General features: G+C 41.9%; 75 protein-coding genes. 48 read left to right on the top strand and 27 right to left on the bottom strand.

The window, feature by feature from the left end:
• Nucleotides 1–226: 226 nt before the first annotated feature.
• The 7 genes from Q0R88_RS05270 to Q0R88_RS05300 form a co-directional block, all read right to left on the bottom strand.
• Nucleotides 227–946: a hypothetical protein gene (locus Q0R88_RS05270; RefSeq protein ID WP_295713253.1), complete on the bottom strand. Its 720-nt coding sequence runs from the start codon at nucleotides 944–946 to the stop codon at nucleotides 227–229.
• A gap of 301 nt (nucleotides 947–1,247) precedes the next feature.
• Nucleotides 1,248–1,511 (bottom strand): hypothetical protein, encoded by a 264-nt coding sequence (locus Q0R88_RS05275; RefSeq protein WP_295713255.1) that lies wholly within the window; start codon nucleotides 1,509–1,511, stop codon nucleotides 1,248–1,250.
• Nucleotides 1,487–2,686, bottom strand: coding sequence for a TlpA disulfide reductase family protein (locus tag Q0R88_RS05280; protein ID WP_295713257.1), 1,200 nt, complete (start codon nucleotides 2,684–2,686; stop codon nucleotides 1,487–1,489). Before Q0R88_RS05280 ends, Q0R88_RS05275 begins: the two co-directional genes overlap by 25 nt.
• A gap of 377 nt (nucleotides 2,687–3,063) precedes the next feature.
• On the bottom strand, nucleotides 3,064–3,207 hold the full coding sequence (locus Q0R88_RS05285) for a hypothetical protein (RefSeq protein WP_295713260.1): 144 nt from the start codon (nucleotides 3,205–3,207) through the stop codon (nucleotides 3,064–3,066).
• Between the two features lie 339 nt (nucleotides 3,208–3,546).
• Nucleotides 3,547–4,542 (bottom strand): MlaD family protein, encoded by a 996-nt coding sequence (locus tag Q0R88_RS05290; RefSeq protein WP_295713262.1) that lies wholly within the window; start codon nucleotides 4,540–4,542, stop codon nucleotides 3,547–3,549.
• Nucleotides 4,543–4,563: 21 nt separating this feature from the next.
• Nucleotides 4,564–5,337: an ATP-binding cassette domain-containing protein gene (locus Q0R88_RS05295; protein ID WP_295713265.1), complete on the bottom strand. Its 774-nt coding sequence runs from the start codon at nucleotides 5,335–5,337 to the stop codon at nucleotides 4,564–4,566.
• A gap of 12 nt (nucleotides 5,338–5,349) precedes the next feature.
• Nucleotides 5,350–6,159 carry an ABC transporter permease gene (locus tag Q0R88_RS05300; protein ID WP_295713267.1) on the bottom strand — a complete coding sequence of 270 codons (810 nt, stop codon included), beginning with the start codon at nucleotides 6,157–6,159 and terminating at the stop codon, nucleotides 5,350–5,352.
• A 674-nt stretch (nucleotides 6,160–6,833) separates the two neighbouring features.
• On the opposite strand from Q0R88_RS05300, the gene Q0R88_RS05305 reads away from it, so the two are divergent.
• The 5 genes from Q0R88_RS05305 to Q0R88_RS05325 all read left to right on the top strand — a co-directional run bounded on the left by Q0R88_RS05305 (nucleotide 6,834) and on the right by Q0R88_RS05325 (nucleotide 13,800).
• Nucleotides 6,834–7,712, top strand: coding sequence for an AraC family transcriptional regulator (locus Q0R88_RS05305; protein WP_295713269.1), 879 nt, complete (start codon nucleotides 6,834–6,836; stop codon nucleotides 7,710–7,712).
• A 241-nt stretch (nucleotides 7,713–7,953) separates the two neighbouring features.
• On the top strand, nucleotides 7,954–9,786 hold the full coding sequence (locus Q0R88_RS05310; RefSeq protein ID WP_295713272.1) for a sodium:solute symporter family protein: 1,833 nt from the start codon (nucleotides 7,954–7,956) through the stop codon (nucleotides 9,784–9,786).
• 13 nt (nucleotides 9,787–9,799) lie between these two features.
• A complete protein-coding gene (locus tag Q0R88_RS05315) occupies nucleotides 9,800–10,987 on the top strand; it encodes a glycosidase (RefSeq protein ID WP_295713274.1) in 1,188 nt (395 codons plus the stop codon).
• A 204-nt stretch (nucleotides 10,988–11,191) separates the two neighbouring features.
• The gene (locus tag Q0R88_RS05320) at nucleotides 11,192–12,370 is read left to right on the top strand and encodes an AGE family epimerase/isomerase (protein WP_295713276.1); all 1,179 of its coding nucleotides are present in this window, start codon (nucleotides 11,192–11,194) and stop codon (nucleotides 12,368–12,370) included.
• 356 nt (nucleotides 12,371–12,726) lie between these two features.
• Nucleotides 12,727–13,800, top strand: coding sequence for a glycosyl hydrolase (locus tag Q0R88_RS05325; protein WP_295713279.1), 1,074 nt, complete (start codon nucleotides 12,727–12,729; stop codon nucleotides 13,798–13,800).
• A 1,387-nt stretch (nucleotides 13,801–15,187) separates the two neighbouring features.
• Here the strand turns inward: Q0R88_RS05325 and nhaA are convergent.
• Nucleotides 15,188–16,486 (bottom strand): Na+/H+ antiporter NhaA, encoded by a 1,299-nt coding sequence (gene nhaA / locus Q0R88_RS05330; RefSeq protein ID WP_295713282.1) that lies wholly within the window; start codon nucleotides 16,484–16,486, stop codon nucleotides 15,188–15,190.
• Nucleotides 16,487–16,742: 256 nt separating this feature from the next.
• Nucleotides 16,743–18,611, bottom strand: a complete 1,869-nt coding sequence (locus Q0R88_RS05335; RefSeq protein ID WP_295713285.1) for a M1 family metallopeptidase — start codon at nucleotides 18,609–18,611, stop codon at nucleotides 16,743–16,745.
• Nucleotides 18,612–18,760: 149 nt separating this feature from the next.
• Here Q0R88_RS05335 and Q0R88_RS05340 point away from each other — a divergent pair, with 149 nt between their 5' ends.
• Nucleotides 18,761–18,997, top strand: coding sequence for a hypothetical protein (locus Q0R88_RS05340; RefSeq protein WP_295713288.1), 237 nt, complete (start codon nucleotides 18,761–18,763; stop codon nucleotides 18,995–18,997).
• Nucleotides 18,998–19,030: 33 nt separating this feature from the next.
• Here Q0R88_RS05340 and Q0R88_RS05345 read toward each other — a convergent pair whose 3' ends face one another.
• On the bottom strand, nucleotides 19,031–19,792 hold the full coding sequence (locus Q0R88_RS05345) for an NUDIX domain-containing protein (RefSeq protein ID WP_295713291.1): 762 nt from the start codon (nucleotides 19,790–19,792) through the stop codon (nucleotides 19,031–19,033).
• A gap of 198 nt (nucleotides 19,793–19,990) precedes the next feature.
• On the opposite strand from Q0R88_RS05345, the gene bglX reads away from it, so the two are divergent.
• From bglX to Q0R88_RS05385, 8 genes are all read left to right on the top strand, one after another.
• Nucleotides 19,991–22,300: a beta-glucosidase BglX gene (gene bglX / locus Q0R88_RS05350; RefSeq protein ID WP_295713293.1), complete on the top strand. Its 2,310-nt coding sequence runs from the start codon at nucleotides 19,991–19,993 to the stop codon at nucleotides 22,298–22,300.
• Between the two features lie 931 nt (nucleotides 22,301–23,231).
• Nucleotides 23,232–26,399: a TonB-dependent receptor gene (locus Q0R88_RS05355; RefSeq protein ID WP_295713295.1), complete on the top strand. Its 3,168-nt coding sequence runs from the start codon at nucleotides 23,232–23,234 to the stop codon at nucleotides 26,397–26,399.
• Between the two features lie 24 nt (nucleotides 26,400–26,423).
• Nucleotides 26,424–28,190: a RagB/SusD family nutrient uptake outer membrane protein gene (locus Q0R88_RS05360; RefSeq protein ID WP_295713297.1), complete on the top strand. Its 1,767-nt coding sequence runs from the start codon at nucleotides 26,424–26,426 to the stop codon at nucleotides 28,188–28,190.
• A gap of 81 nt (nucleotides 28,191–28,271) precedes the next feature.
• Entirely contained in the window at nucleotides 28,272–31,889 is a 3,618-nt protein-coding gene (locus Q0R88_RS05365; RefSeq protein ID WP_295713300.1) for a VCBS repeat-containing protein, read from the top strand.
• A gap of 10 nt (nucleotides 31,890–31,899) precedes the next feature.
• Complete coding sequence (locus tag Q0R88_RS05370; protein ID WP_295713303.1) at nucleotides 31,900–33,219, top strand: vanadium-dependent haloperoxidase; 1,320 nt, start codon at nucleotides 31,900–31,902, stop codon at nucleotides 33,217–33,219.
• A gap of 16 nt (nucleotides 33,220–33,235) precedes the next feature.
• Nucleotides 33,236–34,792 (top strand): VCBS repeat-containing protein, encoded by a 1,557-nt coding sequence (locus Q0R88_RS05375; RefSeq protein WP_295713305.1) that lies wholly within the window; start codon nucleotides 33,236–33,238, stop codon nucleotides 34,790–34,792.
• A gap of 91 nt (nucleotides 34,793–34,883) precedes the next feature.
• Entirely contained in the window at nucleotides 34,884–36,437 is a 1,554-nt protein-coding gene (locus Q0R88_RS05380; protein WP_295713308.1) for a VCBS repeat-containing protein, read from the top strand.
• Between the two features lie 162 nt (nucleotides 36,438–36,599).
• A complete protein-coding gene (locus tag Q0R88_RS05385; protein WP_295713312.1) occupies nucleotides 36,600–39,395 on the top strand; it encodes a beta galactosidase jelly roll domain-containing protein in 2,796 nt (931 codons plus the stop codon).
• A 111-nt stretch (nucleotides 39,396–39,506) separates the two neighbouring features.
• Here the strand turns inward: Q0R88_RS05385 and Q0R88_RS05390 are convergent, their stop codons facing one another.
• On the bottom strand, nucleotides 39,507–40,565 hold the full coding sequence (locus Q0R88_RS05390; protein WP_295713315.1) for an agmatine deiminase family protein: 1,059 nt from the start codon (nucleotides 40,563–40,565) through the stop codon (nucleotides 39,507–39,509).
• A gap of 287 nt (nucleotides 40,566–40,852) precedes the next feature.
• Complete coding sequence (locus Q0R88_RS05395) at nucleotides 40,853–41,722, bottom strand: carbon-nitrogen hydrolase (RefSeq protein WP_295713317.1); 870 nt, start codon at nucleotides 41,720–41,722, stop codon at nucleotides 40,853–40,855.
• Nucleotides 41,723–41,893: 171 nt separating this feature from the next.
• Between Q0R88_RS05395 and Q0R88_RS05400 the strand changes: the two genes are divergently transcribed.
• The 4 genes from Q0R88_RS05400 to Q0R88_RS05415 all read left to right on the top strand — a co-directional run bounded on the left by Q0R88_RS05400 (nucleotide 41,894) and on the right by Q0R88_RS05415 (nucleotide 46,948).
• Nucleotides 41,894–42,838 (top strand): lysylphosphatidylglycerol synthase transmembrane domain-containing protein, encoded by a 945-nt coding sequence (locus Q0R88_RS05400; protein WP_295713320.1) that lies wholly within the window; start codon nucleotides 41,894–41,896, stop codon nucleotides 42,836–42,838.
• Nucleotides 42,839–42,955: 117 nt separating this feature from the next.
• Nucleotides 42,956–44,731 carry an aromatic amino acid hydroxylase gene (locus Q0R88_RS05405; RefSeq protein ID WP_295713324.1) on the top strand — a complete coding sequence of 592 codons (1,776 nt, stop codon included), beginning with the start codon at nucleotides 42,956–42,958 and terminating at the stop codon, nucleotides 44,729–44,731.
• Nucleotides 44,732–44,739: 8 nt separating this feature from the next.
• Nucleotides 44,740–45,444: an SDR family oxidoreductase gene (locus Q0R88_RS05410; RefSeq protein WP_295713327.1), complete on the top strand. Its 705-nt coding sequence runs from the start codon at nucleotides 44,740–44,742 to the stop codon at nucleotides 45,442–45,444.
• Between the two features lie 64 nt (nucleotides 45,445–45,508).
• Nucleotides 45,509–46,948 carry a PAS domain S-box protein gene (locus tag Q0R88_RS05415; RefSeq protein ID WP_295713330.1) on the top strand — a complete coding sequence of 480 codons (1,440 nt, stop codon included), beginning with the start codon at nucleotides 45,509–45,511 and terminating at the stop codon, nucleotides 46,946–46,948.
• Between the two features lie 228 nt (nucleotides 46,949–47,176).
• Here Q0R88_RS05415 and ssb read toward each other — a convergent pair whose 3' ends face one another.
• Nucleotides 47,177–47,515: a single-stranded DNA-binding protein gene (gene ssb, locus Q0R88_RS05420; protein WP_295713333.1), complete on the bottom strand. Its 339-nt coding sequence runs from the start codon at nucleotides 47,513–47,515 to the stop codon at nucleotides 47,177–47,179.
• 151 nt (nucleotides 47,516–47,666) lie between these two features.
• Between ssb and Q0R88_RS05425 the strand changes: the two genes are divergently transcribed.
• The 5 genes from Q0R88_RS05425 to Q0R88_RS05445 all read left to right on the top strand — a co-directional run bounded on the left by Q0R88_RS05425 (nucleotide 47,667) and on the right by Q0R88_RS05445 (nucleotide 53,601).
• On the top strand, nucleotides 47,667–48,029 hold the full coding sequence (locus Q0R88_RS05425) for a hypothetical protein (protein ID WP_295713336.1): 363 nt from the start codon (nucleotides 47,667–47,669) through the stop codon (nucleotides 48,027–48,029).
• Nucleotides 48,030–48,511: 482 nt separating this feature from the next.
• Entirely contained in the window at nucleotides 48,512–50,041 is a 1,530-nt protein-coding gene (guaA, locus tag Q0R88_RS05430) for a glutamine-hydrolyzing GMP synthase (RefSeq protein WP_295713339.1), read from the top strand.
• Nucleotides 49,998–51,245 (top strand): ABC transporter substrate-binding protein, encoded by a 1,248-nt coding sequence (locus Q0R88_RS05435; RefSeq protein ID WP_295713342.1) that lies wholly within the window; start codon nucleotides 49,998–50,000, stop codon nucleotides 51,243–51,245. Before guaA ends, Q0R88_RS05435 begins: the two co-directional genes overlap by 44 nt.
• Nucleotides 51,242–52,405: an RsmB/NOP family class I SAM-dependent RNA methyltransferase gene (locus Q0R88_RS05440; protein WP_295713345.1), complete on the top strand. Its 1,164-nt coding sequence runs from the start codon at nucleotides 51,242–51,244 to the stop codon at nucleotides 52,403–52,405. The genes Q0R88_RS05435 and Q0R88_RS05440 overlap by 4 nt, the downstream gene beginning before the upstream one ends.
• 56 nt (nucleotides 52,406–52,461) lie before the next feature.
• Nucleotides 52,462–53,601: an acyltransferase gene (locus Q0R88_RS05445; protein WP_295713348.1), complete on the top strand. Its 1,140-nt coding sequence runs from the start codon at nucleotides 52,462–52,464 to the stop codon at nucleotides 53,599–53,601.
• 61 nt (nucleotides 53,602–53,662) lie between these two features.
• On the opposite strand, the gene Q0R88_RS05450 is transcribed toward Q0R88_RS05445, so the two are convergent.
• The 3 genes from Q0R88_RS05450 to Q0R88_RS05460 form a co-directional block, all read right to left on the bottom strand.
• Entirely contained in the window at nucleotides 53,663–54,232 is a 570-nt protein-coding gene (locus Q0R88_RS05450; protein WP_295713351.1) for a MarC family protein, read from the bottom strand.
• Between the two features lie 167 nt (nucleotides 54,233–54,399).
• Complete coding sequence (locus Q0R88_RS05455) at nucleotides 54,400–55,959, bottom strand: amino acid permease (protein ID WP_295713354.1); 1,560 nt, start codon at nucleotides 55,957–55,959, stop codon at nucleotides 54,400–54,402.
• Nucleotides 55,960–56,968: 1,009 nt separating this feature from the next.
• The gene (locus Q0R88_RS05460; RefSeq protein ID WP_295713357.1) at nucleotides 56,969–59,218 is read right to left on the bottom strand and encodes a sodium-translocating pyrophosphatase; all 2,250 of its coding nucleotides are present in this window, start codon (nucleotides 59,216–59,218) and stop codon (nucleotides 56,969–56,971) included.
• 153 nt (nucleotides 59,219–59,371) lie between these two features.
• Between Q0R88_RS05460 and Q0R88_RS05465 the strand changes: the two genes are divergently transcribed.
• The 3 genes from Q0R88_RS05465 (at nucleotide 59,372) to Q0R88_RS05475 (ending at nucleotide 63,023) form a co-directional block, all read left to right on the top strand.
• Entirely contained in the window at nucleotides 59,372–60,808 is a 1,437-nt protein-coding gene (locus Q0R88_RS05465) for an amino acid permease (protein ID WP_295713360.1), read from the top strand.
• Nucleotides 60,786–62,192 carry a D-alanyl-D-alanine carboxypeptidase/D-alanyl-D-alanine-endopeptidase gene (gene dacB / locus Q0R88_RS05470; protein WP_295713363.1) on the top strand — a complete coding sequence of 469 codons (1,407 nt, stop codon included), beginning with the start codon at nucleotides 60,786–60,788 and terminating at the stop codon, nucleotides 62,190–62,192. Before Q0R88_RS05465 ends, dacB begins: the two co-directional genes overlap by 23 nt.
• A 132-nt stretch (nucleotides 62,193–62,324) precedes the next feature.
• Nucleotides 62,325–63,023, top strand: a complete 699-nt coding sequence (locus tag Q0R88_RS05475; RefSeq protein ID WP_295713366.1) for a hypothetical protein — start codon at nucleotides 62,325–62,327, stop codon at nucleotides 63,021–63,023.
• A gap of 95 nt (nucleotides 63,024–63,118) precedes the next feature.
• On the opposite strand, the gene Q0R88_RS05480 is transcribed toward Q0R88_RS05475, so the two are convergent.
• Nucleotides 63,119–63,835, bottom strand: a complete 717-nt coding sequence (locus Q0R88_RS05480; RefSeq protein ID WP_295713369.1) for a LytTR family DNA-binding domain-containing protein — start codon at nucleotides 63,833–63,835, stop codon at nucleotides 63,119–63,121.
• A gap of 467 nt (nucleotides 63,836–64,302) precedes the next feature.
• Between Q0R88_RS05480 and Q0R88_RS05485 the strand changes: the two genes are divergently transcribed.
• Nucleotides 64,303–64,797: a hypothetical protein gene (locus tag Q0R88_RS05485; RefSeq protein WP_295713371.1), complete on the top strand. Its 495-nt coding sequence runs from the start codon at nucleotides 64,303–64,305 to the stop codon at nucleotides 64,795–64,797.
• Nucleotides 64,798–65,037: 240 nt separating this feature from the next.
• Here Q0R88_RS05485 and Q0R88_RS05490 read toward each other — a convergent pair whose 3' ends face one another.
• Nucleotides 65,038–65,457 carry an OsmC family peroxiredoxin gene (locus tag Q0R88_RS05490; protein WP_295713374.1) on the bottom strand — a complete coding sequence of 140 codons (420 nt, stop codon included), beginning with the start codon at nucleotides 65,455–65,457 and terminating at the stop codon, nucleotides 65,038–65,040.
• Between the two features lie 104 nt (nucleotides 65,458–65,561).
• A complete protein-coding gene (gene namA / locus Q0R88_RS05495) occupies nucleotides 65,562–66,629 on the bottom strand; it encodes an NADPH dehydrogenase NamA (RefSeq protein ID WP_295713377.1) in 1,068 nt (355 codons plus the stop codon).
• 194 nt (nucleotides 66,630–66,823) lie between these two features.
• On the opposite strand from namA, the gene Q0R88_RS05500 reads away from it, so the two are divergent.
• Nucleotides 66,824–67,534 (top strand): dienelactone hydrolase family protein, encoded by a 711-nt coding sequence (locus Q0R88_RS05500; RefSeq protein ID WP_295713380.1) that lies wholly within the window; start codon nucleotides 66,824–66,826, stop codon nucleotides 67,532–67,534.
• A 39-nt stretch (nucleotides 67,535–67,573) separates the two neighbouring features.
• Here the strand turns inward: Q0R88_RS05500 and Q0R88_RS05505 are convergent, their stop codons facing one another.
• Both Q0R88_RS05505 and Q0R88_RS05510 read right to left on the bottom strand, forming a co-directional pair.
• On the bottom strand, nucleotides 67,574–69,994 hold the full coding sequence (locus Q0R88_RS05505) for an outer membrane beta-barrel protein (protein WP_295713382.1): 2,421 nt from the start codon (nucleotides 69,992–69,994) through the stop codon (nucleotides 67,574–67,576).
• Nucleotides 69,995–70,080: 86 nt separating this feature from the next.
• Nucleotides 70,081–70,500 (bottom strand): hypothetical protein, encoded by a 420-nt coding sequence (locus Q0R88_RS05510; RefSeq protein ID WP_295713385.1) that lies wholly within the window; start codon nucleotides 70,498–70,500, stop codon nucleotides 70,081–70,083.
• A 145-nt stretch (nucleotides 70,501–70,645) separates the two neighbouring features.
• Here Q0R88_RS05510 and Q0R88_RS05515 point away from each other — a divergent pair, with 145 nt between their 5' ends.
• From Q0R88_RS05515 to Q0R88_RS05570, 12 genes are all read left to right on the top strand, one after another.
• Nucleotides 70,646–71,836 carry a cation:proton antiporter gene (locus Q0R88_RS05515; RefSeq protein WP_295713387.1) on the top strand — a complete coding sequence of 397 codons (1,191 nt, stop codon included), beginning with the start codon at nucleotides 70,646–70,648 and terminating at the stop codon, nucleotides 71,834–71,836.
• Between the two features lie 176 nt (nucleotides 71,837–72,012).
• On the top strand, nucleotides 72,013–72,867 hold the full coding sequence (locus tag Q0R88_RS05520) for a methylated-DNA--[protein]-cysteine S-methyltransferase (protein ID WP_295713454.1): 855 nt from the start codon (nucleotides 72,013–72,015) through the stop codon (nucleotides 72,865–72,867).
• Between the two features lie 6 nt (nucleotides 72,868–72,873).
• Nucleotides 72,874–73,581, top strand: coding sequence for a 2OG-Fe(II) oxygenase (locus Q0R88_RS05525; RefSeq protein WP_295713390.1), 708 nt, complete (start codon nucleotides 72,874–72,876; stop codon nucleotides 73,579–73,581).
• Nucleotides 73,578–73,769: a hypothetical protein gene (locus tag Q0R88_RS05530; RefSeq protein WP_295713393.1), complete on the top strand. Its 192-nt coding sequence runs from the start codon at nucleotides 73,578–73,580 to the stop codon at nucleotides 73,767–73,769. Before Q0R88_RS05525 ends, Q0R88_RS05530 begins: the two co-directional genes overlap by 4 nt.
• 177 nt (nucleotides 73,770–73,946) lie before the next feature.
• Complete coding sequence (locus Q0R88_RS05535; protein WP_295713397.1) at nucleotides 73,947–74,501, top strand: RNA polymerase sigma-70 factor; 555 nt, start codon at nucleotides 73,947–73,949, stop codon at nucleotides 74,499–74,501.
• A 97-nt stretch (nucleotides 74,502–74,598) separates the two neighbouring features.
• Complete coding sequence (locus Q0R88_RS05540; RefSeq protein WP_295713400.1) at nucleotides 74,599–75,759, top strand: FecR family protein; 1,161 nt, start codon at nucleotides 74,599–74,601, stop codon at nucleotides 75,757–75,759.
• Nucleotides 75,760–76,023: 264 nt separating this feature from the next.
• Nucleotides 76,024–79,344 (top strand): TonB-dependent receptor, encoded by a 3,321-nt coding sequence (locus tag Q0R88_RS05545; protein ID WP_295713403.1) that lies wholly within the window; start codon nucleotides 76,024–76,026, stop codon nucleotides 79,342–79,344.
• Between the two features lie 50 nt (nucleotides 79,345–79,394).
• Nucleotides 79,395–80,888, top strand: coding sequence for a RagB/SusD family nutrient uptake outer membrane protein (locus Q0R88_RS05550; protein ID WP_295713406.1), 1,494 nt, complete (start codon nucleotides 79,395–79,397; stop codon nucleotides 80,886–80,888).
• A gap of 149 nt (nucleotides 80,889–81,037) precedes the next feature.
• Entirely contained in the window at nucleotides 81,038–83,824 is a 2,787-nt protein-coding gene (locus Q0R88_RS05555) for an alpha-L-rhamnosidase (RefSeq protein WP_295713409.1), read from the top strand.
• 36 nt (nucleotides 83,825–83,860) lie between these two features.
• Nucleotides 83,861–85,012, top strand: a complete 1,152-nt coding sequence (locus tag Q0R88_RS05560; protein ID WP_295713412.1) for a heparan-alpha-glucosaminide N-acetyltransferase domain-containing protein — start codon at nucleotides 83,861–83,863, stop codon at nucleotides 85,010–85,012.
• Nucleotides 85,013–85,024: 12 nt separating this feature from the next.
• Nucleotides 85,025–87,301: a beta-N-acetylhexosaminidase gene (locus tag Q0R88_RS05565; protein ID WP_295713415.1), complete on the top strand. Its 2,277-nt coding sequence runs from the start codon at nucleotides 85,025–85,027 to the stop codon at nucleotides 87,299–87,301.
• A gap of 10 nt (nucleotides 87,302–87,311) precedes the next feature.
• On the top strand, nucleotides 87,312–89,510 hold the full coding sequence (locus Q0R88_RS05570; protein WP_295713418.1) for a GH92 family glycosyl hydrolase: 2,199 nt from the start codon (nucleotides 87,312–87,314) through the stop codon (nucleotides 89,508–89,510).
• 44 nt (nucleotides 89,511–89,554) lie between these two features.
• Here the strand turns inward: Q0R88_RS05570 and Q0R88_RS05575 are convergent, their stop codons facing one another.
• The gene (locus Q0R88_RS05575) at nucleotides 89,555–90,376 is read right to left on the bottom strand and encodes an SDR family oxidoreductase (protein WP_295713421.1); all 822 of its coding nucleotides are present in this window, start codon (nucleotides 90,374–90,376) and stop codon (nucleotides 89,555–89,557) included.
• 105 nt (nucleotides 90,377–90,481) lie between these two features.
• Here Q0R88_RS05575 and Q0R88_RS05580 point away from each other — a divergent pair, with 105 nt between their 5' ends.
• On the top strand, nucleotides 90,482–91,015 hold the full coding sequence (locus Q0R88_RS05580) for a lipocalin family protein (RefSeq protein ID WP_295713424.1): 534 nt from the start codon (nucleotides 90,482–90,484) through the stop codon (nucleotides 91,013–91,015).
• Here Q0R88_RS05580 and Q0R88_RS05585 read toward each other — a convergent pair.
• The 3 genes from Q0R88_RS05585 to Q0R88_RS05595 all read right to left on the bottom strand — a co-directional run bounded on the left by Q0R88_RS05585 (nucleotide 91,012) and on the right by Q0R88_RS05595 (nucleotide 94,241).
• Nucleotides 91,012–91,623, bottom strand: coding sequence for a YhcH/YjgK/YiaL family protein (locus tag Q0R88_RS05585; protein WP_295713427.1), 612 nt, complete (start codon nucleotides 91,621–91,623; stop codon nucleotides 91,012–91,014). The genes Q0R88_RS05580 and Q0R88_RS05585 overlap by 4 nt on opposite strands.
• A 197-nt stretch (nucleotides 91,624–91,820) precedes the next feature.
• Nucleotides 91,821–93,299, bottom strand: coding sequence for a hypothetical protein (locus Q0R88_RS05590; RefSeq protein ID WP_295713430.1), 1,479 nt, complete (start codon nucleotides 93,297–93,299; stop codon nucleotides 91,821–91,823).
• Between the two features lie 18 nt (nucleotides 93,300–93,317).
• On the bottom strand, nucleotides 93,318–94,241 hold the full coding sequence (locus Q0R88_RS05595; RefSeq protein ID WP_295713433.1) for a hypothetical protein: 924 nt from the start codon (nucleotides 94,239–94,241) through the stop codon (nucleotides 93,318–93,320).
• Between the two features lie 96 nt (nucleotides 94,242–94,337).
• Here Q0R88_RS05595 and proS point away from each other — a divergent pair, with 96 nt between their 5' ends.
• The 4 genes from proS to Q0R88_RS05615 all read left to right on the top strand — a co-directional run bounded on the left by proS (nucleotide 94,338) and on the right by Q0R88_RS05615 (nucleotide 100,472).
• Nucleotides 94,338–95,810 (top strand): proline--tRNA ligase, encoded by a 1,473-nt coding sequence (proS, locus tag Q0R88_RS05600; RefSeq protein WP_295713436.1) that lies wholly within the window; start codon nucleotides 94,338–94,340, stop codon nucleotides 95,808–95,810.
• 166 nt (nucleotides 95,811–95,976) lie between these two features.
• Entirely contained in the window at nucleotides 95,977–97,116 is a 1,140-nt protein-coding gene (locus Q0R88_RS05605; protein ID WP_295713438.1) for a cystathionine gamma-synthase, read from the top strand.
• 77 nt (nucleotides 97,117–97,193) lie between these two features.
• Nucleotides 97,194–98,030 carry a TIGR02757 family protein gene (locus Q0R88_RS05610; protein WP_295713441.1) on the top strand — a complete coding sequence of 279 codons (837 nt, stop codon included), beginning with the start codon at nucleotides 97,194–97,196 and terminating at the stop codon, nucleotides 98,028–98,030.
• A gap of 441 nt (nucleotides 98,031–98,471) precedes the next feature.
• On the top strand, nucleotides 98,472–100,472 hold the full coding sequence (locus tag Q0R88_RS05615; RefSeq protein ID WP_295713445.1) for a KUP/HAK/KT family potassium transporter: 2,001 nt from the start codon (nucleotides 98,472–98,474) through the stop codon (nucleotides 100,470–100,472).
• 70 nt (nucleotides 100,473–100,542) lie between these two features.
• Here the strand turns inward: Q0R88_RS05615 and Q0R88_RS05620 are convergent, their stop codons facing one another.
• Complete coding sequence (locus Q0R88_RS05620; RefSeq protein ID WP_295713447.1) at nucleotides 100,543–100,827, bottom strand: hypothetical protein; 285 nt, start codon at nucleotides 100,825–100,827, stop codon at nucleotides 100,543–100,545.
• Nucleotides 100,828–100,958: 131 nt separating this feature from the next.
• The gene (locus Q0R88_RS05625) at nucleotides 100,959–102,017 is read right to left on the bottom strand and encodes a nucleoid-associated protein (RefSeq protein WP_295713456.1); all 1,059 of its coding nucleotides are present in this window, start codon (nucleotides 102,015–102,017) and stop codon (nucleotides 100,959–100,961) included.
• Between the two features lie 227 nt (nucleotides 102,018–102,244).
• Between Q0R88_RS05625 and mnmE the strand changes: the two genes are divergently transcribed.
• From mnmE to Q0R88_RS27180, 3 genes are all read left to right on the top strand, one after another.
• A complete protein-coding gene (gene mnmE / locus Q0R88_RS05630; RefSeq protein ID WP_295713450.1) occupies nucleotides 102,245–103,669 on the top strand; it encodes a tRNA uridine-5-carboxymethylaminomethyl(34) synthesis GTPase MnmE in 1,425 nt (474 codons plus the stop codon).
• A gap of 549 nt (nucleotides 103,670–104,218) precedes the next feature.
• The gene (locus tag Q0R88_RS05635) at nucleotides 104,219–104,641 is read left to right on the top strand and encodes a helix-turn-helix domain-containing protein (protein ID WP_295713452.1); all 423 of its coding nucleotides are present in this window, start codon (nucleotides 104,219–104,221) and stop codon (nucleotides 104,639–104,641) included.
• A 1-nt stretch (nucleotide 104,642) separates the two neighbouring features.
• Nucleotides 104,643–104,825, top strand: a complete 183-nt coding sequence (locus Q0R88_RS27180) for a hypothetical protein (protein ID WP_366086800.1) — start codon at nucleotides 104,643–104,645, stop codon at nucleotides 104,823–104,825.
• Nucleotides 104,826–104,954: the final 129 nt, after the last annotated feature.

Genomic DNA, 104,954 nt, shown 5'->3' on the forward strand with positions numbered 1-104,954 from the left:
ACCTGGAAGTAGAGCGAACCTGGAAGAGTTATTATAAAACTCAAAATGTGGATTTGTAAACCTATTTTAGGACTAATAAATATTGTAAACGTATAACAGGATTTATCAATTAAACTGTAAACCTATTTTAGGACAAGACAAACGATGGAAAAATGTTGCAGACCTATCAGCGGGGCACACTCGACACGCGTGCGACAGCGGAGGGTTACCCGTTCCCGGAGATCGTCTACTTTTTTGCGACCTTCTCTGCATCATGATTGTATTTTTTCACGGCTTCATACAATCCCTTTTTTTCGACATATTCAGTAGCCTTGGAATTACCGGTAACAATTTTCAACACATTATCCTTTGATAATTTTTCAATTGGCCCATCATTTAGCTGGATGCCAATTATTTCAGCAGAAACAAAATCCATTTTGGGTGCCCCAAATACAGGGGTGCCAACCACGGTAAGATAAGTGCCGCTTTTGGCATAAACATTTATTGCACCTGTTATTACTTTTATAGTCCACCCGCTATCAGTCGGCAATCCGGGTCTTGTTTCTTCATAGCCTTGATTATCGGGTATCAATGCAGTTATATTTGATGTTTGATTCGGATAAATTTTCTGAAAGCGATGCAGGGTGTCTGATTTCGGGAACTTCTTATCTACAAATACCAGGAAATTTTTATGCAGAACGGTATCCAGGTACATGTAAGATTTGATCTTTTTTATATCGCCGTCTTTTAATATCACAATATATCCTTGTCCCTGCCCCGCATTTTTTCGCCAATTTCTGTTCATGTTCAATTGCATCTGCATATTCATTTGCATATTCATGAATTGTTGGTTCTGTTGTGCACGAACTGCTGCCATCCCAGGATATTGGGCGTACGCTTTATAAGCAGAAAAGCTGGATAAAATAATTATCGTAAAAAAAAGTATGATGTTACGGATATGAGGCATGATAAGGATATTTTACTGAACAAAGATAAAAAAACAAATAAATTTAAAAACCCGTATAACAGCCGTTGTTGTTGCCCGGGGGCATTGTAACGAAAAATGAACATTATTTAGCTTATGGTCGGTGTTTTCACCGCACCATTTGTTGATGATCTCGTTTTTCAAAAAGGCCTTAACAGCCACTGTCATTATGTAAAGTTGTTAAGGTTGTAATAGGGTATTAGATGTCATATCCCGACCTCAAGCTGGTGCGGTAAAAGCGTCGACCAGAGCCAACAAGCGCCGGTATCGGTTAGCTATATACCTACTTCAACAGTTTATCTAACTGTGAATGCAATATTTGTTTTTCACTTGGGCGGGGGCTATTAATATCTACTATCTTGCCTTCGGTATCTATTAAACAGTAGTGAGGTATTCCACTTATGTTATAAGCCTGGCATACCGGGTTTTTCATCCAGCCTTCGGCTATCAGGTTAACGCCATGCAGGTTCAGTTTGGCAAGCCCTGCTTTCCACCCGCCTTCACTGCTGTCAACACAAATGTTTACAAATACAATATTCTTGTCCATATATTTTTCATGCAATGCCGGTACTCGTTTTTGATATCATAAACACAGGGACCGCAACCAACTCCCCAAAAATCAATATATACAACCTTGCCCCTGAACTGCGATAAGGAAACCTGTTTGCCGTTATCATCTTTAAGTGTAAAACCGGGTGCTGGCATACCGGGTTTTAACCGCTGGATATTAACGAAGAACTGTTTTAAAGTGTCGGCATATTTTGGTGTTTTTACTTTGCTGGCAAACGTCTTATATACAGTTACGGCATCATTAAAAGGCGCAAAATCAAAATTAGACAGGATATTTTTAGTGGTAAACCAATCGCTCATTTCAAGGGTGTGAAATGCTGCCAGCCCCCTGTACCCTTCCGATAAGCCGACAACATACGGAACCTCATTTCCCGCCCCGGTGACCCAGGAATTAAAGGCCTGAAAGAACCTTACGTAATCAAAAACAAAATCACGGTATTCGGAACTGTTCTTGTACCATTCGTCACATTCGGTTGTGTAGGCATTCTTATTGGTTAGCGCAGCATTGTTTTTTGTGTTTTCTGTCGGATGTTCGATAAATAGATCGTAAGCCGGTAATAACCGCAGCTGCAATAAATAACTGGCATAATGAAAATAAATATCCGTAGCGCTATTCCTATAATTATCTCTCGAACCACCCGCAAACAGTATTTCAATTTGTTTATTATAAAGGCGATTGATCTTCTTGAACTTTGCAGAATCTGTCAGCTCCATGTTTGTAAATAAATTGTGCACCTCTTCTGCTGAATTATTTTCGAACGTTCTGAGTGTTATAAATGTCTGAATTTCTTTATCCCTTTCAGGTTGTGAAGCACGTATTACAATCGTATTAAAAGCGTTTTTGCCGTCAAAATTCACCAGGATGGTATCATTTTTTTGAAGATTAACAACCAGGCCATTGCCATCCCTGAAAAATACACATTTGTAGTTCTCATCAATTTTTATCCGCTTAAAAAAATCACCGTTCTTATCAACCGGAACAGAAAGCGTTTTAAATTCGAGATAATTAATTTCGCTGTAGTCCCACATGTCTTCGATGTGATTTGTAATATGTCCCTTAATAATGGCATAAGCGGCAGGTGCCGGTTTTGGGTTTTGCGCCATTGCGTTAAGGCCGGACAGCACAGCCAATAACAGGATAAGGTGTTTCATAAGGCTAATAGGTTTATTAGTACACCGCAATTATAGGATTTTAATTTTGAAACTTTATTTAACGTTGACCGAAACCCCTGTTGTTTCCAACTATAGTAACCCCTTTATATATTTATCCTAAACAAAAGCACCAATCTTATGAAAGGCTACATTATCCGCTATCACCAATCAGAGGCTAAACAACCTGCACCGTTAGGTGCTACCTGTTTGTAGAAAAAACCACGCCATTAACCTTTGCCTCGTAGAGGCTACCCTTCGCCAGCATATGGTTATCTTGCAAATTTCGGGTAGCACCTACGGCGCAAAATTCATTTTTGTGTTATTTGCTACAAACAGGTAGCTCCTGACGGAGCATTTTTGCCTACTTAAAGTTTGCGTTAGCGATTGCAGCGGATACCGGCCAATGTGGCTAAGGCTTGTGCAGTATGAGCGTAAAGCGCGGGCCGCAGGTAACGCCATGATATAGATTTGAGATTGCGTTGCAGATCGGCACAAACCGCAGACTTATAGCGGCTCTGCATAGCATTGCTTTGTTCTTTGAAATGACAAGTATGTTATTACCTCTATACCTTATAACAATGACGGAGGAGAGGGTTCCGGGAAAATTGGAAATCGTGAGAATCTGTTAATCCTATAAATCCAGGTTCAGACAAAAGGGGCATTTGCTTGTCGGCTTTGCGCAGTTCGCTATTGCGTAGTTCCTGGTAATGACATAATAAATTCCAGTCATGTTGAACTTGTTTCAACATCCCATTTGCTAAGCCGGCTGCTAATCAAATCACCTACCTGTCCCGTGAGGTGCTGAAACAACTCAACGTGACTTGATGGACATGTCATTTTCCCTTCACGCTCCGATGGATTTACTGTCCCGCATTCTTTAAACTATCGGCCTTTGCTTTCTTCGCCTTGTCCTTAAAAAAACCTTTCAGGAAAAAGTTGTGTTGTGCGGCTTCCAGGTCGTCGTTTAGTTTAATGGAGCTTTGTTGCAGGTTGTTGAGGGTGGTTTGTACCTGTACGGCGCCTTTGGGGTCGTTTAGTAGTACACCAATGGCGTTATCTGTTCTGTTCAGCTTGTCGCTGGCTTTGTTGAGGTTATTGGTTAGGGTTGATGCATTGCTGGCGGCGCTTTGCAGCTGGGTTACTGCCTGCCTTATCCGGTTAAATGTAGCGGTATCGGTAAGCAGGTTATCGGCAAGGCCGCCTTTGGTGTTTAATTTATTGCCGAAATGATCAAGCTGTACAGCCATCCGGGCGGCACTTTGGGTCGCGGCCTGTAGGTTAAGCATCGATGCGCGTAACTGATCAGCCATGGTGTTATCGGCCATTAAAGCGCCAACGGTACCTTTCCCGGCCAGTATCTGGTGACTGAGGGCCTTAAAATCGGTAGTTATAGCCAGCAGGTTCTGGTTATTTTCCTGAAGGGTTTTGAGCAGGTCATCGGTCGAGAGCATTTTTTCGGCCTGCAGCACATCGCCATCCTGCACTTCGGGCGCTTGCGGACTACCGCCATCTATCACAATAATCTTATTACCTATCAACCCATCCGAGCTGATTTTTGCCTGGGCATTGCGGTGGATGTATTGCTGAGAGGCCTGGTCGATACTCATAAAAACCTGTACCTGTGATGGTCCGGTAAATCTAACAGCGCTGATGGTGCCTACCTTTACGCCCGAGAACCAAACGTTGTTTCCCTTTTTTAGCCCGGCAACGTCGCTGAAAACAGAGCTGAGCTTGATGTTTTTTACAAAAGTCTTTTGCTGCCCGCCAAGTGTGAATACGCCAAGGATAAACAGGATTAAGCCGAGGGCTAAAAATAGGCCTACCGTAATTGCTTTTTTATTTTCTGATGCGTCCATGATAATGGTATAATGTCTTTTCTATTGGATAAAGTTGTAGTCAAAAAAAGGTTTAACCCGGCTGTCGGTAGTATCAAATACTTCTTCGAAAGATCCGGTACGCTGAAATTGCCCATCGAGCAGCATGGCAATGCGGTCGCCGGTTTGCTTGGCGCAGGTTAAATCATGCGTAATGATGATGGATGAGGTGTTGTAGCGTTCCTGTACCTCATTAATCAGATCGTTGATTTCGATACAGGTGATAGGGTCGAGGCCGGCGGTAGGCTCATCATACAGCATAATCTCGGGGTTCAGGATCAGGGTACGTGCTATCCCGATCCGCTTACGCTGGCCGCCCGATAGTTCAGAAGGCATCTGGTTAATGGTTTGCGACAGGCCCACGGCATCCAGCACGGTTTCAACAGCGGTGTTTATTTCCTGGCGGGTAATGCCCTTACGGTTACGTACTAAGGGAAACTCCAGGTTTTTGCGCACCGTCATACTATCATATAAGGCGCTGTTTTGAAACGAGAAACCTATCCTTACGCGCAGCTCTTGTAATTCTTCTTCGCGGATATGGGCAATATTATGACCCAATACATTCACCTCGCCCTTATCAGGACTTAGCAAACCTGATATAATTTTGATCAACACAGATTTTCCAGAACCCGAGCGGCCCAGCACCACCAGGTTTTCGCCCTGGTAAAGGTCAAGATCAATGCCGCGCAAAACAGCGTAATCTTCAAAGGATTTTTCGAGCCCCCTTACGCTGATCACCGGGTTGGTATGGTCTGCTTTAACTATTTTCTTCTCCATGTTTCCCTTTGTTTAACGGAACCAGCTGGTTATCTGTACTATAATAATTTCTTCAATAAACACCAGGAACATGGCGGTTACCACGGCCCCGTTGGCTGCTTTACCCACACCCTCGGTTCCCTTGCTGGAGTTAAAGCCCTGGTAGCAACCTACTATCCCAATAGTAAACCCAAACACAATGGATTTCACAAGCGATGCCACAAAATCGGTAAAAGTTAAGGGATCAAATACTTCCTGGATAAATGTGCTCCAGGTAGTGCCCTCGTTTTGATTTACATTTAAAAAGCCCCCCACAATAGCAATAAAGCCTGTATAGGTTGCCAAAATAGGGATGGTAAGGGTGGTGGCAATTACGCGGGTACATACCAAAAATTTAAAAGGTTTGGTGCCCGATACTTCCATGGCGTCAATTTGCTCGGTTACGCGCATAGAACCCAGCTCGGCCCCGATGCTTGAGCCAACTTTGCCCGATGCTATTAATGCCGTAACTAAAGGAGCCAATGCCCGCATAATGGCTATTGATACCAGGGAAGGCAACCATGACTGAGCCCCGAATTGTGAAAGCGAAGGCCTTGATTGCTTGGTGAATATCACCCCCACTATAAACCCGGTTACGGTAATTAAGGTAAATGAGCGTACACCTACTTCAAAGCATTGCTTCATTATTTCTTTAAATTCAAAAGGGGGCATAAAGGCCTCCCTGAAAAAGCGCAGAATGAATTGGTTGATGCGGTATAAGCTGATAAAAAAGTCGGTGATGCTTTGTCTTAGTTTCGATCTTTTTTTTACTACCGCCGGTGTGGTGCTTTCTGCTGTATCCATTAAATATGATATAGTAGTTTTTGATTCATTTATATTATGGTTAATCTACAATAAATATTTACCATTTGTTTTGCTGGTGAGTATATTATAGGGCATAATGTTAAACTGTTATGACTAATGTTTTTTGTGCTAATTTAATGCCATAATAAAAGGATGTTTAAATATACGGGCTTTTATTGGCATAAGCCGGAGTTTTAAGTATTGACCGTTTGGGTTAAATGTTAAAACACCAATTGGGTGCAAACCTAATGCTTACAGTTTACATGCCGGTTAATGGATTGTAAAATTTTAATAACCAATAATGATAGTTTTACATACAGTAATTTATCGCTCATTAATGGCAATTTATCGCTCTTTTATTGGCGCGGATCGCTCATTATTGGCAATTTATAGCTCATTATTGAAGTTTATTGATGGTGAAAAATGCTGTTTGGGGTGTATTTGGGGATGAAAATTGGAAGTTTATTGATAGAATAAAATGCTGCTCAGGGGCGAATTTTAGTTGGAGATTGATTGTTTATTGATAGAAAAAAGGTCTTTTAAGAGGATATTTGAGGTTGAAAAGCAATGAAATAAGACTGAATTATAATCTGAAAATTACGAAATGGTAAATAGTTAATATAATTTGGTTAAATTCGTATCAGGATTTTCTTCTTTTTAAACCTATACAATTTATGACGACAAGTAATGTGATGCGTGAAATAACGCCGCTTACCCCCAGTGATTGCTTTACCATTTTTTCGAGAGTTAAAAAAAAGTTCGACTTCCCATTGCATTATCATGATGAATATGAGCTTAACCTGATCATTAATGCCAAAGGCGCCAGGCGGGTTGTAGGCGGGCATATAGAAGTAATTGATGATGTGGAACTGGCGCTGGTTGGTCCTAATTTGTATCATGCCTGGTTTACCCATCAATGCCTTAGCGAGGAGATCACCGAGGTAACCATTCAATTTCATAAAGATCTGTTTGATGAAAAATTTCTGAAGCGGAACCAGTTGAGCTTTGTAAAAAGCATGCTGGAACGCTCGCAGCGGGGTATCGTTTTTTCGCCCGAAACCATACTTGCTCTTAAAGATAGGATCATCAGCCTGGATAAAAAGAGTGGCTTTGATTCGGTGCTGGAGCTGATGTCTATTTTGCATGACTTGTCTATCTCCCGCAATATGAAGATGTTGTCGGATCCGAGTTTTAGCAACGATAAGTTTTATTACAACAGCCGCCGCATCGAAAAAGTGTTTGAGCACATGAACGTGAACTATAACAAACAGGTTACCCTGGCCGAGGTATCAAAAATTGCCAACATGCCCGAGGCTTCTTTTAGCCGGTTCATCAAAAAGCGCACAGGTAAAACTTTTATCGATAGTTTAAACGAAATTAGGCTCGGCCATGCCTCCCGCATGCTGATAGACTCCACCGCTACCGTTGCCGAGATCGCTTATAAATGCGGGTTTAACAATATCTCCAATTTCAACAGGATCTTTAAACGCAAAAAACTGTGTATCCCCAAAGAGTTTAGGGAAACCTACACCGGCAACCGGGTTTTTATTTAAGCGATTTGAAAATTTTAGAATAGCGGAATTGTGCAGATATTAAAATATAAGGTTAAAAAAGTATTATAAAATTAATCTTAATAAGTTCACTTTTGAATCAACCAATTTAACTTAAACTGTGAAGGCGGCATGCCTGGCGGATTTTGATAAAAAGTCAGTAATTTTTTGAGGGTTTTTCTGGAAGGAATTTCAAAAAAAAATCAAAAAATCACAAAGAAAAAACAATAATCATGTCAAATAAATGAAGCTACACGCACTTGATGCTGCCATTATAGTTTTGTACCTGTTGAGCACCATTTTTATCGGTTTGTGGTATCGTAAAAAAGCCCGCGAAAATAAGGAAAGCTATATGTTGGGCGGTAAATCATTACCCTGGTATAAGCTGGGGCTAAGCGATGCATCCGATATGTTTGATATCAGCGGCACCATGTGGATGGTGAGCCTGTGCTTTGTATATGGCATGAAAAGCATCTGGATCCCCTGGTTGTGGCCGGTATTTAACCAGGTGTTTTTGATGATGTACCTCTCGCGTTGGCTGCGCCGCTCAAACGCCGCCACAGGTGCCGAATGGCTGGCCACCCGGTTTGGTAAAACAGGACCGGGCGTAGGCAATTCTCATATAATTGTTATCGCGTTCGCGCTGCTTAGTTGCCTGGGTTTTTTAGCCTACGGGTTTATTGGGCTGGGTAAATTCATTGAAATTTTTATTCCCTGGGATTTGGTTAAAGCCTATGTTCCCTTCAACGTTGCGCCGCAATATGTACCACATGTTTATGGTATTGTTTTCACGCTATTCGCCATGTTTTATTCCATTTTGGGCGGTATGCACAGTATTGTTCTGGGCGATATGGTCAAATACGGCATCATGTCTGTTGCCTGTATCTGGATAGGTTTTATTGCGGCTCATAAATTAGCAGGTCATCATTTAAATGTGCCTGATGGTTGGTACAGCCCATTTTTTGGGAAAAATTTAGGCATGAGCTGGTCGGGCATTATTAATGAGGTTAACCAGAAAATTAAGGATGATGGTTATTCGCTGTTTGGCTTGTTTTTTATGATGATGACCTTTAAAGGTTTCTTCGCGGCGCTGGCTGGTCCGGCGCCTAATTATGATATGCAAAAGATCCTGTCGACACGTTCGCCCGAGGAAGCCAGTAAAATGAGTGGTTTTGTGAGTATCATTTTGTTACCCATCCGCTACTCGCTTATCGTAAGCTTAACCATCCTGGGCCTGTTGTATTATAATCAAATGAACCTTAAGGATGCTACCGGCGCTATCGATTTTGAAAGGATATTACCGGCTGTTATCAATAATTTTTTACCGGTTGGCCTGGTTGGGTTGCTGTTAGCCGGTTTGCTTGGCGCTTTCATGAGCACATTTTCCGGTACAATGAACGCGGCACAGGCTTATATCGTAAATGATATCTACATTAAATATTTTAACCCTGCGGCATCTACCAAAAAAATCATCGCCATGAATTACCTGGTAGGTGTGGTTGTGGTGGCGGTAGGGGTTATTCTTGGCTTCTTTGTAAAAGATGTAAACAGCGTACTGCAATGGATCGTATCGGCGCTTTATGGTGGCTACGTAGCATCAAATGTGCTCAAGTGGCATTGGTGGCGCTTTAATGCCAACGGCTTTTTTTACGGCATGCTGGCTGGTATTCTATCCTCCATGGTGTTTTCGCTGCTTATTCCATCCGGCGAGCTGTTGTATTGGTTTCCGCTCTTGTTCTTCATCTCCATGGCCGGTTCGGTTATCGGCTCCTATGCCAGCGCTCCAACAGATATGGCCGTATTAAAATCCTTTTACAGCAATGTACGCCCATGGGGTTTTTGGGAGCCAGTTAAAAAACTGGTAATGGCTGAAGATGGAAGCTTTGTGCCGAATAGAAATTTCAAACTGAACATGTTTAACGTGGTAATAGGGACTATTGCTCAATTATGCCTCACCATATTGCCCATGTATCTCATCCTCAATCAAAAATTGCCCTTGCTTGTAACCGTGGCATTGTTGGCAGTGATCATGCTGATACTGAAAAGGACATGGTGGAATAAATTAAAAGACTATTGATAGAAAGACATATATGACCCCTGAATTTAAACAAAGATTAACCCTGTTGCAGCAGGAACAACATCAACTTATAACAAAGCCTAACCAAATATCAGGTACCGGCAACGGTGTTTTTGATCGTTATATAAACCCGGTGCTAACAGCTGCGCATACTCCAATTTACTGGCGGTATGATCTGGATGCCGCTACCAATCCATACCTCATGGAGCGCTTTGGCATTAACGCCGCCTTTAATGCCGGTGCTATAAAATTTAACGGCAGGTATATGATGGTGGTGCGCGTTGAGGGAGTGGATCGCAAGTCGTTTTTTGCTGTGGCTGAGAGTCCTGATGGAGTCAGCAATTTTACTTTTTGGGAATATCCTGTCAATCTGCCGCAAACACATGAGCCTGATACCAATGTATATGATATGCGCTTAACGCAGCATCAGGACGGGTGGATTTATGGCCTGTTCTGCACCGAAAGGCGCGATCCTGCTGCCCCCGCACATGATCAATCAACGGCTGTTGCCGCTTGCGGCATAGCCCGCACAAAAGACCTGGTGCAATGGGAACGTCTGCCCGATCTTAAAACCAATTCACCGCAACAACGCAACGTAGTATTGCACCCGGAGTTTGTAGATGGTAAATATGCCCTGTACACCCGCCCGCAGGATGGTTTTATTAGTGCCGGCACTGGCGGTGGTATTGGCTTTGGCCTGACCGATAATATGGAAAATGCGGTTATTGACCAGGAAACTATCATCGATAATAAAAATTACCATACCGTTTACGAAGCTAAAAACGGACAGGGCCCTACACCTGTAAAAACTGACAAAGGTTGGCTGCACCTGGCTCATGGTGTACGCAATACAGCGGCCGGCTTGCGCTATGTACTGTACATGTTTATGACCGATTTAAACAACCTCACCAGGGTTACGCACAAACCCGGCGGCTATTTCTTAGCGCCAGAGGGAGAGGAGCGCGTGGGTGATGTATCTAACGTGGTATTCTGTAACGGATGGATAGCCGATGAGGACGGAACGGTTTATATCTATTATGCGTCATCAGATACGAGGATGCATGTAGCCACCACTACGGTTGCTAAACTGGTAGATTATGTGATGAATACACCTGAGGATGGCTTTAAGTCGTCAACTTCGGTGGATAAGGTTTATGGGATTGTTGATAAGAATAAAAATATTATACAGGAAATATTGTAGGTTTCGTAAGTGCCTATTCTCCGTAGAGACGCCAATTTGCGTCTCCCGTGTGCAAATCGGAAATGCAATTCCGCTCGTCTGGTGAGAGACGCAAATATGCGCCTCTACAGAAAATTGCCTTATTAAAATGTCATTTGATTTACAAGTATGACGGATAACACACCCCGGCCGCTGCACAAATTATCGACTGAACAGCGAACATTATTGAAAAATTATAAAACCGAGCTCAGCAGCGAGCTAAGCAACATCATCGCCTATTGGCAAAAATATACGCCTGATGAAGTAAATGGTGGCTTTTTAGGTAAGATAGATAATGACAACCACGTAACGCCCGATGCGCCTAAAGGCTCGGTTTTAAACGCCAGGATCTTGTGGAGCTTTTCGGCGGCTTGTAATTTGAAGCCCGATGAAGCCAGTTTGGAAATGGCTAACAGGGCTTATGCCTACATCAATGCTCATTTTATTGACGAGGAATTTGGCGGGGTGTATTGGTCTGTCGACGACAAGGGCAATATGCTGGATACAAAAAAGCAGGTTTATGCCAGCGCGTTTACGCTTTATGCCCTTAGCGAATACTATATGGCCTCTGGTTTAGCGGTAGTTAAAGATCAGGCTATTGCCCTGTATCATTTGTTGGTTGATAAAAGCTATGATCAGCATCAAACAGGGTACATGGAAGCCTTCGCCCGCGATTGGCAGCCAATAAACGATCTGCGTTTGAGCGCCAAAGATGCTAACGAAAAAAAGACCATGAACACCCATTTGCACGTACTGGAAGCCTATACCAACCTGTACCGCATTTGGCCCAATAACGAACTTAAAAAACAAATTGAAACGCTGATAGATGATTTTTGCGATCACTTTATTGATGCCGAAACCCATCACCTCGTGTTGTTTTTTGATGAGGATTGGAACCGTAAATCGGATATGATTTCTTACGGACACGATATTGAAGCAACCTGGCTATTGCTGGAGGCTGCCGAGGTAATTGCCGACCAGAGCAAGGTGGAGCAGATCAAAAAGATTTGTTTAGCAATTGCTGATGCAACCGTAACAGGCTTGGATACCGATGGTGGTTTATGGTACGAGTATGAACCTGCGAATAGTCATCTCATTAAAGAAAAACACTGGTGGGTACAGGCCGAAGCAATGGTTGGTTTTTATAATGCCTGGCAAATCAGCGGCGATCAAAAATACCTCGACCTATGCATCAATAACTGGATTTTTGTTAAAACTAAAATACTGGACAAGCAAAATGGCGAATGGTTCTGGGGGATTAAAGATGACGGCAGCATTATGCCCAGCGAAGATAAGGTTGGCCTTTGGAAATGCCCTTACCATAACAGCAGGGCTTGTATTGAAATTATAAAACGGATAAATTAGAAAATTAATGGCATGGTGAGTTGTAAAATCCGGTGGCCTCTGAAGGGGAAATGACGTAACAAAACTGGCTGTCATCCTGAGCCTGTCGAAGGATAGCGGGCAAAGGCCTCTACGCGGAAGTCTTCGACAGGCTCAGACTGACAGACCCACACGCCTCAAAATCCAATACGTCATGGGTAGGAGGATATATAAAAAAGGCTTTGATAAGGGCATTTATTGCATATTGGTTTGCGAATTGCAAGCCGCAATCTATTATTGTTTTGAGGCTTGTTAAGCCGTAAGTTTAAAATAAAAGCTGGCGTTTTTTTATGAGGATTTTTTATAGCGTAATTTTAATATTGATAATTTGTAGCTCGATGGCAAATGCACAACAAATGTATGCTCCTGCCGATAAAAAGGCCAGTCGCGAAACTCGTGCACTTTTCTACAGCATGCAGCGCTTACTGGGTGCAGGGGTGATGTTTGGCCATCACGATGATACTGCTTATGGAGTGGGATGGAGGTTTGAAGCTGATAGATCTGATGTGAAAAGTGTTACAGGATCATACCCCTCCATTTACGGCTGGGACCTGGCCCGTATTGAGCACGATAGTATTCACGATATAAATGGCATAGCATTTAAATTGCAAAAGCAATTGGTTAAAGATGCTTATGAGCGCGGCGGTATCAATACCTTTTGCTGGCATATGGATAACCCTGCCAATGGTAAAACCGCATGGGATACTACGGGCAATACCATTAAAGATTTAATTTCCGGCGGTATTTACCATGATGCTTACGTTCAATACCTGGATAGGGCTGCAGATTACCTGAAGGAGTTGAAAGGTAAAAACGGCGAGGCTATTCCTTTACTTTTCAGGCCATTTCATGAGCTTACGGGTAGTTGGTTTTGGTGGGGGAAAAAGCAAAATACTCCCGAAGAATTTAAAGCTTTGTGGCAGTTTACGATTGATTACCTGCGCAATAACAAGAAGCTTCATAATTTATTGATCGTTTACTCCGCTGCCGATTTTGATTCGGAAGCTGAATTTTTGGAACGTTACCCTGGCGATGACTATGTGGATTTTATTGGTTTTGACAATTACTGTACCAAAAGTGTAGCTGGATATCAAACCAAATTGGATAAGCGCCTTGGTATTTTAGATGTTATTGCTACAAGTCATCACAAGCTGGCCTGCCTGCCCGAAACGGGCTATGTACAGATTCCGCAAGCTGATTGGTGGACAAAAGTTTTATTGCCAACCATGCTTCAACATAAAATATCATACGTAATGGCCTGGCGAAATGGTAATGTTAATCATTACTACGTGCCCTATCCCAACCAGGTAAGTGCCGATGATTTCGTAAAGTTTTTCAATAGTCACCAGGTGATATTTCAGAGCAGGTTAACTCCGTTGAGTGTTTATGGGAAACCTAATTTGGGAAAGTAAGGAACTGCCCCCTCTAAATCTCCCCCGGTAGGGGAGACTTTTTGATCTTTCGTCCCCTCAGGATCTCCTTGAAAAGGGACCCTGAGGCCGCTTGCTTAGTATAAACGATGCGTTTTCGACTTGCATGCAATCTCAGGATCAGGCCCTGAGGGATTGTAAATCCTTCTTGCAAAATTTCACACTTTAGTTACATAATATCACTACGCCTTTAATTATCAAATAGTTATTTTGAAATTAGATTTGAATAATGAAATGGTTTTGGGGAGGTTGATTTCAGGCAACCTTTTCTTAGCCACCTGGGGAGGTTGCTTGAAAACAGCCTTCCCTTAATTATAGAATCTTGCCTGCCTGTTTCCTTTCCAAAAAGGATATACGATTATATTCAACAAAACGCACAACTTTACACCCCTGCAAATAATCCGATTATATTTCAAATATCGTCGGATTATACCATTATCCTGTTTTATTTTGTCCCCAAGTGCCGGCACACGTGCCAGCATTGGGCATTTAATGACATATTTGTTTGCGAATTGCAATGGCACAATCTAATTAATGGAAATTGAAGCAAACCTACCAGTACATCCTCCGTGGACAAAACAATGATGAGAAAAATAAAACAGGTGAAACTGTTGGGGATCAAAATAGAAAAAGTGAATAAATGATGAAAAAAGCAATAACAACTTTAAATTGGATTATATCTATAATGGTAATTATTTCTTTGAGCGAAAGCTTTAGTGAGTATTATGATTATAAATCTCAATATAATGTATTTGTAAGAATGTATAATGATAACTCTTATCTGAATATGTTTAAGGATTGTAAAGATATTTTTCATAACCAAATATTAGCACTTGAATTTATTAAACAAAGTTATCTACAACAATTCTATTGGAATATAGTAATTGTTCTATTGTCCCTGTTTTTATTATTTCTTAAAAATAAATATACGTCAAAAGAAGGTTAGTCGCTTTTCTTTTTGCTCTTCGATATTTTTTAAAGCCTTCCCTTCCGGCTACTGTGTGTACATAAGTTTGTTAGCATGGCTCTGATTTGGCTAAAGCCTTCCGTACTCTTTATTTATCCGTCCCATAAATGGGACGGCAATGAATTAAAGTATTGTTTGCCTTTAATTCTTGATTGCCGTTGGTTTCAACCAACGGATAGAAAGCATTATAAGCATGGCTTTAGCCTAAATAATCAGTATTTTAGCACAAATGCAGTGTTAAGTTATTACACCAACCGAGTGAAAAAGATGTGTACAGATAGTAGCCCTTCCGGGAGGCGTTGGCTGCAGATTTTTGCCCCTGATGGTCTACTCCGCTGGCGCCCGCGTGCCGCGTGTGCCCCGATGACAAGTAAACAGCGTTTTGACCAGAGGGGACGTGATTTACGATTTCTTCAACACAACAACCCCCAATACACCCGCCAATAATGAAGCCAGTAAAATACCATATTTGGCCTGGTCAACCATTTCAGCATGAGTAAAAGCAAGTCCCGAGATAAAAAGCGACATGGTGAAACCAACTCCCGCCAGTAGAGCTACGCCGGTAATTTGTTTCCAATTGGCCTTTGCCGGGAGTTGGGCACCAAATTTAACCATTAGCCAGGTGGCCATTAAAACCCCTGCAAATTTACCCGCCAGCAAACCAATGGCAACGCCCATACTTACCGGGTTCATTATGGATGTAAAAAAATCGGCACCAATAATAATACCGGCGTTTGCTAACGCGAAAAGCGGCATGATCACAAAAGCCACCCAGGGATGCAGTAAATATTCCACTTTTTGAAGCGGGGTTTCGGCATCCATACTTAGTTCCTTTATTTTTTCGATGGTATGGTGCTGTTCGACCGTGGTTAGGGTGCTGTTGTTAGGGATCTGTTTTTCAAAATCAAAAAGCAACTTCTTTAAGCTTTCTGCATAATTTTTTTCGTTGATCCTGGTGCGTGCGGGTATAGTAAAGGCTACCAATACGCCGGCAATAGTAGCATGAACTCCCGAAAGCAAAAATGCCACCCAAACAGCAAAGCCTATTACCAAATAAAACGCGATGCTGCGAATGCCCATTTTGTTGCCAATGAGCAGTATTACCAATAACCAAATACCTATTGTTAAGGGAACAAGCGCTATATGCGTGCTATAAAATATGGCTATTACCAGTACAGCGCCAAGATCATCGGCCACGGCTAATGCTGACAAAAATACTTTTACAGAGGTTGGGATATGTTTGCCGGCAAGAGAAAGCAGTGCAAGTGCAAAGGCAATGTCGGTTGCCATGGGAATGCCCCAGCCATGTTCAGATTCGGTGCCTTTATTGATGAAAAAGTAAATGAGTGCTGGCACCAGCATACCTCCCAAAGCGGCTACCATAGGCAATGATGCTTTTTTTATGGTAGATAGCTCACCTGCCATAAATTCGCGCTTTAACTCCAGGCCTATCACGAAGAAAAATAAGGCCATCAGGCCGTCATTTATCCATAAATGCAGTGGATGATTGAGCACATAATCGCCAAAACCTAATGAAAATTTAATATCCCAAAGGTGATGATATGAATGCGCGAACGGCGAATTTACCCAGGCAATAGCCGCCAAAACGCTGATGAAAAGTACAATGCCACTGGTGTGCTCCTGGTGAATGAATTTATTTACCGGCTCGGTGAACTTATCAATTGGTAGCTTTTGCCTCATTATTTTAAAGTATCAATTAATTAGTGTCTCGGTTTGGCATTCAAACAGAAGGTTCGCGCTGCGTTATAGATAAGTTTTCAGAACCGTCCTTGCGGTTTTTAGAGCCGTCATTGCGAGGTACGAAGCAATCTCTACACAGGCAGATCGATCTTATAGGGTCTCTCTGTAAAGCTTGGAGATTGCTTCGTGCCTCGCAATGACGGTTGGGAAAAGTTTCCAATCCAACAATCCTTGCTCCAACAATCTTTGCTCTAACCTACGGTTTCCAAACGTTATTTCTGTTGTCCGAGTCGGCATCATAAGTAGTGCCTAATACTATTTGTTTTATTGGGCCTTTTGCAGTGAAAGTTAGTGTGGTTGTTTTGTTGCCCTTTGCCCAGCAGGCTATGCTTGTACCTACTGATTGTTTGCTGCCATCGGCGTAAAAAACAGTGAGGTGTACGGGTACCATTTTTGTGCCAATGCTTGTGATGGTAGCCTTGTATTTTGATGCCACATGGGTAACTTTAGTAATGGCCAGGTCTGGTAGTCCATTATCGAAGAACCAGTTTTTCCAAAACCAGTTCATGTTGGTGCCTGCACCTGTATTCATACAATTGAAAAAATCTAAGGGCATAGGGTGTTTACCATGCCAAAGGTTGATATAGTTATGCAGGGCTTTGGTAAACAATTCATCACCCAGCATTTCTTTTACATAGAGGTATCCCAGGCCGGGTTTAGGATAATTATCGGTAAACCGGGCCACCCCCGTTAACGCCGGTGTAAGTGTCATGATAGGTGCGTCCTGCTCCGAGCCGGCAGAGGCATTTACCGCGCTCATGCCATAGGAGTCTACAATTTTAGGATCAATTTGCGGGCTGATGAGCCACTCGCCAATAGTTGCCCAACCCTCGTCCATAAAGCCATACTTGGTTTCGTTGGTCCCCATATAAAACGGGAACATGGTATGGAAGATCTCATGATCTGTTAGTTCTATCGCATCCTCAGTTTGATCCAATGGGTTGTCATTCACCATCATCGGGTATTCCATCTGGTCGAGGCCATCAAAAACGGTTTCATGCGGGTATGGATAGGGCCATTTAGGGAATTTATAGCTCATGGTCTCCACTGTTTTGCGGGCATAATTTACTACGGCGAAGTAATCCTTATGCGCCGGGTTAAATACTGCGTCTACACGGGTACGCCTGCCGGTTTTAGGATCAACTACCAGGCTGCTTGCCTTCCATATATAATGGTTGCTGGTAGCAAAGGCCAGGTCGGTAACACTATCGGCCTCAAATTTCCAGGTATTAGCAGGGTTCTTTTTAGTGATATCAGCAGCAGCTAAATCTGCTTTGGTGACAATATCAGTCACTTTATCATCCGCGCCGGCAGAGGTGATCAGTTTTACATATTTGGGATTATAAACCTCATCAGCATTTTTAAGATTGCCTGTCGCCCAAACCTGGTAATCGCCCGGAACGGTAATTTCGGCACTGAAATGACAAAAATCATTATAAAACTCTTGTGAACCTACGTAAGGATATTCGTTCCATCCATCAATATCATCATAAACAGCAATGCGGGGGAAAAAGTAAGCTATAAAGAAGGCGCCGTCATCTACCTGTCCAGTACGTATATGTGATGTTTTGTTAAGCGTATAGGAGTAGGCAATATCCAAATGAATTTTTTGTTTAGAACTGATAGGCTGTATTTTTAATGACATGTTGGTGCCCTTAATATGCAGTTTTGTGCTATCCAATAGCTGGTTATCCATACTTATTGATTTAATCTGTACTCCATCCGTCAGGTCGGTTGGTAATACCGCCATCTCTCTGATGCTGCCCTTTTGATAGATGTTTGGATAGAGCTTAAATTCGATCTTCTTCAATGTATCAGGGCTATTATTTACATAATCAATACCAACTGTGCCGATAAGCTGGCGGGTTTTAGGATCAAAATTTACTTTTATGGTATAGTTTGCCGTGTTTTGCCAGTAGCTTTTACCCGGTGTGCCGCTTTTGGTGCGGGTGCCGTTGGTATAAGTTTTTTGCAGGGTGGTAGTTATGGGTAAGGTTATTTGTGCCGATGCTATGGTAGTACCCGATAGTAAAACTATGGAGAGTAATTTTTTAAGGTTGATCATGAAGCCAGATTAATATCAGTTATATTTGAGGTAAATATAATAAAGAGAGAAATAATTCGGTTGAATTTAGGTTTTGATTGGCTATATATTATACATAGCAGATCCATTATTCTCCTTTTTAAAGTACTACCAATTATAACAGAACTAAGATGACTGCAGAAAAAATGATCATTATTACAGGCAAGCAATACCTTGAACTTAAACAAAGTTTAGAAGGCGGCGAGGGGCTTACCTACAATATAGGCACCGAGAAACACCCCGAACTGGTTAAAATAACCAACATGTACATGGATACTGATGCCGATTTTACACGCAACTCGGGCCAGTTTGCCAAAATGAATGAAGGGCTTAATATACAGGTGAAACTGGAGTATATTGTTGAATAAGTATTTTAAACCAGCACAATAAGAGTGGTGATATCACCACCCCCCTTTAAAGCCCATAGTTAGCGCATGGCGATAATTCTCCAGATCGAAAGAGTATAAATATGGAGCCTTATGTGCACCGCCTTTGCGGGGTTCCTCGGCGCGGTTCAGGATGCCAAAAGCCAGTATGCGGCGCTGAAAGTTGCGGCGGTCGAGTTTTTTATCCAGTATGGTTTCGTATAATTTCTGCAGTTCGGGCATCGTAAATTCCTTCGGCATCAGGTTGTAGCCAATGGGTTGATAGTTTAATTGCAGGCGCAGCGTATCTAATGCTGTTTTAAATATCAGTGAATGATCCAGCTGCAATTCGGGCACCTCACCCAGATCGCGCCATTCGCATATTTCAGAAAAACGATCAGGCGTTGGTGTTACCTCAAAAAAATCGACCAACGCATAATAGCCTATTGATAAAAATCGGCTGGAGAACCAGTTTCGTTCAGGGGGAAGCATATCTGCATACATATCATTATGCACTTTTGATCTGTCCGGATCACCAAATACATGGAACTGCTCTAAAAATATTTCGGCAAGACCAGTCCGTTCCTTTAAAATACGGTTGGCCGCCATTTCAATAGGTTCACGTTTAAGCACAAAGCCACCGGGCAGGTACCATTTTTCTTCGTTATGGGTTTTTAGCAGCAATACCTTCATTTGCCCTTCGTGAAAGCCAAAAACTACACAATCAATAGAAATATGATCGAGATAGGTTTCACGGGCGTCGTCGCAATACTCAATAAGTTCTTGTTTGGTTAACATTTGTGCTATTCTACAAAAATACTTTGATTATTTAATTATAATAATTACAATTGTGTACTTTATACACAATTGTAATGTTGTTGTATTATAGCCAATTATAAACGGTAATTTTAAATTAAATAGTTATAGAGTGAATAATGGCGCTCTTACCTGCCCAATATTTTGTAAATCTATATCCCTACAACGTAAATTTAAATAATGGAAAAGTATTTTTCAACTCAGCTTATAACCCGGGTTATTCCGCTTTGTATAGCGTTGCTGCCTTTAAATAAGGTAATGGCCCAAACCCAAACCGAGAATACAAAAATGAATGTTTTTGTAAGCGGTTTAATGAAAAAAATGACGCTCGACGAAAAAATTGGTCAGCTTAACCTGGTTACCAGTGGCGCGGCCACAACCGGAACGGTAGTAAATAAAGGAGTTGAAGAGAAAATAAAGAAAGGTGACATCGGCGGCGTATTTGGTGTTTGGGGAGCCGATAAGGTAAGAGCAGTACAGGACGTAGCCACTAAAAACTCCAGGTTACATATCCCGCTTATATTTGGTTTGGATGTTATACATGGGCATCGCACTATTTTCCCTATTCCGTTAGGAATGTCGGCCACCTGGGATATGGGTTTGATCAAACAATCAGCCCAGATAGCTGCGAAGGAAGCTACCGCCGAAGGACTTAACTGGGTGTTTTCGCCAATGGTGGATATAGCAAGAGATGCCCGCTGGGGCCGTATCTCTGAAGGATCGGGCGAGGATCCATGGTATGGCGGGCAGGTTGCCAAAGCTATGGTACAAGGTTACCAGGGCAGCAGCATGAAAAATAGCGATGCGGTAATGGCTTGTGTAAAACACTTTGCATTATACGGTGGTGCCGAAGCGGGGCGCGAGTACAATACAGTAGATATGAGCCGCATTAAAATGTACCAGGATTACCTGCCACCTTACAAAGCAGCGCTTGATGCAGGAGCCGGGAGTTTCATGAGCTCATTTAACACTATTGATGGCGTGCCTGCAACCGGTAACCAATGGTTGCTAACCGATCTGTTGCGTAAACAATGGGGATTTAAAGGTTTTGTAGTATCTGATTATACTGCAGTTAACGAAATGGAGGCCCATGGCCTGGGCGATTTGCAAACTATATCGGCACTGGCATTAAAGGCCGGTTTGGATATGGATATGGTAGGCGAGGGGTTTTTAACCACGCTTAAAAAATCGTTAAAAGAGGGTAAAATAACCCCATTTTATATTGACCAGGCTTGTCGCCGGGTGTTGGAGGCAAAATATAAATTAGGCTTGTTTGATAATCCTTACAAATCGATTGATGAGGCCCGGGAGGCAACGGATGTATTATCGCCGGCCAACCGCAGTGCCGCGAGAGAAATTACAAAGCACTCTTTTGTATTGTTAAAAAATGATGCGCAAACATTGCCGCTTAAAAAAACAGGCAGCATTGCTTTGGTAGGCCCGCTTGCCAATAATCAGCGCGATATGCTGGGTACTTGGGTTGTTGCTGGTGATTGGGAAAAATCAATTAGTGTAATGCAGGGTATCAAAAACGTTGTGGGTAACGGCGTTACAATTAATTATGCTAAAGGATCCAATATTACAGAGGATACCACTTTTATAAAACGGTTAAACTTTGGTCCGGGAATGGTTTCTGTAGATAAAAAACCTGCCGACGAATTGCTGAAGGAAGCTATTGATGCGGCAAATAAATCAGACATTATTGTTGCAGTGGTAGGGGAGTCGCAAAGCATGTCGGGCGAGTCATCAAGCCGCTCGGATATCGATATTCCGGAGCCGCAGAAAAACATGTTAAAGGCTTTATCAAAATTAGGTAAGCCAATGGTTATTGTACTTTTCAATGGCCGACCGCTTACTTTAACCTGGGAGGATGAACACGCCAGCGCCATACTTGATGTTTGGGCACCCGGTACCGAAGCAGGTAACGCCATTGCTGATGTTTTATTTGGCGATTATAACCCGGCAGGTAAAATCACCGCTACTTTTCCGCGTAGTGTAGGGCAAATACCTATTTATTATAACCACAAAAATACCGGCCGGCCTTACGATGGTAAGGGACCATCAAAATTCAAATCAAATTATTTGGATATCTCTAATGATCCGCTTTATCCGTTTGGATACGGTCTGAGCTATACCACATTTGGTTACAGCGATGTTAAGTTAAGCAAAACAAAATTGAAAGGGAATGAAACATTAACGGCTACTGTAACGGTTACCAACACTGGTAAATATGCAGGCGAGGAAGTAGTGCAGTTATACATCAGTGATCCCGAAGCCTCGGTTAGTCGTTCAGTAAAGGAATTGAAGAATTTCAGGAAGATAAGTCTTAAGCCGGGTGAGGCTAAAGAGGTATCATTTACTATTACTCCGGAGCAACTGAAGTTTTACAACAGCCAGCTTAAATATGATTGGGAACCGGGCAAATTTGTTGTGCAAATAGGTACAAATTCAAATGATACTCATTTGGCATCATTTTGGTGGAATAAGTAAGCTTACAACCATTATGTGATAAGTTATTTTTTTTAATAATATATAATGCCTTATATGGTCTTTTAGTTTTTAAGGTTTAATACCTCCAATAAAAAACGCCACACATCTTAAATGTGTGGCGTTTTTTAGTTAATAAAGCTTTTTTTGCGGATGTATATGGTTCTCTTAAAGTTCTATAAATGTAATATTAACATTTATTATTTTATTTATAAATGTAATATTAACATTTATAACGTCGGAAAAATAATAAATGTGGCAATGACATTACTACTAAAACATGATGATATTTTAACATGTAAGTGCGATAAACTGTGTAACATTGTTATAGCATAAACCTCAGCAAAAATCAAAAGGTTAAAACCATTTTGCATTAATATAAATGTCAAAACTTTGTTTTTGACGATACATTATCCGTAACGGCAGTATTTTTACTTTGCAAAAATTTTAAGTAAGTGGCATTTTTGTTAATGATTTATTAATAAAATATTCACAATTTGTAATTTTCACGCTTTAAAGGTTTTATAAATAATTAATTTGCAAATCTGCATTTTTCACTTGTGTAAACAATACACTCTCTTTACATTAGATGCATAGCCAATATAAATTTCTGGAATACCAGGAACAACACAAATTCTGATATTATTATAACATTTAGTCGTGTAAACCTTAATATTTAAGGAACATGAAAAGAGGGTAACGGCGTAAGTTAAATTTGTTACAGGAAGTTAGTATATGATAAGACTTTTACATTCCAACATTTTCAAATCTTCATTTAGTGCCCGGTCGCTTTTTACGCGCCAACCTCACGCTTTTTTTGTTCTCGCCAAAAAAATCGTTATGAGGCATGTTATAACCCAATTGCAAACTTAAAAAACACCAAATAGGCACAAGATCTTAAATCAAATATATTAATCAACTAAATCTCAATCTCATGTTTAAAAGTTTACTCCTAAAGGGAAGATTCCTTGGCGTGCTACTATGCTGCTTAGTTTCTTCATTGGTAGTTACAGCCCAAACAAAGTACAAGGGTAAAGTTATCGGCAGCGATGACAAATTGCCTATCATTGGAGCGTCTATACGTATCCAGGGATCTACTACGGGCGCTGTAACAGATGTTAACGGTGAATTCACCCTTACATTAACTGCCGGCCAAACACTGGTGGTTTCTTACATTGGTTATCAAACCAGCGAAATTAAAGTAGGAACCAGTACTTCTTTAACAATTACCTTAATTGCGGGTAGCAATGCACTGAATGAGGTAGTAGTAACAGGTTACGGTTCACAACGTAAAAAAGACATCACCGGTTCGGTTGCTGTTGTTAACGTTGCCAACTTAAAAACTGTACCAGGTGGCCAGGCAGCCGCGTTATTGCAAGGCCAGGCTGCGGGTGTTACCGTTATTAACAGCGGTGCTCCAGGTGGTGGTAGTGCTGTACGTGTGCGTGGTATTACCTCAACCGGTAATTCAAGCCCGCTTTACGTAATTGATGGTGTTCAGGGAAAATTTGAAGACATCAACGCAAATGACATCGAATCAATCCAGGTACTGAAAGATGCTGGTTCTGCAGCTATCTATGGTGTACAGGGTTCAAACGGTGTAGTTGTTATTACTACTAAAAAAGGTAAATCAGGTAAAGCAGTAATTACTTACGATGCTTATTACGGCAGCCAAAAACCATTAAGTGATGGTTTCCACATGGCAGGCAGCCAGGAATATGCTGATGCGCTTCAAAGATCAGTAGGTAGCGTACAGTACCCGGGTACTGGCGGTGCTATATTGAAAGATTATATTACCCCAACTGCATCAAACACAGGCGATCCTAAAACAGATCCATCTACCTATAACATCAACAGTAACCAGATCACCAAAACCAATAAAGTTGGTACCGATTGGTTTCACGAAGTGTTTAAATCTGCACCAAGAACATTCCACAACATCACTGCAAGTGGTGGTAGCGAAAAATCAAGCTATTTGATGTCGGTAAATTACCTTAACGAGCGCGGTACATTGCTTAACACGTATTTAAAACGTTATGCAATGCGTGTTAACACAAATTTTGCAGTTGGTGATCATATCCGTGTTGGTGAAAATGCTTATTTATTCAACAAGGATAACCCCAATATTAATAACCAAAACGAAGGTAACGCTATTTCTTATACCTATCGTCAGCCTCCTGTTATCCCTGTATATGATATCATGGGCAACTTTGCCGGTACAAAATCTGCTGGTTTAAGTAACTCATCAAACCCTGTTGCAATACAAACACGTGCGGCAAACAATAAAGGTTACAACTGGACAATGCAGGGAAATATCTATGCAGAAGTTGATTTCCTGAAACATTTTACTGCCCGTACAAGCATAGGTGGTACTTTTGAAAATTATTACTATTGGAGCTTTAACCCAACTTCTGTTGAAAATGCAGAAGGTAATACTAACCCAAATACGTTCCAGGAAAGTGCTGGTTACCATAGCAAATGGATCTGGACCAATTCAGTTTCCTATAACCAAAAATTTGGGAAGCACGATGTTAAATTATTCGTAGCTGAAGAAGCACTTAACAATAACCAAAGAGGTTTACGTGCAGGCAGATCTAATTACAGTGTATCAACCACACCTGTATATGTGGATTTGGATACAGGTTCACCACAAGGTCAAAGTAACCAGAACATCGATATCGATTACCTAAGACTTTACTCATATTTTGGTAAGTTAGATTATGCCTACAGTGATAAATACCTGGTAAGTGGTACTTTACGTCGTGACGGTGCATCAGTGTTTTCTCCGGCACATCGTTATGGTACATTTTACTCGGTAACTGCAGGTTGGAGGATTTCGCAAGAGTCATTCCTGAAAGATGTTAGCTGGTTAAATGATTTAAAACTACGTGGCGGTTACGGTGAATTAGGTTCAATTAGTAACATTAACAAACTTAATGCAACTAATTTATTTGCGGCAAATCCACAAAATTCATATTACGATATTAACGGAACAGGTAATAGCGCTTTATTAGGTATTTATCGTTCACAAATTGGTAACGCATTAACTACATGGGAAACTGATAAAGTTACCAACGTAGGTTTTGATGCAACAATCCTGAACAATAAATTGGAAATTGGTTTTGAGCTTTACAAAAAAGATATCAAAAACTTACTTTTCCAACCAAGTGTTTCTAACGTAGGTGGCGGTCCTAATCCAGCTTTCGTAAATGCCGGTAACATCAGTAATAAAGGTTTCGATTTAAATGTTACTTACCATGGTAATGTTGGAAGCGATTTTAAATTTGATATTACAGGTAACATAACCAGCTACAAAAGCCGTGTTATTAGCTTACCAGAAGGTAAAAAATACTATGACTTTAACAGTGCCGGTTCAACCCGTATTGGTTCATTCACAAGGTTCCAGCCAGGTCAGCCAATGGGTGAGTTCTATGGCTATGTAGTTCAAGGTTTATTCAGGGATGCAGCCGATGTAAGTAGTTCTCCTACCCAGGAAAGTGCTGCGCCAGGTTTCTTTAAATACAAAGATGTTAACGGCGATGGTAAGATCACAACAGACGACAGAACTTTCTTCGGTAACCCTAACCCGGATTTTACTTACGGTTTTACATTGAATGCTAACTATAAGAACTTTGATTTTAACGCATTCTTCTACGGTTCAAAAGGTAACCAGAATATTAACTATGTAAAATACTGGACCGATTTTCCACAAGTATTTAAAGGTGGCGTTTCAAGAGGAATCATAGCTAATTCATGGACTCCTACTAACCAAAATGCCTCAATACCCGTATTAACTGCTGCTGCAAACTTTAGTAACACAGCTGTATTTAATTCATATTACATGGAAAGTGGTTCGTATTTAAGGTTGAAAACATTAACTTTAGGCTATAGCATTCCAAATTCACAGGTTAAACAAATAGGCATATCAAGATTAAGAATCTATTTGCAAGGTGGTAACTTGTTCACAATAACAAAATACAAAGGTTTAGATCCTGAGATCCAACCATCTGACCTGAACAACAGTACTAACTTTGGTATTGATTTTGGTAACTATCCAGCCAATCAAAAAACTTATTTAATAGGTGTACAGGCTACGTTTTAACAACTATTTTAATAGATACAAGTCATGAAAAAATTTCAATTAAAATTAATTATCCCGCTATGCTTGCTGTTAATATGTACAGTATACGCGTGTAAAAAAAGCTTTTTAGATAAGCCGGCCCTGGGTCAGATTGACCCTGCTCTATTGTCAAACAAAGCGGGTGTCGAGAGTTTATTAATAGGTGCTTACTCGGAGCTTGATGGTTACGGTGGTAACGGTGCAGGACAGTCTGCAGCTCCATCAAACTGGATGTTTGGTAGTATCACCGGTGGCGACGCCTATAAAGGTTCAGATCCATCAGATGGTGCAAATGATCAAACCCCGGTAGCTACATTTATTTTACCTGCAACAAATTCATTTATAATAGGCAAATATGCTGCCCAGTATGATGGTGTTCAACGTGCTAATGATGTTTTACGCGGTATTCCAAACGCGAAGGACCTATCGGCCGATGATATTAAAAGGATCACTGGTGAAGCAAAATTCTTAAGAGGTTATTTCTATTTTGAATTACGTCGTAACTTCTTTATGGTGCCTTATGCCGATGAAACAGCTACAGATTTCGCTAACATCAAAAACGATAAAGATATTTATCCTTTAATCGAAGCTGATTTTAAATTCGCAGCTGAAAACCTTCCTGAAACTCAACCTCAAAGAGGTCGTGCCAACAAATATGCTGCAATGGCATATCTTGCTAAAGTTTACATGGCTCAGGCAAAATACACAGATGCAAAACCATTGTTAGCTACATTGATGGGTGCATCCGCTGTAACAGCAGGTGGACAACATTATGCTTTAAATGATCATTTTCAGCAGAACTTTAGCCCAGAGGCTGGTCAAAAAAACAGTGCAGAATCAGTATTTGCTGTTCAGGCATCTGTAAATGATGGTTCATTGGGTAATAACAGTAACCAGGGTGATAACCTTAACTTCCCTTACAATGGTGGTCCTGGTGGTTGCTGCGGTTTCTTTAACCCATCACAATGGTTAGCAAACTCTTACAAAACCGATCCTGTAACTGGTTTACCGTTACTTGATAATTTTAACGCTGCACCAGTGGTAACAGATGTTACTTATACAGGTACATTAGATCCACGTATCGATATCACTATGGGTCGTAAAGGTATCCCTTATCTTGACTGGGGTCCACACCCTGGTGATGCATGGATTCGTAACCCTGGATCTGACGGTCACTTCAGTCCTAAAAAGAACGTATACTCAAAAAGCGAAGTTGGTACTAACACAAGTACAGAAAATACCTGGACTTCTGCTTTAAGTACTTCAAACAACGTTAACCTGATCCGTTACTCGGATGTCATCTTATGGGCTGCAGAATGTGAAGTTGAAATTGGTAGCCTTACAGCTGCTATGGCAGATGTGAACATGGTTCGTGAGCGTGCACAAAAAACCAGCGGTTGGGTTTATTTAAATTCACCTTACGATGCTTCTAAATCAATTTATACTGTTCAAACTACACCGGCAGCTAATTACAAAATAGGTCTTTATACCTCATTCCCTGATCAGACTTATGCACGTAAAGCTGTACGTTTTGAACGTAAAATTGAATTGGCAATGGAAGGCCACCGTTTCTTTGACTTACAAAGATGGGGTAGTGCTTACCAGGCTGCTGAGATCAATGCATTCTTTGCAAGCGATAAGAGCATAGATATTACTTTGAAAGATGCTCACTTTACTCAGAATAAGAGCGAATACCGCCCTATTCCTCAAGCGCAAATTGACATTTCAAACTCAAAAGGACCAATTGTTTTAAAACAAAATCCTGGTTATTAATTTTTGATAACTGGTTTGATTATTCTAATTTAGGTGGAGATAATTATCTCCACCTTTTTTTATAGCCTACGTTTAAAATTCATGAAGAATATACCCCTGTTAAGCTGCCTGTTTATTTGCTTGTTAACGGCCTGCAAAAAGCCCACTTTGTTCAAACTCATTCCGTCATCACAATCGGGCATTACTTTTAGCAATACGATAGTTGAGGATGATAAAATAAATCCCCTTACCAAACTTAACTTGTATAACGGCGGTGGCGTAGGCATTGGCGATTTTAACAATGATGGCTTGCAGGATATTTATTTTGTGGGTAACACCGTATCAAACAAATTATACCTGAATAAAGGCGATATGAAGTTTGAGGATATAACGGCAAAAGCAGGCGTAGGTGGCAAAGGCGGCTGGGGCAGAGGAGTAGCTGTTGTTGATATTAACAATGATGGCCTGGCCGATATTTATGTATGCTATACATTATTGGATGATTCTGTTAAAAGAACCAACCTGTTATATGTGAACCAGGGGGTAGGGAAGGATGGGGTACCAGTATTTAAAGAAATGGCTAAGGAGTATGGCTTAAATATCAATGTACACTCAACCATGGCCTCGTTTTTTGACTATGATAACGACGGCGACCTTGATATGTACCTTACCGTTAATGAAGCTATAGCCAGTGATAATCAAAGCACATTTAGGCCAACAATAAAAGATGGCAGTCATAAAAGTACTGGCAGGCTTTACCGTAATGATTGGAATGCAGCTTTAAAACATGCTGTATTTACCAATGTATCAAAACAAGCAGGCATAACTATTGAAGGTTATGGCCACGCATCCAGTATTGTTGATATTAACAAAGATGGCTGGAAAGATATTTATGTAACCAATGATTTTTTACCCGATAACTTACTGTACGTTAACAATGGCGACGGTACTTTTACCGAAAGATCAAAAGAATATTTTAAACATACTGCCTTTAGCGCGATGGGGCAGGATTTTGAAGATGTGAATAATGATGGACTGGTTGACGCGTTTGAAGTTGATATGAACCCCGAGGATAACTTCCGTAAAAAGATGTTTATGCCAGCCAATAATTACCAGATATTTCAAAACTTTGATTATTACGGTTACCAATACCAGTACACCCGTAATACTTTACAAATTAATAAAGGCCCGCGTCTTGGCCAAAATGACTCTATTGGCGCGCCCATTTTTAGTGAAACTGCTTTTTTAAGCGGGGTTGGCCAAACAGACTGGAGCTGGGGACCAATGCTTACCGATTTTGACAATGATGGTTTACGCGATTTAATTATCACCAATGGTTATCCGCGCGATGTTACCGATCATGACTTTATTACTTTCAGGAACCAGGCTTTTGCAATTGCTTCAAGCAAGCAGATACTGGATCAGATCCCGATTGTAAAAATACCCAATTATGCATTTAAAAATACCGACGGGCTACAGTTTACTGATGTAACCAAAAGCTGGGGGCTTAGTGCACCATCATTCTCAAACGGAGCGGCCTATGCCGATCTGGACAATGATGGAGCTATGGATATGATCATCAATAATATTGATGACGAGGCCTTCATCTACAAAAACACAGCCCGCGAACAAGATAAAACTGAAAGCAACTATTTACACATACAATTTCATGGCAGCCCGCAAAATCTGGGCGGCATTGGCGCCTTTGCCAATATTTATTATGATCATGGTAAGCAACAGGTGTATGAGAATACGCCATACCGCGGTTATTTATCAACCATCCAAAATATAGCGCATTTTGGTTTAGGTAAAACAAGCCAGCTTGATTCTGTTGTGATACGATGGGATAACGGCAAAAAACAGGTTTTGAAAAACGTAAAAACCAATCAAACCATTAAGGTAAATATGGCCGATGCCAAAGAGCCCTATACGTTTAAACAACCGGCGTTAAATACCAATTCACTCTTCCGCGAGGTAACAAAATCGGCAGGAATAACCTACAAACACCAGGAAAAAGATTACATTGATTTTAACGTACAAAAACTGATCCCTCACAAATTATCGCAATACACACCTGCCGTAGCCGTTGGCGACGTTGATGGTAACGGATTTGATGATATGGTAATTGGGGGCACAACACATTATCCGGCACAATTACTTTTGCAGCAGGCCAATGGCAAATTTATTGAGCGTGATCTTTTACCTCAGCCAAAAAATACTGCCCCGGTTAATAACGCAATGGATATGGGCATGTATGTTGTGCCAAAAGCAGGAGTAAAGGATGAAGGTTTATTATTATTTGATGCCAACGGAGACGGTCATCCTGATCTTTACATTGCAAGCGGCGGTTTTGAGAGCGAACATGGTTCGGTTAATTACCAGGATAGGTTTTACCTCAATGATGGTAAAGGCAACTTTACGCTGCAACCAGATGCCCTGCCTAAAAACCTTACCAGTAAACTATGCGTAAAGGCGGCTGATTTTAATCACGATGGCAAACTTGATTTGTTTGTATCCGGCCGTGTTGATCCCTGGAATTATCCTAAACCGGTATCAAGCTTTATATTACGTAACGACAGTAAGAATGGCGTTGTACGGTTTACTGATGTGTCTGCTGCCATGGCCCCGGCATTGAAAGATATTGGCCTGGTATGTGATGCCACCTTTACCGATTTTAATAACGACGGCTGGCCAGACCTTGTACTTACCGGGGAATGGATGCCAATAACCTTCCTTAAAAACGATAAGGGCGTATTTAAAAATATAACAGCTGGTACAGGAGTACAGGATAAATTAGGCTGGTGGAACACCATCGCAGCCGGAGATTTTGATCATGACGGCGATATCGATTATATAGTTGGTAATACCGGGCTTAACACATTTTACAAGGCATCAGATCAGCATCCTATTTATATTACAGCCAAGGATTTTGATAACAACGGTAGTTACGACGCCTTTCCATCTGTTTTTCTGAAAGATCAGCAAGGTGAGATGCAGGAGTTTCCGGCCTTTGGGCGCGATGATATTGTTAAGCAGATGATTAGCATGCGTATAAGATTTCAGAACTACAGATCGTTTGCTGTAGCTACGATGGATACAGTAATTACTCCAAAAATGCGCGAAGGTGCCATCAGGTTAAAAGCCAATTATCTGCAATCATGCTATTTGCGCAATGATGGCGGTGGTAAGTTTACGGTTTTACCATTACCAATGGAGGCCCAGATGTCGGCACTTTGCGGTATAACAGTTGATGATTTTGATGGTGATGGTAACCTTGATGTGGCCTTGAGTGGAAATGATTATGGTACCGAAGTTGCAACCGGCCGTTATGATGCGTTTAACGGGTTAATACTCAAAGGTGATGGGAAAGGCAATTTTAAACCGCTTAGTATTTTACAAAGTGGCCTGTATATCCCCGGCGATGGTAAGGCCCTGGTTAAGTTAAGGGGTGCTAAAGGTAATTATCTGTTAGCGGCTACCCAAAACCGGGATATGATGAAGCTATTTGAACTTAAACGCCCTGTTAAAACGGTTAGTTTACAGCCTTTGGATGCTTATGCCACTATAAAATACAAAAACGGTAAAATTACCAGGGAGGAGTTTTATAATGGTAGTTCTTTCTTGTCGCAATCCGGCAGATTTTTTAATATTGAAAACAATATGGCATCAGTAACCATAACTGATGGCTATGGCCACCAACGAACCATACAGCTTAATTAATTACTTGTATATGAGATGTTTTAAAATATTTGCAGCCGTTGCCTGTTTATTCCTGGTATATAGCTGTACACAAAAAAAGAAAACGGCTTTACTGAAAGATGCCGATGTGCTGCATAACAATGTTGATCAGTTAACCCAGGTGATCATATATGACGTATTTTCGCCCCCGGTAGCAAGTCGTATTTATGGTTATACTACCCTGGCAGCTTACGAAACCGCACGCTACGCCAACCCGGATTATAACTCAATAGCAGCACAATTAAAGGGCTTTGGCAAACCACCCGAGCCCAAAAAAGATTTAAAGTACAATTTTACGCTTGCAGCCACCAAAGCTTTTTTTACAGTAGCCCACAAGATCACTTTTTCTGTTGATACACTGCAGAAATATGAAGATAAGGTGTACGCTATGTACAAAGATAATCTTGATGATTCTACCTACGCGCGTTCTATAGCGTTTGGTACCCAAATGGGCAAATTCATCTTAAAACGCAGTGCGGTTGATAATTATCCTCAAACCCGTGGCAAACCTCGTTTTTTAGGTAATGAAGAGCCGGGTCAATGGCGTCCTACTGCACCAGACTATCTTGATGGTGTTGAGTTTTGCTGGGGTACTATGCATACGTTCGCGGTTGATACCTCAACACAGTTTAAGTTACCGCCGCCACCTCCTTTTAGCGAAGATAAAAACAGCGTTTTCTTCAAGCAAAATATGGAGGTTTACCAGTTGAGTAAAAATATTACTGAAGAGCAAAAAACAATAGCCCGCTTTTGGGATGATAACCCTTTTGTAATTCAGCATAACGGGCATATGATGTTTGCCAATAAAAAAATTACCCCCGGCGGCCACTGGATTGGTATAGCAGCTATTGCCTGTAAGCAAACACATGCCGATGTAGTAAAAACAGCCCAGGTTTACGCGCTTACATCAATAGCCTTGTTTGATGCCTTTATTTGTGGCTGGCAGGTTAAATATGAAACTAACTATATAAGGCCTGTAACCGTTATCAACGAAAAAATTGACCACAATTGGTTGCCCATGTTACAAACTCCTCCGTTTCCGGAGTATCCAAGCGGGCACAGCGACATCAGCGCGGCCTCGGCGGTAATACTTACCCACCTGTTTGGTGATAATTTTGCCTACCAGGATACCAGCGATTTAAAGTATATAGGGATGCAGCGCCATTTCGATTCATTTTTAAAAGCTTCTGACGAGACCTCTATAAGTCGTTTTTATGGTGGTATACATTACCTCAACAGTGTAAACCAGGGTGCCGCCCAAGGCAGGCAAGTTGGCGAATACATTTGGCAAAAACTAAAACTAAAAAAATAACTGTATATAGGTTTTTATGAATTTTAAAAAGAGTTACCTGGTTACTACTTACCTGCTTTTATTTACTGTTTTAATATCATTTGTTACGTTAATGTATGGTTGCAAACCCAAACCACAGCCATATAAACTAACCGGGAACGTTAAGGTGGATGGGGAAAACCTGGTGCAGTTAAAATGTACAAGGTGTCATGCCTTAACACCTGTAGATGCCTTACCCAAAAATGTTTGGTTAAACCATGTACTGGTTGGTATGGCGCCCATGCTCAATATCTCTACTTATGGCAGCTCTTTCTTCAAAAGCAATTCTAAAGATACAACGGGTGCCAGCATTGTGGAATGGTTAGCCATAGTTGATTACTACAGGAAAATGGCGCCCGATACCTTATTACCTGCCAAAAAGCCTGTTCCGTTAACGGAGGATTGGGCTGGTTTTACATTAAAAAAGCCGGCACCATTAAAAGCTACCAGCTTTACAACTACTATTGCATTTAACAGTGCAACCAAAAAGTTATACAGCGCCGATGCGGTAAATGAAAAATTATATACCTGGGATACCAATTTGAAGGCAGACACCATAGCGTCTTTACCTTCTGCAGGTGTCGATATTAGTTTTGATAAAGATGAGACCGGAAATAATATCGGTTTTATCTCGGCCGTTGGCAGAATGGCGCCTATTGATTTCCCGAACGGAAAGGTAATAAAACTTAACCTCGATGCTAAAGACGCGAACGGCGGCCAAACCTACATTGCATCCGATTTACCACGCCCCGTACAAACCCTAACGGGCGATTTTAATAAAGATGGGCTTAATGATGTGGTGGTATGCGGCCAGGGTAATAAAAAAGGTGGTGTATATTTATTAAAACAAAACAAGGATAAAACCTATACGCAACAAACTATTCTGGATAAGGAGGGAGCTGTACAGGCTGTAAAAGGTGATTTTAATAAAGATGGCTGGCCCGATGTAATGGTTTTAACTGGCACCGGTGATGAAGGGCTGTGGCTTTTAACCAATGATCAAAAAGGTGGTTTTACAACAAGGAAGCTGTTAACTTTCCCGCCAACAAACAGTTCAACCAGTTTCCAGTTAGCAGATATGGATCATGACGGTAATCCCGACCTGGTTTATACCTGTGGTTATAACTATCATGATTCGCGTATATTAAAACCTTATCATGGTTTGTATATTTTTACCAATACAGGCAACTGGAACTTTAAACAAAAATGGTTTTATCCAATAAATGGCTGTACAAAGGCCATAGCTGCCGATTTTGATGGCGATGGCGACCTGGATATCGCTACCATCGCTTTTTTTGCAGATATGCAAAATACACCTGCCGAGGAATTCATTTACTTTGAACAAACAAAATCATTTGATTTTAAACCCCATGCAGTACCGGTAAGTAAATATGGCCGCTGGATGTGTATGGATGTAGCCGATTTGAATAACGATGGCAAGCTTGATATTGTGTTGGGTAATTATGCTAATGGCTTTATGTTCATTCACGGTTTGCAACCGCAATGGGATCGTAACCTACCCCTCATTGTACTGGAAAATCACATGAAAAAATAGGATTAATAGGTTAATGTTATTTTTAACTTATAATTCATCAAATTAAGGCTTTTTAAAATGATCGCTTTAGCAAAAGGTGATAAGTGCGTACATGATTAAAAAACAAAAGTGGTCTGCAAATAAGATCTTTTTAATTATTCTTTCGGTGTTTACTATCCTGGTGGCTTTCAATAGCTGTGGGGGAGATGGTTTATCCTCAAGCGATGAAAAATATCTTGCCGAAGGTAAAAAGCTTGCTCAAATACGTTGCTCAAGTTGCCACCAGGCACCAGATCCATCGCTTTTGGATAAAACCACATGGGATAAAAGCATCCTGCCGGCCATGGCGCCAAAATTTGGCTTAAGGCCCTTTATGGACGATTACCTGGTTTCTTCGGCCTCAACCATATCTGCCGCCGATTGGCATAAGATCATGGTTTATTATAAATATTCGGCGCCCGATAAGTTGATTATTCCTAAGCCCGAAGCCGTGAAGGACTGGGCTGTTTTTAGCCTCCAACGTCCGCAAAAAGTTGACACCGCTAATGGGCCCGCCAAAACCACTATGGTTACCTATAATGTAAACGATAAGCACCTTTATACCGGTGATGCCGGTGGTAACTTTTATAAATGGGATAAGGATCTTCAATCAACCCTTGTAAAGAAATTTAATTCGGCAGTAGTTGATGCCAATTTTTTTAAAACAGCTGCCGAACCAAACGGCGCTGTTATAACCTGTGTAGGTATTTTGCCGCCAAATGATCGGTTGAAGGGTAAAATGATCAGCATCGGCCTTAACAGCAGATCAATAGATAAAGATTCCCTGTTAATTACCGATAGCCTGCCGCGCCCTGTAAAAAGCGCCTATGCCGATTTTAACAAAGATGGATTGATGGATTATGTTTCCTGTGGTTTTGGAAATAACCAGGGTGGATTGTACCTGGTGCAGCAACGGGCAAATCATACGTTTATAAGAAAACCTATCAGGGCGATGCCCGGCCCATCCCAGGTTTATATCAGCGATTATAATAACGATGGCTGGCCAGATATGGTGTGCCTGTTTGCCCAGGCCGACGAAGGTGTCTGGCTGTTTTTGAATGATAAAAAAGGTGGCTTTACGAGTCAGAATCTTTTACACTTTCCGCCGGTATATGGTTCAAGCAGTTTTGAAATGGTTGATTTTAATCACGATGGCAAGCTTGATATTTTGTATACATGCGGCGATAACAATGATTACTCCCCCATATTTAAACCTTATCATGGGGTTTACATTTTCACCAATACAGGTAACTGGAAATTTAAACAAACCTATTTTTATCATATCAACGGTTGTTCAAAAGCAATGGCCGCCGATTTTGATAAAGACGGTGACCTTGACCTTGCCGTGATCGCATTCTTCCCCAATTTTAAATACCTCCCAACTGAAGGGTTTACCTATCATGAACAAACCAGTAGTGGCAAATTCAAGGTTCACGAGATTCCTGTAAATACAGAAGGCCGATGGTTGGCAATGGATGTAAATGATATCGATCAGGATGGCGATTTGGATATTGTTTTAGGTAATTTTTCTATTGGGGGCGAAGGGCTAATCAATCAAAAAGACTACAAACCCAACTGGAATATGTACCAGCCTGTGATCGTATTGCAAAACACGCTTAAAAAGTAGAACTAAAATTGTATTTGGTATCATTTGTATAACAAAAGGATAAATTAGTACCATAGCATCATGCTGTTTGTTAAGTAGTTTTACCTCTGTTATTTATTGCCGGGAGATGTTTTTATGCCCATTTATTAAATGAGCGTCACATGGCCCTGTTAAAAAATCATTATGATGAAAAAAACTATTTATGCTGCCTTAGGTGTTTTAGTCGCGAGCGTTTTACCTTCCTTTTTGTTGGCTCAGTCTGCTCCTGTAAAACAGGTTAAGTTATCTGATTTTGATTTGCAGTCTTCGGCCCTGGTGAGTGCTACCGGTACCGAATTGTCAAGTATGAAATATCATTCGCCCGTGTACTGGTTTCCGGTTAAAGTGCCCTCAACTGTATTAACTGGTCTGGTTGCCAATAAAATTTATCCCGATCCTTACCAGGGCTTAAACAATATGCTGATCCCTGATGCATCTGATCAGTTTAACAAGGAGTATAACCTGGAGCAGTATAGCCATTTACCCAATGATCCTAATCCCTGGAAAAAACCTTACTGGTACCGCACAACTTTTAAAGTGGCTGCTGCTGATAAAGGACGCCAGTTTCAGCTGATATTTAAAGGCGTCAATTACCGCGCTGCAGTTTGGCTTAACGGTAAGCAAATTGCCGATAGTACCCAAATGGCAGGCATGTTTGCCGAGCATAACCTGGATGTAAGCAATGCAATTAATGCTGGTGGCGATAATGCATTGGCTGTAAAAATATACCCTTTGGATTATCCGGGCTATCCCGCAAAAGAACAGTTGAAAGCTTTAGGTCCGTTTTATGAAAATGGCGGCCCGACCGGAGATATAGGTAAAAACGTAACCATGCTCTGCTCTGCAGGCTGGGACTGGATCCCCCCGGTGCGCGATCGTAATATGGGCATCTGGCAACCAGTTTTTTTGCGCACAACCGGGGCGGTAACCATTGGAAGGCCGAAACTGGTAACCAGTCTGCCAAACCTCCCCGATACCAGCATAGCTAAGCTATCGCTGAATTTAACATTATCAAATAGTACCAACACGGCTAATAATGGCAAGCTTACCATCAGCATAAAACCCGAAAATTTTACAGGGCTGCCAGTCCAGTTTACGCAAGCTGTTTCAGTTGCTGCTAACTCAGGCAAGATGGTGGAGTTAAATGCCGATAAGATAAGCCAGCTTGTTATTCGTCAGCCAAAATTATGGTGGCCAAATGGTTATGGTAAAGCAAACCTGTATCGTATACGCCTGCAATATGCCGATGTAAAGGGAATAAGTGATGATACCACCTTTGTTTTTGGGGTGCGTGAGGTATCATCCAAAGCAAGTATGGTGAACGGTTTTGTGCGTCGCCAATTTTACGTGAATGGTAAGTTGGTGCATTTGGTAGGCGGTGCTTGGGTACCCGATATGATGGTGAACCGTGATTCGGCACGCTACGATTATGAGATGCACTTGTGCCGTAATGCTAATGTAAACCTGGTGCGCATTTGGGGTGGAGGTGTTACACCTCCTGATGCTTTCTGGAATGCAGCTGATAAATACGGACAGATGGTATGGTCGGATTTTTGGATCACCGGCGATACACAGGGTGAGTTTAAAGGCTCGCCCGATTGGCCATTGGAAGGAAGCATATTTGTAAAAAATGTAGAGAGCACGATTTACCGGATCCGCAATCACCCAAGTTTACTGGTATGGACGGGTGGCAACGAAGGTCATGCCCGTAAAGAACTATATGATAAAATGCGCAGTGATATCATCGAACTGGATGGTACAAGGCCGTTCATCCCAAGTTCATCAGGCTTTGCCAAACTGCCCGAAGGATGGAAAGGCTCATGGCCGGATGATATGCCATCAGGCGTTTATAGTGGTGGTCCGTATGCCTGGAAAGATCCTAAGGATTATTATAAACTGGCAGATGCCGGCAAAGACTGGGTATTTAAGGATGAAACAGGCCTGCCATCGCAGCCGCCTTACACTACGCTGCCAAAAATTATCCCCAACCTTACCTGGGATAAAAATCTGCCATTCCCTTTAAATAACAGTTGGGGGTATCATGATGCAGCAACAGGAGCAGGGCAATATGATAAATACTATGATGAAATGGCCAAAAGGTATGGTGCACCGAGTGATATTGTCAATTTTTCTGACAAGATGCAGTTCATGAACTATATAGGCTACCAGGGTATTTTTGAAGCCGACGGGCATAAACTGAATGAAACCGGTGGCGTAATGCTCTGGAAACTGAATGCAGCCCTGCCGAGTGTAATTTGGCAGATATACGATTGGTACCTGGAACCCAACGCGGGATACTATTCCATGCAAAATGCCTGTGAGCCTGTACATATTCAGTATAACTATGATAACTCCAGTGTGGCTATCATTAACCGTACCCATCATGCAACAGGCAGCCTTGTTGCTACCGCCGATATTTTTGATATCAACAGCAAGCTCATCAAATCATCAAAAGTAGAGCATGTTGGTTTGGCTTTAAATGGAGTACAGGAAGTTATCCAACTAAAAGAAATACTGGCAGGTACACAAGGCGTAAGCTTTGTAGTGCTTAACCTGAAAACGGCTACAGGCAAAGCGGTATCACACAATGTGTACTGGCTATCGGCCAATGATGATTTTAAATCATTGAATGGCATGAAACATGCTCAGGTAAGCGCCAAGGTTTTAAAAGCTGAAAAAGGTGTAAGCGAAAACAAATGGACAGTTCAGTTTACAAATAATTCAAATCAGATAGCATTCTTCGTTCGCCCGCAATTGATGAAAAACGGCGAAGAGGTAATGCCAAGCTACTGGACAGGCAACTATTTTACCCTTGCTCCGCACGAAAGTACAATTGTATCGGTAAGCGCTCCGGTAGCCAAATTAGGCAGTGTTACGCCAACCATATTGGTAGAAGGCTGGAATTTGGATAAGCAAACTGTCGTATTAGCGACTAAATAGTTCGGTCCATCATAAACAACAACGCCCCGTTCTTTTGAACAGGGCGTTGTTGTTTATGAGATTTAATAATTTATATAATCTGCATATTTATAATCTGCACATCTGAAATCATCAAATCTCCGGTTCCTGCTGGCTCAGGCAATGAAAGCTGCCTAATCCCCAGATAATATCTGTTGAATCAATACCCACCACTTCGCGGTCAGGGAAACATTGCTGGATAATCTGCAACGCCTTATCATCATTAACAGAACGATAGGTAGGCACAACTACTGCCGAGTTGGCTATATAAAAATTAGCGTAGGATGCAGGCAGACGGGTATCGTCGTGAATAACTTCATCAGGCATAGGTAATTCCACAACGTTAAGTTGTTTACCGTTGAGCAGGCGCATGGTTTTTAATGCTTCCAGGTTTTCCTGTAGTAAGTGATAGTTGTCGTCGTTTTTATTTTCCTCAACTACGGTAACCACGGTGTCTTCATTTACAAAGCGGGTGATATCGTCAATATGCCCATCCGTATCATCGCCCACAATGCCATCGCCCAACCATAAAATTTGCTCGGCGCCGTAATAATTACGAAGATAGCCTTCAATTTGCTGTTGATTTAACTGCGGGTTGCGGTTTTTGTTGAGCAGGCATGCAGTGGTGGTTAAAATGGTGCCCTTGCCATTAAAATCAACAGAGCCACCTTCCATTACAATACCCGGATTAAATACAGGCAAACCAAAATGTTTTCCGATTTTTGTAGGAATCACATCGTCCAGATCAAAGGGAGGATATTTGCCGCCCCAGGCGTTGTAGCCCCAATCAACAATAGCTTTCTGTTTAGTATCAGGATTGATCAAAAATGCAGGTCCGTGATCACGGCACCAGGCATCGTTGGTAGCAAATTCAAATAGTTCCACCCGGCTCATGTCGACACCTGCGTTTTGCAGTTGAAAAGCCACAGATGCCTTCATGTTTTCATCAACCACGTTGATGCGAACCAATTCGCCTTTGGCTAATACTTTGATGAATTCGATGTAGGAGGTGTAAATAGTATCTAACTTTCCCGGCCACGAAGCCTCTTTATGAGGCCAGCTTAACCAGGTTGCTGTATGGCGCGCCCATTCAGCTGGGAAGGAAAATCCCTGCGATGCAGGAGTTTGTATAGTTGAAGTATTTTGGCTCATAATTGATAAAGCAAATATTTATATCCCACTCGTCATTGCGAGGTACGAAGCAATCCCCGACCTATAGAGCCGCTCTGTAAAGTTAGAGATTGCTTCGTGCCTACCTATGACGTTTTTTTGCAAAAAAAACTTTTTGTCATCCTGAACGGAGTGAAGGATCTGTTATTCGCCCTGTAAAGTCTGCGAATAGATCCTTCACTCCGTTCAGGATGACAAACCTTTTAAATCGACATTTCCCCTTCAGTGCCCACTGGGTTTTAAAACTCGCAATGACGGTGGGAGGTGTTTTAGTCTTCGTCCAATAAACGTTTAGTTATCGGCTGATAACTGTCAATTCTTCTATCCCTCAAAAACGGCCAATGACTTCTGTAATAATCAGATTTATCTAAATCCAGTTCCTGCACAACAACTTCTTCCTCGTTATGTGAGGTTTGCTGAATAATTGCTCCAAATGGATTTGCAAAGAATGATCCTCCCCAAAATTTAACGCCAGCTTCTTCGCCAACACGATTAACACTTACTACGTGTATGCCATTAGCTACAGCGTGTGAGCGTTGAATGGTTTGCCATGCATTGTATTGCTCTACGTTAGTAGCTTCATCCTGCGTGGTTGCCCAGCCAATTGCTGTTGGGTAAAATAAAATATCGGCACCCATTAATGCGGTAATGCGTGCAGCTTCGGGGTACCATTGATCCCAGCAAATAAGTACGCCTAATTTGCCGTATTTGGTTTTAAATACTTTGTAACCCAAGTCGCCGGGGGTGAAATAAAATTTTTCGTAAAAGCCGGGATCATCAGGAATGTGCATTTTACGGTATTTGCCTAAGTAGCTGCCATCGGCATCTAAAACGGCGGTTGTGTTATGATAAAGACCTTGCGCACGTTTCTCAAACAGCGAAGCAATGATTACTACGTTAAGCTCGGCAGCAACTTTTGATAACTCATCCGTTGATGGGCCGGGGATAGCTTCGGCAAGTTTAAAGTTGTCATAATCCTCAACGTCACAAAAATAAAGTGAGGTAAACAGTTCCTGTAAACAAACTATCTGTGCGCCTTTGGCCGCTGCTTCTCTTACTTTAACAATGGCTTTTTGCATGTTCTGCTGCTTATCTGCAGTACAGCTCATTTGCACTATGCCAACCTTTACTTTATTCATATTGATAAAAATTTGCGCAAAAATACTTCTTTTTAAAGATTAGTGATTAGTTGATTAAAGATTAGTTAGAATTTTGACCATTAGATTAGAGATTAATAATTTGTGAACAAACAGTGAATTTATTAGTTGATAAAATTTAACTAATTACTAATTAACTATCTTTGCGGCCGAATGACAGAAATAGAAGATATAGTTGACGAAGGCACCGAGCATAAAACCTGGAAAGGTAAGCTTTGGAATGTAGTTAAGGTTATTTTAATAATAGTGGTTACCGGCGGCCTGCTTTATTGGGTTTTTAGCAAGGTTCCTTTTGCTAAAATAAAATTCCGCCTTGCGCATGCTAACCGTGCCTGGTTAACTGCTGCTATTCTTTGCTACATTGGCTCAATGCTGTTTTCGTCATGGCGTTTACTCAGTTTCTTTAAATCTATTGGCCTTAAGCTGGATTGGCGTTTCAACCTGCGCTTATATTTTTTAGGTCTGTGCTACAACGTGTTACTACCGGGCGGTATAGGCGGCGATGGTTATAAAATTTACTTACTGCACAAAACCTATAAACTACCTACCAAAAAAGTTTTCTGGGCTATTTTGTTTGATAGGCTAAGCGGCTTTTGGGCTATTGGCGCTATTGTGGTTGGCCTTATTATTTTAATCCCGAGTTTTCCGTATCATTTGGCCATTCCGCTGAGTATCGTGTCGGTGGGTTCAGTAATTTATTATTTTGTTGCACGAAAATTTTTCAGGGATTATACCCATAATTTTTTCTCAGGCCATTTAAAGGCTATCGGTGTACAAAGTATGCAATTGCTTACTATTGTATGCCTGCTGCTTGCACAGGATTTTAACGGCAAGTTTGCGCCTTACCTGTTATCGTTTCTCTTCTCTTCATTAGCAGCAATTATCCCCTTTAGTTTAGGTGGCGGCGGTATCAGGGATGCACTTTTTTTAACCCTGGCACGTCAGTTTAATCTTACGGAAGATATGGCTGTTTATTTAAGCTTTGGCTTTTACCTCGTCTCTATTTTTGTTGCCTTAATAGGTATTTACTATGTGATACGCCCAAGCCGGCTTGAGAAAGGGTTGCAAAAACCATCGGAATTTACTTCGGAAAATTAGTTGTTAGTCGGAATAATATTCCAATTTAAAACTCATATTAGAATCATATTCTGAATTTTGCAAGTGCGGCAACCATTTACTTAAATTGGCGTTCTATATATAAACCAATTTATTTTAATGAGCCATTTTAATGATTTTAATAATCCGCAGGTAGCGGCATTGCCCGGTCATTTAAAACAATTTATAGTAGATCAGCACTACGAACATTACACGCCCATTGATCATGCGGTTTGGCGTTATGTAATGCGGCAAAACTATAGTTACTTAAAGGATGTTGCTTATTATCCGTACATCCCCGGTTTAACCAAAGCCGGATTAACTATTGAACGGATCCCAAACTTACAGGAGATGAATGATGCCCTTACCAAAATTGGCTGGGGAGCTGTTACTGTTGATGGTTTTATACCACCTGCCGCCTTTATGGAATACCAGGCTTACAGGGTGCTGGTAATAGCTGCAGACATTAGGCAGTTACGCCATATTGAATATACACCCGCGCCCGATATTATACACGAATCGGCAGGGCACGCGCCAATTATTGCCGATAAGGATTACCATGAATATTTGAGCTATTTTGGTTCGATAGGGGCGAAAGCGATGTTTTCGGCGCAGGATTTTGAACTTTATGAAGCCATCAGGGCCCTATCAATTTTAAAAGAAATGCCCGATGCTGACCCTGAAGAGATCAGGAAAGCCGATGAACTGGTAGCTTTCAGGCAGGAAAACATGGGCGAGCCATCAGAAATGGCATTGCTAAGCCGCCTGCATTGGTGGACGGTGGAATATGGCCTGATTGGTACATTAGAGAATCCGAAGATATATGGTGCCGGCCTGCTGTCATCTATTGGGGAAAGTGCCAGCTGTATGACGGCCGAAGTTAAAAAGCTTTGGTATACCATTGATGCCCTTAACTACAGCTATGATATTACTAAAACCCAACCCCAGTTATTTGTAACGCCAAACTTTCAAAACCTGATAGATGTGCTGGAGCAATTTGCCAATTCCATGTCGTTCCGCAGGGGAGGAGCTTATGGTTTGGGTAAGGCTTTTGAAAGTAAAAACACCTGTACGGTGGTCTATAGCTCAGGCTTACAGGTTTCCGGTACGATTACCGATTTTAGAGTTGGTAAAAATGAAGATCCTTATTTTTTAAAAACCAGCGGACCATCTGTTTTGTCAGTGAATAACAAGCAACTAAAAGGTCATGGTAAAAATTATCATCAGGATGGTTTCAGCTCGCCTGTTGGTAAACTTAAAAATATGCAGCCTTTAGAAAACATGGGGTTGGCGGAGTTGGAAGACATCGGTATTGCAATTAAGAAAGACACGATCCTTGATTTTGAAAGTGGTATCACGGTTAAAGGCAGGGTTAAAAATATCTTTGTATCCGAAGGGAAAACGCAGATAATTACTTTTACGCATTGTAGCGTTACTGATGAAAAAGGCGTAATACTATTTGATCCGTCATGGGGCGTTTATGATATGGCTGTGGGCGAAAGCATCACATCGGTATTTTGCGGTGCAGCTGATAAGGAGGCATTTGAGGAAGTTATTTACAAATCAAAAACTGCCACCCATCATGTAGAGCATGACTTTAAAAATATAGAATTGCACAAGTTATACCAGCAGGTGCGCTATTGCCGTCAAAAACAAGGTGAATATAGTTTTTTAGGCAATGTTTGGCTTAAATTGCAAAAAGATCATCATGACGACTGGCTTTGTGCCCTGGAGATACTGGAGTTGCTGGAACATGAGGAGATTGAGCCGATACTGGTAGCTGAGATTCGTGGTTTTCTTAAGCAAAAGGTAAAAGACCAGCCCGAATTAAAAAAACTTATCACTGATGGTTTTTACCTTATTGAACATCCTGTTGAGCAAAAATTGGTATTTTAGTCGCTACTATGAACATCATTATAACAGGCGCCAGCAGCGGCGTAGGATTTGAAGCTGTAATTGAACTTATACTATCAGGAAACCATAAGGTAATTGCCCTTGCCCGCTCGCAGGATAAACTGGAGCGTTTGCTGGAGATAGCCCATGGCCTTAACCCCGATTGCCCGTTATATGCCCTTACTTTTGATATTGTGCACGATGATTACCTGGGTTTACAGCAATTTATCGAGGTTAATTTTGATAACAAGGTGGATATTTTAATCAATAACGCAGGGGTGCTTATTAATAAACCTTTTACCCAGTTGTTAGAAACCGATTTTGTAGAAATGCTGCAAAGTAATTTTATAGGTCATGTACGTATTATACAAGCGCTTTTATCATTAATTTCGGCAGGGGGGCATATACTAAATATTGGCAGTATGGGCGGCTACTCCGGTAGTGCCAAATTTCCGGGTTTGTCGGCTTATTCGGCCAGCAAATCAGCGCTGCACACGTTAACGGAGTGCCTGGCGCAGGAACTTGCAGATCAGGATATTAAGGTAAACTGCCTGGCATTAGGGTCGGCACAAACAGAAATGCTGGAGAAGGCTTTTCCTGGGTACCAGTCGCCGGTTTTGGCATTTGAAATGGGTAAGTATATTGCAGATTTCGCATTAACGGGTCATAAATTTTTTAATGGTAAGGTTTTGCCCGTTGCAGTAAGCACGCCATAAAATAATATTAAGTTATTACAAATATTTTATAACTTACGGGATATAAAAACCGTAAAAACCCCATATGGATATAAGATTCACATCCCTTTTTACTCATTCAAAAGATATTTTTTTTGTGATGGACGTGAATGGAGTGATTTTGCATACAAACCCTTCCTTTCAAAGCTTATTTGGCTATAGTGATGCCGAATTATCGGGTATTAATATTGCCGATATATGCCACCCGGCGGATAAAGAGCGAAAGGAGGAATCGCAAAACAGTTTGCTTTTACATAAGAAACTGCTGGGCTATCAAAGCAGGATAAAGGCAAAAAATGGCTGCTATTATAGCGTTACCTGGTCTGTAATTTTAAATGATGATAATCTTATCTATTCTACGGGTACCCCGCAGATGGATGCGCCTGTTCTAGCAGGATTGACGGGTAACGATATTGTACAACATACCATTCAAAGCCTGAACGAGGGTTTTATTGTGCTTGATGCCGATTGGAATATCATGGTTTTTAACCCGGCTTTTCTGGCTTTGGCCAATTTAAGCGCCGAAGAAATTAAACAATCGGGATTTACTCAGATAGAAAGCCTGGGTTTAACCCCAGAGGTACTAGCCGAATTTAAACGATCATTAAACGATAATGTATCATTACAGCTTCAGTATTTAAATGCTTACTCAAATTCTTGGCTTCGCATCAACATGTACCCTTATCATAAACAGATAGCGGTTTTTATCAGGGATATTACTGAAATCAAAATCCAGGAATGGGTGTTGGGATTGGAAAAAAAGGTGCTGGAGTTGAATGTTACCACACAATATACACTTGCGCAAACAACCACCGAATTGCTTAAGGGAATTGAAGCGATATTCCCTGATATGCTTTGCTCTGTTTTGGAAGTAGATCACGCGCAGGAAAGGCTATTTAACCTTGCCGCGCCAAGGTTGCCAAAACCATATTGTGATCAGCTGGAAGGCCTTGAGATTGGACCCGATGTGGGCTCATGTGGTACTGCGGTATATTATCGCGAGCAGATTATTGTAAGTGATATTGAAAATGACTCCAGGTGGGTTGATTATACCCAACTGGTAAAACCGTATGGTTTAAAAGCCTGCTGGTCTGCACCGGTCATGAATACAAAGGGTACAAAGGTTTTGGCTGTATTTGGTATTTATTACACCACCGTTCGTGAGCCCAACAATGACGAACTACGACTAATTGAACGCACGGTTAATATCCTGCGCGTGTTGATTGAAAGCAAAAAAAATGAGACCTATATTAAAGAGCAAAATAACAGGCTTCACGCTATCGCCAATATAAGTTCGCACGAGTTAAGGCGCCCGGTGGCCACCATTTTAGGCCTGGTAAATTTGTTCGATAAGCACAACGAAATGAATCCGCTGAACAATGAAATAATCGACTACCTTTATATATCAACCAGGGAGCTTGATAAAGTTATTCACGATATTGTTGAACAAACTATTAACGTAAACACCACCTGGGCAGAAGTTTGATAGTTAAGAAAAGGAATGCCTTTTATTACTTTCAGCCAATCATTTCGTGATTGCCGAACCCAGTGAAATATCTACTTGCCAACATACAATGCTTGCCGGTAGAATAGTTCACTGCATTTTAGGATAACAAAAAGTTCATAATTTTTCATCGGGAGGTGATACCGCAAAGCGATCATCCACAGAACCAACCCGCCATTGCGCTCCTTTTGGTTCCGGCCCTTTTGCTCTTCAGCCCTTCGCACCAATTTTTAAAAATTCATTCACTACAATTTCTGATACGTAACGTTTTACCCCGTCCTTATCGGTATAGTTGCGATTGGCCAGCTTGCCTTCAATGGCTACCTCATCACCTTTCTTTAAAAGATCTTCGGCAAGTTTGGCCTGTGCTCCCCACAAAACAAGATTATGCCATGTGGTATCGGTTATCTTTTCGCCTTTGTCATTTTTATAGCTCTCGTTGGTGGCTATAGATATCCGCGCCATTTTTTTGTTGCTGTCGAAAACTTTTACTTCCGGATCCATACCTAAGTTGCCTACAAGGCGTACACTGTTTCTTAATGAGTTCATCGTTTTGTTTTTTTAATGTTTGATATATGTTTTGATAACGATACAAAGGTGCGGCTATCCCGAAAATTTAACCGGATAGTAACCGTTTATAGTCGATAGTTTCCGTTTGTAAGCGTTTGCAAACGGATAGGTAATTGTGTATCTTTATGCTATGAACCAGGAAAGAAACTGTTTGGATTGCGGCGAACCCCTGCACGGCCGGGCCGATAAAAAATTCTGTAATGACCTATGCCGCAATAATTATAACAACCAGCTTAACAGCAACAGTTATAACCTGGTGCGCAATATCAACAATATCCTGCGCCGCAACCGTCGTGTACTGGAAGAGCTAAACCCAACCGGCAAAACCAAGACCACCCGCAAAAAACTGGCAGCAAAAGGCTTCGACTTTGATCATATCACCAGTATCTATCAAACCAAAACCGGATCAACCTATATGTTTTGTTATGAGTATGGTTATTTGTTATTGGATGGGGATGAGGTGTTGCTGGTTAAACGGGAAGGGGAGGGTTAGCAGTTGCCAGTTGCCAGTTGCCAGTTGCCAGTTGCCAGTTGCCAGTTGCCAGTTGCCAGTTGCCAGTTTTGAAAAAGGGCTAATCAAATTAGGTGAAATTCTGTTAATTCTTTAATTCTGAAAATTCTGATTCAGACAATGTGTTAGGGATGGTAGCGGTACCGGCCAATGAGCGTAATGCCTGCAGGCGTATTAGCGGACAGCCCGGGCCGCAGGCAACACCATGAAAATAGTATCAAGTAGTTAGCATTAATTATCAGGTTTTTTCGATGTGCGGATGATTTTGTCTGAACCGGAATCAAACGAATTGAGGAATTGACAGAATTATTTGAACGTTGAATATTCAGCGTCAAGGTAAAATTCTGTCAATTCTTTAATTCTAAAAATTCCGGTTCAGACAAAAAACTAAAGGTAAAACACCCCATTTTTAAAAATCTCAAATCTCATATCTCACATCTCATATCAAAATCCTATCTTTGCCCATGCAAGAAAAAATCCTCATTCTTGACTTTGGCTCGCAATTTACCCAACTTATAGCGCGCCGTGTCAGGGAGCTCAATATTTACTGTGAGATCCACCCCTTCAATCATTATCCCGAAATTGACAGCACTGTAAAAGGTATCATCCTTTCCGGCAGTCCTTATTCTGTACGCCAGGAAGATGCTCCCCGGTTTGATTTTGAGCAATTTCATAACACAAGGCCTATTTTAGGTGTTTGTTACGGAGCACAATATGTGGCACATTTCCACGGCGGCGAGGTATTGCCATCAAGCACACGGGAGTATGGTCGGGCTAATTTAGAATACGTTAACAAGGCAAATCCGCTGTTTAAAAATATACCTGAGAACTCGCAGGTTTGGATGTCGCATGCGGATACCATATCAAGCATTGGTGATAACTTTGAGATCATAGCCAGTACAGATACCGTAAAAATTGCGGCTTACCAGGTAACCGGTACTCAAACTTACGGTATCCAGTTTCACCCGGAAGTAACCCATAGTATTGATGGGAAGCAATTGTTAGAGAACTTTTTAGTTGATATCTGCGGATGTCACCAGGATTGGACTCCCGATTCGTTCATCGAAACTACTATTGCCGCCCTAAAAGAAAAATTAGGCGATGATAAAGTAGTATTAGGTCTATCTGGTGGTGTTGATTCATCAGTAGCCGCGGTATTGCTGCACCATGCCATCGGCACAAATTTGCATTGTATATTTGTTGATAACGGCCTTTTGCGTAAGGATGAATACGAGCAGGTGCTTGATTCATACAAACACATGGGCTTAAATATAAAAGGTATTGACGCCAAGGATCGTTTTTACGATGCGCTGGCGGGCCTAAGCGATCCTGAAAAGAAACGTAAGGCAATAGGCCGTGTGTTTATCGAGGTATTTGATGATGCCGCTCACGAGGTTCAGGATGTTAAATGGCTGGGCCAGGGTACTATTTACCCGGATATTATCGAGTCGGTTTCTGTTAAAGGGCCGTCGGCTACCATTAAATCGCACCACAACGTTGGCGGGCTTCCCGATTTTATGAAACTAAAGGTTGTTGAACCTTTAAATACCCTGTTTAAAGACGAAGTAAGGCGTGTTGGTAAGGCATTAGGTATTGATCCTAATATTTTAGGCAGGCATCCTTTTCCTGGTCCGGGACTGGCAATCAGGATATTAGGTGATGTAACCCCGCAAAAAGTTGCTATATTACAAGAGGCTGATGCGATTTATATCAACAATTTGCGGTCATACGGTGTTTACGATAAGGTTTGGCAGGCCGGCGCGATATTTTTGCCGGTACAGTCGGTAGGAGTAATGGGCGATGAGCGTACTTACGAGAACGTAATTTGCCTGCGCGCTGTAGAGTCACTGGATGGAATGACAGCCGATTGGTGCCATTTACCTTATGATCTGCTGGCCAAGATCAGTAACGAGATCATCAATAACGTAAAAGGAATTAACCGGGTAGTATATGATATCAGTTCGAAACCGCCTGCCACAATTGAGTGGGAATAAATGGTTATTATTTTTTATAGCGGTAATGTTACTGGCTGCATGTTCTCCAAAACTGCGGCCGGTAACTGCACCCGTAAAAAAACAAACTGAAAAGGAACCCGAAAAGAAGGTTGCCGAAAAAGCAACTACCAAACCGGCGGAAGCAAAACAGCTAAATATAGCCATGATTCTGCCTATGGGCCTGGATCACCTGAAACCGGGGGCAAAATATACTTCGGCGGGCTTAACAAAAGCCAACATGAGCGTGGAGTATTACCAGGGTTTTAAAATGGCTTTGGATTCATTAACTGCTGCCGGCGCTAATTTTAAACTGCATTTATACGACTCGAAGGATGATGCCGCACAGGCTCACAGCCTTGCCTTTAACCCGCTCATTAAAAATAGCGACCTGATAGTTGGCCCTGTTTTTCCTGATGGCATAAAAGTGTTTGCCGAGGTGCTCAATACAAAAGCACCAATTGTTTCACCGCTTTCGCCTGCATCGCCTGCCACCATCAACAGCCGTAATTTGATCACTGTAATGCCGCCTTTGGAGTACCATGGCTGGGGCGCAGCGCAATATATCTGCAATAAATTAAAGCCTAAAAAAATCTTTATTCTACGTTCGGGATTCAGTCAGGAGCAAGATTATGTAAGGGGCTTTAAAAATGCTACGGATAGTTTAAGTAAAAAGAAGGTTAAAATAATTACCGTTATCATATCAAAAGGGCAGTTGGCCGGGCTAATTCCCCAGCTTTCAAAAACTGAGCAAAATGTATTTGTTGTAGCCGCTACCGATCAGGCGTTTTTAAGCGTAACCCTCCGGTCGTTAGATACGTTGAACAGGCATTATCCGGTGGTGCTGTTTGGGCACCCGAGCTGGGAGAAATACAGTTTTTTGAAAGTGGATATTTTGCAGCGCTTAAAAACCCATATTACATCTGCAGACCAGGTTGATTACAAGTCTGATGCCAGTATGGAGTTTATCAGGGTATATCACCGGCTTTACCATGTTGAACCTACCGATTATGCCATAAAGGGGTTTGATGAAGGTTTATTTTTTGGTAAACAGCTGATTGATAATAATTTTGAAGCATTGGATAAGGCGGATTTTACCGGCTTGCACAATAATTTTCACTTTGAAAAAAAGGGACCATTAGGGTGGGTGAACACGCATGTTAATATATTAATGTACAGTAACTTTGAGCTAAAACAGGTAGAATGAAGGCAATAAATCAACTTAAAACGTTTCAGCGAATAATAGGTGAATACCCGGTTGATACGCCATTAAGTAAATTTTTACCAGGGTTTTACAGGCAAAACAAGCAGATGGGATCTACCGATAGGCGGGTAGCCAATCGTTTAATATATAACTATTTCCGCATAGGGCAGGCTTTGCCCAACCTGGCTACAGATGAACGGCTGATTGTTGCCGAATTTTTATGCAATACCCAAAGCAATTCCTTTTTACAGCATTTTAAACCCGATTGGGCCGCTTGTATAAATTTTAATGTTGATGATAAGCTTGCCCTGGTAAAAAATGCTTACCCGGCTTTTAAGCTGGAGGATGTGTTTCCGTGGATGGATCAGGTTTCTGACGGAATAGACAAAGACGCGTTTTTAAAATCTTTTTTTTGCCAGCCCGATCTTTTTATACGCGTGCGTAATAATTACGATCACCTGGTAAAGGCCGAATTGACTAAAGCCGAGATAGCGTTTAAGGATGAAGGTAACGGATGTTATTCACTACCCAATGGTACCCGCTTAGAAACCATATTTCCTAAACAGCATTGGTTTGAAGTGCAGGATCTTTCATCGCAGCAAACTGGCGGGTTTTTTAAGCCAAAGCGTTGGGATAGCTGGTGGGATGCCTGCGCGGCATCGGGCGGTAAATCGCTGTTGTTGCATGAGGACGAGCCAAATATAAAATTGGTGGTTTCGGATATTCGCGAGTCAGTACTCGCTAACCTGGATGAGCGTTTCCAATTGGCGGGCCTAACCAAGTATCAGAAAAAAGTATTGGACCTGACTACCAACATTGACCAATCCCTGCATGACTATGAATTTGACGGCATTATTTTAGATGCCCCCTGCAGCGGCTCGGGCACCTGGGGCCGTACGCCCGAAATGATAGCCCAGTTTATGCCGCCGAAAATTGAATTTTTTCAGCGCCTGCAAAAAAGTATCGCGCAAAACGTGGTAAAATACTTAAAACCTGGCAAGCCATTGATTTATATCACCTGCTCGGCCTTTAAAGGCGAGAATGAGGAAGTGGTTGATTATTTGGTAAAGGAATTGGGTTTAAAGCTTGAAGAAAGCAAGGTGCTGAAAGGATACGAGCATAAGGCTGATACCATGTTTGTGGCAAGGTTGTTAGGAGTTTGAAAAATGGCTGATTGGAGGATTTGAAAATGATTTGCTTCTGTTATCTTTAGGCCTGCATGGGTGATCAAAAAGTAAGAGTATTCGGGCTTGATTTTTTAAGATGCATCGCGATAATTTTAGTATTAATAGCGCATACTTTTTCTTTAAAATTCGCAAATCCCACCCTTGAAATCATTACTCGCTATTGGGGTTTAATAGGCGTTGAAGCTTTCTTTGTACTGAGCGGTTTTTTAATCGGAAGTATTTTAATAAAGACCCATAATTATTCGGGCATTACAAGCTTTTCTTCCATAAAGTTATTTTGGATCCGGCGCTGGTTCAGAACGCTCCCCAACTATTACCTGGTGATCATCATTTATGAACTGTTGTACTATCCAAGTTACCACCACCTTATTTTTAGCGTAAGTAATAATTTTACTTATTTGGTTTTTTTGCAAAACTTTTATACCCCAATGCCCGAAAATATATTTGGTGTATCATGGAGTCTAAGTATCGAAGAGTGGTTTTATTTACTGTTTCCCTTATTCCTGTTTGGGATGCAATACCTCATTAAAAGTAAACCAAAAGCATTTTTAGTTGTCGCTCTCGTTTTTGTTTTGTTCCCGCTTTTACTCCGGGTTTATTTAGCGTTAAATAATATGGATTTAAAATGGGATCAGGGCTTCAGAAAAATGGTTCCGCTTAGGCTTGATGCCATTGGTACAGGCGTGTTGTTATCTTACCTGAAATATTACCACGCAGACTTTTTTTATAAATATAAAGGCTTATTTTTCTCCATTGGATTAGCCCTGTTTATTGGGGTTATCAGCTTTTTTTATAGTTCTGGTTTACTTCATATTCCTTACTCAGATATTTTACAAAAAACAGTTGTGTTTACTTTTTTGAGTGTGTCCCTTGCCGCGCTCATTCCGTTGATGTATGAAATAAAAGCAAATAAGATCAGTAAGTTTATTCGGGGCCCCGTTACCTTTATTAGCCTCATATCGTATTCGCTTTACCTGTTACATCCTATTGTTATCATGGTGGTTTTCATATTTTCTAAAAAGTTTAACTGGAAGCTGAACGGGTATGCTTATATTACTGTAGTTTGGGTATTAACTATAGTTGTATCTTATCTGCAATATCATTTCTTCGAGCGTAAAATGACCGCATTAAGGGAAAAGTTTAGCAAAGGAAAACGAGTTACCGCGTTATAGCTGATGGTAGAGTTTGTTCTTGCAGCTCCATCTGCACATCTGAAATCTATCATCTGCACATCTACAAATGCGTATTAGCCCTAAACAGCTTTATCGCGATAGCCAGCAAAATAATTCCGAAAGATTTACGCAGGATACTTAAACCCACCGGGCCTAAAAGCTTTTCCAGGAATTTTACATTTTTTAATACAATATAAACAACTATGGTATTGAGTATAATACCAACTATAATGTTTTGCGTTTGATACTGCGATTTTAACGAAAGTAGGGTGGTCATGGTTCCTGCACCAGCAATAAGCGGAAAGGCGATAGGGACAATGGACGCTGACTGTGGAATCTCTTCTTTAAAAAAGTCGACCCCTAGCACCATCTCCATGGCTATAATAAATATCACCAGCGAACCTGCTATAGCAAAAGACGATATATCTAAACCGATAATAGCTAATAGTTCATCGCCAACAAACAAAAAAACAACCATTAAAACCAACACCGCTATACTTGCCTTTTCCGATTCGATATGCCCTACACGTTGGCGCACCTGGATAATTACAGGTATAGCGCCCAGTATATCAATAATGGCAAAGAGGATCATCGTAACGGATAATATTTCCCTGAAAATTAGTGGCTGCATGGTGATAGTGTTTTGTTTATTTTGACTTTGACCGGAAACTTAAAGCTGTTACAATTAAAATCAGTATGAAGATAATAAGAAAATACTACGAACTAATAAATATAAGGCAACAAAAAAGGTTCTGAAAAATCCAGAACCTTTTTTGTTATTATTAATATAGTTCTATGTTATTCAACATATTTTGGATTAATAGGATCAACGGCGGCTTCAACCTTGCCATGCCTAACGTGCGAACGTTTAATGCTGTAACCAAAATAGATTACAAAGCCTATTAGTAACCAAACAATTAGCCTTGCCCAGTTTTCCCAGCCTTCAGAAGCAATCATACCTAAGCAGATCAGCGCGCCAAGCGGGCAAACAATGTAATAAATAGGTGTTTTGAACGGACGAACCAAATGTGGATCGGTATTACGTAAGATCATGATACCAAAACAAACCAGTACGAATGCGAACAGGGTACCTATACTTACCATGTCACCCACTATCCTGTCAGGAATGAAACCTGCAAACAGGGATACAAAACCGAAGAATAACCATTGCGATTTGTAAGGTGTTTGGAATTTAGGGTGTAGTTTGGAGAAGATCTTAGGGATTAAACCATCAGTACTCATGGTATAGAATACACGGGTTTGGCCCATTAACATCACGAGGATAACTGATGAGAAACCTGCAAGGATAGACACTGTTACAAGGTTAGCCAACCAATGGTAGCTTGGACCCATAGCAGCTTTAATAGCATAAGTTACAGATGCTTCTTTACCCTGGATAAGGAATTCTTTGTATGATACCAAACCGGTTAATACGTGAGAGAACAAGATGTAAAGTGCAGTACAGATAACCAATGATATCAGGATACCTTTAGGCATATCTCTTTGCGGATTTTTTGCTTCCTGCGCGGCAGTTGAAACGGCATCAAAACCAATAAAAGCGAAGAATACCACACTGGCACCACGTAATACACCAAGCCAGCCATGATTAAAGGTATCACCATAATTTACAACACCTGTGCTCACTTTTACTGTGCCCGCATCAGCAGGGATCATGTATGGAGTGTGCAACGCAGGGTTTATAAAATGCCAGCCTAAACCAATTATCATTAATACAATGGCAACTTTAATAACCACAATAATGTTGTTTACCATGGCAGATTCTGCTGTACCTTTTATAAGTAATAAGGTTAACAGGAACAGGATCAGGATAGCTGGTAAGTTGACAATACCCCTGGTGCCCACTTCTGCGGCATACATACCAGCGGTTGTGTTGGATGTTTCAAAAAACGAGTGCGCCCATTGATAGGGTATGTGCACATTAAAAAAGGTGTGTAAAAACTCGTTAAAGTACTGCGACCATCCAATGGATACTGTTGCTGCACCTAATGCATACTCCAATACCAAATCCCATCCAATTATCCAGGCAATAAACTCGCCCATGGTTGCGTATGAATAGGTGTAAGCCGAACCGGCAATAGGGATCATACTGGCAAATTCTGCATAGCATAAACCGGCCAGCGCGCAACCAGATGCGGCTATAAGGAATGAAATGGTAACAGCCGGACCGGCATGTTCACCCGCGGCTGCTGCCGTTCGCACAAAGATACCGGCGCCAATAATTGCACCAATACCCAAAGCTATAAGCGATCCAACGCCTAAAGTCCTTTTCAGCGTTTTCTCCGTTTCTGCCGAAGCAGCCATCAATTGCGCAATAGGTTTTTTAATAAATAACTTCATTTTAAATTAGTAAGATCAGTCTAAAAAATTAAAAATTTACATTTCCCCAAACGTACTTAAATTTATTGAAAAGATAAAGGGCCGAATGTAAGAATGGATGCGCATAAATTACCCCAATTAAAGTTGGGAAAAGCGGACGGGATTGATTTTACTTGTAGATGAGTAAGTACCTCATTTGTTGTGCAATTGGATAAATAATAGTGTCTTGATAACACTCCTGTTTTTAAGGAAAAAAAAATTAATTGTGTTGTGGAAACAGGGCGGAAATTGTTTGGTAAATAAAGAAGATTTGAGCGCAAATGTTGACCGAACCTTGTTTTGTTTATGCAAATTAATCTTTAACACCCGGAGCTGTTGTTGCCGATAACAATACTCAAGGGTGATGGAAAAGGCTGTTTAGCTTTTAAAAAGCAGGAGTATGCTATAATAGAATGATAAATTTCCCCTTTTCTTGTCAACAGATAAGTTTCGGGCGAAATAGGGCAGAACAATGGTGGCCTGTGTGCTGGAAAAGGGTATTAGCGATTTTGCCGCAGAGGGATGAGCGAACAAAGTGGGGCAAATTCGCGGCCCGCGGTTCTGCCCGATTTGCAGGGCAAAGGCCTTGTGCGGCAAAGAAACCTCTCTGCTGACTTGAATTTTGGTTACTTTGTTTCAAGACAAAGTAACAGCCCTCCCGCGGCAACTGAGCGGGCCAATGTTGTTTATATGCAAAAAATAAAGTTAGAACCTAAATAGCTGCTCTGTAAATTGGAGAGTGTTTTGAGTCTACCCATAACATTTTTCGAAAAAAAACTTTTTGTCATCCTGAACGCAGTGAAGGATCTGTTATTCGCCCTGCTTCTTCGCCCTGTACAGTCTGTGAATAGATCATTCACTGCGTTCAGGATGACAAACCTTTAAAAACGTCATTTTCCTTTTAGTGTCCACCGGACGTTAAAACGTGCAATAACAACCAAAAAAAGCCACCCTCATCAGGTGGCTTTTCCTAAATATCCCAAACTGGTTATTAACCTTTCTTATCAACCTTGGTTATAGGCGATACAAAAGCCTGTACCGTAATTTGTTTTTTAACTTCGTGTTTCATCGCCGTTGGAGCAACGCGGTTTGCGTTTAAATGTGGTGCAATAACCAACGAAACGATAGACATCAGCTTGATCAAAATATTCATTGACGGGCCTGAGGTATCCTTGAACGGATCACCTACCGTATCACCGGTTACCGATGCTTTATGTGGTTCTGATTTTTTGTAAAACATCTCGCCATTGATCAAACAACCTTTTTCGAATGATTTTTTAGCATTATCCCAAGCACCACCAGCGTTGCTCTGGAAAAGACCCATCAGTACGCCGGATACGGTAACGCCGGCCAATAAACCACCCAACACTTCGGGGCCGAAAGAGAAACCGATAATAATTGGCGTAATGAGCGCTATCAAACCAGGGGCAACCATTTCGCGGATAGACGCTTTGGTTGATATAGCCACACATTTTTCATATTCGGGTTTGCCTTCATAGGTCATAATACCCGGAATTTCGCGGAACTGGCGGCGAACTTCTTCAACCATCGCCATAGCTGCACGGCCAACTGCCGAGATACACAATGCCGAGAAGATAAAAGGGATCATCCCGCCCACAAATAAACCGGCTAAAACATCAGCCTTGTAAATATCAATATGCTCGATACCTGCAACACCCACAAATGCCGCGAATAAGGCCAGTGAGGTTAATGCAGCCGAAGCAATGGCAAAACCCTTGCCTGTAGCAGCGGTAGTGTTACCTACGGCATCTAAATTGTCTGTACGGTGGCGTACTTCCTCGGGCAGGCGGCTCATTTCGGCAATACCACCGGCGTTATCGGCAATTGGTCCGAAAGCATCAATGGCTAATTGCATGGCTGTAGTGGCCATCATACCTGCTGCAGCGATAGCAACACCGTATAATCCTGCAAAATGGTATGACCCATAAATGCCCGATGCTAAAACCAGGATAGGCAATACGGTTGATTCCATACCTACAGCTAAGCCGCCAATAATATTGGTAGCATGTCCGGTTGATGACTGGCGGATGATGCTCAGCACAGGGCGTTTGCCCATAGCCGTGTAGTATTCTGTAATAAGAGACATTAATGTGCCTACTACTAAGCCTACTGCAATTGACATAAATACACCGTTTTTAGTAAACACCAACGACCCTGCTTTTATAGCATGGTTGGCATCCTCATCACGTACCATGTGGAAGCTATCAGCCGGTAACATCCATTGTACCACAAAATAAGTGGCAATGGCTGTTAAAATGATAGAGGCCCAGTTACCTATGTTTAAAGCTTTTTGTACACTATCAGTTTCCTTATTAATCTTCACCAGTGATGCACCAACTATGGAGAATATCAGGCCTAAACCTGCAATAACCATAGGGAGCAATATTGGGGCTATACCACCAAATTTATCATGCGATACAATTTCGCGGCCCAAAACCATGGTAGCCAGCATAGTTGCTACGTATGATCCAAATAAATCGGCACCCATACCGGCAACGTCACCTACGTTATCGCCTACGTTATCGGCAATAGTAGCAGGGTTACGTACATCATCTTCGGGGATTCCGGCTTCTACCTTACCCACAAGGTCGGCGCCAACATCGGCGGCCTTGGTGTAAATACCACCTCCCACACGGGCAAATAGGGCTATGGATTCAGATCCTAACGAAAATCCGGCTAAAACATCAAGTGCTTTGGCCATGGCCTCGCCATTAACGGTGCCCCCTGTGTTTTTAACATATACCGTATAAAACACAATAAACAGCGAACCTAAACCAATAATGGCCAGGCCGGCAACACCAAGGCCCATTACGGTACCTCCGGTAAAAGAAACTCTTAAAGCTTGTGCAAGGCTGGTACGCGCAGCTTGTGTAGTACGCACGTTAGCTTTGGTGGCAATGCGCATACCCATATAACCGGCAAAAGCCGATAAAAATGCGCCTACTACAAATGACACGGCAATAACCGGGCTTGAGGTAGCAACCGTAGTGCCGCTCCAGGCCAGTAATACACCGGCAACTACTACAAAGTAGCTCAGCACTTTCCACTCGGCACGTAAAAAGGCCATTGCCCCATCAGCAATATAGCCCGATAGTTTTACCATATCGCCATCGCCGGCATCTTGTTTGGTAACCCACGCGGCTTTAATGGCCATTGCGGCAATGCCGATGAGCCCAAAAACCGGAATCAAATAAATTAAGTAAGTGTTCAGAAAATCCATAGTCACAAGTTTGGTTTATAATGTAGTACTTTTTGGTGTTAAGTATAACAGGTGTAATTGGTGGTTGCAAAATAGTGATTTTATTTTCTTTACAATAGCCTGTCAATATTAAAGTTTTTGAATAGTTTAGGACTTTAAACCCTAAAACAATTTATGGCAAAAGATCCCGGACAACCCAAAATGAAACATGAACTGAGCCTGCTGGATGGTACCATGCTGGTATCAGGCTCCATGATAGGTTCAGGTATATTTATAGTTAGTGCAGATATTATACGCAATGTTGGCTCAGCAGGCTGGCTTATAGCAATTTGGGTTATCACCGGCTTTATGACTTTAACCGCTGCCTTAAGTTATGGCGAGCTTAGCGGTATGTACCCCAAAGCAGGCGGGCAGTACGTTTATTTAAAGGAAGCCTATAATAAACTCATTGCTTTTTTATACGGATGGAGTTTTTTCGCGGTGATCCAAACCGGAACTATTGCTGCCGTAGGTGTGGCTTTCTCAAAATTTACGGCTTATTTGATCCCTGCTTTTAGCGAGGATAATATTCTATTCAATTTAGGCTCTATCAAAATCAGCGCCGCACAGGTAGTATCCATCATACTGATCATCATCCTCACATTCATAAATACCCGTGGTGTAAAAGGTGGCAAGCTGATACAAACAACTTTTACTATGACCAAACTCATCAGCCTTTTTGGTTTGATAGGTTTTGGATTTTTGGCATTTAAAGGAGATATCTGGACAGCCAACTGGACAAATGCCTGGGATTTGCACAACCTCAACAAGGATGGCACCATCACTCAATTAACCGTAGGTACTGCTTTGGGCGCTGTGGCTGCGGCTATGGTAGGCTCTATTTTTAGCAGTGATGCCTGGAATAGCGTAACCTTTGTGGCCGGCGAAATGAAGAACCCTAAACGTGATGTGGCGCTAAGCATGATGTTTGGTACCATCATTGTTACATTGATTTATGTACTGGCCAACGTGGTTTACACTGGTGTGCTTTCGCTGCATGAAATTTCTGTGGCCGATAAGGATAGGGTAGCTGTAGCAGCATCGCATGTTATTTTTGGTAATGTAGGCACCTACATCATTGCAGTTATGATTATGATATCAACCTTTGGCTGCAACAACGGCTTAATATTATCAGGCGCAAGGGTTTATTATACCATGGCTAAGGATGGTGTGTTTTTTAAACGTACCGGCACGCTCAATAAATTTGCGGTTCCGGAATTTGGCTTATGGATTCAGGCCTTAGTTGCATCAGTGCTTTGCTTAAGCGGCCGTTATGGCGATCTGCTGGATATGATATCTTTGGTAGTTGTTATATTTTATGTACTTACTATTGTAGGTATCTATATTTTAAGGGCTAAACTACCTAACACCGAACGCCCTTACAAAGCTTTTGGCTATCCTGTATTGCCTGCCATTTACATTTTAATGGGTATAGCATTTTGTATTTTATTGCTGGTTTACAAAAGTACTTATTCGGTATTTGGTTTAGGGATCGTGTTGATAGGTATCCCAATATATTATATATCGCAAAGGAACGTTAAGCATGAGGATGAAGCGGTTATTAATAGTTAGTTTATTTATTTTAAGCGGAAGGGTTTACGCCCAGGATCTTCAGCAAAAATTAGCGACAGCTTTTAACAGGTTACAGGCCGATAGCCAGTGTACTTATGCATCGCTGTCATTAACCGTTATTGATGCTAAGACCGGCGAACAGGTGTTTGCCGCTAATCCCAACATGGGTTTGGCTACGGCATCAACTCTTAAAACCATTACCAGCATTACCGCTTTTAACGTTTTGGGTGCCGATTTCAGGTACCAAACCCAGTTGGGTTACAGTGGAGAGATCACCACCGATGGTACCCTCAACGGCGATGTCATCATCAAAGGTGCCGGCGACCCAACCCTGGGCAGCTGGCGTTACGAGCAAACCAAAGAAGCGCACGTATTGGCTTTAATGACCGACGCCCTGAAAACCGCAGGCATCAAAAAAATAAACGGACGAATTATTGGCGATGACAGTATCTTCGGCACACAATCAATCCCCGAAGGTTGGATCTGGCAGGATATAGGCAACTATTATGGTGCCGGAACATCGGGCCTTTGCTGGCGCGAAAATCAGTTTGATATTAAATTGCGCACAGGTATTGCCGGTAACCTGATTGGCATCTCGCACACCGTACCCAACATTTCGTACCTTACCTTTAAAAGCGAATTGCTGAATGGTTCGGCAGGGAGTGGGGATAACGCCTATGCCTTTTTACCGGTTGGCAGCAAAGTAATGTACTTGCGGGGGAGCTACGCTACAGACCAGGAGAAAAAAAGTATCTCGACCGCCCTGCCAGATGCTGCCTATGATGCCGCCCTGCGTTTGGCAGATACACTGAAAAAATTAGGTATCACCATAAGCAATGATCCTGAATCTGTTACAACGCTAACCGCTAAAGGATTACAGGCTCCGCTGATTTCGAAAAACCTGGCAACCATTCAGTCGCCGCCATTGAGTAAGATCATTTACTGGCTCAACCAAAAAAGTATAAACCTGTATGCCGAGCAATTACTTAAAACCATTGCCTGGAAGCAGGGCAAAAAGCCAACTACAACTAATGGTGCAGAGGAAGTCAGAAAATTTTGGCAGGCACGCGGCATCGACCCAAACAGCATCAATACCTATGATGGCAGCGGCCTATCGCCCGGAGATAGGGTAACTACCAATACACTGGCTAAAATTCTGCAATCTGCCAAAAAGGAAAGTTGGTTTAATGATCTGTACGAGAGCCTCCCCGTTTACAACAATATGAAAATGAAAAGCGGCAGCATCAACAGCGTGCTTTGCTATGCCGGTTACCAAACCCACAACGGGCGCGAGCTTTGCTTTTCTATCATGGTTAACAACTACAATGGATCTGGCAGGGGGATTAAGGAGAAAATGTTCAGGGTTTTGGATGTGTTGAAGTAGGGGTTTAATAAAAGTATGTTATTGCTTAGTACCAACTTGTGTTTGTGCCTCGTTTTGCACAAACATCGGCTTTGTGTATCAGATGCGATTCGTCATAATATTATACTAATTTTGTTATCTGCAACCTAATCCATGAAGATATTAACCTTAACTCCACGTAAACCAATAATCTATCCCCCGGGGATGATAAGTTTGTTTTTGTTGCCAATGTTTTGCCTGCTGTACTTGAAACAGCATAAGGCATTTGAGGGTCAAAGTTGGATGAATGTGGCTATGTGGAGCGCTGATTTTGACAAAATGCTTCCCGAAAAATATCAACATAAATTTCCTGCAAGTAGAAATTATCTCGATATCAACTTAGATGGGAATGATGTAAACGACAAAATACGGCTCGATTTTGCGAGGCTCGAAGTAAGAAGGATATTAGCTACCGGTGATACAATAAAAGGGGTGGACTTTCATTTTGGTAAAACTGCCCGGTATTGGACTTTTATTAATTCGCTTGATATTCTTGGAACAGAAAATGCGCAGATGTATGGGCCTTATAAGGATGATATTTATTTTTGGTATAAAAAACCTCAGATTTATCCGAAGTCGAAGTATGGAGGGTTTCTAGCAAACGATATTATGATTCTACCACTAACGTCAGATGAGGTAAGCCAACGTCTATGGAATGGAAGAATAGCGTTTCTTAACAAAGCATTAAAAGACTTTTGGGCACCCGGAATCGTATTTTTAATGATGCTGTTTTTTGCTATGAGAAAGCTTGTAGTAAACAACAGATTATACTCAACTCGTATTTCTCCTAATAAGTTAGTTAATATGGAATAAATAGTGCTTTTGCCAGTACTTATTATGTAAGACGATATTTCTATCCCTACAAATTCCTGTTTGTTTTAGAGTATCAGTTTAATAACAGGGCTATTTTATGCCAAAACCTTACTCTTCTTCGATAATCTTTTCCATTGCCCCACATATTGTCTTCCTATTGGTATTTCGATTTTACCAATTTCAACATCGTAATTGGTAAAGGCAGTAATTCTGCTGACCGCGACAATAAAAGACCGATGGACCCGGGCAAATAAATTATGCGGTAACTTTGCTTCCAATGCTGTTAAAGAATACTTAACTACTAAAGGTGCATTAAGCTGCCTGTATATCTTAATGTAATTTTTAGCGCTCTCTATGTAAATAATTTCGTCCAAAAAAATCTTAACTGTTTTTCTGTTTGCTTTAAGATACAAGCATTCGCGTTCTACATGGATATTCAGTCCTTCTTCAGGAGAAATGCCGGCCTCGATGACCTTATTAACAGCTTTAAAAAAACGCTCCAGGCTTATTGGCTTTAGTAAAAAATCCACCGCATTTAAATCAAAAGCTTCGGCAGCAAATTCTTTATAAGCAGTTATAAAAATTACTTTGGGGGGATTTTGTAGACTTCTTAGAAAGCTAATGCCCGATAATTCAGGCATCTGTATATCCAGAAAGAGTAAATCTATCTTTTCTGTTTTCATGGTCTCCATTGCCTGTAAGGCGCTGTTGCACACAGCTACAACTTCAAGCTGCTCTACCATGTCGGTCCATTTTTTAATTATCATTAAAATAATTGGATCATCATCTACGATTAAACATCTCCACCGCATATTTTAATCAGTTTATTTTATTTACTTATTGTATATGCATACAAGGAGTAAATAAAAATAGGCAGTATTTAAACTATTGCAAAAGTTAAAATAGGCTCTTCAAAGATGTTCTCATTATTATTTTTCGTGTTGATGTATTTGTATTTAATAAGAATAGAAATTAAAAAAAAGAGAACCCGCTTAACTTAAAATAAACACAGTTGTATCAATCACTTATATGACGCATCAACTGATAAATAGTTACAGAATGTCTTTGATTTTAGACAAATAACTAAAAAGTAAAGCCAACAACCCATTTCGATGGATAAACTGTGATTACCAATTAATAACGTATTCAATCCACATAATCTTGTCGTATAAATCCAGATTTCCGGCATCTATACACACTATTATTTAACCCATCAAATGTGATTTAGTTTTGCGTTTGATGTAAAATCTTTTTATTAAAAATTAAAATATAAGACACCATGAAAAAATTAATTATTCCCTTTTTGTTAAGCGGATTAATATTAGCAATAGGGGTCAACACTGCGTCTGCGCAGGTCCAACTGAAAGAAGTTACTATTTCGGGTGGAGCAACCAGAGTTGAGGTATCAAAAAAGGTCTCAGACTCGTTCGCCAGCTTATTTAAAGGCGCTGAAGCACCTAAATGGTTTCAGTCTAATAAAAATTATGTGGTTAGGTTTATTCTGAATAACCAGTCAAACAAGGCGGAATTTACAAAAAAAGGCAATTTAGTGTATCATATGGCTTTTGGGAACGAAAATCAGATGCCTGCTGATATCAGAACTATTGTAAAAAGTAAATATTTCGATTATAAAATTAACTCCACTGTTAAAGTAGATTTTGAAGAAAAGAGTGCTTGGATTGTTAATATTGAAGATGGCAAGCAGTTTTATGTGCTGAGAGTAATAGATGGTGTTATGGATGTCTTAGACAAAATTAATAAAGAAAAAGCATGAGGTCAGGAAAGTTGATTCAATGAACTGACATTTTAAACGGTTTGTAACAAGCGGCGAAAGACTTACGAAGTAATTTAAAACTTCGTAAGTTTTGGATTGAAATGAGGTTTTAAAAGGTTTGTCATCCAGAACGAAGTGAAGGAACTATTCGCCGATTTACAGGGCGAAGAAGCATGGCGCATAATAGATCCTTCACTCCGTTCAGGCTGACAAAAAGTTTTTTTTTACAAGTGATATTACTTACGCGTAAGTAACACTCAAGGTAATAGGCACACTTAGTGCTTTTGAAATGATGCAATTAGCTTTTGCGCCTTCGGCAATGCCTTTGAATGTAGCTTCGTCAACACCGTCAATAACCGCTCCGTTAAGCTCCAGAAGGATGCCGGTAACGCTTAGCGCTTGCATGTCCAGGTCAAGGATGGCGTTAGTTGTCAGGTCGCCTGGGGTGAAGCCGGCTTGTGTAAGAGCTGCACTAACTGCCATAGTAAAGCAACCTGCATGAGCTGCAGCTAAAAGTTCTTCGGGGTTGGTGCCAATGCCATCGGCAAAACGGGTTTTAAATGAATAGTTGGTTTTGTTAAGCACGGTGCTTTGAGTGGTGATCTCTCCGGTACCGGCTTGTAAAGTGCCATTCCAATGGGCGTTTGCTGTACGTTTCATAGTTTGTGGTTTTTGTTGTTTATGGTTTTTGTTGTGTTATTGATTATTGTCAAAGCAATCAAAAAGTATTTTGTCCTTTATCTAAAAATCCTTGCTCCAAAGAATTACCATTTAGCGCGTTCATATTGAACCGGCCATTTTACCTCGTGACCCAGCTCATGCGCCGCACGCAGTGGAAAATACGGGTCGCGCAGCATTTCGCGGGCTAAAAATATGAGGTCGGCTTCACCTTCTCTTATAATTTCATCAGCCTGGTGCGATTTGGTTATTAAACCTACAGCACCTGTAAGTATACCACTTTCTTTTCTAAGTTTCTCTGCAAATTCAACCTGATAACCTGGTTTTAACGCTATCTTAACACCTGCAATGTTTCCGCCTGTTGAGCAGTCTACCAGGTCAACACCTTTATCCTTTAGTATTTTGGCCAGTGCCACAGAGTCATCGGCTGTCCATGCGCCTTCTGTCCATTCTGTTGTTGAAAGGCGTACAAAGAGCGGGTTCTCTTTAGGCCAGGTTTCCTGAACACTTTCAATAACTTCCAACAAAAAGCGGATCCGGTTTTCGAAGCTGCCCCCATAGTTATCAGTACGTTTATTACTTACCGGCGATAGAAACTCGTTAATCAGGTAGCCATGAGCGCCATGCAACTCTATCACATCAAACCCTGCTTTTACCGCCCTTGCAGCAGCAGCCTTAAAATCGGCCTTTATTTTTTCAATTCCTGCTTTATCCAATTCAAGCGGTGCTTCTTCACTTTCGATAAAGGCTACCGGGCTTGGCGCGTAGGATTTCCATCCGTTCGGCTCACCGGAAGGAACCTGTTTGCCTCCGGTCCATGGTTGCTGGTGACTTGCTTTCCTGCCTGCATGAGCCAGTTGTGTACCGGCGTAAGCGCCATGCGCATGCATAAAATCGGTAATCTGTTTTAATTTTTCGATATGCTCATCCTTGTAGATCCCCAGATCTGCAAAGGTGATGCGTCCTTCGGGCGATACTGCTGCGGCTTCGGTAATAATTAAAGCGGCGCCGCCGATAGCGCGGCTGCCCAGGTGTACAAAATGCCAGTCGTTAGCAAAACCGTCTTCGCTGGAATACTCGCACATGGGTGATACCACGATGCGGTTTTTAAGTTCGATATTTTTTATTTTCAGAGGGGAGAATAGATGCGCCATAAATTGCTTTTTTACAAATATGGTAAGTAACATCCATTACAGCCTCAGTGTTTTGTAAATTATTGATGCGATGGAAAGGTGAAGGGCACAAAGAGCTGTAATAACCATAAAGCGGGAAGTTAAAGCACATTGCCCGCCTGTGGTAATTTTGTAAAATGGATTAACTTTGAATATTAAGCCAATTTGTGAATATCATGAATAATCAACAAAACTATGTAGAACTACCGGTGGCTGATGCAGGTACCATGGCTGCTTATACCGCGTTTCCTGCTGATGTTAAGCAGCCTGCTCCGGCAATCATAGTATTGCAGGAAGCATTTGGGGTGAATCATCATATCCGTAGCGTTGCGGATAGGTTTGCAAGCGAAGGCTATATTGCCATTGCGCCCGAACTTTTTCACCGTACTGCCTCTAAAGGTTTTGCAGGCGACTATGCTGATTTTAACACGGTAGTTCCGCATACTTCTAAACTAACTAATGACGGTTTTAAGGCCGATCTTGAAGCGACCTGGCAATGGTTAAGTACACAAACCAATGTAAATATCAATGCCGTGTATGCTATAGGTTATTGCATGGGCGGCAGGGTAGCGTTTATTGCCAATGCATTATTGCCATTAAAGGCGGCCGTATCTTATTATGGCGGTGGTTTAGATAAAGTTGCCTCAATGGCTGCGGATATACATGGCAAACACCTATTTTTTTGGGGAGGAAAGGATGCACACATCAAAACCGAAAATATCAAGACCATCATTAATGCGGTTGATGAGGCTGGCAAGGATTATATAAACGTAAAAATATCATACGCCGACCATGGCTTTAACTGCGATGAGCGCCCCAGCTACAACGAAGCGGCATCAAATGAAGCGTGGGCATTAACACTGGCATTTTTAAAGAATAACAGGTAAAAAGTTAAGTGTAAGAACGGAAATTTCATCCATCAAAATTTAATGGATACGATTCCGCTCTTCTTCATTACCGGTATCCCGGCTTTGGGTGCTGGTTTCGTTACCAAAGCGGTAACTGAGAGTTAGCTGTACAAACCTGTTAAGCTGAAAATTGGTAAACCTGGTATTAATGCCATTTACCGTATAGCTTACTGCTGATGCACTACTGTGGAAAGCATCATTGAGGTTTAGAGTTATATTCAGTTTCTTTTTCAGTGCAATGGCGGTAAGCCCAAGATCCAGTTTATAGTACCTTTCAGATCGGCCGATATGATCAACCTCCGGGAATTGGTACCAGAAATTTATAGCCGCGGCAAAAGTTTTATTGGCATTAAAATAAAGGGTGTTATTGGCGGCAATATACAAACCGTAGCCTTTGATGCTTTTGATATACGATAGGGAGGAATTAGCATCTGTATGGTAAAAAGTGACCTGGTTATTATTATCAAACCAGGAAGCAGGGTGGAGGGTTAAAGTTTCTGATAAACCAAGGCGGTAGGTTTTTATAAAGTTAAGCGGGAATGTACGCACCAGGTTGGTATCAACACTGGCAATAACTAAATTATTGAAACCATTATCCGTAATATTAAAAAATATAGAAGAGGTAAGTACGCTTTTATAAACGTGCGACAGCTCGAAATTACTGTTGTATTCCGGTTGTAAAAAGGGATTGCCCTCGCCATAGCTATAAGCTGTAAATAGTGATTTAAACGGGTTCAGGTTCCAGAAAGTAGGGCGGTTAATGCGCCTGCCAAATGTAAAGCCAAACGTGTTATTGGTATCTGCCTGGAAGGTTAGTGCTACAGACGGAAACAGTTTAAGATATTTTTTTGGGGTGGTTTGGTTCAGGGTTATCGATTGGCCTTTTGTTTCTGTGTATTCGGCCCGTAAGCCGCCCTGGTATTTCCATTTGCCCTTCTCTCTGTTGATATTGACATAAGCGGCCTGTGTGTTTTCAATATACCGAAATTCGTTACTTAGGTTAGTATTGTAGCTGAGCTTATCATTGGCGTCCTTATCGTAATAAAACGCGTTGCTGTAATTATTGATAAAGTTAAGCTTGGTACCCAACGTTATTTTCGCGAACGAAGTTGGTATATCGGCATCGGCTTTAAAGGTAAATATCTTGATGTTTTGTTTGTTGGTATCGTAATATCGGGTTGTAGAGGCCGGGATGAGTTGGCCGTTGGGCAAATAGCTGTTCCCCTTAAAGTCCGATCGGTCGGTACGGTAATAATTAAAGTAATCGGCGTTGAGCAGTAACTTTGTGCCGGTAGTGTCAAACTTGATCAACGCGTGCACATTGCCCGAATTGCTGAGTGCGATGGGATGATAAGTTGCATAGGTTCTTAAAATAGAATCTAAACCGCCGGCCCTGTTGTAAATAGGATTGTTTACATTGTCAGATCCGATGTAAACTTCCCGCCCGCCCAGGTAACTGATCCCGATAGTGGTTTTTGAGCTAAGTTTATAGTCAACACCGGCTACAATATTATAGCTATGCATTTTATAATCGCCGGTATCAGTTTGCATCCAGCTTTGTTTAGGATAAAATACATCCGTTTCAAAACCTTCCAGTTCATGATCTGCAGCAATATTTAAACTTCCGTATGCCGACCACTTATTGGAGTTGTAATTAAGATTTGCGCTGCCGCCGGCCAACCACCAGTTGCTGTTTCCATAAACGGTTGCGGGGCTTTGAAACCAGCGCCTGTCATTAAACTGTACATTGCCCGAGAAGCCATGTTGGGTGGTGTGCTTGGTAGTAATATTGATGAGGCCTGCGTTCCCTTCGGCGTCATAGGCAGCTGAAGGGTTTTTGATCAGCTCGATTTTCGAAATTTGATTGGCCGACATTGACTTTAAAAAACGGACCAGGTCAGTACCTGCCATTTGGATGATCCTGTCGTTCACCATTACTTTCACCAATCCTTTGCCGGCAATGCTGATATCATCGCCGGATACTTTGATGCCGGGCACTTTGCCAATGGCCGCGAGGGCATCGCTGCCGGTTGCAGTAACACTCGCCGATACGTTGTATACCAGCTTTTCCTGATTGTTTTGGATAACCGGCTTAGTTGCGGTAATAACCACCTCGCCCAACTGCGTGTTGGAAGCTTGCAGCGCGATATTTAAAAGAGTATCGGCATTTAGGTTTAATTTATTTTCAAAGGGTTGAAAGCCTGAAAAGGATGCGCTAAGCAGGTATTGGCCAACGCTAAGCTGATCAAATTTAAACCGGCCTTCGCCGTCTGTTTGTGTCGATATTTTTTTTTGATCGGCCAGGTTTATGATGCTGACGGAGGAGAAGCTTAGCGCATGTTTTGAGGCATCATCGGTAATGGTGCCTGTAAGTTTTATTTGTGCATGCAGGTTCAATTGCAGCAATAAGCAGATAAGAAGCGTAAAAATAGATCTCAAAGCAGGGTGGGCAGGTTAAAATTAAGGTAATAATAGGAAAAGAAACAGGAAACAGAAATTCAAAATGTATTTACATAAAGAATAAATCAGGATGCCAGTTCTTCATCGTCGTCATCATCAAGCTTAAAAATCCATACACCCAATATCAGCGGGAGTGAGTAAGGTAATAGGAGCATTGATAAAACCAGGGGCGGATATGCATCTTTTGCTACAATGCATACCAGGAATGAAAGGATAGTTAACACGCTAATAATTAATGTGGTCCATCGTTTTAACAGGATGGGTTTAATGTTTTTGCTTAATTTACTGATGGTTAAAATAAGCAGAAGCCCTACCGGTAAAGTGCATAAAAATACGATGCCCATAGATAAAGGGTAAGCGACAATATATTCTCTTGTGCTGGTTGTTAAATTAAACACAATCGCGTTTGACGACATCTGCAAAGCCGGCGCAAATACCACCATAGTGAGCCATACCTTTAAACTATAAATTTGTGCCTGGTTCATTCATGAGTTTGTATAAAGTAAATATACAGTATCCCGGGTTTCGGTCAAGGCCGCAATTTTAATCCCTGTTATTTCCTCACAAACAATACTTCAATTTGAACGTTAAGGCTGATTTAGGTATTCACCCTGTTAAGCTATCCTTAATTTGACTACATACACAACCCTGATTATACTCAGCGGACTGGTAATTTTCTCCTACCTGTTTGATCTGATAGCCGGCAAAACAAAAATTCCTTCAGTTATTTTACTGTTGCTGCTCGGCATTGGCATCAGGCAGGGTGTGGACTATTTTGGACTGAAGATGTTTGATTTTAAACTGATCCTGCCAACGCTGGGAACCTTGGGGCTGATACTTATTGTGTTTGAAGGTGCGCTTGAATTAAGGTACAACAGTAACAAAAATGCCATCATCAAAAAGGCATTCTTTTCTGCATTAAGCATTTTGCTTATAAGCGCTTTTGCCATCACCTTCATTATTTACTATTTAACCAATCACAGCATTTATCTGTGTTTTGTAAATGCTATCCCGTATTGCGTGGTAAGTTCGGCAGTGGCTATCCCTTCGGCATCAAACCTCAGCAAAAGTAAAAAGGAGTTCATTATTTACGAATCCTCGTTTTCTGATATCCTTACGGTGGTTTTGTTCAACTTCATTGTACGTAACCCACATATTGATGTGGTATCCTTTGCCAAACTTGGGGGCGAACTGGCAGGTATCATATTGGTTGCCATTATATCATGCCTGTTGCTGCTTTATTTAATCGGCAGGTTAAAACACCATATCAAGTCGTTTCTTATCATCTCACTGCTGATATTGGTTTATTCGGTTGGGCAATCATACCATTTGTCGGCGCTGATTATTGTGCTGGCTTTAGGCCTGTTTCTGAATAATGCCAACCAGATCACCTTCCCTTGGTTCAAAAAGTTATTTATCTATCCAACTTTTCAGCACGATATTAAACAGCTGTTCCAGCTTTCGGCCGAAAGCGCTTTCCTGATGCGTACCTTCTTTTTTATTGTGTTTGGGTATTCTATAGATGTTTTTCAGCTACAGAATGTTACGCTGTTATTAACCGGCGGAGCTATACTGTTGTGTATTTACCTGGTGCGTTTTTTGTATATCAAACTGGTATCCAAAACCGACCTGATGCCCGAACTGGTGATAGTGCCCCGCGGGCTTATCAGCGTTTTGTTGTACTACAACCTGCCCGATAATTTGAAAATACCACAGGTGGGTACCGGTCTGCTTTTTATAGTGGTGCTGGGTACAAGTTTGATATTGAGCCTGGGGCTATTGATAACTAAACGGCAGGCAGTTGGTAAGATATCTGAATGATAATTTAAAGAGTTTTAGAGCTGCCGGAATTTTTAATTGCATAAAAATTATTGAAGTTTGCTTTGTAGCCTGTTAATAATTAACGCTGTAAATTCCTTTCAGATTATTGAGCAAGTTCCGGGTTTTATAGCGTTCCTTATCAGCCTACATTTGTGGTGTAAATAACAAATAACATGATGAGCACACAAGAAAACATTAATTATGAGCGTATTGCCGAGGCAATAAATTATATAAAACTCAACTTTAAAGCCCAGCCCAATTTGGATGAGGTTGCCGAAAAGGTAAATCTAAGTCCCTTCCATTTTCAACGCTTGTTTACCGATTGGGTAGGCATCAGCCCTAAAAAGTTTTTGCAATACCTGAGCCTGGAATATGCCAAGGGGATATTGAAGGATAAGCAGGCCACCTTGTTTGATACCGCTTATGAAACCGGACTATCAGGAACCAGCAGGTTGCATGATCTGTTTATTAACATTGAAGGCATGACCCCGGCCGAATACAAAAACGGAGGTAAAGAATTGAGCATCAATTACAGCTTTGCGCAAAGTCCGTTTGGTAATATCATTGTAGCATCAACCCCTAAAGGGATTTGTTATATGGCTTTTGCCGACGACCATGCCGATGCGCTTGATCAGTTAAAACAACACTTTCCCAATGCCACTTATACCCAGGTAGTTGACCTGGCCCAGCAGGATGCTTTATTTATCTTTAAAAAAGATTGGTCGCAATTGCCTGCTATTAAACTGCACCTTAAAGGCAGTAGTTTTCAACTGAAAGTATGGGAGGCATTGCTTAAAATACCTATGGGTGGATTATGCAGTTATGGAGATATCTCGCAAAATATACAACTCCCCAATGCCAGCAGGGCGGTGGGCAGCGCGATAGGGGCCAATCCAGTAGCATTTTTGATTCCCTGCCACAGGGTCATCCGGGCCACGGGCGAGTCGGGTCAATACCATTGGGGCTCAACCCGTAAATCGGCCATAATAGGCTGGGAAGCAGCAATGCTAAATCAACCGGTATCAATATAAATGGCTATGGAAATTAAAGAAAGAATTGACGGTTTAAACTGGGCCGATATTAAAGCCCAAATGGATAGCAAAGGATATGCATTGGTTAAAAATGTTTTAACGGCCAGTGAGTGTGGTAGCCTGGTAGCCCAATATGCTAATGAAAATTTGTACCGTAAAACCGTAGTGATGGAGCGGCACCACTACGGGCGGGGCGAGTATAAGTACTTTAAGTATCCGCTGCCGGACCTTATTCAACAATTGCGAGGAGGTATTTACCCTCACTTAGCTCCAATAGCTAATAACTGGATGGAATTATTGAATAAGGAGCTGCGTTTTGCCGGCACTTTGGATGAACTGTTGCAGCATTGCCATGAGCATGAACAATTGCGCCCTACACCGCTTATATTGCAATACTCCAAAGGCGGCTACAATGCCATGCACCAGGATTTATACGGTGAAGTATTTTTTCCAATCCAGTCGGTATTTGTGTTGGATGAACCGGGTGTGGATTATGAGGGCGGCGAATTTATTTTGCTGGAACAAAAGCCAAGAGAACAATCAAGAGCGATGGTGTTAAAGCCAGCCAAAGGTGATATGGTATTGTTCACTACCAATTACCGGCCTGCAAAGGGAAGCAAGGGATATCACCGGGTAAATATGAAACATGGCATCGGCGAAATTACCGAAGGCGAACGCCGCAGCATGGGCATTATTTTTCACGACGCTAAATGATAAAAAACCTGGCACTGGGTGATACTAATTTTTCAAGAAGCAGGAGGCTAAAATACCTGCTTGATACCGGCGAAATTCAATTGGCGGGTAATGCCAAACTCAAAATATATGGTACACTCGGTTGTGGCTCCGGTAAAAGGATGAAGGCCAAAAACCGGGTGTTTTTTTATCAGAAACCGAGGCAATAGAAAAAAACTACCGCCCCTGTGGGCATTGTATGCGCAACGCTTATAAAAAGTGGCTTGATTTTGGTATTTAAAGGGTTGACAATGAATTGATAGTTAATTGATGATTCATTTGACGAGTAAATCGCTAATTATTTTTTTATTAAATTTAGCGCAGTGATATATTAACTCCCTTTTAGGATGGCCGATAAAATAGTCATAAGCGATGTGCAACTGATTGATCGATTAAAATCGGGCGATGATGGCGCGTTAACGGCTATTTATAAAAAATATTGGCAACAGTTATATTTATCGGCCTATCATATTTTGAAGGATGAACAGGCTTGCGAGGATATCATCCAGGAACTATTTATAAAACTTTGGGATAACAGGAGCAGCGTTCAAATATCGGTATCATTAAAAGCCTACCTATATGCGTCTATCCGTTATGAGGTGTATAGGCAGGTACGCAATAGCATGTCAACCAGCGATGTTTTTGACACGCTTTTTGATCGGCTGCAAACACCCGTTGATTATGAAAATATCGAATACAAAGAACTAATAGCCCAGGTAAGCTCGGCAGTAAATGCCCTCCCTCAAAAATGCCGCGAAGTTTATAAACTTAGCCGCGAAGAGTACCTGAGTCATAAACAAATTGCTTCACGGCTAAACATCTCCACCAAAACCGTCGAAAATCATTTGACCAAAGCACTAAAACAATTGCGTACTTCTTTAGGCTGTTTCCTGTTGTTGTAGATGGTGATTTTGTTGCCGGGGACGTAACCCATAATTTTTTTTTACTCCCAATAGGGGATGTCCCCATTTTTATACTCTCCCTATAAAAACCAGGGTTGTGCAAAAGCGAGAATTTCAACAGTTAATTGATAAGTACCTTAGCGGGGAGGCCTCTGACGAAGAAATTCAGCTATTAATGGATCTGTTTGATAGTTTTCAAACCGATGAAGATTGGGATGAACGGATACTTGGCGTAAAGCAACAACTGGAAGATAAAATGTTACAGCGTTTGCAAAGCGCTGTTCAGCAATCAAAAAAGCAAGATCAACCAAAAGTATTCAGGCTTTTTGCCTACCGGAATATTGCCGCTGCTATAGTGGTCATGTTTATCAGTGCCGGGGTTTATTACAGCTTTCAACACGCTGCTAAAAGTCCCTTAACAGCACAAAATAAAACCTCGGTTAAGCACGATGTTGATCCTGGTAAAAATAGAGCAATCCTAACCTTAGATAACGGCGACAAAGTGGTGCTCGATTCCGCAAGAATCGGCACCCTTGCCAAAAAAGGTAACATCAATATTAAAAAAACTAAAGACGGGCAGTTGATCTATACGGTTGAAAGCGACAGCAATTCACCGGAAAATGATGTTGTGAGCTATAACACCATCACCACACCCCGTGGCGGCCAGTACCAGGTAATATTGCCCGATGGCAGTAAAGTTTGGCTTAACGCGGCATCATCTCTTAAATTTCCAACCGCTTTTACAGGTAACCAGCGCCATGTTGAATTAACCGGCGAAGCTTATTTTGAGGTCAGCAAAAATCCATCAAAACCATTCACAGTAAATGTTAATACGCTTAATGTAAAAGTATTAGGCACACACTTTAATATTAATGCCTATAGCGATGAGGATGCCATAAGGACTACCCTATTGGAGGGTTCTGTACAATTAACCACCGGTACAGTAAGCAATTTGTTAAAACCAGATCAGCAGGGCATAATAAAAGGGAATAATATCCAGGTTGTTGATGTAGATGCAGAAAGATCCGTCGCCTGGAAAAATGGCATTTTTGAATTTAACCGCTCTGGCATCCAGGATATCATGAAACAGCTTTCGCGCTGGTACGATATTGAGGTAGTTTATACCGGGAAAATGCCCGATGACGAGTTTGTGGGCAAAATTGAGCGGAACGCAAAACTATCGCAGGTATTGCACATACTGGAACTTAGCCATGTCCATTTTAAAATAGAAGACAAAAAGATAATTGTATCACCTTAACCATATCGATTAATAACAATCACTTGAAATTAAATCGTTTACCTATGAAAAAAAACAGACCTCTCCATTAACACCCTACACCTACCTTACCTATAAAAAAACCGGGGGTACTGCAATACCCCCGGTTAAAATGTATGGGTCAAGTTTTTCCTGAGTTTTCTTAACAGACACATTAACCCAAAACGCAATAAAGTTATGCAATTAAACTTTAGGGGGAAAGTATTTTATGTCCCCGGTACACTAACCTCCAAGCTGTTTTTGACTATGAAGTTAACGGTTATTCTGATTTTTATTGGCTGTTTACAGCTTAGCGCTAAAAGTTATTCGCAAACTATAACGTTAAGCACAACCAATACTGCTATTGATAAAGTATTTACCGCTATTGAAAAGCAAAGCGGCTTTTACTTTTTTTACAAATACAAAGAAATTAAGCAGGCCAAACCTGTTACCCTATCATTAAAAAACGCCACACTTGATGAAGCACTGCGCATGTGCTTTAAAGACGAGCCTTTTACTTATACTATAGATAATAAAACCATCATTGTAAATAAGAAAGATGAAGAGCTGGTTGTACCTGATAAGATAACTGTAACCGGGCAGGTACTTGATAATGCCAAACAGCCTTTACCGGGTGTAAACATTACCGTTAAAGGAACTAATACCGGTGTAATAAGCGGCGGCGATGGTAAATACAGCATCCAGGTTGATGATAACGCGGTATTGGTTTTTAGGTTCGTGGGCTTTAAAAGCAGGGAAGAGCCGGTTAGCAAAAGAACCGTCATTAACATATCTCTTGAGGAAGATAACCAGCAGATGAGCGAGGTTGTGGTTGTTGGTTACGGTAACCAGGAACGGAAAGATGTTACCGGCGCCATAGGTACCGTTAAAATGGGAAACATCAAAGAGATAAAGGCCGCCAGTATTGATCTGAAGCTTGCCGGGCAGCTTGCAGGTGTTACCGTAAACCAGGTTACAGGTACCCCGGGTGGCGGTGTTTCTGTTAACATCCGTGGCGCGGGTTCTGTAGGCGCGGGTGATGATCCGCTTTATGTGGTTGACGGATTTCCAATTTCTCCCGGTTTTGACCAATATTCAAATCCCATAAGCACTATTAATCCTGATGATATTGAAAGCATCAGTGTACTTAAAGATGCTGCATCTACAGCTATATATGGGTCTCGTGGTGCAAACGGCGTTATCCTTATCACTACCAAAAGGGCCAAAAAAGGCGAATCAAGTGTTACGGTAAATACGTCAACAGGTATACAAACCATCCTCCCTAAGAGCAAGCTTAAAATGATGACAGCATCTGAATTTGCCCAATGGCGAACAGAAGCAATACAGGATGCCAACGCGGTTAATGGCACAAATAACCCCATCCCCGCCGCTTACAAAAATCCTAAATCGTTGGGTGTGGGAACCGACTGGTTTGATGCGGTAACAAGAGTTGCCCCCATGCAAAACTATGATGTCACTATTGCCAATGGTACCGAAAAAATGCGGTCGTTATTCTCTTTGGGGTTTTTTGACCAGCAGGGCACTGTGATAAACACAGCTTTTAAAAGGTATTCATTAAAGGCTAATATGGATGCCGATGTAGCCAAAAATTTTACAGTTGGCCTTAGTATAGCGCCTACCTATAGTTTAAGGAACTTACAGGAAACCGACGGCCATTTTATTTCGGGTGCTTTAAGCCAGGCCTACCTGGAAAGCCCACTCACCCCGGTAAAACAGCCCGATGGATCATATACCAATGTTGTTGGCTCGCCCGGTACATTTCAAAATGTTAACCCGGTAAGTGAGTTGGTAAATACAACCAATAATCGCAATGAATTTAGGGTGCTTTCCAATGTTTATGCCGATTGGGAAATACTTAAGGGCTTAAACTTTAAATCAACCTTTGGCGTCGACTATCAAACCAAATCACAGGATTATTTCAGGCCATCTTTTCTTGGTGGTTTCAACGTTCCCAATCGCGATGGAAACCAACAGAAGGCAGTAGGCTCTTTTACTTCAAGCAATGTTTTTAACTGGCTTAATGAAAACAGTATTAACTACAAAAAAACGTGGGGTAGCCATACTTTAACGGTATTGGGCGATTATTCTATCCAGCAGGAAAATTCCCATAATCGTTTAACCTTTGGCACCGGGTTTCCGGATGATGCTATAAGGTCGGTTAATAATGCAACTATTATTACCGCCAGCGCCACCGATGCAGAATGGCGCTTACTTTCCTTAATTGGCAGGGTGAACTACGCGTATAAGGATAAATACCTGTTAAGCGGATCTATCCGTCGTGATGGCTCATCCAGGTTTGCCCCGGGGCACAGGTGGGGTACTTTCCCTTCCGTATCTGGCGGCTGGCGTATTTCTGATGAATCATTTTTTCCTAAAACAGCAGCTATTGACCAGTTGAAGTTTACCGCCAGCTATGGTCTTGCGGGTAACAACAATGTTGGCTACTATGACTATATACCATCTGTTGATGCGGCCAACTATACATTTGGCGGCGCGCTTGCTCCCGGTGCTTCAGAAACCGACCTGATTGGAAATAAAGAACTTGGATGGGAAACCACCCGCCAGCTTGACATCGGTTTGGACCTTTCATTACTTAAAGGCCGCATTTATTTAATTGCAGAGTACTACAACCGTTTTACGCAAAAAATGCTGCAATACATCCCTATTCCTATTGTATCCGGCCATGGCTCAGCTTTAACAAACGTTGGTAATGTGCGCAACCGTGGATGGGAATTTACCTTAACCACCAAAAATATTGTTGGGCACGCGTTTAATTGGTCAACAGATCTTAACATCTCCTTTAACCGCAACAAAGTATTAAGTTTAGGCCCAAACCCGTATATATATGATGCGCCGGCCAATGATAACCCTACCAGCATCACTAAGGTAGGCTTGCCACTGGGCCAGTTTTACGGATATATTTTTGAAGGGATATTTCAGAACCAGGCCGAGCTTGATAAATACGCGCATTTTGATGGTGAGCAGGTTGGGAATATCAGGTACAAGGATATTAATAAGGATGGGGTAATTGATGGTAACGACCAAACCAATATTGGCAACCCCTGGGCACAGTTTACATTTGGTTTCAATAATCATTTTTCATACAAAAGCTTTGATATGAACATTATCTCCGCGGGTTCGGTAGGCGGGCATGTGTTTGATATGTACAAACAGTTTACCACCAACCTTGACGGTGTTTTTAATGTGGAAGAATCTGTTATTCATCGCTGGCGTTCTGCAAGCAATCCCGGCGATGGGTTGTTGCCTACAACCGTTTCAAACACCAACCTGGCCCGCGATTATTACCCATCCTACTGGGTTGAAAGCAACTCGTACTTAGCGGTTAAGAATATTGATATCGGCTACAATTTTAAAACCAGGTTCAGTAAAAATTTCAGGGTTTATTTCAGTGCGCAAAATGCCATCCTCATAACAGGTTATAAAGGCGGTAACCCCGAAGTTGGCATAGATGGACAGGATGGTAACCGCTCACTTTCACCAAATGTGAATTTTACGGGTTACCCGGTTTCTGCGGTTTATACGCTGGGGTGCAACGTAACATTTTAATTAAAATGAGAATTGAAAAGAACGATGGTGAAACCATAACAACTGAAATCATGAAAATTAACATATATGCTTTTCTTATTCTTGCAGCAATTGGTTTAGCCGGCTGTAAAAAAGATTACCTTAACCTGCAGCCAACAGGAACTCAAAATACAACCATTTTTTTTAAAACGCCCGCGCAGTTTACGCAGGCTGTAAATGGTGCTTACGCGCCTTTGCAGGGTTTATACAAGGGCAGTTTTTGGGCCATGGGCGAAATGCGGTCTGATAATACTTCCTATGAATTTGATCCTTATGATCGCTCCGGTACCAACAAAGAGGAAATAGACGAATTCAGGGAAGCGGGCAATAACGATATGGTTGGCGCTTTTTTTGAGGCCAGCTATACAGGCATTGGCCGGTGTAATGCTATTTTAAGCAGGCTGCCAGCAGCCAAACTTAATGCAGCAGTTGCAGATACCATAGCCGGGCAGGCCAGCTTTTTACGGGCCTTTAATTATTTTAATATGGTGCGTATGTTTGGCCAGGTTCCGTTGGTGCTCAATGAAGTAGAATCGGTAAGTGATGCCTTCAAGGTAGCTACCAAAGCCGATATTAATGCCGTTTATGCCGCTATTATTGCTGATGCACAGGTGGCTATTGCCAAACTACCGGTAAGATATAGTGGAGCCGCCAACAAAGGAAGGGTAACCAAGGGCACTGCAGAAACGATGCTTGCCGAAGTGTACATGACTCAAAAGAAGTTTGACCTGGCTATACCGCTGCTACGCAATATCATCACATCAAACGCTTATAGCCTGAATGCCGATTATGCCGATAACTTTGATAATACTAAAGAGAACGGTCCCGAATCGATATTTGAGATCCAGTATATTGAAGGCCCCAACGGACTGGGCAGCAATTTTATGGATACTTTTATTCCCTGGGATTATTATGACAGTGACGTAACCGGCTTCGAAATAGCCAACGGCGCGCAAAATGGCTGGAATATCCCAACGCAAGACCTTGTAAACGCTTATGAAGAGGGCGATAGCAGGAGAGATGCTTCGTTAATTGATTTTACATCTGATGAATATGGTATCGATTTACCCTTTATCAGGAAATTTCAAACCACAAGCGCTGTGCAAGGTGTAACTGGCAAAAATTTCCCGGTATACCGCTACGCTGATGTTTACCTGATGCTAGCCGAATGTTTGAATGAACAGGGTTTTGCGGGTGGCGGCGATGCATTTAAATATTTAAACCTGGTAAGGGAACGCGCCGGTTTGGAACATATGTCTGTCGGCAATGCAGATCCGGCATTAAATGTTTCCGGTCAGGATGCGTTTCGTGCAGCTATCGCGCATGAAAGGCAGGTGGAGTTAGCCTTTGAAAATCATCGCTGGTTTGATCTTTTACGCACAGGAAAGGCGGCTGCAGTAATGACAGCCCATGGCGCCAGGGAAAAGGCAGAAAAGAAGGATTCATGGACTATCAACCCGGCTGCTTACACCAACATCCGGTTGCTTTTCCAATATCCGGCAAATGAAGCAGCCTTAGAACATTAACACCTGTATTTGTGGCCTTGTGAAACTTTTACAGGGCTATATTACGTTTATATACAGGTATTGCAATTACCACATCATTTTTACTCAATTTGGCGATAAAAAAGTAATGCACGTTAAAACAAAATCGTTCTAAAGCTATATTTAATGGCATGAATTATACTCAACTCATAGGCGTGTTCAAAAAAACATGTTTAAGTATCGTTTTATTACTTTTTTTACAACCCCGGGGCTATACTCAGGTTCAGCCCGTCCCCGTTCCTTTTAGTGTTGATAAACTGATATGTGAATATAAAACCAATCCAATATCTGTTGATGCAGCCAACCCCCGCCTCGGTTGGAAACTGGTGACCCAGGATCGCGGCATTCAGCAAACTTCTTATGAAATCAGGGTAGGCAGTAACGCGGTATCATTAACCAAAGGCAAAGATATTATATGGGGTACCGGCAGGATTTACTCAGATCAGTCGATACAAATTTACTATGGTGGCCCGATGCTAACATCGAGGCAAAAAGTTTACTGGCAGGTAAGGGTATGGAACAATAAAAACCAGGTAAGCCCCTGGAGTATGGTTTATTTCTGGAAAATGGGTTTGCTAAAACCAACCGACTGGACAGCCAAATGGATCCAGGATACTTATTTGTCTGATACAACAGGAGGGCCTGCCCCCATGTTCCGTAAAGCATTTAAACTGGAGCATAAAGTACGCGCTGCTCATTTGTATATAACCGCACATGGCGTTTTTGAAGCGCAGCTGAACGGAAAAAAGATAGGTGCCGATTATTTTGCACCCGGCTGGACAAGCTATAACAAACGCATTCAATACAACGTGTATGATGTTACATCCATGTTGCTAAAAGGCGGTAATGCCGTTGGGGTAACCATTGGCGATGGTTGGTACCGTGGCTATACATATAACCGTAAAAAGGATGTATATGGTAAAAAACTGGCTTTGCTTTGCCAGCTGGAGATATTATATACCAATGGCAAGCGTGAGGTCATCAACTCCGATAAAAGCTGGAAGGTAAGTTATGGGGCTATCCAGTCTTCATCGTTTTTTGATGGTGAGGTTTACGATGCACGCAAAGATAAACCTGGCTGGACAAACTCCGCCTATCGCGACCTTACTTGGGATACGGTTAAAACAGATGAAACTATTAAAGATAATCTGATAGCCACTGCCGGGCCAACGGTAAAAAAGCATGAAAAATTTTTACCGCTGAAAGTATTTACTACACCAGCCGGCGAGCGGGTAGTTGATTTTGGGCAGAACTTGGTAGGCTGGGTACAGTTTAAACTTAAAGCAAAAGCGGGCGATACCCTCCGGCTGTTCCATGCCGAAGTGCTTGATCAAAAAGGGAATTTTTACACTAAAAACCTGCGCACTGCCAAACAGGAGATCAGCTATGTTTTTAAGGATGATAGTGTTGCCACCTTTGAGCCTCATTTTACCTTCCAGGGATTCCGGTTTTTGAAGGTAGTTGGCTATGATGGTCCGCTTGATTCAACTAATCTGGCGGCTTATGCATTGTACTCAGATATGGCGCAAACGGGCAAGTTCTCGACATCAAACCCGCTTATTAACCAGTTGCAGCATAATATTCAATGGGGACAAAAAGGAAACTTTATTGATGTACCTACAGATTGCCCTCAGCGGGATGAACGCATGGGGTGGACGGGTGACGCCCAGGCTTTTTGCCGTACCGCAACCTTCAATATGGATGTTGCCGGTTTTTTTACCAAATGGCTAAAAGACCTTGCTGCTGATCAGCATAAAGATGGTGCAGTGCCTTATGTAATTCCAAGTATGCTGGATAGCGCTTCTGCTGCAGCGTCGGGCTGGAGCGATGTGGCAACTATTGCCCCATGGAATATTTATCTGGCCTATGGCGATAAACGGATTTTGCAGGAGCAGTATGAAAGTATGAAAGCATGGGTGGGTTATATCCAGGCGCATAGCCGCAGCTACCTTTGGGATACCGGGAATCACTTTGGCGACTGGCTGTTTTATGCCGGCACCAATTATGAAGATGGCGCTGCCCTTACCGATAAAAATTTGATAGCGCAGGCGTTTTACGCGCATTCAACGCAATTGGTTATCAATGCCGCCAAAGTATTGGGCAAAAGCGATGATGTGCAAAAATACTCGCAATTACTCTACAATATCAAAAAAGCATTTAATAGCGAATATGTAACGCCAAATGGGCGCATGATATCCGGTACGCAAACCTCTTACGTATTGGCACTTAACTTTGATATGCTGCCCGAAGAGCTGAGGCAGTCGGCCGCGAAAAGATTGGTGAAAAATATTGATGATTATGATGAGCACATAACAACCGGCTTTTTGGGTACACCTTATATTTGCCATGTATTAAGCCGGTTTGGATATAGTGATGTAGCTTATGGTTTGCTGAGGAAGGAATCGTACCCTTCATGGCTATACCCGGTAAAAAATGGCGCCACTACCATTTGGGAGCGATGGGACGGCATTAAACCCGATGGCACTTTTGAAGATCCGGAGATGAACTCATTTAATCACTATGCCTACGGTGCCATTGGCGATTGGACGTACCGGGTAATTGCGGGTATTAATACCGATGAAAATGATCCGGGATTTCACAAGATCATCATCGCGCCGCATCTTGGGGGTAAACTAACCAGCGCCCAGGCCGAACTGGAAACATTGTACGGTAAAATTAAGTCGGCATGGAGCGTAGATAATGGCGTATTTACTTTGGATGTTATCATACCACCCAATACCACAGCTAAGGTAGTTTTGCCATCAGTAACCGACCAAATTACCGAGAGTGGACTTGATATAAACACGATAGAAGATATTACGGAAATTAAAAAAGTTGGTAATGACGAACAAGTGAATATTGTATCGGGCACCTATCATTTTGTTTATAACCTTAAAGTTACCGGGAAAAAGAACTAATTCACCGGGGTTAATCTATTGATGATCAAATAAAAAATGACAAATACGGTAGTTGGCGATAAGGCCACAAGCACCAGCAGACCAAGGCTGCTTTCGCTCGATTTTTTTCGTGGATTTACTGTAGCTGCCATGATCCTGGTAAATGATCCCGGCGATTGGGGACATATTTACTGGCCGCTGGAGCATTCCAAATGGAATGGCTGCACCCCAACCGACCTGGTATTTCCTTTCTTCCTGTTCATGGTAGGCGTATCTATCGTTTACGCGATGCAGGCAAAAAAAGCGGATGAAGTCAATCACAACAAAGTGATCCTTTCCATTTTGCGTCGTTCTCTTATCATTGTATTATTGGGCATTTGTTTACCGCTCATCAGCAATTTTCAGTTTGCTCACCTGCGTTTTCCAGGGGTATTGCAGCGAATAGGAGTAGTTTTTGGCATCACGGCTATAATGTACCTGAAAACCAGTACCCGCACACAAATTATTATTGCGGCCAGCTGTTTAATAGGCTATTATTTAATAATGACGTTTGTTCCGGTACCAGGCGTTGATCATCCTAATTTAGAAAAGGAAACCAATTTGGGAGCTTATATTGATAGAATTGTTTTTACCAGTAACCATCTGTGGGCGCAATCAAAAACCTGGGATCCCGAAGGTTTGCTGGGAACTATTCCCGCCATAGCTACCTGTTTATTGGGGGTATTTACAGGTACCTGGCTCAAAAGCGATAAACTTAAAAATACTAAGGAGATCTTTAAACTCACCGGAACAGGCGTATTACTGGTGATTGCCGGTTTAATATGGAACCTGTTTTTCCCAATCAATAAACAATTATGGACAAGCTCCTTTGTACTCTTCACCGCGGGGCTGGCTATCATTATTCTTTCCGTTTCCTATTGGCTTATTGATGTAAAGGGCTATAAAAAACTGTTACCTCCTTTCCAGGCATTTGGCCGTAATGCCATTGTTGCTTATGTATTGGCCGATGTAATTCCCGAAGTTTTATCTATTATCCCGGTTATGAATAATGGGCATAAAACCAATGTATGGTCGTACATGTACTTTCACCTGCTTACGCCAAATTTTTCGCCAGAGAATGCATCATTGATATCGGCCATACTTACCGTTATCATCATATTTATACCCGTTTGGATATTGTACGCCAAAAAGATCAATGTTAAAATTTAAGCCACTTCATAAATGAACATTATTCGCTTCAAAATAAAATATATAGCCGCAATCTTCAGCCTATGTTTATCAGTATCTGTAAAGGCCCAGTTGCATATTATCCCGCAGCCGCTGCATTTAACGGAGCAAAAAGGCGCGTTTGTTTTAAGCGGGAAGGCAGTTATCGGGGTTGATAAAGAAAGTGAAGCCGTAGGTAAATACCTGCAGGATTACCTTGCAACAAATTATAAGCTGAATTTAAAATTGAAGGTTTATCCTAAAATACCGATTGCTACGGCCATACAGTTGGTTACCATGGTGAGTAACAAAGAAGGTGCATACAGCCTTAATGTTAAACCAGGCAGCGTTAAAATAGCAGGCAATGGCGCAGGAGTGTTTTATGGCGTGCAATCGCTGCTACAACTGCTTCCGGCAAAAGCTATTGCGCCCTTAAAGATAACTACATGTGCTATTGCCGATGAACCTCGTTTTCAGTGGAGGGGGTTGAGCCTGGATGTTAGTCGTCATTTTTTTACGGTTGAGGAGGTGAAAAAATACATTGATGTAATGGCGCATTACAAACTGAATGTATTTCACTGGCATTTAACGGATGATGAGGGCTGGCGCATCCAGATTGACAAATATCCCAAACTAACCGAGGTGGGTTCAAAGATTAGTTTTTATGAAAAGCAGGGCAAGTTTCGCAAGCTGGATAATTTGATTGATGGCGGTCGCGATGGTTTTTATACCAAAAATGATATCCGCGAGGTGATCAAATATGCGCAAGCCAGGTACGTAACCATACTACCCGAAATTGAAATGCCCGGCCACAGCGAAGCAGCTATATTCGCCTACCCTGAACTGGGCTGCCAGGATTCGACCGGAGCCAAACACCGCGTGCGTATGCTGGATCCCAGTGAACACACTTTCGGTTTTATGGAAGATGTGCTTACCGAGGTGATTGCGCTTTTTCCTAATCAATACATCCATATAGGGGGCGATGAAGCTGAAATGATAGACTGGCTGAAAAGCCCTGCTGCCGTTGCGCTGATGAAAAAGGAAGGGCTGAAAAACGAGAAGGAAATACAAAGCTACTTCATCAAAAGGATAGAAAAATTCCTGCTCTCCAAAAATAAAAAGCTGGTGGGTTGGGACGAGATCTTGCAGGGAGGGCTGGCCGAGTCGGCTACGGTAATGAGCTGGCAGGGTGAAGCCGGGGGCATTGCAGCGGCTCAAATGCACCATCATGTGGTGATGACACCATTGCCATACATGTATTTTGATGCGCCGCAGGCCAATGAGGAGCTGGAGCCTGTTGGCTGGAATCCACCGGTAACGTGGCAAATGGTTTACAATTATGAGCCGCAGTCAAAAGAGTTAAGTCCGCAGGAGGCCGAATATATTTTAGGTGCACAGGGTAATATCTGGGCCGAAAAAGTTCCGAATGCACTACACCTCCAGTATATGGTTTATCCCCGTGCGCTGGCCGTGGCCGAGCTCACGTGGTCGTCAAAGGCAAACAAGAATATCAATCGCTTTGAGTATAAAATGAAGCAGCAATATGGCTACTTTAAATTATGGAACTTAAACGCCCGCCTGCCCAACATTGTAGGTATGGACAATATTGTTACCAATAGCAACCAGTTTGGGCTGGTACTTCAATACCCTTTGTTGGGTGCACAAATACGCTACTCCGTTAACGGTAAAATGCCCGATAGCAACGCAAAGGCACAGGGATTTCCCGTTAATATCAGTGCTATGCTTAAAGATAGTTTAGTGCTAAAAACCTACACTACCTGGACCCTGAATAAGCAACACATTTTCCAGGTGGCAACTATAAAGCACGCCAACATTACCGCAAGTAATGTTGACCAGGCAGGACTAATCCCCGGCTTAGGCTATGAACTCATAAAAAGCAAAGAAACCAATTTCGCCAAACTGGATACTACTGTTATTGCAACAAGCGCGGTAGTAAACACTACCAATCCAATGGTTTTACCTGTTACCGATGGCGACCTTACCTGGGTAAAAATGAGCGGCTACCTAAAAATTGATGTCGACGGTGATTATGAATTAACCTCGGGTTTTGAGGTTAGTCCGGCTTTGTTTTTGGATGGTAAGCCGGTGATATATAAAAATAAAAATACGTACGTTGAACCTCAAAAAGCGCTGCTGCATCTTAAAAAAGGCGTTTACAATTTAAGCGGATATTATATAGCCGATAATATAAACCGCATGCAGGATTTGTTATTGTTAAAGGAGGCTGCTACCGATAAATTGGTTGACCCCGGAAAATATATGTTCCATTAATAACAGGTTTATGATGCAATTGAAAAGCTTGTTTAAAATACTTTTGGCACTCAGCTGTTTGTTTACAAGCGTTATTGCTTATGCCCAAACTTATGGTAAATATGTTAATCCATTTATAGGTACATCAGCAACAGGGCATACTTTTCCCGGTGCTACGGTGCCATTTGGTTTGGTTCAGTTAAGCCCGGAAACAGGCAATTTCGGCTGGAATTATTGTTCCGGTTACCGGTATGAGGACCGGATTATCACAGGTTTTGCGCATACCCACTTAAGTGGCACAGGCGGTGTTGATCTGGGCGATGTATTGTTTTTTCCTTTCCAGGGGAATGATCCGGTCAAATTTACCTGTGCTTTCTCACATCAAACAGAAAAAGCTTCACCGGGCTATTACGAGGTGGTTTTAGCTGATCATAACATTAAAGTGCAGCTTACGGCTTCGGCTCACACTGGCTTTCACCGTTATGTTTTCAACAAAGCCGGCAAATCGCATTTGCTGATAGATATGCAAAGTGGTTTGGTTGAGGATGCCGAACAATTAAAAGAACATGTATCTGAAGGTAATATCACTATCAATAGCAAAACCACTATCAGTGGCTACGCGTATTCGAGCCAATGGGTAGATAAGAAGGTGTTTTTTACGGCGAGGTTTAGCAAGCCATTTACCGGTCATCATTTTATTGATGGGGATACCCATCGCCGTTTAGTAGTTGATTTTGATACCCATCCCGGCGAGGCGGTGGAAGCCAAAGTTGGTCTCTCGGCTGTAAGTATCGATGGCGCCCGCAAAAACCTGGCTGCCGAAACGGCAAATAAAACATTTACACAGGTTAAAACAGATGCCGCAAAAGTTTGGGAAAGCTACTTCGCCAAACTAAAATCAGAGGGTGCCGAAGAACAAAAGATAGCCTTTTATACCAGCATTTATCACGCGTTAATTCAACCCAATAACATTGCCGATGTGGATGGAAAATACCGTGGTGCTGATGGCCGGGTACATCAATCTGCCGATAAAGTGTATTATTCAACGCTATCCTTATGGGATACTTACCGCGCCGCACACCCGCTTTATACCCTCATTTGCCCTGATAAAGATGGCCAAATGGTTGAAACCATGTTGCAGCATTTTAGCGTTACCAAACTATTGCCCATATGGACCTTGTTTGGCAAGGAAAGTTACGCCATGATAGGTAACCATGCCATACCTGTGATTGTAGACGCCAGCCTGAAGGGTATTAAGGGTTTTAATAAGGAGCAGGCGTTTGAAGCCATAAAAGCCACACTCACTACCAATAAAAACCCAAAGTACAATTGGTCGCTTTATATGCAGCATGGCTATCTGCCATCAGATAGTGTAAAACGTGAAGCAGTATCCCGTACGCTTGAAGCCGCTTATGACGATTGGTGTGCTGCTGAGCTGGCTAAATCTCTTAACAAAACGGCAGATTACAACTATTTTCACAAACGATCAACGTTCTATGTAAACCTGTTCGACAGATCAACCGGTCTGATGCGGGGCAGGCTGGCAGATGGTAGTTGGGTGCAGCCTTTTGCCAACCTGGATAGCGGGCAACTGGCTATCGGGGGTGACTATACCGAAGGAAACGCATGGCAATATACCTGGCAGGTACAGCATGATATTCCGGGGCTAATAAAACTGATGGGAGGGAAGGAGCACTTCATAGCCAAACTCGATTCGTTGTTCAGTATGGATTCAAAAGTGTTTGGCAAAGGTTCAACGCTTGATGTCACCGGGCTGATAGGCCAATATGCGCATGGCAACGAACCTAATCATCATATTGCCTATTTATACACACTGGCCGGTTATCCGGCTAAAACCCAGCGGCTGGTAAGGCAGATAGCAGATCAGTTTTACCAGAACAAACCGGATGGCCTATCGGGAAATGATGATTGCGGGCAAATGTCGGCCTGGTATATTTTTACGGCAATGGGCTTTTATCCCGTTAACCCTGCCGATGGAAGGTATGTATTTGGCGCGCCGCAATTAAGCCGGATCAGCCTTGCCTTACGCGGCAATAAAAGTTTTGTTATTGTGGCCCAAAACTTATCAGTAACTAACAAGTATGTACAAAGCATCAGCTTGAATGGTAAGCCTTATTTAAAGAATTATATCAGTCATCAAAATGTAATGAACGGCGGGAAATTAGTTTTTGTGATGGGCGATAAGCCCCTGGCGGCAAAGGCCGATTAATCTTTTAAAAGCCTGATAATTTTTGTACCCTAAATTGGTATTTACTATTGAATACCGGTATTAAATTGATAATTCAATATCGGCTCCACATGTACACTTTTAACAATCTTCCATTCCTTTAATTCATGAATAAACTCCGGTTTTTCAAATCCTGAATTTAAGGCGGCGCTGGTGTAAAAAATAGATTTTGCAGGATGATTCGGCGAGCAGCCATTAAACAAATACCCAAAAGCATTTTTATCGATAATGGCCCTGGTTAATCCGATGCAATCATTCAAATGTATCAGGTTCACTGGTGCATCTCCATTGGGGATGTCTTTTTTACCCGCAAAAAATCGGCCCGGATCGCGTCCTGGTCCTATCAATCCCGCAAAGCGGATAATGGTAGTTTTAAACGTTTCCTCTTCCGTAAAAAGGCTTTCGGCAGCAAATAATATTTTACCGGCTTCGGTATTGGGTTGCGGTGGTGTGTTTTCGTCAACCTCCATATTCAAATCGGCATAAACACCGGTAGAGCTGATGAACACTATTTTTTTTAAGCCATGCTGATTTATAGCGTTGATGATGGCCTTGATCTTATTAGTAAAATTTGCTCCCTGGCCCGACCGTGCTTTTGGCGGAATAGCAATTAAAAGCACATCGCAATTGAAAAATTCGGCGTCGTAAGGTTCGTGATCAACAGACAAATCAATCAAATATGGTTCAATACCATCAGCCAAAAGCAGCTCCATTTTTTGAGGAGATGTGGTTGATCCTTTTACCTGTATACCATCATTGATCAATGTTTTGGCCAATGCCTGCCCGTACCAGCCGCAACCTAATATGCTGATGACTTTTTTATCCTGAAATGTGGCTGTTGTACCCAATTTTAATGTTTTGTGGCAAAGGTAATTAAATATTTCAGGGTGGTGCGAGGGGTAAATATGTGCTTATTGTTTAAACTTTTTGGGTGTGCTGGTCGTTATGGTTGTATGAAGAAAGAGATTTTGGCAACTTCTGTTGTACTGGGTTTGGCTGCATTGGCACTGCAAGCCCGGGAAAAACCATTGGAAACTGTTAACTATGTCGACCTTAAAAAGTACCTGGGTACCTGGTTCGAAATAGCCGCTTTCCCTCAACCTTTTGAGAAAGGGTGCTCATGTACCTCGGCAACTTACGGATTAAATAAAGATGGCAGCATCATTGTAAAAAATCGCTGCATAAAAAATAATAGCCTTAAAGTAACTGAAGGAAAAGCTTTTGTTACTGATAAGGGCACTAACTCCAAGCTGGCCGTTCAGTTTTCCTGGCCTTGTAAAAGCAAATACTGGATAATTGATTTGGCAAAAGATTACAGCTATGCTGTAGTTGGGCATCCAAACCGCAGGTTTCTTTGGATTTTGAGCCGCCGCCCAACACTGGATGATCAAACTTATAACCAACTAGTGGTACGCGCAGCCAACAAAGGATTTGATGTAAGGCACCTGGAAAAGACAGAGCAGATAGGTGATCTATCGGGCTTTTAATCCGGTAAATTTATTACCCTGATCTTGATAACCAACTTTTTAACGGTATCATAACCATTAACTTTGACGTTTGGTCGGTGTGCATCACCCGGAAAAAACAGGAAAAATGCATTTGGCGCGGCAGTATAAAATTTGCCTTCAAAGTTGTAATGAATTATATCTTTAGCAGCATCGTAAGGCTCGGTTACTGCGGCGCTATCAACAGGCGCTATTGCTATTTTTTCTTTACCCCTGATCACATATTGAAGGTCAATATAGTTTTTGTGGGATTCCCATGCCGATTGCTCAAATGTTTTTGAAGATGCTTCGGTTACGGATGCGTACACATTTTCGCCATCAATGGGGTATTTGCCGGGAGCTATGAGATCGAGGTTGCGATCGCGGAGAAAATCAATCGCCTTATCCCAGGCAGCTTTATTGGCCTTATACTGTTTGGCAAATTCAAGTTCATTGGCCGTTGAATGCAGTGAAATCTTTAGCCCATTTTTCCATATGCCACTTTTAACCCATTGATGTGCGGCTTTGGCCGTTAAGGGTTGCTGTTGCGCGTGGGATACAGCCCCCATCAGCATAAAAACAATGATTAAGGTAACATGCAGGTTTTTCATAATGGATTTGAATAATTGGTAAGAGCAATTTAATACTATCCTTTTACAAATTGAAAAACTATTATTGGGGGATATTAATTGTCTTTTTTAAAGTATTTTATCCATCAAAACTCCGGTCGGTCATCCAGGGTTAAGCATAAAAAAAGCCTGCCGGGATTACCGGAAGGCTTTTTGTAAAAAAAAATATTTTTGGATAATTAAAAGCTATATCCTAAAGTAAGGAAGGCATTGTTATTTGTCTTTTTTAAATATGCAGATGGGCTTGCAGCGGCTATCTCATATGGGTAAACAGTTTGCGAACCACTTAAATGTGCATAGGTTGCATCTACATAATAATTACCAAACCTTACACCAATACCACCGGTTACTGTTTTAATATCGCTACCATTTTGTTTAAGCGGGCTTCCCTGTATACTGTAACCACCACGCAGGTAAAGCATGCTGTTTAAACGGGCTTCGGCGCCAACATGCGCGTTAATGGTTGAGCGGTAAAGCGCTTTAATATTGCCATTGTCAAAATCGGCAGTATAACTATCATTACTGCTGATGTGGGTGGTTTTATAGTCAATATAATCTACGTCGCCGGATATGAAGCCGTATTTGCCAATAAAGATAGCGGCACCACCGGTAAATTTAAAGGGTGTACGCATATTGTAGGATAAAGAATAATCCTGCGGACCGTTTGCAAAAGCGCTGCCATTATTAAATTTGGTTGCAAGGCTTTCATCGTAAGAGTCATCGATACTATAAAACGTTGGCGAAGTAACTGTAAAGCCTAAACGGAGGGTATTAACCGGTTTATAAATTAAACCCAGCTTAACATTACCGCCAGAACCCTTGGTGATCTGGTCCTGAACAAAGCCCGAATTAAAGCCAACATTTGTGCCGATATTATTCACCAGTATGTTTGCGTTACCGGTTTCGTTAAATACGCTGTATGAGTTGTACCTGATATCTGATAACGACAAACCTAAACCTAAATACAGCTTGTTGCTGTAATTGGCTCCAAATGCAAGGTTTACTTCTGACTGGCCTCCAGAACGTATGGTATTGCTTAACTGGTCAACCGTGCCAAATGCATTCCTGCGGTATTCAGATCCGCCTCCGGTAGTACTATAGCTATCTATCAGGTTTTGCTGGTAAGCCCAATCATCAAGTCCGCCCTGGTTTACCTGGCCATTTGCATTGGCAAGGCTGGCATAGTAATCACCAATAGAGTTTGATGCGTTTTTACCGCCATAGGTTATGTTTTCGTAAAAGTTATTGGTGCGGCTGTAGGCAGCTCCATAATTAAAGCTTAACCATCCTTTTGTTTTGTCGCGGCCCTTTGGTGTATTCAATCGCTGGTAAATTACTACCGAAGCGTTATTGAAATTAAGGTTGCTTTTGCTGTCGGTGCCAAACTGGCCAAGGTAAGTTGAGTTTACCTTTGAGCCATTAAACTCGGGCGTTATGCTTATTTCCGAGTGGGTGAAAAAACCAAGGCCTGCAGGGTTTCCACTTATCGAGCTTAGGTCGCCACCAACAGCTGTCCCTGCATTGCCTATTGCTTTGATGCGCGAAGTTGACCCCGTTTGAAAGGTGCTGAAGCGGATGGCATCCTGCGAATATTGCGCAAAACTATCTTTTGTAAATGCTACTATAGCAATTACACTGAGTAAATATTTAATCTTCATAGATATAAGCTGATAAAATTATGGTCTAACTGGTCTGCCGCCACCGCCGCCACTGCTTGAGCCACCACCGCTGCTTGAGCCACCGCTTGAACTTGGCGAAGGTGATTGTGCAGGTTGTGAACGTTCAACACTTTGTGTTGCCGGCCTGGTATCTTGTTGCCTTACCGGGCGCGAATCGCGTGAGTAACTGCTATTGCTGTTATTTGAATTGCCGCGGGTGAGGCCGTCAGTAGTCCGGTTTGCCCGGCCACCTGGTATATAGCCTATACCTGTTCTTGAGCTTTGCGCCGGGCCGCCAACACGGGTGCCACGACCATAAGCACTATTTGCCGGTGTACCACGGCCACTTAAAGGGCTGCCTGTGCCACGAACCGGGCGTGGCGTACCCGATGATACATAACCACCGCCGCCGTAACCGCCGCCACCATAAAAGCCGCCGCCGTATAAACCACCGTAGCCATAACCACCATAGCCTCCATAACCGTATCCGCCGTATCCAGAGCCAAAACCTAAGCCCCAGCCACCATAACCATATCCTAAGCCCCAGCCACCATAGCCGCCGCCGTAAGCATAAGGAGAGTAGCCATAGCCATAAGGGCCGTAATTAAAACCTAAGCTAAAGCCGTTATTGAAATATGGATTACTGTAACCGTAATATAAATTATCATAATAACTAAACGGAGAGTAGTAACTGAAACGGTTTATGCGCGATGCATAATCATCATAGTAAAAGTAATCATCATCATCCTGCTGATCTTGCTGATATTCATCCCCATTTTGATTGTAAACAGGCTGTACAGCGTAGATAGGCTCATCGCCCGCCTTGGCATTTGAAAAATAAACGTCATCATTATTGGCGGTAGTAGCCAGTTTTTGAGTAGAGCAGGAACTCAGTGCAAGGGCACTGATGAGAAAAATTCCTATTGCAATGTTCCGTTTCATATACAGGTTGTAAAAGTTCGGGTTCGAATAAGTTTTAAATTTATAAATTTGAGCGCAATATACAATAATTGCAAAGTCAAATTCTATCCAATCAATATGAGCAAAGGTGTTATTAGTAAAGACGAAGATTATTCGCAATGGTTTAACGACTTAGTAATTAAATCTGACATGGCCGAATATTCGCCGGTTAGGGGCTGTATGATCATTAAACCATATGGGTATTCTATATGGGAAAAGATACAGGCCGTGCTTGATCAGATGTTTAAAGACACAGGGCATAGCAATGCTTATTTCCCGTTGTTGATACCCAAATCCTTCTTTAGTAAAGAGGCCAGCCATGTTGAGGGTTTTGCTAAAGAATGTGCTGTTGTTACACACTATCGCCTAAAAAACGACGGCGACGGAAATATTATAGTTGATGAAGATGCTAAACTTGAAGAAGAGCTGATCATTCGCCCAACATCAGAAACCATTATCTGGAACACCTATAAAGGCTGGATCCAATCATACCGCGATTTGCCCATCTTGGTTAACCAGTGGGCCAACGTAATGCGCTGGGAAATGCGTACCCGTTTGTTTTTGCGTACAAGCGAATTTTTATGGCAGGAAGGGCATACCGCCCACGCTACCGCAGATGAAGCTATCGCCGAAACAGAGCAGATGCTGGAGATTTATTCGGATTTTGCCGAGAACTGGATGGCTTTGCCTGTAGTAAAGGGTCGCAAAACGCCTAATGAGCGTTTCGCAGGTGCTTTGGATACCTATTGCATAGAGGCATTGATGCAGGATGGTAAAGCCCTGCAAGCAGGTACATCGCACTTTTTGGGGCAAAATTTTGCTAAGGCTTTTGACGTAAAGTTTACAACCCGCGATAATAAACAAGATTTTGTTTGGGCAACCTCATGGGGGGTATCAACACGTTTAATTGGTGCGCTTATTATGGCCCATAGCGATGACGCCGGCCTGGTATTGCCTCCAAAGTTAGCTCCTATTCAGGTAGTTGTTGTGCCGATATATAAACATCAGGAAGAGCTGGATAACATTGCAACATTTGTTGCCGGCTTAACTAAGGAATTAAAAACCAAAGGAGTATCGGTTAAATTTGATAAACGCGATACCCACCGCCCCGGAGCTAAATTTGCAGAATATGAATTAAAAGGCGTTCCGTTGCGCGTTGCCATTGGCAGCCGTGATATGCAGAATGGCACCGTTGAGCTTGCACGCCGCGATACCAAAACCAAAGAAACTGTAAACCAGGATGGTTTGGCGCTGCATATTGAAGCCCTGTTAGAAGAGATTCAGAATAATATTTACAAAAAGGCATTCAATTTCAGAGCGGAGAATACCACCGAGGTTGACACCTACGAGGAGTTTAAACGCATGCTTGATGAGCAGCCTGGTTTCCTGAGCGCCCATTGGGATGGCACGCCGGAAACCGAGCAAAGGATAAAAGAGGAAACTAAAGCGACAATCCGTTGCATACCTTTGGATAACAAACTGGAAGAAGGTAAATGCATTTTGACAGGTAAACCATCGACGCAGAGGGTTCTGTTTGCACGGGCATATTAGCCCCCCAACCCCTGAAGGGGGAGCTTTTGATTTGCAGCTTTGATAAGCAGTCAAAATCGTTGGGCTTAAATGAAATAATCCTTCCCTAAAGGATAATACAAAATAGGCTTCCTCTTAGGGAAGGAAGCAAATCAAAAATTCCCCCTTTAGGGGGTTAGGGGGCCACATGAAATTCGCAACTAAAGCAATACACGCAGGGCAGGAGCCCGATCCAACTACGGGCGCTATCATGACGCCGATATACCAGACATCTACCTACTGGCAAAAATCGCCGGGCGATAATAAGGGTTATGAGTACTCACGTGGTACCAACCCAACCCGCAAGGCGCTTGAGGATTGTTTGGCGGCATTGGAGAATGCAAAATTTGGCCTGGCTTTTTCAAGTGGAATGGGTGCTACAGATGCGGTAATGAAATTACTGGCGCCGGGCGATGAGGTGATAACCGGGAACGACCTTTATGGTGGTTCATACCGTATTTTTACCAAGATATACGCCAACTATGGCATCAAATTTCATTTCCTTGATCTTTCTGATCCCGAGATAATCCGCCAGTACACTAACGATAAAACTAAGCTGGTTTGGATAGAAACGCCTACCAATCCCACCATGCAAATTGTGGATATAGCGGCTATCGGTAAAATAACCAAAGAGAAAAACCTGCTTTTTGTGGTTGATAATACCTTTGCTTCGCCATACCTGCAAAACCCTATAGATCTTGGTGCCGATGTTGTGATGCATTCCGTAACTAAATACATTGGCGGCCACAGTGATGTGGTCATGGGCGCCCTGATGCTGAACGATGAGGATTTGTACAAAAAACTATGGTTTATTTACAATGCCTGCGGTGCTACACCCGGTCCTATGGACAGCTTTTTAGTGCTTAGAGGTATAAAAACATTGCATTTGCGTATGAAAGCCCATTGCGAAAATGGCCGCCAGATAGCAGCGTTTTTAAAAACGCATCCAAAAGTTGAAAAGATCTACTGGCCTGGGTTTACCGATCATCCAAACCATGAAGTTGCTAAAAAACAAATGCTTGATTTTGGCGGTATGATCAGCATCGTGCTAAAAGGAGCCGATCTGCAGGAAACTTTCCGCATAGCATCATCTTTCAAGGTGTTCTCACTGGCAGAATCTTTAGGTGGTGTGGAATCTTTAATCAATCACCCCGTAAGCATGACGCACGGATCAATCCCCAAGTCGGAACGTGAAAAGGCGGGTGTGGTAGATAATCTTTTACGCCTCAGCGTAGGGGTAGAGGATATTGAGGATTTATTGGAAGATTTGAAGCAAGCGTTGAGTTAGAATCAAGAGACAAGAGTCAAGAATCAAGAAGGGAAAAATCTTACCTCTTGATTCTTGACTCCTGATTCTTTGTAACTATGATAGAAAACATTAAGTCCTTTCTCGACGCCAAAGTTGCCCAATATAATCGCCCGGAGTTTATTGAGAACGACCCTATCGTGATCCCTCACCTGTTCAGCAAAAAGCAGGATATCGAGATCATGGGTTTTTGGGCGGCTACCCTGGCCTGGGGGCAACGGGTTACTATCATTAAAAAATGTAAGGAATTGATTACATTGATGGATGGTGCACCGCATGATTTCATCATCAACCACGAAGAAACTGACCTTAAAAAGCTGCTGCACTTTAAGCACCGCACGTTTAATGATATCGATACGCTGTATTTTATAGCGTTTTTCAGGTACCATTATGAAAAGTTTGAATCTTTGGAGGATGCTTTTTTACCGCAGCCCCCCAGCCCCCTGAAGGGGGAGCAAGCGAAACTCCTCGTAAATCAAGAAACTCCCCCTTCGGGAGGCTTGGGGGTCGAAGATTATCTCAACCATTTCAGGAAGTATTTCTTCTCCTTGCCAGACTTTCCTCATCGTACCCAAAAACATGTATCATCGCCCTCGCAAAAATCTACTTGTAAAAGACTGAATATGTTTTTACGATGGATGGTACGCAAGGATGATAACGGTGTAGACTTCGGTATCTGGAATCACATTAATCCCGCCGATCTCATCTGCCCGCTTGATTTGCACGTCGACCGTGTATCCCGCAAACTCCTCCTTATTACCCGCAAACAAACCGACTGGCAAACTGCCATTGAACTAACCCAAAGGCTAAAACAATTTGATCCCCTCGACCCGGTGAAATATGATTTCGCTTTATTTGGATTAGGGATTGAAGAGCGCTGGGGAGTGCAGTTTTAGGGTTGGTTTTTATATTTCGAAGTCATCCTGAACTTGTTTCAGGATCTCACAGGACAGGTAACCATCATGTTGTCCACTTTGCATGTGGGGTGCCGAAATAAATTCGGCATGACTTTTTGGTTTTTAAGTCGATTTTTTGAATAATTTTCTTCAAAATTCAACCCCTCTTACCTGCTATCAAAATGATAAAACCTATCATTTTGATAGGTTTTATCATTTCAGTTATAACTACTTTTTAATAGATAAGTATTTGTAAAATAGGTAATTGTGAAAATAAAACCGCGGCAGGCATGTGTTTTGGCTAAGCGATTTCATCAATAAAATTAGTTTATGGTGATAATATTTCCTGTTGCTGCTGCCAAAAAAACCAGAAAGGCTGGCAATTGCTCATTACGCAGCGGGGTCACCACGTTCCCAATCCCCTATTTTTTATCTTATTAAATGAATTCGCACGTTAAGCACCTCACTTTTGCGGGTATGATAGTTACCCTCGGTATCATTTTTGGCGATATCGGTACATCCCCCCTCTATGTTTTTCAAACCCTGCTGGTTGAGGGTGGTAAGGTTAACCAGGACCTGGTTTTAGGCTCAATCTCCTGTATCTTCTGGACACTTACGCTACAAACCACCTTTAAATACATTGTGATAACCCTGCAAGCCGATAATAAAGGCGAGGGCGGTATTTTTTCCCTGTATGCCCTGGTAAGGCGCTATGGTAAATGGCTGGCTATCCCGGCTATTATTGGAGCAGGTACCTTACTGGCCGATGGTATTATTACCCCGCCTATATCGGTAACATCCGCTATTGAGGGGTTAAACCTAGTACCGTATTTTTCAAGTGTTATAGTACCCGGTAATAACCTTATTTTACTAATTGTTATTGTTATCATCATATTGCTGTTCTTTTTTCAGCAGTTTGGCACCAAGGTGGTGGGCGCGGCTTTTGGGCCGGTGATGCTGATGTGGTTTATAATGCTGGGAGTTTTGGGTACCATCCAGGTAATGCATTACCCGAGTATATTTAAAGCATTAAATCCTTATTACGGTGCGCATTTGCTTATGGATCACCCTAAAGGTTTCTGGTTGCTGGGCGCGGTATTTTTATGTACCACAGGTGCCGAAGCTTTATACTCCGACCTTGGCCATTGCGGCCGGAAGAACATCCAGGTAAGCTGGATATTTGTTAAAACTACGCTTATCCTCAATTACCTTGGGCAGGGTGCATGGGTGTTGTCGCAGGCGCCAACCAAAAATTTTAGCGGGGTGAATCCTTTCTTCGAGATTGTGCCACACCAGTTTTTGATACCAAGCATTGCGCTGGCTACTATGGCTACTATCATTGCCAGCCAGGCTTTAATCAGCGGATCGTTTACGCTGATCAGCGAGGCTGTGAGCATGAACTTTTGGCCGCGGATAACCATTAAGTACCCATCAAACATTCGCGGGCAGATCTATATCCCCAGCATTAACTGGATTTTGTGTGTTGGCTGTATTTTAGTTTCGCTGTATTTTCGCACCTCCAGCGCCATGACAGCTGCTTACGGGTTTAGTATCACTATAGCCATGCTGAGCACCACTATTTTAATGTACTATTTTATGCGCTATGTAAAGCACTGGCCTGTATGGCTGGTAACTATTATATTGTGCGTCTTTTTAACGGTCGAATTCTCGTTTTTTGTAGCCAACGCGGTTAAAATATTAAAACGTTTATTCTTTGTTGGCTTTGAGGTAGGATTGATATTTACCATGTACATCTGGTTTAGAGCCCGTAAGATCAATAACCGTTTCCTGAATTTTATTGATATCAAAGAACAATTACCCTTGTTAAATGCGCTTAGCGCCGATACTACCGTTAATAAATACGCTACCCATCTTATTTACCTTACTAAAGCCAACAACGGCAAGCAGATTGAAGAAAAGATCATATACTCTATCATGAGCCGTCGGCCTAAACGTGCCGATACCTACTGGTTTGTGCACATTGAGCGTACCGACGAGCCCTACACCATGGAATATAGTGTAGACCAGATTGAGCCCGGCAAGGTGATCCGCATTGAGTATCGCTTAGGTTTCAGGATACAACCAAGGGTGAACGTGCTGTTCCGTAATGTGGTGGAGGATATGGTGAAACGTCAGGAGATAGATATTACCAGTCAGTATGCGTCGCTTAATAGATATAAAATAGCGGCCGATTTCAGGTTTGTGATCATGGAAAAATTCCTGAGCTATAACAACCTGTTCAGCATGAGCGAAGGGTTTATTTTGAACAGCTACTTCGCCATCAAAAAATTGGCCCAGTCAGAAGCTAAAGCATTTGGTCTTGATACCAGCGAAACCCGGATTGAGAAAATACCGTTGGTGGTGAAGCCGGTGAGTAATTTACACTTGAAAAGGGTGGAGCCCGTTACTTACGGAGCAAGTAGTTTGGTTGAGGTAGAATAGACCTTTACATAAATCAGGCTTACAGGATATGATATTCTGTAAGCCTGATTCATTAAGGCTATACAAATGTTTAGCTTTTTCTTTGTTCAATAATAATATCCGGGTTGTTTTCAACACGTTCCATACGTACTAATTTACCATCTACAAAATAGTAGTACATGTTTGCTGTTACTGTTTTACCGTCACTTTCAACAGCCCTTTTATAAATGGATCTTCCCCGGGATGCCTCAACTAAGGTTAAATTGTATTTTTGAGAAGCGGTAAATTCTTTTTCGCTCATGCCTATAGCGTAATTGGGGACTTTGCAGCTTGTAATAATAAATAGCAGTGATAAAATAAAAAGTAGTTTTTTCATTGAGATGTTGTGATTTGGTTAACTAAAAATTGTTTCGGTATTGTTAGTAAGACTTGGAACAATAAAAAAGGTTTATCAGATTAGATATTTTTCTGATAAACCTTTGTGGTTTTAGTTTAATAGGTTTATTCCTACGCTTCCTCTTTAAAAAATACCTTATAAAAGTTCATATTCTTACCATCATCAAAGCCCTTTTCAATGAGTTCTTTATCACCATGGATATAGATGTGGAAGTTTTTATCAAGCTTTAATACGCTTTTATAATCGCGGGCTTGTTTCTTTACGGCGTTGCCGGAGATTTCGAAGGTGTTGGCGATGGGGCTGTCAAAATCCTGCTCGTACTGATTTTTGAAGTTTTTGAATGATTCTATTGCTTCGGGGTTGCCTATTACTTCATTGCCAAATTCATCCATATCAAAGGTTTCTTTTTCTTTGAAGTATTTCATGGAGCGGTTAAGCAGATCGATTTTATCGGCCTTGCTCATTTCAAACTGATCGTCGAGTTTTTGGGTAACAAAGTTTTTGTAGATGCCCAGTGTATTACTGGTTTGGTTATAGCTATCGTTCCGGATCTTGAGCTGTAGAAACTCATCTTTCCAGTATACGGCGGCATCCTGGCCACCATTGGTTTTATCAACCACCACCACTTTATAGCCGTTTTCTTTTTCGATGTTAAAGATCAAAACGCCCTTATCCAGTTTGTTGATATTGATGGCATCCTGCTCATAGTCAACCTGGAAACCGCCCTTATCCGGGTAAACTTTCAGGTAAGTTTCTTTGTTTTCTGATTTAAATATGCCGATGGCATCCAGCGGGTTACCCTCAATTTGTACCTTGTTAAAGTATACCACATAAAGTTCGCCACCTTTAATGTTAGGGTGGGTGGTTACCTTAAACAAGTGCTTGGCTATCTTTTCAGATGCCTCATGAAATTTCTCTTTATCATCAAATGCCTGTGTGGCAAAATGGTGTAGTTCGTTAAGGGCCAGATCGCCGCTGCTATGCATCAGGTGATAAACCTCGTTAACCTTTTCAAATGGTTTTAAAAAATACTGCATCAGCAGGTTGGGGATAATATCATCCTTTAATTCCAGCGGATTATCTGATAAGGAGTACATCTCATCCTGCAATGGGTTGCCAACATGATGTACCGAAATAGTATCGAGCGAAGCTTCAAAAAAAGTTACCATAATTTGCGCAAAGCTAAAGCTTTTTAGCCATTGGTTACTGGTCATTCGTCATTTGTTGAAGCGTCATTAAGTCATTGAAAAGTAGTTCATTTGGGATGGTTCATAGTTGATGGTAATTTGTTTTACTTTTGCATTCTGAACCCGAATTAATCGAATTATAGAATTATAAGAAATTTAAAATTCTGCAAATTCATTAATTCTGAAAATTCAGGTTCAGACAATTAGCTATGGATAATCAAAACTCAGCAGTCACTCACCACCCACAACAGGAAACAATAGTTGCCCTTGCAACACCAAACGGAATTGGCGCTATCGCGGTGATCCGCCTTTCGGGGTTGGATGCCATTGCTATAGCCAACAGCGTTTGGAAGGGTAAGGATTTAACAAAGCAGGCTTCGCATACCATTCATTTCGGCCATATTGTAGATGGTGACCTGGTATTGGATGAGGTACTGGCATCATTGTTTGTGGCGCCGCGATCATACACCCGCGAGAATGTGGTTGAAATTTCCTGCCATGCATCGGGTTACATTATCGAGAGTATCATCAAGTTGTTTATCAAAAAAGGGGCACGCTCTGCAAAGCCCGGTGAATTTACCTTAAGAGCGTTCCTGAACGGTCAGCTTGATTTGTCGCAAGCCGAAGCTGTTGCAGACTTGATAGCCTCCAACTCCAAAGCATCGCAACAGGTGGCACTACAACAGCTTAGGGGCGGCTTTAGCACTCAGCTGCAAACCCTGCGCGAACAGCTGGTAAACTTTGCCTCGCTGATTGAACTGGAACTTGACTTTGCTGAAGAAGACGTTGAATTTGCCAACCGCGACCAGCTGAAACACCTTATCCATGAAATTACCAAAATAGTAGGCCGGCTCATTCAATCGTTTGAGTTGGGTAACGCCATTAAAAATGGCGTAAATACCGTTATTGCAGGCAGGCCAAATGCAGGTAAATCAACCCTGCTTAATGCCTTGCTAAACGAGGAACGAGCTATTGTAAGTCATATCCCGGGTACCACCCGCGATACCATTGAAGAGGTGTTGAATATACAGGGCATCAATTTTAGGTTGATAGATACAGCAGGTATCCGCGAAGCTACAGATGCTATTGAGCAGATAGGAGTACAGCGGACTATGGAAAAAATAAGCCAGTCGGCATTATTGATCTATGTGTTTGATGCCGAACTTATCACCTTAGACGAACTTAAAAGTGATTTGGAAAGTCTGCAGAAACCCGGTGTGGGCATGTTAATGGTGGCCAATAAAATGGATCTTTTAGATGAGGATATACTGAAGTTGGAAAGCATCCAGGCTTTTTTCACTACCTCGGGATTGCCGGATATGCAAACCACTTTTATATCAGCCAAAGAAAAACTGCATATAGACGACCTCAAGAACAAGATCTACACTGCTGCCATCAAAGACCAACTCAGTGGAGACGAAACCCTGGTGACCAACATTCGCCACCTGGAGGCACTTCAAAAAACCGAAGAAGCATTGGTAAGAGTTTTGGGCGGCATAGATGGCAGTATCACGTCTGATTTCCTATCGATGGATATTAAGCAAGCCCTGCATTACTTAGGCGAGATTACAGGTGTGGTAACTACCGATGATCTGCTGGAGAACATATTTAGTAAGTTTTGTATCGGCAAATAGGCCTGACAAACACCCTAAACTTACGACAACTTATGACAAGTAAATAACTCATTGTTAATAAGTTAGTAATATTTCGCTTGTCCAAATTCTTGGATAATTGGCAGTGTATTTCTTATATTTGGTTCTATCTTGGTACTCAAAATAAAGAAATTACGAGTCTGCAAGATTTGGGAGAAATTAAGTAGCTTATATACCCTTATTTACGCTTATTGCGCCTTATATACGCTTAATTGCCCCCATTAATGGAGCCATAACCACCGATGATTAATTACCCCTATCATCAGTGGTTAAGTCCCCGGTTATTTCGCCAGCGTGAGATAACAATCTGATTATTAAGGTTTTGAAAATGGCGAAATTATCGCCCTGGGATTGCTTTTGCCAAATTTTGACAAAGGCCTAAAAGTTGATTTTGACATGAGCTCGAATTTTACAGTAAATAGGATATGTATTCAATGCGGAAGTGTATTCGTTGCCAAGACTACTGTTACCAGGTACTGCAGTAAGTTGTGTGCAAAACGCTACAATAAGCAAATCAAAAGGGATTCGTCTATGGCTTCGATGAATGAGGCTGTAAAGAAAGTGCTTGAAGTTAACGACCCCGATCTGATATCAGGCGAGTTTCTAAATGTCAGATCCGCTGCGAAATTGCTGAAGGCATCAGACAAGATGATATATCATCTGATCAATATTGGGAAATTAACTGCGGTCAACCTGTCTAAAAGAAAAACCCTTCTCTACCGAAAGGACATTGACAGGCTATTTGAGCTGCCTCCGGTAGTTCAACTGAAGGAGCTCAAACCTCCACCGATATCGGAATGCTATAATATGGGAGAAGCCCAGCGGGTTTTTAATATCTCGGAGAAAGCATTATTCGATATCATTAAACGAAATAACCTGTTCAAGTTTCAAGATGGCTGGTACACTTACGTGGCTAAATCGGATCTGGACGGGGTATTTAATCCAAAAGCATAATATGGCAAAGGTCCACATTAGGAAAAAGGCGTTGACAAACGGACGTCATTCTATATACCTTGATTTTTCCCCACCGTTGCGTAATAAAAAAACCGGTAAACCGCAGCGATACGAATTTCTGGATATCATTACTTATGATAAGCCCACTAATTACCTCGAACGCCGTCATAATTGGAGATTCTGATGAACCAGACCACCTGATTCCGGCGCAAGCTGACCACCAATTCCGGGGCAAACTGACCAGGGGATTCCGGGACAAACTGACCACCCTGAACGTGTAGCAAATGCTGTAGAAGCAACCATCTTTCGGAGG

The organism is Mucilaginibacter sp. (assembly GCF_025362475.1).
Classification (GTDB): domain Bacteria; phylum Bacteroidota; class Bacteroidia; order Sphingobacteriales; family Sphingobacteriaceae; genus Mucilaginibacter.

What these genes read in the sequence shown, in the direction of transcription:
- Q0R88_RS05270 (WP_295713253.1), bottom strand. Translation starts at nt 946, where the DNA reads ATGCCTCATATCCGTAACATCATACTTTTTTTTACGATAATTATTTTA.
- Q0R88_RS05275 (WP_295713255.1), bottom strand. Translation starts at nt 1,511, where the DNA reads ATGGACAAGAATATTGTATTTGTAAACATTTGTGTTGACAGCAGTGAA.
- Q0R88_RS05280 (WP_295713257.1), bottom strand. Translation starts at nt 2,686, where the DNA reads ATGAAACACCTTATCCTGTTATTGGCTGTGCTGTCCGGCCTTAACGCA.
- Q0R88_RS05285 (WP_295713260.1), bottom strand. Translation starts at nt 3,207, where the DNA reads ATGCAGAGCCGCTATAAGTCTGCGGTTTGTGCCGATCTGCAACGCAAT.
- Q0R88_RS05290 (WP_295713262.1), bottom strand. Translation starts at nt 4,542, where the DNA reads ATGGACGCATCAGAAAATAAAAAAGCAATTACGGTAGGCCTATTTTTA.
- Q0R88_RS05295 (WP_295713265.1), bottom strand. Translation starts at nt 5,337, where the DNA reads ATGGAGAAGAAAATAGTTAAAGCAGACCATACCAACCCGGTGATCAGC.
- Q0R88_RS05300 (WP_295713267.1), bottom strand. Translation starts at nt 6,159, where the DNA reads ATGGATACAGCAGAAAGCACCACACCGGCGGTAGTAAAAAAAAGATCG.
- Q0R88_RS05305 (WP_295713269.1), top strand. Translation starts at nt 6,834, where the DNA reads ATGACGACAAGTAATGTGATGCGTGAAATAACGCCGCTTACCCCCAGT.
- Q0R88_RS05310 (WP_295713272.1), top strand. Translation starts at nt 7,954, where the DNA reads ATGAAGCTACACGCACTTGATGCTGCCATTATAGTTTTGTACCTGTTG.
- Q0R88_RS05315 (WP_295713274.1), top strand. Translation starts at nt 9,800, where the DNA reads ATGACCCCTGAATTTAAACAAAGATTAACCCTGTTGCAGCAGGAACAA.
- Q0R88_RS05325 (WP_295713279.1), top strand. Translation starts at nt 12,727, where the DNA reads ATGGCAAATGCACAACAAATGTATGCTCCTGCCGATAAAAAGGCCAGT.
- nhaA (WP_295713282.1), bottom strand. Translation starts at nt 16,486, where the DNA reads ATGAGGCAAAAGCTACCAATTGATAAGTTCACCGAGCCGGTAAATAAA.
- Q0R88_RS05335 (WP_295713285.1), bottom strand. Translation starts at nt 18,611, where the DNA reads ATGATCAACCTTAAAAAATTACTCTCCATAGTTTTACTATCGGGTACT.
- Q0R88_RS05340 (WP_295713288.1), top strand. Translation starts at nt 18,761, where the DNA reads ATGACTGCAGAAAAAATGATCATTATTACAGGCAAGCAATACCTTGAA.
- Q0R88_RS05345 (WP_295713291.1), bottom strand. Translation starts at nt 19,792, where the DNA reads ATGTTAACCAAACAAGAACTTATTGAGTATTGCGACGACGCCCGTGAA.
- bglX (WP_295713293.1), top strand. Translation starts at nt 19,991, where the DNA reads ATGGAAAAGTATTTTTCAACTCAGCTTATAACCCGGGTTATTCCGCTT.
- Q0R88_RS05355 (WP_295713295.1), top strand. Translation starts at nt 23,232, where the DNA reads ATGTTTAAAAGTTTACTCCTAAAGGGAAGATTCCTTGGCGTGCTACTA.
- Q0R88_RS05360 (WP_295713297.1), top strand. Translation starts at nt 26,424, where the DNA reads ATGAAAAAATTTCAATTAAAATTAATTATCCCGCTATGCTTGCTGTTA.
- Q0R88_RS05365 (WP_295713300.1), top strand. Translation starts at nt 28,272, where the DNA reads ATGAAGAATATACCCCTGTTAAGCTGCCTGTTTATTTGCTTGTTAACG.
- Q0R88_RS05370 (WP_295713303.1), top strand. Translation starts at nt 31,900, where the DNA reads ATGAGATGTTTTAAAATATTTGCAGCCGTTGCCTGTTTATTCCTGGTA.
- Q0R88_RS05375 (WP_295713305.1), top strand. Translation starts at nt 33,236, where the DNA reads ATGAATTTTAAAAAGAGTTACCTGGTTACTACTTACCTGCTTTTATTT.
- Q0R88_RS05380 (WP_295713308.1), top strand. Translation starts at nt 34,884, where the DNA reads ATGATTAAAAAACAAAAGTGGTCTGCAAATAAGATCTTTTTAATTATT.
- Q0R88_RS05385 (WP_295713312.1), top strand. Translation starts at nt 36,600, where the DNA reads ATGATGAAAAAAACTATTTATGCTGCCTTAGGTGTTTTAGTCGCGAGC.
- Q0R88_RS05390 (WP_295713315.1), bottom strand. Translation starts at nt 40,565, where the DNA reads ATGAGCCAAAATACTTCAACTATACAAACTCCTGCATCGCAGGGATTT.
- Q0R88_RS05395 (WP_295713317.1), bottom strand. Translation starts at nt 41,722, where the DNA reads ATGAATAAAGTAAAGGTTGGCATAGTGCAAATGAGCTGTACTGCAGAT.
- Q0R88_RS05400 (WP_295713320.1), top strand. Translation starts at nt 41,894, where the DNA reads ATGACAGAAATAGAAGATATAGTTGACGAAGGCACCGAGCATAAAACC.
- Q0R88_RS05405 (WP_295713324.1), top strand. Translation starts at nt 42,956, where the DNA reads ATGAGCCATTTTAATGATTTTAATAATCCGCAGGTAGCGGCATTGCCC.
- Q0R88_RS05410 (WP_295713327.1), top strand. Translation starts at nt 44,740, where the DNA reads ATGAACATCATTATAACAGGCGCCAGCAGCGGCGTAGGATTTGAAGCT.
- Q0R88_RS05415 (WP_295713330.1), top strand. Translation starts at nt 45,509, where the DNA reads ATGGATATAAGATTCACATCCCTTTTTACTCATTCAAAAGATATTTTT.
- ssb (WP_295713333.1), bottom strand. Translation starts at nt 47,515, where the DNA reads ATGAACTCATTAAGAAACAGTGTACGCCTTGTAGGCAACTTAGGTATG.
- Q0R88_RS05425 (WP_295713336.1), top strand. Translation starts at nt 47,667, where the DNA reads ATGAACCAGGAAAGAAACTGTTTGGATTGCGGCGAACCCCTGCACGGC.
- guaA (WP_295713339.1), top strand. Translation starts at nt 48,512, where the DNA reads ATGCAAGAAAAAATCCTCATTCTTGACTTTGGCTCGCAATTTACCCAA.
- Q0R88_RS05435 (WP_295713342.1), top strand. Translation starts at nt 49,998, where the DNA reads ATGATATCAGTTCGAAACCGCCTGCCACAATTGAGTGGGAATAAATGG.
- Q0R88_RS05440 (WP_295713345.1), top strand. Translation starts at nt 51,242, where the DNA reads ATGAAGGCAATAAATCAACTTAAAACGTTTCAGCGAATAATAGGTGAA.
- Q0R88_RS05445 (WP_295713348.1), top strand. Translation starts at nt 52,462, where the DNA reads ATGGGTGATCAAAAAGTAAGAGTATTCGGGCTTGATTTTTTAAGATGC.
- Q0R88_RS05450 (WP_295713351.1), bottom strand. Translation starts at nt 54,232, where the DNA reads ATGCAGCCACTAATTTTCAGGGAAATATTATCCGTTACGATGATCCTC.
- Q0R88_RS05455 (WP_295713354.1), bottom strand. Translation starts at nt 55,959, where the DNA reads ATGAAGTTATTTATTAAAAAACCTATTGCGCAATTGATGGCTGCTTCG.
- Q0R88_RS05460 (WP_295713357.1), bottom strand. Translation starts at nt 59,218, where the DNA reads ATGGATTTTCTGAACACTTACTTAATTTATTTGATTCCGGTTTTTGGG.
- Q0R88_RS05465 (WP_295713360.1), top strand. Translation starts at nt 59,372, where the DNA reads ATGGCAAAAGATCCCGGACAACCCAAAATGAAACATGAACTGAGCCTG.
- dacB (WP_295713363.1), top strand. Translation starts at nt 60,786, where the DNA reads ATGAAGCGGTTATTAATAGTTAGTTTATTTATTTTAAGCGGAAGGGTT.
- Q0R88_RS05475 (WP_295713366.1), top strand. Translation starts at nt 62,325, where the DNA reads ATGAAGATATTAACCTTAACTCCACGTAAACCAATAATCTATCCCCCG.
- Q0R88_RS05480 (WP_295713369.1), bottom strand. Translation starts at nt 63,835, where the DNA reads ATGCGGTGGAGATGTTTAATCGTAGATGATGATCCAATTATTTTAATG.
- Q0R88_RS05485 (WP_295713371.1), top strand. Translation starts at nt 64,303, where the DNA reads ATGAAAAAATTAATTATTCCCTTTTTGTTAAGCGGATTAATATTAGCA.
- Q0R88_RS05490 (WP_295713374.1), bottom strand. Translation starts at nt 65,457, where the DNA reads ATGAAACGTACAGCAAACGCCCATTGGAATGGCACTTTACAAGCCGGT.
- namA (WP_295713377.1), bottom strand. Translation starts at nt 66,629, where the DNA reads ATGGCGCATCTATTCTCCCCTCTGAAAATAAAAAATATCGAACTTAAA.
- Q0R88_RS05500 (WP_295713380.1), top strand. Translation starts at nt 66,824, where the DNA reads ATGAATAATCAACAAAACTATGTAGAACTACCGGTGGCTGATGCAGGT.
- Q0R88_RS05510 (WP_295713385.1), bottom strand. Translation starts at nt 70,500, where the DNA reads ATGAACCAGGCACAAATTTATAGTTTAAAGGTATGGCTCACTATGGTG.
- Q0R88_RS05520 (WP_295713454.1), top strand. Translation starts at nt 72,013, where the DNA reads ATGAGCACACAAGAAAACATTAATTATGAGCGTATTGCCGAGGCAATA.
- Q0R88_RS05525 (WP_295713390.1), top strand. Translation starts at nt 72,874, where the DNA reads ATGGAAATTAAAGAAAGAATTGACGGTTTAAACTGGGCCGATATTAAA.
- Q0R88_RS05530 (WP_295713393.1), top strand. Translation starts at nt 73,578, where the DNA reads ATGATAAAAAACCTGGCACTGGGTGATACTAATTTTTCAAGAAGCAGG.
- Q0R88_RS05535 (WP_295713397.1), top strand. Translation starts at nt 73,947, where the DNA reads ATGGCCGATAAAATAGTCATAAGCGATGTGCAACTGATTGATCGATTA.
- Q0R88_RS05545 (WP_295713403.1), top strand. Translation starts at nt 76,024, where the DNA reads ATGAAGTTAACGGTTATTCTGATTTTTATTGGCTGTTTACAGCTTAGC.
- Q0R88_RS05550 (WP_295713406.1), top strand. Translation starts at nt 79,395, where the DNA reads ATGAAAATTAACATATATGCTTTTCTTATTCTTGCAGCAATTGGTTTA.
- Q0R88_RS05555 (WP_295713409.1), top strand. Translation starts at nt 81,038, where the DNA reads ATGAATTATACTCAACTCATAGGCGTGTTCAAAAAAACATGTTTAAGT.
- Q0R88_RS05560 (WP_295713412.1), top strand. Translation starts at nt 83,861, where the DNA reads ATGACAAATACGGTAGTTGGCGATAAGGCCACAAGCACCAGCAGACCA.
- Q0R88_RS05565 (WP_295713415.1), top strand. Translation starts at nt 85,025, where the DNA reads ATGAACATTATTCGCTTCAAAATAAAATATATAGCCGCAATCTTCAGC.
- Q0R88_RS05570 (WP_295713418.1), top strand. Translation starts at nt 87,312, where the DNA reads ATGATGCAATTGAAAAGCTTGTTTAAAATACTTTTGGCACTCAGCTGT.
- Q0R88_RS05580 (WP_295713424.1), top strand. Translation starts at nt 90,482, where the DNA reads ATGAAGAAAGAGATTTTGGCAACTTCTGTTGTACTGGGTTTGGCTGCA.
- Q0R88_RS05585 (WP_295713427.1), bottom strand. Translation starts at nt 91,623, where the DNA reads ATGAAAAACCTGCATGTTACCTTAATCATTGTTTTTATGCTGATGGGG.
- Q0R88_RS05590 (WP_295713430.1), bottom strand. Translation starts at nt 93,299, where the DNA reads ATGAAGATTAAATATTTACTCAGTGTAATTGCTATAGTAGCATTTACA.
- Q0R88_RS05595 (WP_295713433.1), bottom strand. Translation starts at nt 94,241, where the DNA reads ATGAAACGGAACATTGCAATAGGAATTTTTCTCATCAGTGCCCTTGCA.
- proS (WP_295713436.1), top strand. Translation starts at nt 94,338, where the DNA reads ATGAGCAAAGGTGTTATTAGTAAAGACGAAGATTATTCGCAATGGTTT.
- Q0R88_RS05605 (WP_295713438.1), top strand. Translation starts at nt 95,977, where the DNA reads ATGAAATTCGCAACTAAAGCAATACACGCAGGGCAGGAGCCCGATCCA.
- Q0R88_RS05610 (WP_295713441.1), top strand. Translation starts at nt 97,194, where the DNA reads ATGATAGAAAACATTAAGTCCTTTCTCGACGCCAAAGTTGCCCAATAT.
- Q0R88_RS05615 (WP_295713445.1), top strand. Translation starts at nt 98,472, where the DNA reads ATGAATTCGCACGTTAAGCACCTCACTTTTGCGGGTATGATAGTTACC.
- Q0R88_RS05620 (WP_295713447.1), bottom strand. Translation starts at nt 100,827, where the DNA reads ATGAAAAAACTACTTTTTATTTTATCACTGCTATTTATTATTACAAGC.
- Q0R88_RS05625 (WP_295713456.1), bottom strand. Translation starts at nt 102,017, where the DNA reads ATGGTAACTTTTTTTGAAGCTTCGCTCGATACTATTTCGGTACATCAT.
- mnmE (WP_295713450.1), top strand. Translation starts at nt 102,245, where the DNA reads ATGGATAATCAAAACTCAGCAGTCACTCACCACCCACAACAGGAAACA.
- Q0R88_RS05635 (WP_295713452.1), top strand. Translation starts at nt 104,219, where the DNA reads ATGGCTTCGATGAATGAGGCTGTAAAGAAAGTGCTTGAAGTTAACGAC.
- Q0R88_RS27180 (WP_366086800.1), top strand. Translation starts at nt 104,643, where the DNA reads ATGGCAAAGGTCCACATTAGGAAAAAGGCGTTGACAAACGGACGTCAT.